At 55.4% G+C, this 112,649-nt stretch carries 115 protein-coding genes, 3 tRNA genes, 3 rRNA genes and 1 other RNA gene (2 of these 122 cut by a window edge); 79 read left to right on the forward strand and 43 right to left on the reverse strand.

Annotated features, from left to right (window positions below):
• The 3 genes from dacB to P8S54_RS08065 form a co-directional block, all read right to left on the reverse strand.
• Window positions 1-700, reverse strand: the start of a protein-coding gene (gene dacB / locus P8S54_RS08055) for a D-alanyl-D-alanine carboxypeptidase/D-alanyl-D-alanine-endopeptidase (RefSeq protein ID WP_281444079.1). Its footprint begins 734 nt before the window's first position; the window shows 700 of its 1,434 coding nt (coding positions 1-700); it begins with the start codon at window positions 698-700; its stop codon lies beyond the left edge, outside the window.
• A gap of 92 nt (window positions 701-792) precedes the next feature.
• Window positions 793-1,122 carry a multidrug efflux SMR transporter gene (locus tag P8S54_RS08060; protein WP_009099142.1) on the reverse strand — a complete coding sequence of 110 codons (330 nt, stop codon included), beginning with the start codon at window positions 1,120-1,122 and terminating at the stop codon, window positions 793-795.
• Window positions 1,119-1,784, reverse strand: a complete 666-nt coding sequence (locus tag P8S54_RS08065; RefSeq protein WP_281443964.1) for a methyltransferase domain-containing protein — start codon at window positions 1,782-1,784, stop codon at window positions 1,119-1,121. Before P8S54_RS08065 ends, P8S54_RS08060 begins: the two co-directional genes overlap by 4 nt.
• Before the next feature lie 207 nt (window positions 1,785-1,991).
• Between P8S54_RS08065 and P8S54_RS08070 the strand changes: the two genes are divergently transcribed.
• The 7 genes from P8S54_RS08070 (at window position 1,992) to P8S54_RS08100 (ending at window position 9,205) form a co-directional block, all read left to right on the forward strand.
• The gene (locus P8S54_RS08070) at window positions 1,992-3,875 is read left to right on the forward strand and encodes a beta-ketoacyl synthase (protein WP_281444080.1); all 1,884 of its coding nucleotides are present in this window, start codon (window positions 1,992-1,994) and stop codon (window positions 3,873-3,875) included.
• On the forward strand, window positions 3,872-4,366 hold the full coding sequence (gene coaD / locus P8S54_RS08075; protein WP_281443965.1) for a pantetheine-phosphate adenylyltransferase: 495 nt from the start codon (window positions 3,872-3,874) through the stop codon (window positions 4,364-4,366). The genes P8S54_RS08070 and coaD overlap by 4 nt, the downstream gene beginning before the upstream one ends.
• Window positions 4,367-4,438: 72 nt before the next feature.
• Window positions 4,439-4,687 carry a YfhL family 4Fe-4S dicluster ferredoxin gene (locus P8S54_RS08080; protein WP_009099152.1) on the forward strand — a complete coding sequence of 83 codons (249 nt, stop codon included), beginning with the start codon at window positions 4,439-4,441 and terminating at the stop codon, window positions 4,685-4,687.
• 9 nt (window positions 4,688-4,696) lie between these two features.
• Complete coding sequence (locus P8S54_RS08085; RefSeq protein WP_281443966.1) at window positions 4,697-5,998, forward strand: MATE family efflux transporter; 1,302 nt, start codon at window positions 4,697-4,699, stop codon at window positions 5,996-5,998.
• A gap of 156 nt (window positions 5,999-6,154) precedes the next feature.
• Window positions 6,155-7,465, forward strand: coding sequence for a short-chain fatty acid transporter (locus tag P8S54_RS08090; protein WP_281443967.1), 1,311 nt, complete (start codon window positions 6,155-6,157; stop codon window positions 7,463-7,465).
• Window positions 7,466-7,636: 171 nt separating this feature from the next.
• Window positions 7,637-8,161 (forward strand): acyl-CoA thioesterase, encoded by a 525-nt coding sequence (locus P8S54_RS08095; RefSeq protein WP_281443968.1) that lies wholly within the window; start codon window positions 7,637-7,639, stop codon window positions 8,159-8,161.
• A gap of 39 nt (window positions 8,162-8,200) precedes the next feature.
• Complete coding sequence (locus tag P8S54_RS08100; protein WP_009099160.1) at window positions 8,201-9,205, forward strand: hypothetical protein; 1,005 nt, start codon at window positions 8,201-8,203, stop codon at window positions 9,203-9,205.
• On the opposite strand, the gene P8S54_RS08105 is transcribed toward P8S54_RS08100, so the two are convergent.
• Complete coding sequence (locus P8S54_RS08105) at window positions 9,206-10,600, reverse strand: PLP-dependent aminotransferase family protein (RefSeq protein WP_281443969.1); 1,395 nt, start codon at window positions 10,598-10,600, stop codon at window positions 9,206-9,208.
• Between the two features lie 93 nt (window positions 10,601-10,693).
• Here P8S54_RS08105 and P8S54_RS08110 point away from each other — a divergent pair, with 93 nt between their 5' ends.
• Window positions 10,694-11,299 carry a LysE family translocator gene (locus P8S54_RS08110; protein WP_281443970.1) on the forward strand — a complete coding sequence of 202 codons (606 nt, stop codon included), beginning with the start codon at window positions 10,694-10,696 and terminating at the stop codon, window positions 11,297-11,299.
• Here P8S54_RS08110 and P8S54_RS08115 read toward each other — a convergent pair.
• Together P8S54_RS08115 and P8S54_RS08120 are read right to left on the reverse strand one after the other, a co-directional pair.
• Complete coding sequence (locus P8S54_RS08115) at window positions 11,296-11,664, reverse strand: I78 family peptidase inhibitor (protein WP_281443971.1); 369 nt, start codon at window positions 11,662-11,664, stop codon at window positions 11,296-11,298. The genes P8S54_RS08110 and P8S54_RS08115 overlap by 4 nt on opposite strands.
• 108 nt (window positions 11,665-11,772) lie before the next feature.
• On the reverse strand, window positions 11,773-11,904 hold the full coding sequence (locus P8S54_RS08120) for an entericidin A/B family lipoprotein (RefSeq protein ID WP_281443972.1): 132 nt from the start codon (window positions 11,902-11,904) through the stop codon (window positions 11,773-11,775).
• A gap of 199 nt (window positions 11,905-12,103) precedes the next feature.
• On the opposite strand from P8S54_RS08120, the gene P8S54_RS08125 reads away from it, so the two are divergent.
• Window positions 12,104-12,535 (forward strand): HIT domain-containing protein, encoded by a 432-nt coding sequence (locus P8S54_RS08125; RefSeq protein ID WP_281444081.1) that lies wholly within the window; start codon window positions 12,104-12,106, stop codon window positions 12,533-12,535.
• A 39-nt stretch (window positions 12,536-12,574) separates the two neighbouring features.
• Here P8S54_RS08125 and P8S54_RS08130 read toward each other — a convergent pair whose 3' ends face one another.
• The 4 genes from P8S54_RS08130 to P8S54_RS08145 are packed head-to-tail and all read right to left on the reverse strand — an operon-like array spanning window position 12,575 to window position 15,295.
• Complete coding sequence (locus P8S54_RS08130) at window positions 12,575-13,576, reverse strand: nickel/cobalt transporter (RefSeq protein WP_281443973.1); 1,002 nt, start codon at window positions 13,574-13,576, stop codon at window positions 12,575-12,577.
• A 59-nt stretch (window positions 13,577-13,635) separates the two neighbouring features.
• Window positions 13,636-14,331, reverse strand: a complete 696-nt coding sequence (locus P8S54_RS08135; RefSeq protein WP_281443974.1) for a DUF1007 family protein — start codon at window positions 14,329-14,331, stop codon at window positions 13,636-13,638.
• Window positions 14,328-14,690, reverse strand: a complete 363-nt coding sequence (locus tag P8S54_RS08140; RefSeq protein WP_281443975.1) for a hypothetical protein — start codon at window positions 14,688-14,690, stop codon at window positions 14,328-14,330. Before P8S54_RS08140 ends, P8S54_RS08135 begins: the two co-directional genes overlap by 4 nt.
• Window positions 14,687-15,295, reverse strand: a complete 609-nt coding sequence (locus tag P8S54_RS08145; RefSeq protein WP_281443976.1) for a hypothetical protein — start codon at window positions 15,293-15,295, stop codon at window positions 14,687-14,689. The genes P8S54_RS08140 and P8S54_RS08145 overlap by 4 nt, the downstream gene beginning before the upstream one ends.
• Before the next feature lie 185 nt (window positions 15,296-15,480).
• Between P8S54_RS08145 and P8S54_RS08150 the strand changes: the two genes are divergently transcribed.
• On the forward strand, window positions 15,481-16,620 hold the full coding sequence (locus tag P8S54_RS08150; protein ID WP_281443977.1) for a glycerate kinase: 1,140 nt from the start codon (window positions 15,481-15,483) through the stop codon (window positions 16,618-16,620).
• A 228-nt stretch (window positions 16,621-16,848) separates the two neighbouring features.
• Window positions 16,849-17,325, forward strand: a complete 477-nt coding sequence (locus tag P8S54_RS08155; RefSeq protein WP_009099176.1) for a Dps family protein — start codon at window positions 16,849-16,851, stop codon at window positions 17,323-17,325.
• Window positions 17,326-17,399: 74 nt separating this feature from the next.
• Here P8S54_RS08155 and P8S54_RS08160 read toward each other — a convergent pair whose 3' ends face one another.
• Window positions 17,400-18,863, reverse strand: coding sequence for an aminoacyl-histidine dipeptidase (locus P8S54_RS08160; RefSeq protein ID WP_281443978.1), 1,464 nt, complete (start codon window positions 18,861-18,863; stop codon window positions 17,400-17,402).
• 126 nt (window positions 18,864-18,989) lie between these two features.
• Window positions 18,990-21,125 carry a GNAT family N-acetyltransferase gene (locus P8S54_RS08165; protein WP_281443979.1) on the reverse strand — a complete coding sequence of 712 codons (2,136 nt, stop codon included), beginning with the start codon at window positions 21,123-21,125 and terminating at the stop codon, window positions 18,990-18,992.
• 316 nt (window positions 21,126-21,441) lie between these two features.
• On the opposite strand from P8S54_RS08165, the gene dctP reads away from it, so the two are divergent.
• The 3 genes from dctP (at window position 21,442) to P8S54_RS08180 (ending at window position 24,440) form a co-directional block, all read left to right on the forward strand.
• A complete protein-coding gene (dctP, locus tag P8S54_RS08170; protein WP_281443980.1) occupies window positions 21,442-22,545 on the forward strand; it encodes a TRAP transporter substrate-binding protein DctP in 1,104 nt (367 codons plus the stop codon).
• Window positions 22,546-22,608: 63 nt separating this feature from the next.
• Window positions 22,609-23,112, forward strand: a complete 504-nt coding sequence (locus tag P8S54_RS08175) for a TRAP transporter small permease subunit (protein WP_281443981.1) — start codon at window positions 22,609-22,611, stop codon at window positions 23,110-23,112.
• Window positions 23,109-24,440 carry a TRAP transporter large permease subunit gene (locus P8S54_RS08180; protein ID WP_281443982.1) on the forward strand — a complete coding sequence of 444 codons (1,332 nt, stop codon included), beginning with the start codon at window positions 23,109-23,111 and terminating at the stop codon, window positions 24,438-24,440. The genes P8S54_RS08175 and P8S54_RS08180 overlap by 4 nt, the downstream gene beginning before the upstream one ends.
• Window positions 24,441-24,533: 93 nt before the next feature.
• Here P8S54_RS08180 and P8S54_RS08185 read toward each other — a convergent pair whose 3' ends face one another.
• Together P8S54_RS08185 and P8S54_RS08190 are read right to left on the reverse strand one after the other, a co-directional pair.
• Window positions 24,534-25,535 carry a LacI family DNA-binding transcriptional regulator gene (locus tag P8S54_RS08185; protein ID WP_281443983.1) on the reverse strand — a complete coding sequence of 334 codons (1,002 nt, stop codon included), beginning with the start codon at window positions 25,533-25,535 and terminating at the stop codon, window positions 24,534-24,536.
• 30 nt (window positions 25,536-25,565) lie between these two features.
• Window positions 25,566-26,504: a 3-hydroxyacyl-CoA dehydrogenase gene (locus P8S54_RS08190; protein WP_281443984.1), complete on the reverse strand. Its 939-nt coding sequence runs from the start codon at window positions 26,502-26,504 to the stop codon at window positions 25,566-25,568.
• Window positions 26,505-26,708: 204 nt separating this feature from the next.
• On the opposite strand from P8S54_RS08190, the gene hisD reads away from it, so the two are divergent.
• The 3 genes from hisD to P8S54_RS08205 all read left to right on the forward strand — a co-directional run bounded on the left by hisD (window position 26,709) and on the right by P8S54_RS08205 (window position 30,648).
• Complete coding sequence (gene hisD, locus P8S54_RS08195; protein ID WP_281443985.1) at window positions 26,709-28,019, forward strand: histidinol dehydrogenase; 1,311 nt, start codon at window positions 26,709-26,711, stop codon at window positions 28,017-28,019.
• Complete coding sequence (locus P8S54_RS08200; protein ID WP_281443986.1) at window positions 28,016-28,768, forward strand: glucose 1-dehydrogenase; 753 nt, start codon at window positions 28,016-28,018, stop codon at window positions 28,766-28,768. The genes hisD and P8S54_RS08200 overlap by 4 nt, the downstream gene beginning before the upstream one ends.
• 179 nt (window positions 28,769-28,947) lie before the next feature.
• The gene (locus tag P8S54_RS08205) at window positions 28,948-30,648 is read left to right on the forward strand and encodes an iron ABC transporter permease (RefSeq protein WP_281443987.1); all 1,701 of its coding nucleotides are present in this window, start codon (window positions 28,948-28,950) and stop codon (window positions 30,646-30,648) included.
• 28 nt (window positions 30,649-30,676) lie between these two features.
• On the opposite strand, the gene P8S54_RS08210 is transcribed toward P8S54_RS08205, so the two are convergent.
• On the reverse strand, window positions 30,677-31,774 hold the full coding sequence (locus P8S54_RS08210) for an ABC transporter ATP-binding protein (protein WP_281443988.1): 1,098 nt from the start codon (window positions 31,772-31,774) through the stop codon (window positions 30,677-30,679).
• Between the two features lie 239 nt (window positions 31,775-32,013).
• On the opposite strand from P8S54_RS08210, the gene P8S54_RS08215 reads away from it, so the two are divergent.
• The gene (locus tag P8S54_RS08215; RefSeq protein WP_281443989.1) at window positions 32,014-33,039 is read left to right on the forward strand and encodes a Fe(3+) ABC transporter substrate-binding protein; all 1,026 of its coding nucleotides are present in this window, start codon (window positions 32,014-32,016) and stop codon (window positions 33,037-33,039) included.
• A 123-nt stretch (window positions 33,040-33,162) separates the two neighbouring features.
• Here P8S54_RS08215 and polA read toward each other — a convergent pair whose 3' ends face one another.
• A complete protein-coding gene (gene polA / locus P8S54_RS08220) occupies window positions 33,163-35,943 on the reverse strand; it encodes a DNA polymerase I (RefSeq protein ID WP_281443990.1) in 2,781 nt (926 codons plus the stop codon).
• 175 nt (window positions 35,944-36,118) lie between these two features.
• Between polA and P8S54_RS08225 the strand changes: the two genes are divergently transcribed.
• Both P8S54_RS08225 and speA read left to right on the forward strand, forming a co-directional pair.
• Window positions 36,119-37,075, forward strand: coding sequence for a homoserine kinase (locus P8S54_RS08225; protein WP_281443991.1), 957 nt, complete (start codon window positions 36,119-36,121; stop codon window positions 37,073-37,075).
• Window positions 37,075-38,994, forward strand: coding sequence for a biosynthetic arginine decarboxylase (gene speA, locus P8S54_RS08230; RefSeq protein ID WP_281443992.1), 1,920 nt, complete (start codon window positions 37,075-37,077; stop codon window positions 38,992-38,994). The genes P8S54_RS08225 and speA overlap by 1 nt, the downstream gene beginning before the upstream one ends.
• 166 nt (window positions 38,995-39,160) lie before the next feature.
• Here speA and P8S54_RS08235 read toward each other — a convergent pair whose 3' ends face one another.
• From P8S54_RS08235 to P8S54_RS08255, 5 genes are all read right to left on the reverse strand, one after another.
• Window positions 39,161-39,826 carry a fumarylacetoacetate hydrolase family protein gene (locus P8S54_RS08235; RefSeq protein ID WP_009099193.1) on the reverse strand — a complete coding sequence of 222 codons (666 nt, stop codon included), beginning with the start codon at window positions 39,824-39,826 and terminating at the stop codon, window positions 39,161-39,163.
• A gap of 131 nt (window positions 39,827-39,957) precedes the next feature.
• On the reverse strand, window positions 39,958-40,926 hold the full coding sequence (gene thpD, locus P8S54_RS08240) for an ectoine hydroxylase (protein ID WP_281443993.1): 969 nt from the start codon (window positions 40,924-40,926) through the stop codon (window positions 39,958-39,960).
• A gap of 353 nt (window positions 40,927-41,279) precedes the next feature.
• Entirely contained in the window at window positions 41,280-42,083 is an 804-nt protein-coding gene (locus P8S54_RS08245) for a Crp/Fnr family transcriptional regulator (protein ID WP_281443994.1), read from the reverse strand.
• Between the two features lie 1,640 nt (window positions 42,084-43,723).
• Window positions 43,724-43,969: a hypothetical protein gene (locus tag P8S54_RS08250; RefSeq protein ID WP_281443995.1), complete on the reverse strand. Its 246-nt coding sequence runs from the start codon at window positions 43,967-43,969 to the stop codon at window positions 43,724-43,726.
• A complete protein-coding gene (locus tag P8S54_RS08255; RefSeq protein WP_281443996.1) occupies window positions 43,969-44,103 on the reverse strand; it encodes a hypothetical protein in 135 nt (44 codons plus the stop codon). Before P8S54_RS08255 ends, P8S54_RS08250 begins: the two co-directional genes overlap by 1 nt.
• Window positions 44,104-44,533: 430 nt before the next feature.
• Between P8S54_RS08255 and P8S54_RS08260 the strand changes: the two genes are divergently transcribed.
• Window positions 44,534-44,854, forward strand: a complete 321-nt coding sequence (locus tag P8S54_RS08260; RefSeq protein ID WP_281443997.1) for a phage protein Gp27 family protein — start codon at window positions 44,534-44,536, stop codon at window positions 44,852-44,854.
• A 121-nt stretch (window positions 44,855-44,975) separates the two neighbouring features.
• On the opposite strand, the gene P8S54_RS08265 is transcribed toward P8S54_RS08260, so the two are convergent.
• Window positions 44,976-45,644, reverse strand: a complete 669-nt coding sequence (locus tag P8S54_RS08265) for a helix-turn-helix transcriptional regulator (protein WP_281443998.1) — start codon at window positions 45,642-45,644, stop codon at window positions 44,976-44,978.
• A gap of 224 nt (window positions 45,645-45,868) precedes the next feature.
• Between P8S54_RS08265 and P8S54_RS08270 the strand changes: the two genes are divergently transcribed.
• Together P8S54_RS08270 and P8S54_RS08275 are read left to right on the forward strand one after the other, a co-directional pair.
• On the forward strand, window positions 45,869-46,234 hold the full coding sequence (locus P8S54_RS08270; RefSeq protein WP_281443999.1) for a helix-turn-helix domain-containing protein: 366 nt from the start codon (window positions 45,869-45,871) through the stop codon (window positions 46,232-46,234).
• 2 nt (window positions 46,235-46,236) lie between these two features.
• The gene (locus P8S54_RS08275) at window positions 46,237-46,674 is read left to right on the forward strand and encodes a hypothetical protein (protein ID WP_281444000.1); all 438 of its coding nucleotides are present in this window, start codon (window positions 46,237-46,239) and stop codon (window positions 46,672-46,674) included.
• An 11-nt stretch (window positions 46,675-46,685) separates the two neighbouring features.
• Here the strand turns inward: P8S54_RS08275 and P8S54_RS08280 are convergent, their stop codons facing one another.
• Entirely contained in the window at window positions 46,686-47,180 is a 495-nt protein-coding gene (locus tag P8S54_RS08280) for a hypothetical protein (protein WP_281444001.1), read from the reverse strand.
• Window positions 47,181-47,269: 89 nt separating this feature from the next.
• Between P8S54_RS08280 and P8S54_RS08285 the strand changes: the two genes are divergently transcribed.
• The 42 genes from P8S54_RS08285 (at window position 47,270) to P8S54_RS08490 (ending at window position 81,128) form a co-directional block, all read left to right on the forward strand.
• On the forward strand, window positions 47,270-49,324 hold the full coding sequence (locus P8S54_RS08285) for a DNA-binding protein (RefSeq protein ID WP_281444002.1): 2,055 nt from the start codon (window positions 47,270-47,272) through the stop codon (window positions 49,322-49,324).
• A 39-nt stretch (window positions 49,325-49,363) separates the two neighbouring features.
• A complete protein-coding gene (locus P8S54_RS08290; RefSeq protein ID WP_281444003.1) occupies window positions 49,364-50,086 on the forward strand; it encodes an ATP-binding protein in 723 nt (240 codons plus the stop codon).
• A gap of 2 nt (window positions 50,087-50,088) precedes the next feature.
• Window positions 50,089-50,739, forward strand: coding sequence for a hypothetical protein (locus P8S54_RS08295; protein ID WP_281444004.1), 651 nt, complete (start codon window positions 50,089-50,091; stop codon window positions 50,737-50,739).
• Complete coding sequence (locus P8S54_RS08300; protein ID WP_281444005.1) at window positions 50,736-51,134, forward strand: hypothetical protein; 399 nt, start codon at window positions 50,736-50,738, stop codon at window positions 51,132-51,134. The genes P8S54_RS08295 and P8S54_RS08300 overlap by 4 nt, the downstream gene beginning before the upstream one ends.
• Window positions 51,131-51,379 (forward strand): hypothetical protein, encoded by a 249-nt coding sequence (locus P8S54_RS08305; RefSeq protein WP_281444006.1) that lies wholly within the window; start codon window positions 51,131-51,133, stop codon window positions 51,377-51,379. The genes P8S54_RS08300 and P8S54_RS08305 overlap by 4 nt, the downstream gene beginning before the upstream one ends.
• Window positions 51,376-52,017 carry a hypothetical protein gene (locus P8S54_RS08310; RefSeq protein WP_281444007.1) on the forward strand — a complete coding sequence of 214 codons (642 nt, stop codon included), beginning with the start codon at window positions 51,376-51,378 and terminating at the stop codon, window positions 52,015-52,017. The genes P8S54_RS08305 and P8S54_RS08310 overlap by 4 nt, the downstream gene beginning before the upstream one ends.
• Window positions 52,014-52,430 carry a hypothetical protein gene (locus P8S54_RS08315; protein WP_281444008.1) on the forward strand — a complete coding sequence of 139 codons (417 nt, stop codon included), beginning with the start codon at window positions 52,014-52,016 and terminating at the stop codon, window positions 52,428-52,430. The genes P8S54_RS08310 and P8S54_RS08315 overlap by 4 nt, the downstream gene beginning before the upstream one ends.
• Before the next feature lie 2 nt (window positions 52,431-52,432).
• Complete coding sequence (locus P8S54_RS08320; protein WP_281444009.1) at window positions 52,433-52,690, forward strand: hypothetical protein; 258 nt, start codon at window positions 52,433-52,435, stop codon at window positions 52,688-52,690.
• Between the two features lie 3 nt (window positions 52,691-52,693).
• On the forward strand, window positions 52,694-53,326 hold the full coding sequence (locus P8S54_RS08325; RefSeq protein WP_281444010.1) for a DUF3164 family protein: 633 nt from the start codon (window positions 52,694-52,696) through the stop codon (window positions 53,324-53,326).
• A gap of 1 nt (window position 53,327) precedes the next feature.
• An RNA gene (locus P8S54_RS08330) (hammerhead ribozyme type II) lies at window positions 53,328-53,403 on the forward strand.
• An 8-nt stretch (window positions 53,404-53,411) separates the two neighbouring features.
• Complete coding sequence (locus P8S54_RS08335) at window positions 53,412-54,110, forward strand: DUF2786 domain-containing protein (protein ID WP_281444011.1); 699 nt, start codon at window positions 53,412-53,414, stop codon at window positions 54,108-54,110.
• Window positions 54,107-54,517, forward strand: coding sequence for a hypothetical protein (locus P8S54_RS08340; RefSeq protein ID WP_281444012.1), 411 nt, complete (start codon window positions 54,107-54,109; stop codon window positions 54,515-54,517). Before P8S54_RS08335 ends, P8S54_RS08340 begins: the two co-directional genes overlap by 4 nt.
• Window positions 54,514-54,936, forward strand: a complete 423-nt coding sequence (locus P8S54_RS08345; RefSeq protein WP_281444013.1) for a regulatory protein GemA — start codon at window positions 54,514-54,516, stop codon at window positions 54,934-54,936. The genes P8S54_RS08340 and P8S54_RS08345 overlap by 4 nt, the downstream gene beginning before the upstream one ends.
• Window positions 54,923-55,351: a Mor transcription activator family protein gene (locus tag P8S54_RS08350; protein ID WP_281444014.1), complete on the forward strand. Its 429-nt coding sequence runs from the start codon at window positions 54,923-54,925 to the stop codon at window positions 55,349-55,351. The genes P8S54_RS08345 and P8S54_RS08350 overlap by 14 nt, the downstream gene beginning before the upstream one ends.
• Before the next feature lie 29 nt (window positions 55,352-55,380).
• Window positions 55,381-55,734, forward strand: coding sequence for a hypothetical protein (locus P8S54_RS08355; protein ID WP_281444015.1), 354 nt, complete (start codon window positions 55,381-55,383; stop codon window positions 55,732-55,734).
• A 173-nt stretch (window positions 55,735-55,907) separates the two neighbouring features.
• The gene (locus tag P8S54_RS08360) at window positions 55,908-56,246 is read left to right on the forward strand and encodes a hypothetical protein (RefSeq protein ID WP_281444016.1); all 339 of its coding nucleotides are present in this window, start codon (window positions 55,908-55,910) and stop codon (window positions 56,244-56,246) included.
• 463 nt (window positions 56,247-56,709) lie between these two features.
• Window positions 56,710-57,072, forward strand: a complete 363-nt coding sequence (locus P8S54_RS08365) for a D-Ala-D-Ala carboxypeptidase family metallohydrolase (RefSeq protein WP_281444017.1) — start codon at window positions 56,710-56,712, stop codon at window positions 57,070-57,072.
• A 2-nt stretch (window positions 57,073-57,074) separates the two neighbouring features.
• Window positions 57,075-57,635 carry a 3TM-type holin gene (locus P8S54_RS08370; protein ID WP_281444018.1) on the forward strand — a complete coding sequence of 187 codons (561 nt, stop codon included), beginning with the start codon at window positions 57,075-57,077 and terminating at the stop codon, window positions 57,633-57,635.
• Between the two features lie 20 nt (window positions 57,636-57,655).
• On the forward strand, window positions 57,656-58,000 hold the full coding sequence (locus P8S54_RS08375) for a DUF2730 family protein (RefSeq protein WP_281444019.1): 345 nt from the start codon (window positions 57,656-57,658) through the stop codon (window positions 57,998-58,000).
• A complete protein-coding gene (locus tag P8S54_RS08380) occupies window positions 58,000-58,305 on the forward strand; it encodes an ArsR family transcriptional regulator (RefSeq protein WP_263069199.1) in 306 nt (101 codons plus the stop codon). Before P8S54_RS08375 ends, P8S54_RS08380 begins: the two co-directional genes overlap by 1 nt.
• 1 nt (window position 58,306) lies before the next feature.
• Complete coding sequence (locus tag P8S54_RS08385; RefSeq protein ID WP_281444020.1) at window positions 58,307-58,858, forward strand: DUF3486 family protein; 552 nt, start codon at window positions 58,307-58,309, stop codon at window positions 58,856-58,858.
• Window positions 58,855-60,366, forward strand: coding sequence for a terminase family protein (locus P8S54_RS08390; RefSeq protein WP_281444021.1), 1,512 nt, complete (start codon window positions 58,855-58,857; stop codon window positions 60,364-60,366). Before P8S54_RS08385 ends, P8S54_RS08390 begins: the two co-directional genes overlap by 4 nt.
• Window positions 60,360-61,952 (forward strand): DUF935 domain-containing protein, encoded by a 1,593-nt coding sequence (locus P8S54_RS08395; RefSeq protein WP_281444022.1) that lies wholly within the window; start codon window positions 60,360-60,362, stop codon window positions 61,950-61,952. Before P8S54_RS08390 ends, P8S54_RS08395 begins: the two co-directional genes overlap by 7 nt.
• Complete coding sequence (locus P8S54_RS08400; RefSeq protein ID WP_281444023.1) at window positions 61,945-63,201, forward strand: phage minor head protein; 1,257 nt, start codon at window positions 61,945-61,947, stop codon at window positions 63,199-63,201. Before P8S54_RS08395 ends, P8S54_RS08400 begins: the two co-directional genes overlap by 8 nt.
• Before the next feature lie 97 nt (window positions 63,202-63,298).
• The gene (locus P8S54_RS08405) at window positions 63,299-63,748 is read left to right on the forward strand and encodes a phage virion morphogenesis protein (RefSeq protein WP_281444024.1); all 450 of its coding nucleotides are present in this window, start codon (window positions 63,299-63,301) and stop codon (window positions 63,746-63,748) included.
• Between the two features lie 250 nt (window positions 63,749-63,998).
• A complete protein-coding gene (locus P8S54_RS08410) occupies window positions 63,999-65,102 on the forward strand; it encodes a phage protease (RefSeq protein WP_281444025.1) in 1,104 nt (367 codons plus the stop codon).
• Window positions 65,099-65,509 carry a hypothetical protein gene (locus P8S54_RS08415; protein WP_281444026.1) on the forward strand — a complete coding sequence of 137 codons (411 nt, stop codon included), beginning with the start codon at window positions 65,099-65,101 and terminating at the stop codon, window positions 65,507-65,509. Before P8S54_RS08410 ends, P8S54_RS08415 begins: the two co-directional genes overlap by 4 nt.
• A gap of 13 nt (window positions 65,510-65,522) precedes the next feature.
• Complete coding sequence (locus tag P8S54_RS08420; RefSeq protein WP_281444027.1) at window positions 65,523-66,425, forward strand: Mu-like prophage major head subunit gpT family protein; 903 nt, start codon at window positions 65,523-65,525, stop codon at window positions 66,423-66,425.
• Window positions 66,426-66,488: 63 nt separating this feature from the next.
• Entirely contained in the window at window positions 66,489-66,971 is a 483-nt protein-coding gene (locus tag P8S54_RS08425; RefSeq protein ID WP_281444028.1) for an HI1506-related protein, read from the forward strand.
• A gap of 3 nt (window positions 66,972-66,974) precedes the next feature.
• Window positions 66,975-67,382, forward strand: a complete 408-nt coding sequence (locus P8S54_RS08430) for a DUF1320 domain-containing protein (RefSeq protein WP_281444029.1) — start codon at window positions 66,975-66,977, stop codon at window positions 67,380-67,382.
• 25 nt (window positions 67,383-67,407) lie between these two features.
• Window positions 67,408-67,698, forward strand: coding sequence for a hypothetical protein (locus tag P8S54_RS08435; RefSeq protein WP_281444030.1), 291 nt, complete (start codon window positions 67,408-67,410; stop codon window positions 67,696-67,698).
• The gene (locus P8S54_RS08440) at window positions 67,698-68,099 is read left to right on the forward strand and encodes a hypothetical protein (protein WP_281444031.1); all 402 of its coding nucleotides are present in this window, start codon (window positions 67,698-67,700) and stop codon (window positions 68,097-68,099) included. Before P8S54_RS08435 ends, P8S54_RS08440 begins: the two co-directional genes overlap by 1 nt.
• A gap of 17 nt (window positions 68,100-68,116) precedes the next feature.
• Window positions 68,117-69,046 (forward strand): phage tail tube protein, encoded by a 930-nt coding sequence (locus tag P8S54_RS08445; RefSeq protein ID WP_348651280.1) that lies wholly within the window; start codon window positions 68,117-68,119, stop codon window positions 69,044-69,046.
• A gap of 67 nt (window positions 69,047-69,113) precedes the next feature.
• A complete protein-coding gene (locus P8S54_RS08450; protein ID WP_281444033.1) occupies window positions 69,114-69,437 on the forward strand; it encodes a hypothetical protein in 324 nt (107 codons plus the stop codon).
• A 47-nt stretch (window positions 69,438-69,484) separates the two neighbouring features.
• Window positions 69,485-69,808 (forward strand): DUF1799 domain-containing protein, encoded by a 324-nt coding sequence (locus P8S54_RS08455; RefSeq protein ID WP_281444034.1) that lies wholly within the window; start codon window positions 69,485-69,487, stop codon window positions 69,806-69,808.
• Window positions 69,809-69,819: 11 nt separating this feature from the next.
• Window positions 69,820-75,093: an EF-hand domain-containing protein gene (locus P8S54_RS08460; protein ID WP_281444035.1), complete on the forward strand. Its 5,274-nt coding sequence runs from the start codon at window positions 69,820-69,822 to the stop codon at window positions 75,091-75,093.
• On the forward strand, window positions 75,090-76,523 hold the full coding sequence (locus P8S54_RS08465; protein WP_281444036.1) for a hypothetical protein: 1,434 nt from the start codon (window positions 75,090-75,092) through the stop codon (window positions 76,521-76,523). The genes P8S54_RS08460 and P8S54_RS08465 overlap by 4 nt, the downstream gene beginning before the upstream one ends.
• A 1-nt stretch (window position 76,524) precedes the next feature.
• Complete coding sequence (locus P8S54_RS08470) at window positions 76,525-77,400, forward strand: hypothetical protein (RefSeq protein WP_281444037.1); 876 nt, start codon at window positions 76,525-76,527, stop codon at window positions 77,398-77,400.
• A complete protein-coding gene (locus tag P8S54_RS08475) occupies window positions 77,401-78,948 on the forward strand; it encodes a hypothetical protein (RefSeq protein ID WP_281444038.1) in 1,548 nt (515 codons plus the stop codon).
• Window positions 78,949-78,959: 11 nt separating this feature from the next.
• On the forward strand, window positions 78,960-79,484 hold the full coding sequence (locus P8S54_RS08480; RefSeq protein ID WP_281444039.1) for a hypothetical protein: 525 nt from the start codon (window positions 78,960-78,962) through the stop codon (window positions 79,482-79,484).
• Window positions 79,485-79,888: 404 nt separating this feature from the next.
• Window positions 79,889-80,680 carry a DNA adenine methylase gene (locus tag P8S54_RS08485; RefSeq protein ID WP_281444040.1) on the forward strand — a complete coding sequence of 264 codons (792 nt, stop codon included), beginning with the start codon at window positions 79,889-79,891 and terminating at the stop codon, window positions 80,678-80,680.
• Between the two features lie 19 nt (window positions 80,681-80,699).
• Window positions 80,700-81,128 carry a hypothetical protein gene (locus P8S54_RS08490; RefSeq protein ID WP_281444041.1) on the forward strand — a complete coding sequence of 143 codons (429 nt, stop codon included), beginning with the start codon at window positions 80,700-80,702 and terminating at the stop codon, window positions 81,126-81,128.
• A 212-nt stretch (window positions 81,129-81,340) separates the two neighbouring features.
• On the opposite strand, the gene P8S54_RS08495 is transcribed toward P8S54_RS08490, so the two are convergent.
• The 7 genes from P8S54_RS08495 to P8S54_RS08525 all read right to left on the reverse strand — a co-directional run bounded on the left by P8S54_RS08495 (window position 81,341) and on the right by P8S54_RS08525 (window position 86,170).
• Window positions 81,341-81,416: transfer RNA gene (locus tag P8S54_RS08495), tRNA-Thr, on the reverse strand.
• A 72-nt stretch (window positions 81,417-81,488) separates the two neighbouring features.
• Window positions 81,489-81,563: transfer RNA gene (locus tag P8S54_RS08500), tRNA-Gln, on the reverse strand.
• Between the two features lie 5 nt (window positions 81,564-81,568).
• A tRNA-Phe gene (locus tag P8S54_RS08505) sits at window positions 81,569-81,644 on the reverse strand.
• Between the two features lie 178 nt (window positions 81,645-81,822).
• Window positions 81,823-82,098 (reverse strand): oxidative damage protection protein, encoded by a 276-nt coding sequence (locus P8S54_RS08510; protein WP_009101306.1) that lies wholly within the window; start codon window positions 82,096-82,098, stop codon window positions 81,823-81,825.
• A gap of 65 nt (window positions 82,099-82,163) precedes the next feature.
• A complete protein-coding gene (gene mutY, locus P8S54_RS08515; protein ID WP_281444042.1) occupies window positions 82,164-83,261 on the reverse strand; it encodes an A/G-specific adenine glycosylase in 1,098 nt (365 codons plus the stop codon).
• A 92-nt stretch (window positions 83,262-83,353) separates the two neighbouring features.
• A complete protein-coding gene (locus P8S54_RS08520; protein ID WP_281444043.1) occupies window positions 83,354-85,687 on the reverse strand; it encodes an AsmA family protein in 2,334 nt (777 codons plus the stop codon).
• Window positions 85,688-86,170 carry an acetyl-CoA sensor PanZ family protein gene (locus P8S54_RS08525; RefSeq protein ID WP_281444044.1) on the reverse strand — a complete coding sequence of 161 codons (483 nt, stop codon included), beginning with the start codon at window positions 86,168-86,170 and terminating at the stop codon, window positions 85,688-85,690.
• Window positions 86,171-86,375: 205 nt separating this feature from the next.
• Between P8S54_RS08525 and hisB the strand changes: the two genes are divergently transcribed.
• The 5 genes from hisB to P8S54_RS08550 all read left to right on the forward strand — a co-directional run bounded on the left by hisB (window position 86,376) and on the right by P8S54_RS08550 (window position 89,722).
• Window positions 86,376-86,969 carry an imidazoleglycerol-phosphate dehydratase HisB gene (gene hisB, locus P8S54_RS08530; RefSeq protein ID WP_009101297.1) on the forward strand — a complete coding sequence of 198 codons (594 nt, stop codon included), beginning with the start codon at window positions 86,376-86,378 and terminating at the stop codon, window positions 86,967-86,969.
• A 67-nt stretch (window positions 86,970-87,036) separates the two neighbouring features.
• On the forward strand, window positions 87,037-87,678 hold the full coding sequence (gene hisH / locus P8S54_RS08535) for an imidazole glycerol phosphate synthase subunit HisH (protein ID WP_281444045.1): 642 nt from the start codon (window positions 87,037-87,039) through the stop codon (window positions 87,676-87,678).
• Window positions 87,679-87,689: 11 nt separating this feature from the next.
• On the forward strand, window positions 87,690-88,436 hold the full coding sequence (hisA, locus tag P8S54_RS08540; RefSeq protein ID WP_281444046.1) for a 1-(5-phosphoribosyl)-5-[(5-phosphoribosylamino)methylideneamino]imidazole-4-carboxamide isomerase: 747 nt from the start codon (window positions 87,690-87,692) through the stop codon (window positions 88,434-88,436).
• A complete protein-coding gene (gene hisF, locus P8S54_RS08545; RefSeq protein ID WP_009101289.1) occupies window positions 88,433-89,206 on the forward strand; it encodes an imidazole glycerol phosphate synthase subunit HisF in 774 nt (257 codons plus the stop codon). The genes hisA and hisF overlap by 4 nt, the downstream gene beginning before the upstream one ends.
• A gap of 9 nt (window positions 89,207-89,215) precedes the next feature.
• Window positions 89,216-89,722, forward strand: a complete 507-nt coding sequence (locus tag P8S54_RS08550) for a hypothetical protein (protein WP_009101287.1) — start codon at window positions 89,216-89,218, stop codon at window positions 89,720-89,722.
• Between the two features lie 8 nt (window positions 89,723-89,730).
• Here P8S54_RS08550 and P8S54_RS08555 read toward each other — a convergent pair whose 3' ends face one another.
• The gene (locus P8S54_RS08555) at window positions 89,731-90,333 is read right to left on the reverse strand and encodes a YjaG family protein (RefSeq protein WP_009101285.1); all 603 of its coding nucleotides are present in this window, start codon (window positions 90,331-90,333) and stop codon (window positions 89,731-89,733) included.
• 111 nt (window positions 90,334-90,444) lie between these two features.
• On the opposite strand from P8S54_RS08555, the gene P8S54_RS08560 reads away from it, so the two are divergent.
• Window positions 90,445-91,137, forward strand: a complete 693-nt coding sequence (locus P8S54_RS08560; RefSeq protein ID WP_281444047.1) for a type 1 glutamine amidotransferase — start codon at window positions 90,445-90,447, stop codon at window positions 91,135-91,137.
• 38 nt (window positions 91,138-91,175) lie between these two features.
• Here P8S54_RS08560 and mnmH read toward each other — a convergent pair whose 3' ends face one another.
• The 4 genes from mnmH to P8S54_RS08580 form a co-directional block, all read right to left on the reverse strand.
• Window positions 91,176-92,270, reverse strand: a complete 1,095-nt coding sequence (mnmH, locus tag P8S54_RS08565; RefSeq protein ID WP_281444048.1) for a tRNA 2-selenouridine(34) synthase MnmH — start codon at window positions 92,268-92,270, stop codon at window positions 91,176-91,178.
• Window positions 92,267-93,304 (reverse strand): selenide, water dikinase SelD, encoded by a 1,038-nt coding sequence (selD, locus tag P8S54_RS08570; RefSeq protein ID WP_009101278.1) that lies wholly within the window; start codon window positions 93,302-93,304, stop codon window positions 92,267-92,269. The genes mnmH and selD overlap by 4 nt, the downstream gene beginning before the upstream one ends.
• Before the next feature lie 87 nt (window positions 93,305-93,391).
• A complete protein-coding gene (gene radA / locus P8S54_RS08575) occupies window positions 93,392-94,762 on the reverse strand; it encodes a DNA repair protein RadA (protein ID WP_281444082.1) in 1,371 nt (456 codons plus the stop codon).
• An 81-nt stretch (window positions 94,763-94,843) separates the two neighbouring features.
• A complete protein-coding gene (locus tag P8S54_RS08580; protein WP_281441390.1) occupies window positions 94,844-95,293 on the reverse strand; it encodes a copper resistance protein NlpE N-terminal domain-containing protein in 450 nt (149 codons plus the stop codon).
• A gap of 193 nt (window positions 95,294-95,486) precedes the next feature.
• Here P8S54_RS08580 and hisC point away from each other — a divergent pair, with 193 nt between their 5' ends.
• Entirely contained in the window at window positions 95,487-96,548 is a 1,062-nt protein-coding gene (gene hisC, locus P8S54_RS08585; RefSeq protein ID WP_082429692.1) for a histidinol-phosphate transaminase, read from the forward strand.
• A gap of 145 nt (window positions 96,549-96,693) precedes the next feature.
• On the opposite strand, the gene rrf is transcribed toward hisC, so the two are convergent.
• From rrf to tyrS, 4 genes are all read right to left on the reverse strand, one after another.
• Window positions 96,694-96,809 (reverse strand): 5S ribosomal RNA (gene rrf, locus P8S54_RS08590).
• A 115-nt stretch (window positions 96,810-96,924) separates the two neighbouring features.
• Window positions 96,925-99,810: ribosomal RNA gene (locus tag P8S54_RS08595) — 23S ribosomal RNA — on the reverse strand.
• Between the two features lie 295 nt (window positions 99,811-100,105).
• Window positions 100,106-101,634 (reverse strand): 16S ribosomal RNA (locus P8S54_RS08600).
• Together the 16S, 23S and 5S rRNA genes form the textbook arrangement of a ribosomal RNA operon.
• A gap of 465 nt (window positions 101,635-102,099) precedes the next feature.
• On the reverse strand, window positions 102,100-103,299 hold the full coding sequence (tyrS, locus tag P8S54_RS08605; RefSeq protein ID WP_281441391.1) for a tyrosine--tRNA ligase: 1,200 nt from the start codon (window positions 103,297-103,299) through the stop codon (window positions 102,100-102,102).
• Window positions 103,300-103,417: 118 nt separating this feature from the next.
• Between tyrS and P8S54_RS08610 the strand changes: the two genes are divergently transcribed.
• Window positions 103,418-104,557 carry an anhydro-N-acetylmuramic acid kinase gene (locus tag P8S54_RS08610; RefSeq protein WP_281441392.1) on the forward strand — a complete coding sequence of 380 codons (1,140 nt, stop codon included), beginning with the start codon at window positions 103,418-103,420 and terminating at the stop codon, window positions 104,555-104,557.
• Window positions 104,558-104,581: 24 nt separating this feature from the next.
• On the opposite strand, the gene P8S54_RS08615 is transcribed toward P8S54_RS08610, so the two are convergent.
• Window positions 104,582-105,745, reverse strand: a complete 1,164-nt coding sequence (locus tag P8S54_RS08615) for a PilT/PilU family type 4a pilus ATPase (RefSeq protein WP_281441393.1) — start codon at window positions 105,743-105,745, stop codon at window positions 104,582-104,584.
• Window positions 105,746-105,748: 3 nt separating this feature from the next.
• Complete coding sequence (locus tag P8S54_RS08620) at window positions 105,749-106,792, reverse strand: type IV pilus twitching motility protein PilT (RefSeq protein WP_281441394.1); 1,044 nt, start codon at window positions 106,790-106,792, stop codon at window positions 105,749-105,751.
• Between the two features lie 34 nt (window positions 106,793-106,826).
• On the opposite strand from P8S54_RS08620, the gene P8S54_RS08625 reads away from it, so the two are divergent.
• From P8S54_RS08625 to P8S54_RS08650, 6 genes are all read left to right on the forward strand, one after another.
• Window positions 106,827-107,522 carry a YggS family pyridoxal phosphate-dependent enzyme gene (locus P8S54_RS08625; protein WP_281441395.1) on the forward strand — a complete coding sequence of 232 codons (696 nt, stop codon included), beginning with the start codon at window positions 106,827-106,829 and terminating at the stop codon, window positions 107,520-107,522.
• An 87-nt stretch (window positions 107,523-107,609) separates the two neighbouring features.
• On the forward strand, window positions 107,610-108,434 hold the full coding sequence (gene proC, locus P8S54_RS08630) for a pyrroline-5-carboxylate reductase (protein ID WP_281441396.1): 825 nt from the start codon (window positions 107,610-107,612) through the stop codon (window positions 108,432-108,434).
• Window positions 108,435-108,463: 29 nt separating this feature from the next.
• Complete coding sequence (locus tag P8S54_RS08635; RefSeq protein ID WP_009101452.1) at window positions 108,464-109,057, forward strand: YggT family protein; 594 nt, start codon at window positions 108,464-108,466, stop codon at window positions 109,055-109,057.
• A gap of 66 nt (window positions 109,058-109,123) precedes the next feature.
• The gene (locus tag P8S54_RS08640) at window positions 109,124-110,332 is read left to right on the forward strand and encodes a homoserine O-acetyltransferase (RefSeq protein WP_281441397.1); all 1,209 of its coding nucleotides are present in this window, start codon (window positions 109,124-109,126) and stop codon (window positions 110,330-110,332) included.
• Window positions 110,332-110,925 carry a methionine biosynthesis protein MetW gene (gene metW / locus P8S54_RS08645; protein WP_281441398.1) on the forward strand — a complete coding sequence of 198 codons (594 nt, stop codon included), beginning with the start codon at window positions 110,332-110,334 and terminating at the stop codon, window positions 110,923-110,925. Before P8S54_RS08640 ends, metW begins: the two co-directional genes overlap by 1 nt.
• A 35-nt stretch (window positions 110,926-110,960) precedes the next feature.
• A complete protein-coding gene (locus tag P8S54_RS08650) occupies window positions 110,961-111,410 on the forward strand; it encodes a DUF4426 domain-containing protein (protein WP_009101446.1) in 450 nt (149 codons plus the stop codon).
• A 3-nt stretch (window positions 111,411-111,413) separates the two neighbouring features.
• Here the strand turns inward: P8S54_RS08650 and sfsA are convergent, their stop codons facing one another.
• Window positions 111,414-112,142: a DNA/RNA nuclease SfsA gene (gene sfsA / locus P8S54_RS08655; protein ID WP_281441399.1), complete on the reverse strand. Its 729-nt coding sequence runs from the start codon at window positions 112,140-112,142 to the stop codon at window positions 111,414-111,416.
• Window positions 112,139-112,649, reverse strand: partial view of an aminotransferase class I/II-fold pyridoxal phosphate-dependent enzyme gene (locus P8S54_RS08660; protein ID WP_281441400.1) — the final stretch only. 650 nt of this gene lie beyond the right edge of the window; 511 of the gene's 1,161 nt are visible here — the last part of the coding sequence; its start codon lies off the right edge, out of view; its stop codon occupies window positions 112,139-112,141. Before P8S54_RS08660 ends, sfsA begins: the two co-directional genes overlap by 4 nt.

Genomic DNA, 112,649 nt, shown 5'->3' on the forward strand with positions numbered 1-112,649 from the left:
CATCGCCGCGCTCATCGGTAATACGTTCAGCGCTAATTTCCGTACCGCTATTGGCTGGCCGCGTCACCACTTGATTATCGATCGCAATCAACGGTTGCGGGCTGTCACATAGCCCCACACGGGCGGGCTCTCCTGCGCTGTTAGCCGGCGCTACATTGACACACCAGGTGCCAAAGTTAACCCCAGCAGAGGTAAGCGGAGCACTGTAAGCATTCGCTACCCGGGTACGCGCGTTACAGCGGTCGGTGGTAAGGCACTCCACTGGGCCAAAGCGCCACTGACTAATCACCAGCGCACCGTCAACTTCGCGCACCCCAGAAAGCTGAAGGCGCTGTACAAGGCGCCATAAATCTTCTGTGGTCAGGCCCGGGTCACCGCCGCCTTCAAATACAAGGTCGCCGCGCAGCACGCCGCTATCAACAGTGCCCGCGCTCACCAGTTGGCTGGTAAAGCGGTGTTGAGGGCCATAGCGATTAAGCGCCGCTGCCGCCAGATACGCTTTAGTAACCGACGCGGGAGAGAGCTGACCTTCGGGGTTAAGGCTTCCCAGCAAGGCATTACTGCCGGCATCCACATCCAGTAGGCGTGCTTCAGCACTGATCGAAAAGCCTTTATTTTGCAGCTGACCTAAGCGGCTAAAGTCGGCAAAAAGCGCGCTACTAACACCCAAGGTAGCGGTGGCGACGCTGGCTACAATCATCCCCCGCAGCCAGCCCGCAGGAGAAGTACCCGAGCGTTTAGCTCGGCTCTTAACACGGTATTTACCCATACAGTACGTCACGTTCAGCTACCTCAATGCACGTTCATTTTGGAGAAAACTTGCAGCGTGACCACACCGGCCACAATCAGACTAATGCCAATGACTGCAGGTAAATCAGGTTTTTCACCGAAGGCCACTATGCCGACCAGGGTAACCAGCACAATCCCCAGGCCCGCCCAAATGGCGTAGGCAATACCCACCGGCAGTGTTCGTAGTACTAAACTCAGTAGATAAAACGCTACGCCGTAGCCTACCACTACTAGCAGGCTAGGGAGGGGACGTGTGAACCCCATTGATGCTTTTAGCGCGCTGGTTGCCATCACCTCTGCCATGATCGCCAGCGTTAGAAACACAAAGGTCATGTCCGCTCCAGTTCAATGCATAAACGCCATAGCGCTTGGCCACTTTGATCGTACTTGGCTTCAAAAGGGGTCAAATAGTCACCGTTGGGGGAAAACACACTAACCGCTGCCTGTCGTCCCGTCACTTGAGCCACCGCCAGGGCGAACTCTTCTATATACAGCGGCCAGTTAGAACGCACTTCCAACGCGCCGCCTAGCGCCAACAAGGTAGGTAACACGGGGTGCCCGTGCCAGCGCATTTTTAAGTGTGCCGCTTTCGGATAAGGGTTGGGATAAAGCAGATAGTGGCGCTCAGGCGCCCAGCCTGCCCGCTCGGCCAAGCGCCAAAAGTCGACTAAATCCGCCCGCACCAGCCGCGCATTAGCGGGCAAATCACCGTGATCACGCCCTAGGCGATCCTCGCTACGGTCAACACCAATAACAGCATGCTGAGGAAAGCGTTCAGCCAAACGGCGGGTGGATAACCCAACTCCGCAGCCTGCGTCTAAAATCAGCGGCGCTTGACGCTGTTGATACCAGGTTTGAACCTCTTCAAACGCCTGCTGGGTATGGGCTGCAATGGGTTTGCGCAGCGGGTTCGCCAGCGCACGGGCCACTCGACGAGCCAAATCGTGATGCGGGCCTGGCTGATTAGAAACTACCGGTCGCGAATTATGCTGCATGCCACCCCCTGCTGGAAAAGGCGTGATTCTAGCAGTCTCCGGCGCGTCCGGCATGACGCCGTTGCACGCCCGGTGCTATGATCACTCTCGAGCTACTTATTAAGTGTGAATGAACAGCTTTTCGGTTGTGCATTTGCCAATAATTGTTACTAACAACCACCGCACCACGAGGAACCCGGCTTGTCACACTTACCGGTGATTGTCGGCATGGGCGGCATCAATCCCGCCGGCAGAACCTCGGGCCACCAGGCCTTCCGCCGCACCGTACTTGATGCTCTTCCTGCTGACCAGCAGCGCCAAACATTGGAAGGCTTGGCAGCGCTTATGCGCCTTGCTGAACATTCTGAGAACGGTTGGCAAGACAGTACAGGCCAGCCCCTAAACGACCCAGCGCTTACGCTGCGCGAGCAGGTGCTTAACCACACCCTGATCCGCCGCAATGAAGACCCGCGCTTTCTCGCACCCGGCTTACCTGCCAATCGCCCGGCAAGCATGGTGCTAGCAGAGCCGCTGCGCTTCACGCTGCGCCGACGTCAGCTTCCCGAACACCTACCTGCCCACTGGCAGGTAACGGATATTGATGCTCGGGAAGTCGAAGTGACCGTGCCCGCAGGAACGCTTGACGTACTGCTGCCCGATGCCCATGAGCCCAAAGTACGCGCCGCCGCGCAACTGCCCAGTGGCTTTGATCCCGCAAGCCTTTACCGCAGCGTACACCACCCCCGTGGGCTATCGATGGCTGTATTTGGCGCCAGCGACTGCCTAGGCGCCAGCGGGCTATCGTGGGAAGACCTACGCCAGCAGCTAAACCCCGACCATATTGCGGTATATGCCGGCAACTCCATTGGCCAGCTAGATGACCAAGGTTGGGGTGGACTGCTAAAAAGTTTGGTCAGTGGCCAGCGCGCCACTTCCAAGCAGATGCCACTGGGCTATGGTCAGATGCCCGCCGACTTCCTCAATGCCTATGTACTCGGCAGCGTAGGCAGTACTGGCGCAGCGTTGGGTGCCTGTGCCAGTTTTCTTTATAACCTGCGCTTGGGCATTGATGACATTCGCTCAGGCCGCCGACGGGTGGTGATGGTCGGCACAGCCGACGCGCCGATTACGCCTGAAATCATTGAAGGTTTCCGTGCAATGGGGGCGCTGGCGGATGACGCAAGCCTCAAAGCTCTGGACGCGTTGGAGCTACTCACCGACGCTGACTACCAGCGCGCCTGCCGTCCATTTGCCCGCAACTGCGGCTTTACCATGGCGGAAGCTAGCCAGTTCGTGCTGCTAATGGACGACGCGCTTGCCCTTGAGCTAGGCGCAGACATTTTAGGCGCCGTGCCAGATGTCTTCGTCAATGCCGACGGCTTTAAGCGCTCAATCTCTGCGCCCGGCATTGGCAACTACATCACCTTGGGCAAAGCCGTCGCATTAGTGAAAGACATGCTAGGGGATAAAGCACTCAAAGAGCGCACCTTTCTGCACGCACACGGCACTAGCACGCCGAAAAACCGCGTAACCGAATCCCACGTGCTTGATGAAATCGCTCGGGCTAATGGCATCAGCGATTGGCCAATTGTGGCGATTAAAGCGTTTATCGGCCACTCTCAAGGCTCTGCGGCGGGTGACCAGTTGGCAAGCGCGCTGGGCAGTTTTGCCCACGGCTTGCTACCGGGCATTCCAACGCTGGATGCGGTGGCCGACGATGTTTACGCCGACCGGCTGCGGCTCTCCACTACCCCTCAAGCGTTTAAGGCGGATGCCGCCTTTATTAATGCCAAAGGGTTTGGTGGCAACAATGCAACCGGCGTTGTGTTATCGCCTGAAGTCACCGAGCGGCTACTGACTAAGCGCCATGGCAGCGCTGCCATTGATGCCTGGAAGACCCGGCGCGAAACGGTAAGAGCCAACGCAGCCGCCTATTTGGCCCAGGCAGATAAGGGGCACTTCGCCCCCCGTTACCAGTTTGGCGAGGCCGTACTGGAAGGCCCTGAGCTTGAGATCCACGCCGACCGTATTCACATCCCCGGCTATGCTCAGGCGGTTTCGCTTACCGCTGACAACCCTTTCGGCCAGCTTAACGAGGAGGCACCGGAATGATCGCCCAACGCGTTAACATAGCGGTCTACCCAGGCACCTTTGACCCCATTACCAATGGCCATTTCGACCTGATTGAGCGCGGCGCGCGGATGTTCGATAAGGTCGTTATCGCTGTGGCCGAAAGCCCTGGCAAACGCCCTAGTCTCGACCTTGAGACCCGCATTGCGCTGGCCCGAACCGTTTGTACGTCGCTCCCCAACGTGGAAGTCATCGGCTTTTCATCGCTTCTGACCACTATGATGCACGAGCAGGGCGCCACGATTATTCTACGTGGCCTACGCGCGGTCTCGGATTTCGAGTACGAGCTGCAGCTAGCGAACATGAACCGCGCCCAAAACCCTGAGCTTGAGAGCGTATTCCTCACCCCGGCGGTAGAGAACTCGTATATCTCGTCGACCATCGTGCGAGAAATCGCCAAGCTGGGCGGCGATATTTCACCGCTGGTTCACCCGCAGGTCGCAGAGGCGCTGCGTAAGCATTACACTACATAGCTATCGACATTGTTGAGTAAAACACTCGGGTATTGGCCTACCCGAGTAGCCAGCCATTCGTGAGGTATGCCCATGGCCCTGATGATCACCGACGAATGCATTAACTGCGACGTCTGCGAGCCCGAATGCCCCAATGACGCGATTTCTCAAGGCGAGGAGATTTACGTCATCGACCCGAACCTGTGCACCGAGTGCGTGGGGCACTTTGATGAGCCGCAGTGCCAGCAAGTCTGCCCGGTAGACTGTATTCCCCTAGATCCAGAACGCGCTGAGACCCAAGAGCAGCTAATGGAGAAGTACCGCATTATCACCGCTGCCTAACGCCGCCTCGTGCGTATTTGGACCCTCGCCTGGCCAATCATCCTCTCCAATATCACCGTTCCCCTACTGGGGCTGGTGGATACCGCCGTGGTTGGGCATCTGCCCGACTCGCGCTATCTCGCCGGGGTCACCCTCGGCGCTACGCTATTTAGCTTCCTCTATTGGGGCTTTGGCTTTTTACGCATGGGCACAACGGGGCTGGTCGCCCAGGCCATAGGCCGCGAAAGCGACAGTGATGTGCGCAACCTACTAGGCCAATCGCTGATCATGGCGGGTGTTATTGGCACACTACTCATCGTACTGGGTTCGCCGCTTATTTCGTTAGGACTTTGGCTGCTAGACGGCAGCGAAGCAGCAACACCGCTGGCCCGGGAGTATGCTGAAATCCGCCTATGGTCAGCGCCAGCAGTGCTGGCTAACTACGCGATTCTGGGCTGGTTTTTAGGCCAGCAGAACTCTCGAGTCACGCTGATGATTTTGCTGCTCACCAACAGCGTTAATATCGTGCTCGACCTATGGTTTGTGATCGGGCTAGGCATGACCAGCAACGGTGTTGCGCTGGCCAGTGTGATTGCTGATTATAGCGCCCTCGCGTTTGGCGGCTTTTTAGTACTGCACCAGCTGGGGCATTTAGAGGGCACCTTTCAGCGCCAGCGGCTGCTGGTGCTATCGGCTTACTCGGCGCTGTTCAACGTCAACGCTAACCTCTTTGTGCGCACCCTAGGCCTTTTGTTTGCCATGGCCTTTTTTACCGCCCAGGGGGCGCGCCAAGGCGACACGGTGCTCGCCGCCAACGCCGTACTGCTGCAGTTTATTATGCTCACCAGCTATGCGCTGGATGGTTTTGCCCACGCAGCAGAGTCCTTGGTGGGCCGCGACTACGGGCGGCGCAACTGGCAGGCGCTTGCCAACACGGTGCGTGCTACCGCCCGATTCTCTTTCTGGACCGCCGCCGCAGCAACGCTGGCCTTCGCCGTAGGCGGTAACGCCCTCATTGCACTGCTCACAGGGCTCGACGAGGTTCGTAGCACTGCGGCTATTTACTTACCCTGGATGGTCGCCATGCCCCTACTGGCCGTATGGAGTTACTTGCTTGACGGGGTATTTATCGGCACCTCTGCCGTGCGTGAAATGCGCAACAGCATTTTCATTGGCCTGGCTATTTACCTGCCTACCTGGTGGTTGACCCAGGGGCTAGGCAACCACGGCCTTTGGCTCGCCTTCACCCTCTTTACCTTGGCGCGCTCTGCCGTGCTTATCGGCTATTATCGCCACTATCGTCAGACTCGCTGGCGCGCGGAATCCCCTTAATTAACCGACCGTTGAAGCCTGCAACGCTCGCTCGGCTCTGACTACGCTAACGTACCTTTAGGCGCCGGTGTATGCTGCCCAACGAGAGATGAAAAATACGGCACGCCCCCGTATATTAGCGTCGCACTTCCTAATAACGATTATAGCGAGCATCCCATGCTAAAGTTCATATCCAAGCCAGCGGTTAAACTGGTCGAGCGCTATTTGCCTGACCCCTATATTTTTGTACTAATATTAACGCTGATCGCAGCGGTTGCAGCCATTGCCGTAGAGCGCCAGACACCCTTGGCCGTTCTGCGCATGTGGGGCGACGGCTTCTGGGGCCTACTCACCTTCTCCATGCAGATGCTGCTGGTGTTAGTGACAGGCTTTATGCTGGCCAGCTCCCCCCCTATCAAACGCTTCCTGCAAAAAATTGCCAGCACCGCAAAAAGCCCGGGTGGCGCTATTATCTTAGTCACCCTGGTGTCGCTTGCTGCCAGCTGGATTAACTGGGGTTTTGGGCTGGTGGTCGGCGCCCTGTTTGCGAAAGAGTTGGCCCGCGTGATTCGCGTCGACTACCGCTTACTGGTCGCCAGTGCGTACTCAGGTTTTGTGGTATGGCACGGCGGTCTAGCCGGTTCAGTGCCGCTCACTATCGCGACCGAGGGCCACTTCTCCGCTGACCAGATCGGGGTGATAAGCACTAGCTCCACCATTTTTGCCTTTTTTAACTTAGCCATTGTGCTTTGCTTATTTATCGCGGTTCCGCTGGTCAACCGCATGATGCTGCCAGATGAAAAAGACAGCGTTTATATTGATGCCAAGCTGCTCGACGACGAACCAGAACCGCAAGGCCGTATTACCCGTCCGGCAGAAAAGCTCGAAAACAGCATCCCGCTGGCCCTGTTAGTAGGCGTACCAGGACTGCTGTTCCTGCTTGACCACTTCTTACTGCGTGACGGCGGCTTAAACCTAAACATCGTCAACTTCCTGTTTTTATTCTTAGCCATTGTGCTGCATCGTACGCCACGAAACCTGCTTAACAGCCTAAATGAAGCGATTAAAGGCGGGGCGGGTATCGTGATTCAGTTTCCGTTCTACGCTGGCATTATGGCGATTATGGTGCAGTCGGGTTTGGCACAAAGCATGTCAGAGTGGCTAGTCTCTTTTGCTACCGCCACTTCGCTGCCGTTCTGGTCGTTCCTTAGCGCCGGGATTGTTAACCTGTTTGTACCTTCCGGTGGTGGCCAGTGGGCGGTACAAGCACCGGTTATGCTACCGGCAGCGGAAGCGTTAGGGGCCGATATTTCCCGTGTTGCCATGGCCGTTGCCTGGGGTGATGCCTGGACCAACCTGCTGCAACCCTTCTGGGCACTACCGGTACTGGCGATTGCGGGCTTAAAAGCCAAAGACATTATGGGCTTCTGCCTGATTCAGCTGTTTATTACCGGCATTATTATTTCCGTTGGCTTAGTCTGGTTCTAAGCTCTTGCTGGCAGATCTTGCTGTCAGTTTTAGCGATAAGTTCTAGATGTTAAGCACGACGTGCTAACACCTGTGGTTAGTGGTTAGTGGTTAGCGCTTAGCTAAAACGGACCTGCCCACATCCATCGCCCGCCCAACTGGGCGGGCCTTTTCAGCCCGTAAGGTTTTTCTATGTCTGAAACGCCCAACCTTGAACACAGCGTCCTGCCCGGCCAGCATGAACTCTCCATGACCGTACTAATGACGCCGGATATGGCTAATTTCAGTGGCAAAGTGCATGGCGGTGCTATTCTTAAAAAGCTTGATGAAGTGGCCTACGCCTGCGCCAGCCGCTATTCAGGTCACTATGTGGTCACACTTTCCGTCGACCAAGTACTGTTTAAACAACCCATCCATGTGGGCGAACTGGTGACCTTTTTAGCCAGCGTCAACCACGTAGGCCGCTCCTCCATGGAGGTGGGGGTTAAAGTCGTGGCAGAGGACATTCGGCATAAGCTAATTCGCCACACCAACAGCTGCTATCTCACCATGGTGGCGGTCAATGCCGACGGAAAGCCCGCCAAAGTGCCGCCTTTAGCGCTGGAAACATCACTGCAAAAGCTGCGCTATGACAAAGCAGCCCTGCGCAAAAAGCTGCGCAAACAGGCAGAAAAGGAGGAGCTGTTAACGCAACAGCATCATCAGCTAAACCACTAGCCTACTGTTACCTCATTAATGCGATGACAAGGAGTCTTCATGCCCGCCAGGGAGCGCTACCCACACCTGCCTAAAGCCGTTGAGTATGCGCATATCGGCTGGGATTTTTTAATTCTTGCGGCGGTTATTATTAACCTGAGCCTGCTGCTGTTTGATTCACTGTTCCTAATTGACACGATCAACCAAGCGATCGCCTCCATTGCACCCGGTTTTCACGATTTCTACGACACAACAATTCACAGCCGCTTTACGGTTATTGATCTCTATTTTGTGGCTTTTTTTGTGGCCGACGTACTGCTGGGCTGGGCGGTAGCGATTGCCGAACGGCGCTACCACCGCTGGTTTTTCTACCCCTTTGTTCATTGGTACGACGTGCTTGGCTGTATTCCGCTAAGCGGTTTCCGCTGGCTGCGTGTCCTGAGGGTGGTGTCGCTACTGAATAGATTGCACCGACTCAGGTTAATCGACGTCACCCGCTGGAAGAGCTATCAGTTTGCCGCCAAATACTACGATATTCTGTTGGAAGAACTCTCCGATCGGATTGCCCTTCGCCTATTAGGCAATGTGCAACAGCAGATTGTTGCCAGCGACTCGCTCACCGAGCAAGTCATCGACCGGGTTATCATGCCCCGTAAAGACCAGCTCATTCACGAAATTGCTCAACGTCTAGAAGGCACGGTCGGCCAAGCCTATCAACAGAATCGCACCGCCATTATGAAGGCCATTGATGACTTGGTAAGCCGCACCCTGCGGGAAAGCCCTGAAATCCAAAAGCTGCACCGCCTACCCATGGGGCAAACGGCATCCAATGCCATGCAGGCATCGCTCAGCGGGGTGGCTCAGCGCCTTGTAGATGAGCTGGCACTGGGTATTCACTCGACTGAATTCCGCCAGCTCGTTGAAAAGACCGCGGAAAGCGGCTTCGAAAGCTGGCTAACCGTCGATGAAGGCAGCGCCCACGTCACCGAGCAGGTGCTCTACGACATTATCGAGATGCTCAAGGAGCAGGTGCGTCGCCAACGCTGGAAGGGGCGTTATGAGTAATCATACCGTCACGGGAGCAAGAGGCGGCTGAGCAAGGCACTGCTTGATGGTTACTAACGCGCTATGGAGCGCTTGCTGATCCTTAGCGGCACCAATGCAAATACGGATTGCCTGGGGAGCAGGCGCACTGCCTACGCAAAAAGGTTCAGCGCTGGAAACCTTAACGCCACCCTGTAGTAAGCGCTCACATAGCTCAATGGCACGCACGCCCTCTGGGAGCATAAGCCACACATTACTGCCCCGGGGGTGCCCCCTCAGTTGATAGTCAGTTAAAACCTCAGCTGTCAGTTTCTGCCGCTCTGATATCTCCTTGGTTTGCCAATTAAGCAGCATATTAGCGGCCGGTTGAGTGACCCAGTGGCAGACAATATCCACCATAAGTGGCGGCACCATCCAACTCTGCGCTCTTAGCCCTGCCGCCAAGCGTTCGAGAAGCTCAAGAGGTGCTCGAAGGACGCCTATACGCAGCCCTCCTGCCAATACCTTTGCCGTACTGAAAACAAACAGCGTGCGCTCGGGCGCTAGCTGATAAAGCGGTGTACCCCGCTGTTCCACAGGCAAATACTGCACACCATCCTCTAATAGCCAAATATCATAGCGCCTAGCCAGAGCGACCAGCTGGCTACGACGCGCCTCACTAAGACAAACACCAGTAGGATTATTCTGGTCGGGCGTTATATAGATTAGTCGGGGTGGCTGACGGGCACACTGTGCTTCCAGTGCATCCATATCCATACCTGCTTCATCGAAGGCGATACCCACGACTTTGAGATGCGCTTGCTGAGCAGCGCTGATTGCTCCGGGGTACGTTAACGCATCCGCAGCCATTAGCTCACCTGGGCGTAACAGTGTATTTAATACCAAACTAATACCGTGCTGCCCCCCCTGGGTAATCAACAATTCATGGCTCACTAGCGGCATCCCTAAGGCCACAAGCCATTTTGCGAGCAGATCACGGTGCCCCTCACTCCCTCTAGCATCCAAATAAGACACTCCCCGCGTTAGTGCAGCGGGAGACGCACTCATGGCGCTCAGTGCCTCACTCAATGCCTGTTGGCGAAGCGGGTGAGGCGGAGGCAAGCTTAAGCTTAAGTCGATTGCCTCGCTGCTATCACAAGGGCTACACACCATATCAAACGCAGCTCGCGTCCCGGCTTGCTTTACAAAGGTACCGCTGCCTACCCGAGCAACGACCCAACCATTGTGCTCAGCTTGCGCATAACCACGGGTAACCGTCCCTACCGTTACTCCTAAAGCATCCGCTAAGCGGCGCTGGGGCGGCAAACGCTCCCCAGGCACAAGCTTGCCAGCACTCACTGCTTCACCTATTGCATGCGCAATAGCCCGGTAACGCGGCCCCGGCAGGGGCTCAATGTTAGGCATCCAAATTGTCATGGTGACAATAAAACCTTTGACGTAATTTTAGCGATCATTATGCTAACAATAGCACTAAAACCACAAAAAACCACAGTATTGTATGGATACAAAATGAACAGTGAATGGTTAATTCTTGGCCCTGCTGCGCTTTTTATGATGTCGATGACGCTAACGCCTGGGCCTAACAATATTATGCTAACCGCTTCGGGGGCTAACTTTGGCTTTCGGCGCACTATGCCGCATATGTGGGGTATTTTAGGCGGCTGCTTTTTGTTATTTGCCAGTATCGCACTAGGGCTCGGGGTGTTATTTGAGCGTTTCCCGCTGGTGCAAACTACCTTGCGCTGGGTGGGTAGCGCCTACTTGCTCTACCTCGCGTGGAAAATAGCCACCGCGCCGCCACCTAATCTTGAAGGGAGTCAGCGGGGAGTGCCGTTAACGTTTTGGCAGGCGGCAATGTTTCAGTTTGCTAACCCAAAGGCCTGGGTAATGGGGCTGGCGTTAATGGCGGGGTTTCTACCTGAGAGCGGCCAGCCAGTACTCAACGCACTCGTGCTGGCCGGGTTTGCGGAACTAGTGGCGCTGCCCTGCATTGCTCTATGGGCAGCCTTTGGCACGGCGATTGGACAGTGGATCAAAAGCGACGGGGCATGGCGCGCATTCAATATTTCCATGGGCCTACTCACCGCCGCTTGTGTCGTGCTAATTCTGCGTTAACCGCAGCGCAACGCTTCGATGGTATCGTCACTATCTAAATGAATATTCAGGCGATCTTCCCGGTAGTCCATGGTGGCTACGCTGTCGGGGCGTAGCACCCGAACTTGGCGAGCACCGCTCTCGCTTTGTAGCTGAGGGACATTGGCGTCGTTAAATGGCTCGCCTATGACGTGCTGCACGACGTCACTATTGCAGCTAGCTCCATTGGTAGTTACTTCACTCTGGCCAACGGTGGGCGGAGGCGGAGCCGGCGCACTAACAGGCTCTGGCACGCTGGCACAGGCGGTCAGTAATGAAGCCGCTAACAGCACGGCAAAGCTGCTTCCAAACCGTCTCTTCGTTGAGCCGCAAAATACGTTAACCATACATTCTCTTCCTTGTTAAACCGTGGTGACCCACCGCAAAACGGGCCAGGCAATAATGCCCAGCCCGCTTTTATAGCCTTAACCTACCTAATACCGCTATCTAGAGCATTAACTCGCTGCATCCTGAACGGCTCTTCCGCCTTCCTGTACATCCTGTCCTGCGCCTGCCATCGTATTACAGCCCGCCAACGCACCTGCGGTGATGAGCAAAATAAAGCTGGTAGCGATGAGTTTTTTCATGGGTGTTCTCCTTAACAAGTCAGTCAGTTGACCTACCGTCAACTTAGCGAAGCTCCATAGGCAGCGTTACCGCGTAGGAGTATTTATAGCGTAACAGCGTTTTGCCTGTTGCGCCTAGTTTACAGCCCTGTCTTGTCGTGGCGCCATGCGCAGCTGCTATGATGCTAATCATCACTTGGCTGCCTGGAGCACTACGCCTTTGGATACCTTTGATCTCGATTCACGCTTAGCGGCAGATACCCTGCCCCTTGCCGACTTACCTCTGTGCCGCGCCGTATTAATGAACGACGCCCGCTACCCCTGGGTTATTCTGATACCGAGAGTCCCATCAGTCAGCGAGGTATTTGAACTATCTAACCAAGACCAAACGCAACTTTGGCGTGAGGCAACAGCGCTTGGGGAGGCAATGAAAGGCGCGTTTCACGGCGACAAGCTCAATATAGCCACGCTGGGCAATGTCGTCAGCCAGCTGCACCTTCATTTGGTAGTACGTTACCAAGATGATGCAAGCTGGCCTGCTCCTGTATGGGGCAACGGCACGCCTGAGCCTTATAGCTTAAACTTGCAGGGCCAGCGCCGTGAGCAGCTACTCGCTCAAATTGATGGGCTCAACACAACGCTAAACCAATAGGCATGTCGTGGTTTGTACTGCTCCACTACAACCCTCACCCTAGCGGCCTAATAGCGAAGGCCCCTGCCGCGGGGCAGGGTCGTTTAACAGCGGCCCACTGGCTGGCTGGGCGGCACCTGCGAGAGAAAGCGACACGCCTAGCGCAATGATAAGAGCACCGCCCGTGAGCGCTACCCAGCCAGCCACTTTCTCGGCCACCTGCTGGCTACGCTGTTTTTGCAGGCGCTTAGCAGCCCACCCCCTGGCCACAATGCTGGCAATCGCCAGAAAGGAAACCGTGATTCCTGTTCCCAGGGACATAGCAATGACCGAAGCGACGCCTACATAGAACTGCCCTAGCAGGCTTGCCGCCCCCAGCATCAGTACTGCCCCCGTGCAGGGACGCATACCAATGGCCCCTACAGTCATCAGCGCAGTGCGCCAATCAAGCGCCTGCTGTGGCTCTATATGGTGAGCACCGCCACAGCAGTGCGCATGGTCATGGCTGTGGCTGTGGCTGTGGCTGTGCTCAACAACATCATGGTAACTCGCTGCATAGGCACGGCGCAGTTGCTTAATGGCTCGCCAGCATAGCCAAGCGCCTAACATTGCTACCAATATAAAGCTTGCCTGCTCCACCCATACCACGCTGCCCATGGCTTGGCGGGTAACCCAGCCCAACCCATGTACCAGCACCGCCACCATGGCAATCGCCGTCACCCCCTGCAGTAGCGATGCAGCAAAGGAGAGCCCCAATGCCCGACGGGTGGCACCTCCGTGAGAGGCTAAATAAGTTGCCAATACTGCTTTACCATGCCCCGGCCCCGCCGCGTGAAAGACGCCGTAAGCGAAGCTAACTCCCAGCAACGACAGCCAGGTAGCCGTGGTAGGTGTGCGGGAAAGTTCGGTAATCGCCAACGTCAAGCTACGGTGTAAATCCCGCTGCCAAGACAGCAGTTGAAAACTGGCACTCTGAAAATTGCTCTGCACGACAAAAACAATCAGCGCTGCCCCTAAAAGGCCAAGCGCTCCCCACATAATGCGGTGCCGCGTTAATGGCATCACACCCTCCAGCAAATGTTATAAAGTAACACTTTATACACGACTCCCCCCGCCACTGCCTAGGGGCAAATGACGCGCCCTGTTTCGGCAAAGTGCCTGCCCAATCCTGGCTCCGCTTGCTCATCAACATCGAGCAGCGCCGCCTGCATCACCAGTTCTGGGTCAGGGTCTGCAGGTATGATAGTTAACTCGCAGCTTGGCTCTCCGTGCAGGATGAGCGCCTGCTCAGAAGGAGAGCCGTCCTCCTCATCATGCACCACTTCAAGGTAGTAGGTAGGGTCAAACACTTGGTACTCAAGCGTATGGCCCGCTAGCGGCTGAGGCGAGGACAAGGGCAAAATGAACATAAAGGTTAAGCGGCCATCCCGCTCCATCGCCGTATATTCAGTGACGTCCCCTAGTGCTTGCCGCTGTCCATCAATTCGTACTTCGGTGAAATAGTGCTGGTGCGCCAAGTTATTGCGAATTTCACTACCTAACTGGTCAAGCCCCTGCGCAAGATCCGCTCCCTGCACCTGCTGAAGCTCTTCAAACACCACCAAACTGTAGAAAGGATCCATTTGCCACGTTTGATGCAGGGCACTCACTACTCCCTGATCATCGGTGACCACCCGCACATTTAGATCTATCCAACCGTGAGGGTGGGCTAACACGCTTGGGCTTATACAGAGTCCAGCAAAGCCAATGGCTAACGCGCCACGCCAGGCGCGTCCTTTACTTTTTAGATCGGTAAGCCTGGGTGTTACTGCTGTCACGGTGCTTCTCCCAACTTATTCTGTAGCTCGACTAGCCATGGATCCAACAAGTAGGGCGGCAGCGGTTGGTTTCCCCGCAGGGCTGAGATGCGTACCCGGCTGCCGCCACCCTCTTCGCTAACCTGGAGCTGTAATCGGTACTCCGGCCAGCGGGCAAGGGAGGCTTCCGCACGTCCTAAGGCTAAATCCGCATGCCTGACCACATACCCTTGGGTCATCATCAGCTCTACGGCCTGACGAAATGTCTGCTCTGTTGACGCAGCGTAACGAAGCTCTCGGGTTTCAGCCGGTTGTTGGGTAGCGCAGCCAGCCAACACCAGCAGGGCACTGACGATTAACATACAGCGAAGTCTCTTCATAGCGCGCTCTCAATGCTAGAGGATTGCGATAGCGCTGCCTGGAAGCGCTGGCAAAAATCATCGTTACTGGCGCTATAGGACTCGCGAAGATCCCTTAAGTGATCATAACGGCGAATATCCCGCGAGATGCGCACATAACCGTCATTTACTAACAGCGAAACCCGCTCGACTTCAACCGGCCGCTGGCCGACGCCACCACCAAACCCTGTCCCAACCCCTAAACCGATGCTGGAACCGCCACGCCCACCCAACCCGATACCTCCAAATACCCGCATGCCACGCCCGTACCCATAGGCGTTATCGTAAGGATCGTAATAACCAATCAGGTCTCGCTGGCGACTAGCACTTACTAACCCCAAGTGGGTATCCGTAGAAGCAAGCTCAAAGCCCCACGCCTCCAACACCGCAACACTTTGGGCCAGCACTTCTTGCGCCAACGCCTCATGATCCTGCCCGTTCCCTGTTGCCTGTGGCACTGCTGCCGAGCCTACAGGAAAGTAACACGATGCCGCTGGGGCAGGATCGGCTTGTGGCAGCCGATCAGGTAGGGTCTGACAGCCCACCAACAGCAGCAGACAACTCATACCCAGAGTAATTATCTTCATGTTAGTTCCTCTAACTGTCGTCATGGCTGGTGTGGCATCGGGTAGCACGCTAAGCTCGCCAGCAGCGATCACTAAATAGCCGCAAACTGAGACAATATTTTAGATAGCGTGTTTCAAAGACCGCTTTTCAAAGACTGCTTTTCAAAGACTGTGTTTTAGAGACCATCATTTATGGAGGTTGTGCGATGAATGTACTGCTTTGCCCCGATAGCTTTAAAGATGCCTTGAGCGCTGAACAGGCGGCTCGGGCAATGGCCAGCGGTGTCAAGCGCGCAACGCCAGCCGCCACGCTAACGGTTTGCCCACTGGCCGATGGCGGCGAAGGCAGCCTTGAAGCCCTGATTGCCGCCACCGGCGCCGAGCGGCGCGAGTTAACCGTACAAGACGCCTTGGGGCGCCCCCGTCTAGCCTCCTGGGGCTGGCTCGGCCAACAGCGTACCGCGTTTATCGAACTGGCAGAAGCCAGCGGGCTACAACACCTGTCTGCTCAAGAGCGCAACGCCCTGCACACCTCTACCTACGGCGTAGGCGAGCTATTTACAGCTGCTTTAGATGCGGGCGCCGAAAGGGCCCTTCTGCTGCTCGGCGGTAGCGCCACTAACGATGCAGGTGCAGGCATGCTGCAAGCGTTAGGTGCTCAATTGCTGGATCAGCAGGGTTCCCCACTGCCCCCTGGGGGAGCAGCGCTCCAGCAACTGGCTACCCTGGACCTTGCAACGCTGGACCCACGCCTAGCCACACTCCAGGTTGAGGCGGCGGTGGATGTAGACAATCCCCTGCTGGGCGAACGGGGAGCAAGCGCCGTGTTTGGCCCACAAAAAGGCGCTTCTCATGATGACGTCGCGCAGCTGGATCGCGCCCTTAGCCACTTCGCTGATATATGTTCAGACGCGCTTGACCGCGATGACCGAGCGCTTGCAGGGGCAGGGGCTGCCGGTGGCATGGGGTTTGCGGCGCGCATGTTTTTCAATGCCACGCTCACGCCGGGTATTGAAATGATTATGCAGCAAGCCAAGCTTTCTGAGCTGCTCGCTCAGGCTGATTTGGTCATCACCGGTGAAGGCCGCTTAGATGGCCAAAGCCTTGCTGGAAAAACGCCGATTGGCGTTGCCCGCGCAGCACACCGCCAGGGTAAGCCCGTGATTATTTTAGCCGGTAGCTTAGGCGATGGCTGGCAGGATTGCTTTGAAGAAGGCGTCACCGCCGCCTTTTCCCTGGCAGATGGCCCCATGAGTCTTGAGCAAGCCCTACCGCGCACCGCAGAGTTACTAGCGGCGCGCTGCGAGAGCATTGCTCGCTTATGGATAGCGCGAGATAGGCCATAGATGACGAGAGATATCTTAGCTGAGCGCTAACCCTTGAAAAACCGGGCTAGCGCCTGCATCTCTAAGCTAGACGCAAGCCGTATCAGCTTGCTGCCAGCACTATGTTATGGCGCTATTGCCGCGATGCAAAAAACTTGTTTTGCAGCTTAAGGCAAGCGTCTTAAGCTACATCAAATGATTTGATGGCCGTTAAATACTAACGCGGCTCCAACCATGGAGGAGCATTACATGACCGACACCAATAGCATTGGCCTGCACGAAGGCAGCGCCAGCCAACTGGCCGAAAAACTCAACCACCTGCTGGCCAACTACCAAATTTTTTATATGAACGTCCGTGGCTATCACTGGAACGTAAAAGGCAGCGACTTTTTTGAGCTGCACGCTAAATTCGAAGAGCTCTACACCGACCTCCTCACCAAGGTAGACGAAGTAGCCGAGCGTATCCTCACGCTAGGCCATAAGCCGGTGCACGCATATAGCGACTACATAACGCTATCGCACATTCAGGAAGATAAAGATGTGCACGACGGCAAGACCTGTGTGAAAGGGGTGCTGACCGGTTTCCAAACACTGATTGAGCTCCAGCGTGAGCTGCTATCACTTGCTTCAGATGCTGACGACGAAGGCACTGCTGCCCAAGCGGGCGACTACATCCGTGAGCAGGAAAAAACGGTGTGGATGCTGAATGCTTACTTAGGCAAGTAAGCGTTAATCGCAAGCTAAACACGAAAAACGGCACCTACGCGGTGCCGTTTTTTTGTGGCGGACTAACGAAGCCGTTAACGCGCCGTCGCTAATTGTTCAATCAGCGCACGCAGCATGTCCCAAAACTCCGCCACTGAATCCAGCTCCACTCGCTCATCTGGGGAGTGAGCGCCGCGAATCAGCGGGCCGAACGAAATCATATCCAGATGCGGATACTTACTGCCTAAAATACCGCACTCAAGCCCCGCATGAATCACCTTTACCTCAGGCTCACGGCCAAGAAGCTCAGCATGGCGCTGTTTAAATATCGCCAGCAGCTCACTTTCTGGGTTAGGCGCCCAGCCGGGATAGCCATTTTCCACCTTCACCCGTGCGCCCATCAGCCCAAACAGCGCTTGAAAGCGGTCCGCCATCGCCTCCGTCGCACTATCGTGTAACGAGCGTACTAGCGCGCATAGATGAAAACGCCCGGCCTCCAAACTCAGCACACCCAGATTATTCGAGGTTTCTACCACGCCCGGCACGTCGGCACTCATACGCTCAACACCACAGGGGGCCACATGCAGGGTGGCAAGCAGCATAGCGCTGGCATCTCGGGTGAGCGGCTCTGCCTCAGGAGGCGCTATACGCTGGGCCGTTAGCGTTAGGCCGCTGTCACCGCTCCCAAGCTCTGCTTTTAAGGTACGCTCTAAGCTTGCCACTGCGGCTAACGCCGCTTCTATATCGTCGGCAGGTAGAGCCACCTGGGCAAATGCCTCCCGGGGAATCGCATTGCGTAAGGTGCCACCTTGATAGCTGATAAGCCGTACATCAAAGGTTTCCAGCGCGCGTAGCACCCGTACCAGCAAACGGTTGGCATTGCCCAGAGGCTTATGAATATCCATACCCGAGTGACCGCCTTTTAGGCCGGTCAGCGCTAGTGATATCACCTGCTCATCTTCCTGCAGCTCGGCGCTGGGTAGCTGAGCATCCACCACGACATCGGCGCCCCCTGCACAGCCAATATAGACTTGGCCACGATCTTCGCTGTCCAGGTTGAGCAGCAGTGACCCCTCTAACCAATGCTCGGCTAGGTTTAATGCGCCCCCCATGGAGGTTTCTTCTTCTAAGGTAAACAGCGCCTCCAGCGGCCCATGGGTAAGCGCCGGATCTTCCAGTACGGCAAGAATCGCCGCCACACCCAACCCATTGTCAGCCCCCAGGGTAGTGCCATCGGCATGTAACCAGCCCTCATTAACGTAGGTGCTGATTGGGTCGCGGGTAAAGTCGTGCTCCTTGCCAGCATTGGTCTGGGCCACCATGTCTAAATGCCCCTGCAACACCACCCCCGGCGCCTGCTCGCAGCCCGGCGAGGCCGGCTTGCGAAGCCGCAAATTGCCAAAGGCATCACGGTCGTGGGCAAGCCCTTGGGCATCGGCCCAGGCTTCAAGGGTAGCTACCAGCGCGGCTTCATGACCAGAGGGGCGCGGCGTGTTGCATAGCGTACGGAAGTGGCGCCAAACAAGGTTTGGTGCGAGCGCTTCTAAATGTGCGTTCATGGGAGCTCTTATTTATCGATAACCGATCTATCCTAACGCTCTGAACCACGTCAGGAAAGCGTGTGCTTTCTATCTATTCATCTATATATAATCTGCCTGCCTCCCCCGCCTCAGCCATCTACTTACCTATTCCTCTTGACTAAGTATGCGCTGGACGGCCTGACGCAGTCGGCTAATCGCCTCGCCGTGAGCTTTTGCCAAGGGCTGGTTCTGAAACGCCCAGGCGGCCAGCTGCTGATGGGCTAAGCTTGCCTGCTCATCCAACGACCAGCGGCTTGCTTCCCGGGCAAGCGACTGCAACGCCGCCCGGGCAAGCGCGGGGTCACGGTAAGCATACGCAACGTCATCAACGGCCTGCCTATCAACCTGGTTAAGTGGCTCGCTCTGGAACGACGGTAATAAAAGCACCAGCACAGCGGCAGGCAGCGCGGCCAATTCAAATGCCAAGAGGCTCGGTAATGAAGATGCAAATTGATCCCGCAGCGCTTTAAGCACCGCTTCACCCTCCGCATTTAACGCCTTCGCCACCATCACTGCATACTCTCCGGTGGCTGTTTCGCGGGTAACGCCCAGGCGCACAGGGACAAATCCTAACGCCAGCCAAAAGCGTAGCAGTGACGCCTCGGCGCCAAAGGTGGCGCCATATAGCGCGACCCCTTGCTGGGCAGCGTCAGCGGTATCCTCTTTTAAAAGCCGTCCCGCGAGCCCTTCCCGTCGTCGCTCAGGGTGAGTCGCAATTCGTGATACCCGACGCCAACGGGCCGTCAGCGCTTCCCTGCTTCCACTGTGCGCTGCCAGCGACTGGGCAAGCAGGTGCCCCTGGGGGCGGCGTTCGCCACGCGCTACCTGCTCAGCAAGCTCCGCTGCAAAACCGCCCTCCTCGCGGGTAACTAGCACCGCCTGAGGCTCATCGTCATGGGTGATGATACGTAGCCCTGTGCCTGGGCCATCCAATAGCTGGCGTACATCGCTAGGGGTGGTGCGGTAGTGTGACTGCACTAAAAGGCCGAATAGCTTTTCTAGCCGTGGTTCTTGCTGAGCGAGTTCGGCTTGAACCAAGAGAACACTGCTTCCTTCGCCCTGCTTGGCTTGTGGCAGCGGCGCCTTTAACAGCAGCAGTTGCTGAATCGCCGCTTCAAGAGGGTCTGATGACGACCAGCGGACAGGCTCCGTGAGTTCAATTGCTCGCCACTGAGGCGCTTGGTGATTGAGCACCTCACGAAAGCGCAAAGCGAAGCCTCGCCCTGAGCCCTCGTAACCATGTACCGTGGTCGCAAAGGCAATACGCGGAAACGCAGCAAGCCACTGCCCTAGTAGTGCCGCAGGAATGGCGGCGGCTTCATCAACCAGCAGGTAGCTGCCGTCACCGCCACGGCGCTGGTCGTTAACAGACTCAGTAAGCAAATCTGGCGGTAAAAAATCCACGGCGGCACCGCCTGGCATCACAAAGCGACCTGGCGCTTCCCGCAGACCGTCGGGGCAGAGCGCTGCTAACCGGGCAAAAAAGCTTTCTAGGGAGCTTAACCGGGGGGCTGTCACCACAATCTGTGCTACGCCTTTGGTCAACAGCCGAGCGCAAGCAATCCCCAACGCAGCACTTTTACCGCGCCCCCGGTCAGCAGTAATCACCAGTGGTCGGCGCCGCTTAAGCCCCACCAACCCGGCAACGGCCCTGGCTTGATCTAGCGTTAGGCAGTCGGCGTCATCGGCATAAGCAATACGCTGTGCGCTGGCGGATAGCTTAGGTAGCTTCAACCCGCTATCGGCTGACCAGTGAATAATGCCGGGAGATGACAGCAAACGCGCCATACGCGCTAAGTAGTGCGCAGTAAGGGACTCCCAGTGCCAGGGGTGATCAGCAAAACGGGCGTAATCAGGGTCAGGATGACGACCAAAGCACGCGGGCGTGATCACAACGCACAGACCGCCTGCCGTCACGGTGCCTGCTAATGCGCCCAAGGCATCCGGGTCTAGCCCCTGGGCACCGCTGGCATCAATCACCATCAGTTGATGCTCGGCACCTAGCCGGGTACGCGCCTTGCGTGCTGTTACGCAGGGGGTAACCGGTGCTTCCTGTACATCACCTACCCAAAGCGGCGACTGCCAAGGTGCTGCTTGCCAAAGCTGCAGGGCCTGCTGACGGCACTCGTTTGGCGGCCCAAATAACCACACGAGCTGCCGCCAGCGGCGGCGCTGCAAGCGCGCTGCGTGACAAGCCAGTGCATGAACCTGACGGGGACGCGTAGTACTCAATGAGGTCATATCAGCTTCCAAACGGGCGTTATGCTTACAACTTTGGTATTGAAAACACTGCTTTTCAACGCTGAAACTCTTCTTCTTACTGCCATACTGACGTCATAAATGCTTGTTAAATTTAACAATTACAACCAAGTAACCAATAAGCATGGCGTTTGTTCTATTAAACACTGATATTGCGCCGCAGCGGGTAGGTTGTGATAGCTTAGATTTGTAGCGAGACGGACGCAGCGCTTTACGTAAACGTCACCTCTCGCTCATTAATTTCCTGTCTCCAGGTAACAAACACTAATAAATCCGTACGCCAAACCAGGAAAACATCATGAAAAAAATGACAAAATTCGCCCTAACAGGCCTTGCGGCTGGCGTTGCCTTCGCCGCACTCACCACTACCGCTCAGGCACAAGAACAGTGGACAATGACTTCCACTTGGCCCGACAACTTAGACCTAATTAAAATTGACCAACACTGGGCTGAGCTAGTTAACCAGCTTGCCGGTGATGAACTACAAATCAATTTCCGCGCGGGCGGCACATTAATGCCTGGTACTGAGGTATTTGATGCCACTGAAACCGGCAGTATTGAAGCTGCGGGCGACTGGCCAGGCTATTGGGCTGGCACAAACCCAGCTTTCTCGCCACTCGCCACCACTACCAGTTTGTTTAACGCCGTTGACTATATCAACTGGATTCAGCAGTGGGGCGGCCGTGAGCTCTATGAAGAGATCTACGGCCAGTACGACATGATGTACCTCCCCTATGCAGCGCTAAATAATGAGTCTGGCTTTATGGGCCGCACCCCCATTGAGAGCCTCGCCGATTTGGAAGGTAAGCGCCTACGCCTCTCTGGCCGGGACCAAGGCCGTGTACTTGAAGAGCTAGGCGGCTCTCAGGTCACGCTAGCCGGTGGCGAAGTGTACCAAGCCATTGAGCGTGGCGTTATCGATGCTGGCGAGTTCTCAACCCCCGGCGTTGACTACAATGCAGGCTTTGCAGAAGTTGCTGATTACTGGGCCACCCCAGGCTGGCACCAGTCTGCTAGCGTCTTCGGGGTAATGATTAACATGGACGCGTGGAATGCTCTCTCCGAAGAGACCCAGCAAAAGCTAAGAATTGCTGCGGACGCTACCATGGCTTGGTCGTTGGCGTGGTCTGAGCGTGAATCTACCGATGCAACCCAGAAGTTTATTGATGCTGGCATCACCATCAACCAGTTCTCGGAAGAGGATCTGGAGCGCATTCAGCAAATCACCAACGAAGTGATCGTACGCGGCGCGTGTGAGAACACTGACCACGCAAAAGTCTATCACTCCATGGTTAGCTACTTGGAAGACTACGCTAAATGGCGCGACATCTCTGCGCCATTCAATATGAGCCGCACCATGGACAACCTACCCTCATTGGAAGAGATCGAAGCCTGCCTATAAGGCGCTTCTGCGCCGCCCCGGTTTACCGGGGCGGTTTTTTTGTGCTGACCGCGGAGATCTTCCATGAATGCGATTGCCAAGGCGATCGATGCGATTAACGAATTATTCGGGCGAATCGTTGCTCCGTTAATTGCCATCATTACCCTCATTGTTCTTTTTGACATTGCGTCACGCTTTTTCTTAGGGCGCCCCAGCGACTGGGCGTTCGATGTGACCAAAATGCTCTTTGGCGCCCACTTTATGCTGATGGCTGCCTATGGGTTACGCCACCACGCCCATGTTGAAGTAGACGTCATCAAGCGATTGCTATCCCGTAAGCGCCAAGCATTAGTTGAGGTAATCGGTTATCTGGTCTTCTTTGTTCCCTTTATCTGGATGCTACTGACCTTCGGCTGGCGCTTCTTTGAACGCTCCTTCAGCCGTGGTGAAACTACCTATGGCATGGTGTCGATCCCGGTTTACCCCGTGAAGGGTGTCATCGTTGTGGCCGCTGTATTACTGCTGCTACAGGCGATTGCCATTGTGTTGCGTGCGATTATCCAACTGCGCGAGGAGAAATCAGCATGAACCTGAGTCCTGAACTGCTGGCGCTAGTCATGTTTGGCGGGCTACTTATCGGCCTTTTTATGGGCCATCCTCTGGCCTTTGTACTCGGTGGCGTGGCCGTTATTGGTGCGTTCTTAGGCCCTGGTGAGCGCGTACTGGGCACACTGATTAACAATATTTTTGGTAATGCCATGGACAACTATGTCCTGGTGGCTATTCCCCTATTCGTATTAATGGCGAGGTTTCTTAACGACTCAGGCGTCACGGAGAAAATGTTCGATGCCATGCGCTTGCTGCTTGCTAACCTGCGGGGTGGCTTGGCGCTGACGGTCGTTATTGTATCGGTACTGCTGGCGGCGACCACCGGTATTGTTGGGGCATCCATTGCGGTGATGGGCATGATTGCCTTAGTGCCGATGCTTAAGTATGGCTACAACAAAGAGCTAAGTGCCGGCGTCATTATGGCCAGCGGCTGCCTAGGTATTCTTATCCCCCCCAGCATTATGCTGATTTTAATGGCCAGCTACTCGCCTGTTTCTGTCGGCGCGCTATTTGCTGGCGCCATGATTCCCGGGCTGATGCTCGGCGTCATGTACGCCCTTTACGTACTGCTTATTTGCCATTTCAAGCCCTCCTACGGCCCTCCCGTCCCCAAAGAAGAGCGGGCAGAGGTAAGTACTAAACAGCTGTTGATTATGCTGGCCAAGTACGTGGTACCCCCTATGTCTCTGATTCTCGGTGTACTAGGGGCACTATTCACAGGCATTGCCACCGCGACGGAAGCATCGGCAATCGGGGTCTTTATCGCCTTTGTTCTGTTTATGATTTTTGGCGACCGTAAGATCAAAACTTGCTACAACACGCTGATTGAGGCTGGTAAGACCACCACCATGGTCATGCTGGTACTGGTAGGGGCCACGGCATTTACCGGGGTGTTCTCGCGCGGCGGCGGTATGCAGGTAATTCAAGATTTGCTGCTAGCGATGCCGGGTGGCACCACCGGCGCGCTGATTATGATGCTGTTCTTAGTGTTTATTCTGGGGATGTTCCTAGACTGGACAGGCATTGTGCTACTCAGCTTCCCGATTATGCTGCCCATCGTCCAGCAGATGGGGGTTGACCCCCTCTGGTTCGTGGTCATGGTGGCCGTGGTTCTGCAAACCTCGTTCCTCACACCGCCGTTTGGCTATGCGCTGTTCTACTTAAAAGGGGTGGCACCGCCAGGGGTAGAGATCGTCGATCTTTACAAAGCGGTTATCCCCTTTGTAGCGCTGGTGCTACTAGCCTGCTTGTTGATGTCGTTCTTCCCATGGCTGGTAACCGGTTTACCTAAAATATTGCTAGGGTAATCATTCAACAACCCAAAAAGCCGCCTCGCTCATGCGAGGCGGCGTACTTTCAAAGCCAGTTTTTATCTTTAAATGCTTTGGGACTTTCGCTTTTTAACGGCGCACGCTGGCCCTGACAATGGGTGTCACTGGCAGCACCTTATGCTCACCCGCCACATGGCCGCTGGAAGTTTGGGCCAACAGAAGTGATGTAGCCTCGTCCACCATTGCCTCTATAGGTTGTTGCACCGTGGTTAGCTGATAGCTTGACCACGCCGCTACGGGGATATCATCAAACCCCACCACCGCCACATCCTCGGGCACCCGCAAGTCCATTTCCGCTTTTAACGTGTCAATCACGGCTATTGCCATATGATCATTCGCGGCAAACACCGCATCCGGATAGACGTCTGCCGTGAACAGCTCACGAGTTACCGCTTGAGCGGTGGCGAACTGATAGTCGCCCCGCGCCTCTGCCCAGCATGCTTTTCCATGGGCTGCCAGAGCATCCAGAAACCCTTGCCGACGTTGGCTACTGGTAGACGATTCGGCTAAACCGGCAATAAAGGCAATACGCTCGCAGCCACGTTCAATCAAAAACTCACCAACCCAATAGCCACCGTGGTAGTTGTCGCTGGCGACTTGGCTGACGCCTTCAAACGCAACCGTACGATTGATCATCACCACCGGAATACTCCGCGCCACACACTCGCCGGCAAATGACGAGGAGAGCGTCGCAGACAGCATCAAGATACCATCAGCCTGGCTTTGTAAAATTTCAGCCATGACGCTAGCTGACTCTTGTTCATCGCTACTCATAAATAGCAGCAGGTGATAGCCATACTGCTGAAAACGCCGTGACGCGTACTCCAGCATTTGCGCATAAAAGGGGTTATCCAGCCGTGACATGACAACTGCAATTGTGCGTGAGGTGCGGGTGATTAATGAGCGCGCGATGGCGTTCGGTCGATAGCCTAACTGCTTAGCAGCTGCTAATACTTTCTCTCTGGTTTTCGGTGCGATGCTCGCATTGGGTGAAAAACAGCGGCTCACCGCCGATTGCGACACACCGGCAAGTGCCGCCACTTCTTGGGATGTCACCGGCCGTTTTCTCATTTACACCTCATATCAAAAACAACATTGCCGTTAACTTCCTGGCTGCGCCTGTTTGTGGGCAATCAACGCCATCAACCGCCGGTCGCGCCAGGCTTGGCGGCCTGCCAACTGGTTATTGGGCAGGGCCTCTCGGCGCTGCTCATCCAGCGCTTGCAGTGTTTGTGCCTCCCAGGGGTTATCACCGCTGCGCTGAGTATCAACATCGCGATACAGCGGGCCATAACGCCCGGCGTAATCCACTACCCCCTTTGGCGCATTGAGGTCTATGGTTTCAAAAGGCCCCATAAATGACCACCGAAGCCCTAGCCCATGTTTTACGGTTTTATCCAGGTCTTCTGCTGATACATAGCCATCGCGAAAAAGCCGTAGTGCCTCGTTAAGTAGCGCCCCCTGCAAGCGATTCAAGATAAAGCCCTGCACCTCTTTATTAACAAGAATGGGCTCTTGCTCGACTTGGCGCATTAACGCCATGGTGCGCTCAATCACTTGAGCGCTGGTGGTATTCGAGGGCACTACCTCTACCAGCGGAATCAAATAGGGTGGGTTCACCGGGTGTGCAACTAGGCAGCGCTCTGGATGCTTCAAATGCGCCGTAAACTGTGAGGCGACAATCCCAGACGTTGAGCTAGCAAGGATTGTATCGGGTTCTGAAGCTGCTTCAAGCTGGGTGTAAATGGCCTGCTTAGCCGCAACATCTTCTGGCCCACACTCCTGTACATACGCTACCCCGGTGAGCGCTTTAGTGAGATCTGACTGTGCGTCAATACGTGCCAAAATAGCCGCTGGCTCCTCAACTAGCCCCGCTTTTTGAAGGTCTTCAAGCGACTCATTTATTCTGCTGAGCACCGAGTCGAGCTGAAGGTGGTCAACATCGTATAAACGTACGGCAAGCCCTGCACGGGCAAACACAATTGCCCACGCCCGGCCAATCAGCCCTGCTCCTACTACGGCTACTGTCATAGTCATCATTGTCATCCTATTTATTGCTGTTATTGCGGATACATTGCCACTAATACGCGGCAATCAGGCACTTAATATAGCACTCACACAAACTATTTGCATTCGTATGCAACAACACCTAGCCTTACGTTTAGGCGCATAACGTACGCCATCCAATAACAAAGCCTTTGTTAAAAGCCACCACACCACAACGCCTAATTAAAAGGAGCTTTTATGATTCGCCACTTAAAATCCGGTGCCTCCGTTGAGTCGCGTAACGAAGCCGACCGCCAAGTGCGGGAAACCGTCGAAAAGACGCTGGCTGATATCGAGGCTAACGGTGACACAGCCGTGCGCCAGCTATCTGAAAAGTTTGATAACTGGTCGCCTGATTCCTTTCGTTTAAGTGACGCCGATATCGCCCAGGCGATGAGCGAGGTGTCTGAGCGTGACCTTGAGGATATTCGCTTTGCCCAGGCGCAAATTCGCCACTTTGCCGAGGCCCAACTCGCCTCGATGCAGCCAGTCGAAATCGAAACCCGCCCAGGCGTCGTGTTAGGCCACAAGCACCTGCCGATCAACTCAGTAGGCTGTTACATTCCCGGTGGTGCCTACCCCATGGTAGCCTCAGCCCATATGAGCGTGCTGACCGCTAAAGTAGCGGGCGTAAAACGCGTCATTGCCGCCGCGCCGCCTCACAAAGGCAAGCCTCACCCGGCCATTGTGGCCGCTATGCATCTGGCAGGCGCCGATGAAATATTAGTGCTTGGTGGCGTTCAAGCGGTAGGCGCCATGGCAATTGGCACAGACACCATTGCACCGGTCGATATGCTGGTCGGCCCCGGTAATGCCTTTGTGGCTGAAGCCAAACGCCAGCTGTTTGGCCGTGTTGGTATTGACCTGTTCGCAGGCCCAACCGAAACACTCGTAATCGCCGACGAGAGTGTCGATGGCCTACTGTGTGCCACTGACCTGTTAGGCCAGGCCGAACATGGCCCCACCTCCCCTGCTGCCCTGCTAACCAATTCAGAAAAACTCGCCAACGACACCTTGGCCGCTATTGAAGCGCTGCTCGAAAAGCTACCCACAGCTGAGATTGCCCGCCAAGCGTGGGACGCTCATGGTGAGATCATTGTGTGTGATAGCCATGAAGAGATGCTGCAGGTGGCTAATGAGATGGCCTACGAGCACGTTCAGGTAATGACCGAAGACCCCGAGCTTTACCTGGAAAACATGACCAACTACGGCGCACTGTTTCTTGGCCCACGCACCAACGTGGCCTACGGCGATAAAGTTATCGGCACCAACCACACCCTGCCGACCAAAAAAGCCGCCCGTTATACCGGTGGCCTTTGGGTGGGTAAATTCCTTAAAACCTGCACCTACCAGCGCGTGCTGACTGACGAAGCCTCCGCTGAAATTGGCAGCTACTGCTCGCGCCTATGCGCCCTAGAGGGCTTTGCAGGTCATGGCGAGCAGGCCAATGAGCGAGTGCGCCGCTACGGCAAACGCGATGTCCCTTACGCATCAGCGGTGGATGCATGACACTACCGCAAACACCCAGCCTGCAGCTCACCGGAAAGCGGGCGTTAGTGACAGGGGCAAGCCAAGGGATTGGCTTTGCTTGCGCCTGTGCGCTGGCGCAAGCAGGGGCGGATGTCACCCTGGTTGCACGCAGTGAAAATACGCTAAACGAAGCCGTTAACGCCTTGCAAGCCGCTGGATATAGCGCTTCTGGGCTGGCGCTGGATGTTAACGACCATGCGATGCTAGCCCAGACGTTGGCGGGGCGTTCGTTTGATATTTTGGTGAATAACGCAGGCACTAACCGTCCCAAACCGCTGCAGGAAACCACGGCAGATGACTATGCAGCGGTGATGGACTTGAACGTTAAAGCCACATACTTTCTCACTCAAACCATCGTTGCCCAGATGCCCAAAGGCGGCAGCGTGATTAATATCTCATCGCAAATGGGCCATGTGGGGGCCGCTAATCGCAGCCTTTACTGCGCTTCAAAAGCCGCGGTGGAAGGAATGACCCGCGCCATGGCGGTTGAATTAGGCCCGCGCGGGGTTCGCGTCAACACAATCTGCCCCACCTTTGTTGAAACTCCCATGACGCGGCCGTTTTTTGATCAACCCGGTTTTTTAGAGAGCGTAATCGCCAATATTCCCCTGGGAAGATTAGGCCAGCTGGAGGACATGATGGGGCCCGTGGTGTTTTTAGCCTCTCCGGCATCTGCACTGGTGACGGGCAGCGCCTTAATGGTGGACGGTGGCTGGACAGCGCGATAATCCAGATTGCCCCCTCCTACTTTTGATAAACCCCGCTCCCAGGCGGGGTTTATTATATGGGCGGTAGGTTAGCTGCAGCCGCGAAGCGCAAGTGTTACTATTTGCACCCGTAACTTTTTCGCATTGACGTTCGCATTTGCAATGCGGTCATTGCCCGCCTCGACCTAGGAGACAACGACGTGTCGCTACCTGCTCGCCGTTCACCGCTGGCTCTACTTTCAGGTTTAGCCTCGCGTTTTACGCTGTCGCTAAACCCTTGGTCGATTGCGCTATTTTTAATAGCCCTGTCGGTGGCACTGCCTATCCTCGTGGTGTTTGGGCATATCCTGGTACCCACGGAGGGCGTGTGGCAGCATCTTGCCAGCACCGTGCTTCCCCGCTATCTCTCTAATACTTTTTGGCTGGTGCTGTGGGTAGGGCTAGGTACGCTGATTATCGGCGCTAGTTCTGCCTGGCTGGTGGTGATGTGCCGTTTCCCTGGCAAGCGGATCTTTGAGTGGGCCTTACTGCTCCCTTTGGCGGTACCCACCTACGTGATCGCCTATGCTTACACTGACTTTTTGCAGGTAGCGGGGCCGCTGCAAAGCGCTCTGCGCGCGTGGTTTGGCTGGCAGTTCGGCGATTATTACTTTCCCAATATACGCTCGCTAGGCGGGGCCGCCACACTTATTACCTTTGTGCTCTACCCCTACGTCTACCTGCTCGCACGCGCCTCTTTTCTTGAACAGTCGGTGTGCGTGCTGGATGTGGGCCGCACGTTAGGCCGCGGCCCATGGCATCTGTTTAGTAGCGTTGCCCTGCCGCTGGCGCGCCCCGCATTAGTGGGCGGGGTGTCGTTGGTGCTGATGGAAACGCTCAATGAATTTGGCGCCGTGCAGTTTTTTGGCGTGGATACCTTTACCACCGGCATCTACCGAACATGGTTTGGCTTAGGTGAACCGGTGGCTGCCGCTCAGTTGGCGGCTTGTCTGCTTACCTTTGTGATTGTGCTGGTGCTACTTGAGCGCTACTCCCGTGGTAAACGCCGCTATTTCCACACCACCAACCGTTACCAGCAGTTGCCAGAGTACCAGCTACGCGGCTGGCGTGCGTTTGGCGCAACCATGGTGTGTTTACTGCCTATCGTGATCGGCTTTTTACTGCCCAGCGGCATCTTGCTGAATTTAGCCATTCACCAGGGCGACACGCTATTTGGTACCCGCTTTATTCGCTTCGCCACCAACAGCCTAAGCCTCTCACTGGTGGCGGCCTTAATCGCGGTGGGCATGGCGGTGCTACTTAGCTACGGCGTTAGATTGCACAACTCAGCAAGCGCCCGGCTGTTCACCCGCGTGGCCGCCATGGGCTACGCGATCCCTGGCTCGGTGGTGGCAGTGGGGATCTTGATTCCCTTCGCCTGGCTGGATAACACCCTTAATACTTGGCTACATGAGCACTACGGAAAAATCATCGGCCTAGTATTTAGCGGCTCGGCGTTTATTTTAATTTATGCCTATGTAGTGCGCTTTTTAGCGGTGTCGTTCAATGCCGTAGAAGCAAGCCTGGGGAAAGTCACGCCGAGTATGGACGCGGCCTCGCGCACCTTGGGGCAGACCGCTGGCGGCACGCTGCGCAAGATACATACTCCCTTAATGCGCAGCAGCTTGCTGGCGGCGGGTATTTTAGTGTTCGTAGACGCTATGAAAGAGCTTCCCGCTACGATGATACTGCGTCCGTTTAACTTCGATACGCTAGCCGTGCGCGCCCACAGCCTAGCCTCCGACGAGCGCTTAGCAGAAGCATCCACGGCGTCACTTACCATTGTGGTGGTGGGGATATTGCCGGTCATACTACTCAGCTTGGCAATGCGCCGGGCACGGCCCGGCAGCCAAGCTGAGTAATGTGGGCTGGGTAGCCCAGTAGAATGGGTTAGCGAGGAAAGATAAACACCTGGGAGTGGTCCAAGTCGATATCAATCGGCTGGCCCTCCTGGGGAAGAAACACTCCGGGCACGCGAGCGTGTAAGTGCGCTTCCTGACCATCTTCGCCGTGGGCACATAGGTGAATTAAGCTAGTACGGCCCAGCAGTTTTGCCATCACCACGTGGCTGTGGCTGTGGGCCTCAGCAGGTAGGTCGCGCTCTTTAATACGCAGCGCTTCGGGGCGAATCATGATTTGCGCTTCACTCCCCTCCTCCAGCCAACTGGCGTCTACCGCACCCACCGGGGTCTGCACTTTGCCATCGTGAACCGTGCCGCTTAGCTCGTTAACCTCCCCAAAAAACGTCACCACAAACGGGTCAATCGGTGCGCAGTAAAGCTCACGCGGGGTGCCGGTTTGGATAATTCTGCCATCACGCATCAGCGCAATACGATCCGCCATAAACATGGCTTCTTCAGGATCGTGGGTAACCAGTAAGGTGGCAGACCCCAGCTTCTTAAGCACGTGAAGCGTATCGTCGCGAATGCGATCCCGCAGCCGGGCATCTAAGCTTGAAAACGGCTCATCCAGCAGCATTAACTTTGGCGTAGGTGCCAAGGCGCGCGCCAGCGCCACGCGCTGCTGTTGACCACCCGACAACATATGCGGGTAAGTTTCAATGTAGTTGGCCATACCCAGCTGAGTAAGCAACTCTACCGCCCTCGCGCGGCGCTCGCGGCTGGGCAGGTGTTTAAGGCCAAAGGTAACGTTTTCCAGCACGCTTAAGTGCGGGAACAGCGCCGAGTCTTGAAAGGCGAGGCCGACATTACGCTTTTCCGGCGGCACATGGCGCTTACCGGGCGCAGCAATGGGGTTTCCATCCAGGCTAACCGCGCCGTCCTGTAGCACTTCCAACCCCGCAGCAATGCGCAACAAGGTGGTTTTCCCACAGCCCGACGGCCCCAATAGACAAACCACCTCCCCTGGGGCGATGTTTAAATCTATCCCTTTGACGACTTGATTAGTCGCAAACGTATGATGGACCTCTCGCAGAGACAGGGCCGGTGCGGGGGCCGCAACATCGGTAAGTGACACAGTTGCCGTCATTTTTTCACCATTGCTTTATTCGACCATCGTTTCGTTCGACCATCGTATTGCTAACGCAATACAGTTACGAACACGGTTGAAAGTTATTTGCATTCTAATTTCTATTGCGATGAGATGCACGCCTCATCCATACATTGAATGATTTTAGTTACCATTTAGCTTGACGCCGACGCTAAGAAGCGCTTGAATACCCATCACGATAATGCAACTTATTCTCATAAGCATTCAGGGGTATTTTAATGAACAAAACACGCCTTTCCGTCTCTGTCGCTGCCATCATGGCGGGCGCTGCCTTCGCTAGTAGTACCTTGGCCAATGAGGTCAATATTTATTCAGCGCGCCACTACGACTCAGACGAGATTCTTTATAGTGCGTTCACCGAAGAAACCGGTATTAAAGTGAACGTACTGGAAGGCGACTCTGACCAGTTAATGCAACGCATGCGCCGCGAGGGCATCGCCAGCCCCGCCGACGTGATGCTGACAGTGGATGCAGGTCGTCTTTGGCGTGCCGAGCAAGACGGTCTTTTCCAAGCCGTTGATTCTGAGGAGCTTAATGAGCGCATCCCCGAGTCCATGCGCCACCCAGAAGGCAAGTGGTTTGGCTTTAGCCAGCGCGCACGGGTTATTTTTTACAACCGCGAAAATTTTGACCCCAGCGAAATCGCTAGCTATGAAGACCTAGCCGACCCCCAGTTTGAGGGCCAGGTTTGTATCCGCTCATCGAACAATATTTACAACCAGTCGTTGCTTGCTTCAATGATTGAGCACCACGGCGCAGAGGGTGCAGAAGAGTGGGCAAAGGGTATTGTGAGCAATTTAGCGCGCTCTCCTGAAGGTGGCGATACCGACCAAATCCTCGGGGTTGCCAGTGGCGAGTGTGACCTGGCGATTGCTAACCACTACTACTACGTTCGCTTACTACACTCGGATAGCGAATCCGACCGTGAAGCGGCACGCAAAGTGGGGGTCATCTTCCCCAACCAGGACGACCGCGGCACCCACATTAACGTTGGTGGTGCAGGCCTAGTAGCTAACGCCCAGAATGCAGAAAACGGCATTCGTTTCCTGGAGTTCTTAGCGTCAGAAAGCGCACAAGAAGTGCTGGCTGAGCGTAACTATGAATTCCCGGTCGTTGAAGGCATCAAGAAAAACCCGGTATTAGAGTCATGGGGTGCCTTCGTTAGAGACGACGTAAATATCAACGTGCTGGGTGAAAACAACCCGGAAGCAATTCGCATTTTTGACCGTGTTGATTGGCGCTAAGCCTAGCCGCCTATCGTTAGGCGCAGGATTAGGATAGTCCAACGCTAAACAATCACCCGCAGCTTAGCTGCGGGTGATTTGCGTTATGCCTAGCGATTACCCAGGGCCTGGTGTGTAAAAAGGCTAGTGTGCCTCATCCCAGTTAGCACCGCTTTCTGCCTCCACAATCAGCGGCACTTTCAGCTCTGCTGCTCCCTGCATGCGTTGTTGCACCTGCTCGATAAACGCATCGACCTGTTTTTCGGCCACCTCAAACACCAGCTCATCGTGCACCTGCATGACCATAAGCGCATCAAACTCGCCCTCAGCCAGCCAGGCATCCACGTCGATCATTGCCTGTTTGATAATATCAGCGGCCGTCCCCTGCATGGGGGCATTAATCGCGGTGCGCTCGGCACCCTGACGGCGGTTGCGGTTTTGCGACTGAATTTCCGGCAGATATAGGCGCCGACCCAACACGGTTTCCACAAAGCCATCTTCCGCGGCTTGTGCACGGATACGGTCCATGTAGCGGGCCACACCGGGATAGCGATCAAAGTAACGGTCGATGTAGGTTTGCGCCTGGTTACGATCAATATGCAGCTGACGCGATAACCCCCAGGCGCTCATGCCATAAATCAGGCCAAAGTTAATCGCTTTGGCGCTGCGCCGCTGGTCTCCCGATACCTTGTCTAACGAGGTACCAAAGACTTCTGCGGCAGTGGCCGTGTGAATATCGCGCCCATCGGCAAATGCGTCTAGCAACCCTTTATCTTCGGAAAGATGCGCCATAATACGCAGCTCAATTTGCGAGTAGTCGGCCGCGACAATGCGGTAGCCAGGGCGAGCGATAAACGCCTGACGAATTTTGCGCCCCTCTTCAGTACGAATAGGGATGTTTTGTAAGTTCGGATCAGACGATGACAGCCGCCCAGTGGCGGTAACCGCTTGGTGGTAGCTGGTGTGAACCCGGCCAGTGGCTTTATTGAGCAGGCGCGGTAGCTTGTCAGTGTAGGTAGATTTCAGCTTGGCAAGACCACGGTGCTGCATAATCACTTTAGGCAACGGGTAATCCAGCGCTAGCTCTTCAAGCACGGCCTCCGCCGTGGAGGGTGCTCCTTTCGGCGTTTTCTTGATGACCGGAATCTTCTGCTCTTCAAACAGGATCTGCCCCAACTGCTTGGGCGACCCTAGATTAAACTCACGGCCTGCCAATTCAAACGCTTGGCTTTCCAGTTCACGAATACGGCTTTCAAGCTGCTGGCTTTGCGCGTGTAGGCGTTCAGCATCGAGCGCAACGCCATTGCGCTCGATGCGTGACAGCACGTTGATCAGCGGTAGCTCAAGGTTGTCCAGAACGTCGGCTAGGCGACCTTCCCGTTCGACCTGGGGCCGCAGGATATCCTGAAGGCGTAGCGTGATATCAACATCTTCGCAGGCGTAAGGCGCCGCTTGCTCTAGAGCAATTTGATTAAAGGTGAGCTGCTTTGCCCCTTTACCGGCGATGTCCTCAAATGAAATCGTCTTTTCGCCCAAATACTTCAGCGCCAGCGAGTCCATATCATGGCGTGTGGCGGTGGAGTTCAATACATAGGAGGCCAGCATGGTGTCGGCCAATGGCCCTACCACGGCAATCTCATAATTGGCCAGCACCGAAATATCGTACTTCAGGTTTTGGCCAATCTTGGTTTTGTTTGGGTCTTCCAGCAGCGGTTTTAGCGCGGCCAGAACCGCTTTGCGGTCTAATTGTTTGGGGGCATCCAGGTAGTCGTGGGCTAGCGGAATATACGCCGCTTCACCAGCCTCCAGCGCCAAGCCAATACCAACAATTTCGGCGTCCATGTAGTTGAGGCTGGTGGTTTCCAGATCAAAACAGAAACGCTCAGCGCGGCTCAGGCGGTCGAGCCAGGCTGCAAACTCGCTCTGCTCAACAATAACGTGGTCGAGACGTTCAGCAGGCGCGGCGACAGGGCTATCGTCAGGCATACCCTCATGCTTATCTGCAGGTACTGGCTCGCCACCTTTTACGTCATCCACGCCTGCGCCGTTACCTTCCAGCAGCTCACTCAGCCACTGGCGGAACTCCATCTCTTTATAAAGCTCAACCAGCGCTTCCCGGTCAGGATGGGCGATATCCAGATCATCCAAGCCGACCGGCAGATCACAGTCGACTTTAATGGTCGCCAGCTGATACGAAAGAAACGCCTGTTCTCGGTGCTCTTCTAGCTTCTTAGGCAAGGTTTTCGCACCCCGGAAGGTGAGCGTTTTCACCCGCTCTAAATCGCCATAAATAGTGTCTAACCCACCGCCCATGCCTTGTAGCAGGCCAATAGCAGTCTTTTCGCCCACCCCCGGCACCCCAGGGATGTTATCAACCTTATCTCCCATCAAGGCGAGAAAATCGATAATCAGTGCGGGAGGCAAGCCGAACTTCTCTTCCACGCCCGCCTCGTCCAGGGTTTCATCCTTCATGGTGTTAACCAGCGTGATGTGGCTATTGACTAACTGCGCCATATCTTTATCGCCGGTAGAAATGACGGCATCGCGCCCCGCTTGCGTTGCCTGGTGCGCTAGCGTGCCAATGACGTCATCTGCCTCAACGCCTTCTATGCATAACAACGGCAAGCCCAGCGCTTTCACACAGGCGTGCAGCGGCTTAATTTGGCTGCGCAGCTCATCTGGCATCGGCGGGCGATGCGCTTTGTACTCGCTGTACATCTCATCGCGGAAGGTTTTACCCGGCGCATCAAATACCACCGCCATGGGGCTTTCAGGGTAGTCCTTGATCAGCCGCTTCAGCATATTGATAACGCCTTTCACCGCACCGGTCGGCTGTCCGTTAGAGGTGGTTAGCGGCGGCAGCGCATGAAACGCGCGGTACAGGTAGGAAGAGCCATCAACAAGCACGATTGGGGCACGGGCCATAACCAAATTCCATTGTTAGCAAAACAGGTAAAAAGTCTGCCGGTTATGATACGCGTTCATAGCAGCCGATGCAGAAACAACCACCGCTAATAACCGCTTTGAAAGCGTAACAACGCTGCCAACTGACGCGGCAAGCCGCTACAATAATGGACTTAGCAACCTGGGCGAGACTCAAATGGCTGTATTCACCCCGCTTAGCGACGCACAGGTCGCCGCGTTTTTGGAAAAGTTTGATGTAGGTAGCTTCGTTTCACTTCAGGGTGTGGCGGGCGGCACGGAAAATTCGACGTTTTTTGTCACCACCGACCGCCGCGAATTGGTGCTAACCCTGTTTGAACAAGGCGAGCATGAAGAGCTGCCGTTCTTTGTCGATTTATTAGATTACCTGGATGAACACCGTTTACCGGTGCCCGGCACCGTACACGACCGTGAAGGCATTGCGCTGCACAGTTTAGCGGGCAAGCCTGCGCTGCTGTTCCCGCGCCTACCAGGCCGTCATCCTGAAGCACCAAACATCACCCAGTGCCAAGTACTGGGCGACACGCTTGGCCGTTTACACGGGGTGTCTCAGCGCTTTCAAGGCCAGCGCCCGAACCCCCGTGACCTGCATTGGCTTCGGGCAGTACACCACAAGGTACTCGCCTACCTCAGCCCGGAAGACCAGGCGCTGATGAAGGATGAAGTGGATGACTTCGAGAGTGCCTTTAGCCAGCATGGCGAACTACCCCAGGGCGCGCTGCACGGCGATTTATTCCGCGACAACACGCTTTACGACGGCGATAAGCTGGGCGGCATCATCGATTTTTATAATGGCTGCACCGGGGATTTACTGTTCGACCTAGCGATTGTGATTAACGACTGGGCCTCTAATGCGGATGGCTCGCTAAATGTAGAGCGCCATGACGCGATTCTTAGCGCTTATCAGGCGCGTAGACCGCTCACCGCCGATGAAAAAGCGTTGTGGCCAACCATGCTGCGCATGACGGCGCTACGCTACTGGCTTTCGCGTTTGCTAGTGGTGTATGTGGACCCGCCGGCCCACGACTTAACGCCCCACGACCCTGCGCGTTTTCGAACTATCTTAAAGGCACGCATCTTATTAGGTGCGCTACCGCTTCCAGAGGCTTCTTAATGAGCGAAACGGTCACCAGCAGCAGTCCCGCGCTTCGCGCACGTCGCACGTGGAATATTGACCAGTGGGGCAGCGGCTACTTTGATGTAGACGATCTCGGCCAAGCGTTAGTACGTCCGCTTGGCAACGATGCAGAAGGGCCTGCGCTGCCCATTAGCGGCCTAGTGCGCCAGCTTCAAAAAGCCGGGCTACGTTTGCCGGTACTGGTACGCTTTAGCGACATTCTCCACGATCGGGTAGAGCAACTTTGCGGCGCCTTTGATGCCGCCATGCAAGATGCGGATTACCAGGGCGGCTACACCGCGGTCTACCCCATTAAAGTTAACCAGCAGCGCCGCGTGGTAGAGGAAATTTTAGCCACGGCAGAGCGTGGCAATGGCCGCGTAGGGCTGGAAGCCGGCAGCAAACCAGAACTGCTGGCCGTGCTTGCTCTGTCAGACGGCGGCTCTTCGCTGATTGTGTGCAACGGCTATAAAGACCGTGAATACGTCCGCCTTGCCCTGTTAGGCGAAAAGCTGGGGCACCGCGTTTACCTGGTGGTTGAAAAGCTCTCTGAGTTAACGGTCATTCTGGAAGAAGCCCGTGAACTGGATGTTATGCCGCGCATTGGTTTACGAGCACGGCTTGCCTCGGTGGGCAAAGGCAAGTGGCAAAATACCGGCGGCGAAAAGTCTAAATTTGGCCTGACCGCGAGCCAGATTCTTGAGGTTGTGGAAACGCTTCGTGCCCAGGATGCCCTGGCAAGCCTACAGCTGGTTCACTTCCACCTCGGCTCACAGATTGCCAATATCCGCGATATTCAACGCGGCTTGCGTGAGTGCGCGCGCTTCTACCAGAACCTGATTACCCTGGGCGCGCCTATTGATACCGTGGATGTGGGCGGCGGTCTGGGCATCGACTATGAGGGCACTCGCTCGCGCAGCTACTGCTCAGCCAACTACTCCATGCGTGAATATGCCCGTAACGTCGTGAATGCGTTTGCCCAACTGTGCCAAGAAGCCAACCTGCCCCAGCCTCACTTGATCAGTGAGTCAGGCCGCGCGCTGACCGCGCACCACGCAGTACTGGTGACCAACGTCATTGGCGAAGAGCGTATCGATGATACCCCCCCGGAGCGAACGCCTCAGGATGACCCTCAGGTAGAAGCCCTGTGGCGAGTTTTTGAGCAGCTGGCCGAGGTTCAAGAACCGAGAGTACTCGTAGAGGCATGGCACGACTTGCTGCAAGCCGTGAGTGAGCTTCAAGACCGCTTTGTGCTAGGGCTAAGCGACATCAACGCCCGTGCAATAGGCGAGCGGCTCTACATGGCTGCCTGTGCAAGGCTGCGGGGCCAGCTGGATACCCGCAACCGCGCTCACCGTGAAATTTTGGATGAGTTAGCTGAAAAACTGGCCGACAAACTTTTTGTGAATTTCTCGCTTTTCCAATCGGTGCCTGACGTATGGGGGATTGAGCAAATTTTCCCAGTGCTGCCGCTAAGCGGGTTAGATCAAGCGCCAACGCGACGTGCCGTTATCCAGGATATTACCTGCGACTCCGATGGCCGTATCGACAGCTATGTGGATGGCCAAGGCGTGGAAAGCACGCTGCCGTTACCAGAGTGGAAGAGTGAAGATGAGCGCTGGATTGGTTTTTTCCTGGTGGGGGCTTATCAAGAAATTCTCGGCGACCTGCACAACTTATTTGGCGATACCGACTCGGTTGATGCTGCGCTTGATGCCGATGGCAACTGGGTGATCTCTAACGCCCAGGCGGGTGATTCGGTGGCCGATGTGCTGGCTTACGTCAACTTTGACGCTAAAGTGCTTAAGCGAAAACTCTTTGCGCAGCTTGAGGCGGCTAATTTCTCCCCACAGGAGCAGGCACACTTTGCCGCTAGCTTAAATGAAGGACTTGAGGGCTATACGTATTTGGAGTGAGGGCAACCCCATTAGCAGCTCTTAGTACTCCTTCAAGAACTAGCTTTAAAACCGAACGCCCCGGCGCTGGATACAGCGCCGGGGCGTTTTCTATCGCTAATTGATGGGGTGGCTCAATTAGCTAGCGCGTCGAGGGGTAACGCTCACACGCTCATCACTTAGCGACTCACTCTACCACGCTAGTGGTAATGTCCAGACCACCGGTCAGCGTTAAACGTAGCTTAGCACCACGTGGCAAAACACCCACGCCAGCAGGCGTACCGGTGAGAATGATATCGCCTGGCTCCAAGGTAAAGTGGCGGCTCATTTCCGCTACCAAGGTAGGGATCGCAAAAATCATGTCGGCGCCTTCACCGTGCTGACGCTGCTCCCCATCAAGCTCCAGCGTAAAACTCAGCGCATTCCAGTTAGGTACGCGGCTTAGCGGAAGAAACGGCGAAAGCGGGCAAGCGCCATCGAACGCTTTGGCGATTTCCCAGGGGTGGCCTTTCTCTTTTAGCTGCGTTTGCACATCGCGCAGGGTGAGATCCATAGCAAGGCCAATACCGGTAATCGCCCGCTCAGCTTCATCGTGGGTAGCATGGGTAAGCGTTTCACCGATGAGAAGCGCTAACTCGACTTCGTAATGTACATCACCCCTAGAAAAAGGCGGGTCCAACGGCTTGGTTAAATCAACAACGCTCGTCGCTGGCTTAATAAATAGCAGTGGCTCACTGGGAATAGGATTATCCAGCTCTTTGGCGTGGTCGGCATAGTTGCGGCCGACGCATACGACTTTACCCAGCGCGTGGGGAAACTCCTGGCCATCGGTAAATTGTGGAACAAAACGCATGGCGGGTACTCTCCTTCTCATTATGCGTGCCGCATTCGCAACGACAGGCGCATTAGTCTACCCCACCTATACGTATGTTCCACAACCTAACGCTGGCTTTTTACTTGGCTGCTGGCTATCCGCCCCGGCAACTAGCGGCCTTCTAGCCCGTGGGCTAGAAAGTCAGGGCGCGGCTTTGGCGCCGCAAACGGTTTAATACAGCGGTTATCGGGGCGGTTAAACACGAAAAACACATTACTGCGTGGATCTGGTGAAAGGTTCGCGTTAGACGCATGCAGCGTATTGCAATCGAACAGCAATAAGCCGCCTGCTTTACCCTTTGGGGCTTCAATGCCGTGCTCATCCACTAGCTTCGTTAACGCCTCAGAGCTTGGGACACCCACCTCTTGCGCTTTTAGCGAGTTTTTGTGGTTGTCCTTTGGGGTTTCACCCAGGCAAGGCACAAACTGCAGGTGCGAGCCAGGAATCAACATCAGCGGGCCATTGAACTCGTGATTATCAGTCAGAATCAGCGAGGCACTGATGGCGTGCATATTCGGCATACCGTCTTCCGCGTGCCAGGTTTCAAAATCAGAGTGCCAGTCAAAGCCCTTACCGGCGAACCCAGGCTTATAGTTGATGCGCGATTGGTGTACGTAAGGGTCATCACCAATAATCTGCCGCGCGGCACCCGCTAAGCGCTCATCGCTGGCAAGTTTTCCAAACCGATCAGACAGCTTATGGATAGCAAAGAGCGAGCGTATCTCATGGCTCTCTGGTTCGGTGACGCTGAACGCTCTATCCCGATAGGCATCGTTATTCATCAGCCCACTCATCTCTTGGCGCAAAGCATCTAGCTCGTCACCACTAATTAGATTCGGAATAAACAGAAAACCTTTGCGCTCAAACTCATCTAACTGAGCCTCGGTCAGCGGCCCGGCTAGGTGGCGCCCTTTTACGACCGCCTCGCGACGTGGTTGGGTAACATAGGTTGGTGCCCTGAATAAACGCGTAGGATACTTATCTTGCGCCTTTACGCTGTGGGCGGATGGCATGTCGGTCATTTCGCTGTACTGCTTGTGAGCGGTGACCGCGTTGAGGGGCGTGCTTCTGACTGTCATCTAATCCACTCCTTGTATGATTAAATTTCAGGCCAAATGTAATACCGTTAAAACATAAACGACTTCCGTTGTGCATAAGCTTATTTTCATGAAAACTTAGCACAACGATTAATGTAGCCATTACAAGCAAGCTTGCAACCTACACGTAGCCGCTTTATAACCCAGGTTATAATATCAACTATTTAATTAATAACGGGCTGCACAAAAACGCTCAAAAGCTGTGTAAAACTCAACACTTACAACACAAAGCCAATCACTTTAACAAAAATTAAAAACACACCTGCTATCTAAAAAACCAATAGACCACAGCGAAACAACAGTTAATCCTTTCTCAAAGCGCCCTACCTCAACCATTAATTCAAACACACATGCCCATAAACAAACGCCTTATCAAAATCTGTAATTTTTGCCATCTCCTCGGGCTGTATTATCTTGATGCTACTGCGCGTTTTACGAATGAGTTTTTTCTGCTCCAGCGCTGTCATACAGCGGCTAACATGAACACTGGTCATTCCAAGAAGCTCCCCCACTACATTTTGCGTCACGGGAAATGAAAAAACATTGCTGGTTAACAGTCCTTTAAATTTAAACCTTTCATAAACCTCAAGTAAAAAGTGCGCTACGCGCTCTTCTGAGCGGTGATGTGTGCAGCTTCTAAGCCGTTCGATGGAAATATTGTCATTCACAAGCACATAAGAGGTAGCAGCTTCTCTCACTTCATCACGTTCCCTAAAAAGCTGATGCAAGTCACTCACAGAAAACCTTTCTAACTTACAGTTAGTTAATGCCAATATCGCGATATCATGATTATCAAAAAAACTCTCACGCAGCCCAATAATGTCGCCGGGCATAAAGATATTGCATATATCTTGCCCTCTTTTAATTGCAGCATGCGCCAAGCTAACCCAGCCCTCTTTTACTAAAAAAAGATCTGCTTTCTCATTACATAACGAAAAAACCTTCTGGTTCTTTTTTAGCTCCACGTCTCTTTTATGCACCTGGGACAGGGCTTCTATGGACTCTTCATTAAGGGGGCCGTAAAGGCTAAGAACTTTCTCTAAACGAATATTTAAATTGTCGCCACCTAAGCCTGCTAACCTGGCACCTTTATTTTCATCACCTGGCCACTTATACTCATCTGCTGTTACTTTATCCATTTATATACTTCCTTGTATTTAGACAAAAACCATACATTAAATAAACATATCCACGAACATAAAACATAAATTAAAATAACGAGCAGAAAATATAGTCAAACATAGCTAAAACAGCAAGGGACGATTTACATCATTAAAAATAACATACAAACTGCCTTAACGGGAACTTTAATACTAAGCACTTTTTTATTATCAACATAATTTATTAAGAAAAAGCAATGGTTATAAAAAACAAGTTTTAATCATGAAAAACCCCAACACTAAACACCGAGGCACTGGTCAAATATTCGTCATCCAAAACAGCGTACAGCGTTATAAAGATAGCAGATTAGTCTAAGCCTTTAGCATTCAAAACACTGTTTTCTTAACGCTGTAAAAACGGCTCAGTGGTTTCCTCAAGATGTTCGGCTAGCCTGACTGCCATAGCCCCTGAAGGATTCACTTACTCACGCGTACTAATTCTGGCTGACTGGCATGCTCAGCTGCTTGGATTAACTTAAACCACTACGCAAATATCCAAATTTTCAAAAAAACTGATTCAGAACATTCTAAAGCCAAATTTATCTTGGTAATCTTCTATGGTCGATATTTGCTTAGGGATCATGGATGATGAAGAAGCCTGCGTTGGTTGCCCTCATGGTACTGTTGCCTCTCTCTGCTCACGCTGAGATCTTCCGCTGTGTAGTGGGTGGCAAAACTACTTTCCAAGATTTTCCCTGTACTAACGGTAACTCTAAAACGGTCGATACCAGTAAACTTACGATCATTGCACCACCTCCACCCAGAACGCACCCTCAACCTTCTCAGTCAGTTTCTACACCGCGCGTTCACCACATTTATGTGCCATATAGAAACCATCATCAAGCTGAGCTCGAACGCCGTAATGCTAGGGTAAGGGATCGCGCTCGCTTTCGTTGATAATTGGTAGGTGACGAGCATAATAAGCAGCTATACCGCCACCTTTTAATTGGGCAATAATATTTCCCCACTAGCCTTTATGTATTGCTGTTCCTTAGCCAAAATTCATAATAAATATCATTCCGTTACTTCTATAAATCCAACATATGCAAGCGTCGCCAACATGCCTGAAAAATTAATGTAAAACAGGAGTTTATTTAATACATTTCATATTTCAGCTACAGGCCGTTGCCAATCACTTAAAAACTCAGTGCTTTCAATAAAACTTGAATATATATAAACAAAATAAGCACTAAAAATAAAAGAAGCGTGAATCCAAGAAAAACACTTAACTTCCAACTTTTTTGTTAAAAAACAAAAGATTAGCAACAACCGCCAAAGGAGCAAGAAGCTGTTTTTCAAGGAGTACTTTTGCTACGCCTGTCACATTACCAACCATCAAGGGTAAAATGCTAAAAAATGAGTAAGCATCGGCAATAAAGCACCCCCAAAAAAAACCTTCATAAAAAGTCGCCTCACATCATTCAATAAACTTTTTTCACCTGACTACTTATAGTCGTCGCAGAAAAATATTGACGCCTCGCTCAAACTCTCCTGTGAAAATAATTACAGATACCCATAATAAAAAACAACCTTTAAAGTTTTACATTGCCATCAAATGTCTCATTACTAAATTTAATCCCACTCTCCAATTCATCACTTAGCATAAACTCTGTCTTTAATCACTTAGCCTCAAGCCTCTCCCTTTCAGCTCTAGCAGAGAAATATTGCTTTTCTACCCTCTTCACTCTTAGATTTTCATCCACAAATTTTTTATAATTAATAACATATACACAACAGCACCATATAAAAACACCTAGAGCTGTTAGAAAAAAAAGATCAATAAAGATTGCATAATATATTGCTTGCTGTAACCCAGCCTCAAGCTCACTTAATATGCTTGCAAAGCCCCGATCAAATCCTTCCATTACTTGCGCTCCCTTCGCTTATTTTTCAATTTCTTTAATAACTTACTTTCCAACCAAATATAAAAAATGGCCATCCCACTAAACAGGATCGCCATTTTTGAAATTTGTTGAAACACTTCTCTTGCTTCTTCCATGACCCCTCCTTCCCTTATCCACAACCCCTTCCTCCCTGGAACCATCTATCCACAACCCATTGGGCTAGCCGGTATTCGTTCTCGCTTTCTTCAACGTGCTGCGCGCCTTTTCTATATCGGGGCTTATTTAGCCGCATCGTTTTTTATTTGAGACTGCCCAATTAGGCCCGTAGTTGGCTTAGACAATAACACAATTGCCAACGGCGTATAGAGGCGCGCACAGTCTCGTTCGAGGGAATATAAGCAGGAGTCGCCTCTTGGCGTGGAAGAGGCCTAGCAATGGGGGAATATAGGGGATTGTGGGTTAGCGGTAGATATGGCATTAAACACCAAGCGGCAAAATGTGGGACTAAATCCATTAACATGGGACTACCTGAAACGGGACTATCCCGATATACTGAGATAAGACCAATAATCAGGAGTAAGCCACATGCCGCGAGTCAGTGTAATTGACCAAATGCCAAAGGAATTGCGCTCTCAGCTGGACGAACGTTTGAGGGAAGCAGGATACAGCAACCTTATGGAACATGCTGAGTGGCTGCAAGCGCAAGGCGTGAACGCCTCTAAATCAGCTGTGGGGCGATATTCTGTTGAATTAAAAACTAAGGATAGGGCCGCAACTAGCATTGCCAGAGGTATGCGCGAAGATCTTTCAGACCGCGAGGCAGTCGACTTACTTATGGAGCTGGGTGCGCTGCGTGTGAAGGAAAAACGCATTCTCGACCGGCTTCAAGAGATTGGTTATTTTTAATGGGACAAAGCGAAACAGCCTTAACGGCTAAAACGTCCGTTTAGTGCCAAATACCCCACAAAGTGAAAAACGCCGCTTTCTAACCGAAGCGGCGTTTTTTTGCGCATGAATTGGCACTGCCTCACAGCCACCCAGCAGACCAAACAGCCCGCCCAATGATGTCTAGCTCGTGCAGTTGATCCTGGGGCACCAGCACTTTGTCATATTCTTTATTTGCACTGATGATCGAGATGCCATTGAACTGGCGCTGCAACCGCTTGGCGTAGAGGTGTCCATCCAGGCGCAGAATATAAATACCCTCTCCCTCAATCGTCGTCCTGGTGTGATCAATTAGCACCGTATCACCGCTGTGCAGCACCGGTTCCATCGAGTCACCATCAATACGAATCGCCGAAAGATGCTCCGGCGTCAGCCCCTGCTTACGCAGTGAGTAGCGCGTAAAGCTGATATGCGTGAGCACGCGGCAGTTCTCGTTCCAAGCACCAGCACCCGCGCTGCACTGGGCGTCATACAGCGGCACGAATGCGTAGTCTTCCATACCAGGCACTTCCGTAGCAGGTGGGGCAGCGCCCTGTCCTGCCAGCATTGCCCCTTCGCCTGATGCTAACCACCCAATATCCACTCCAACTGCTTTAGCGATTTCTACACAACGTGCCACTTTCGGCTCTCTATCTCCAGTTAGATAGTACTCAAGCGTCCTTCTGGGTATGGCCGTTATGCGCGCCAAATTATCGCCGCTTCCGGCAATTTCAGCACACTTACGGAGTCGCGCTGATAGCGTCTCAGTCATTTCGCATTCCCTAGCGTAGAAATCGAAATGACATCAATAAAGAAAACGAAATTTCGCATACAATTAACTCCAATAAAATCAACAACATAATAATAATTCATGGCTGATAGCCGTTTTGTGCAAAGCGAAATGCCGTTTTTCGCTTTACCGTAAGGAACAAAGCGGCTATGTTTATGGGGGAACGACAGGTTAGACACCCCAAAAAACGCCACCGAGGTGACGCCATGAACAACGAAATTCCTATCAATCCGACCCAGCGCTGGGAGTGGTTGAAGTACCAACTCCGCAGCCAGGGTTCTAGCTTGCGCAAATTGAGCGACGAACTTGGCGTCACTGGCAACGCGGTGCAACTGGTGAAGTACACCCCTTACCCACGCATGGAGCGCGCTATTGCCAAAAAGCTTGGGCTTGCGCCGCATGCCGTTTGGCCAGAGCGCTGGAACCATGATGGCACCCCATGCCGTGAACGCCCCAACCGTGCCGAGAAGCTTTCATCAAAGCGCACAACCGCAAACGCGCAAAACCGCTTATGCGACAAGGATAGCGGTTCTAACGTTTCGGCGCATCGTCAAATGGCGCAGGGAGCATAGCCATGAAGCGCGTCAAAGATGAGTTAACGCTAGACATCTTCGCTGTTCCCGAGCCTGTCACACCACTGCCTGGCAGCGGCAACTATGCCGCCCAGGTCAGTGAACTAGTTGGCATCGTTCTGAAGGACTGCCCCGTTGACCGTTACGAAGTGGCCGCACAGATGAGCCGCCTTTCCGGTGATGACGTTTCCAAGCACATGCTAGATGCCTGGAGTTCGCCAGGGCGCTGCGACCACAACATCCCGTTCTACCGTATTCCGCTTTTGGAAGAGGTCTGCCAGAGCCACGCCTTTACTGATTGGATCGTCCACCTACGGGGCGGGCGTGTGGCCTATGGCCGTGAGGCGCTTGCTGCCGAATACGGGAAGCTTTCCCGCATTCAGGAGCGGGTAAATGCGGATCTGCGCAAGCTAAAAAAGCTGATGGGAGAAGAGGAATGAATAACTCGAATTCAAACATCCCGCCATCGGTTCGGCGTCACTATCGTCTCTGCCGTATGGTGCCGCTCATGGGGGATATGCGCCGTCGAGTGACACGCCGGGCAATTATAAAGATCGTGTCCAAAATCTTGCTGCTTAAGCTTCAAGACAGTGGTACGGCCCTGCTCGAAACAGTTAGCACAAAAATACACTGGCTGGTGGTGTTCCCCGCTGCTCGGGCTGTTTCGTACATATACAACACTCCCTGTTTTAAGCACCAGCTGCGAGTACATATCGCGCTCAGCCAAAAAATCAGTCGCTTCGGCAAGCCGTTCCGTGAGTTCGCGTTTTTCCTCAAGAAGCGTCGTCACCTGCTCGCGCATCGAGAGGATATCCTCGCGCAGCGTTTGTATGTGCTCGCGAAGCTCTATCAAAAGTGTCGCACTGTCTCTGTCACTTTTAGCGAGATCGATCGCAGCGCGAGCGATGTTAAGAGTTTTGTCAAAACTAGCGAGCAAACCTTTCATGGGCGTTCCTCTAAGAGTGATTTGGGATTGGGTCGCACCGCCCAATCTACCGCAGAGTGCAACGCCCGCCTATTCCAGCGGGGGCGTGTATGAGCTGGTACTCCGCCAAAGAACTGGCCGGGCTGCCAGGTATGCCCGGCACTGAGCGCGCCATACAAATTCGCGCTAAACGAGAAAAGTGGGAAGGCCAGCCACGCCTGGGCAGCAAGGCTGTGGAATACGCCTTCGCCGTGCTACCCACCGAAACCCAAAACGCACTGCTTTTGGCACAAGCAGATAACGCCGCACCCACGCCTGTTAGCACCGTCGCGCCGCCGCCAGAAGAGCAGCGCCCAGGCCAGCATCAACTTACCGATGCCCAGCGCCAAGTAATGACCGCCCGCGTGGCCTTCGTTCGCGAGATCGAACGCATGAGCAAGATGGTCACCCAACAGCGCGCTATCGAAACGTTAGTGGCTCACGCCCAAGCCGACGATCTAACGCCTTACCTTAAGCAGCGTGTGGTGTTGGCCAACGACCGTAAGACGGAAACCCGCACCCTTAGCGAGCGCACCCTAAAGCGCTGGATCGCCGACTTTAAAAAGCACGGCGAGCGCGGCCTTGCGCCCAAACGCCGCCAAGCAGATATGAGCATGCCGGAGTGGGCAGGTGATTTTCTCAAGCGTTACCAGAAGCCGCAGAAACCGAGCGTTGAAGCTGCCTATCAGTTGCTGGTGGAGCAGACACCACCGCCGCACCCTTCTATACACCAGGTGCGCCGCTGGCTGGCTAAACTCTCACCGGAAGCGCGGGAGCGTGGCCGCATGGGTGCCCATGAAAGCAAATCGCTCAAAGCGTTTGTGCGGCGTACCGCTAATGAGTTGTGGCCCAACGACATTTGGGTGGCGGATGGCCACACCTTCGATGCCGAAGTGATCAATCCTGAAACCGGCCAAGCCTTCCGTCCAGAGGTCACGCTGATTATCGATTGGGCTACCCGCCGGATCGTCGGCTTTGCCTTGAACTTAGCCGAATCGACGTTGGCCACGCTGGATGCGCTGCGCTACTCGGTCAGCCGTGCCGGTATGTTTGGCACCTTTTATGTCGATAACGGTTCTGGCTTTGCCAACGACACCATCCGCGAAGTAGTGGATCGGTTGGGTGGACAGATGACCCACTCGCTGCCTTACAACTCACAGGCACGCGGTGTGATTGAGCGCGCCCACAAAACCATCCTGGTCACGCTGGCGAAAACCATGGACAGCTATATCGGCGCGGACATGGATAAAGAAGCCGCTACTAAAGCGCACAAGCTCAGCCGTCGGGATATTAAGCAAGGCTTAAAGCCTGCGCAGCTACCGACGTTTCAAGAGTTTTATGACCGCTTAAACGAAGCGCTGGACACCTACAACTTCCGCCCCCACCGGGGGTTGCCAAAAATCCGCGATGTAGAGACCGGCAAGCTACGCCATCAAAGCCCCATGGAAGCCTGGAAAAGTGCCGAAGCCGAAGGCTTTGAAGCGCTGACAGCGCCTGCTGATGTGGTCGCCTCACTGATGCGCCCGCAACTGGTGCGCAAAACCCACCGGGGTGAAGTGCGGGTTAACTCCGGCATCTACTTCCTACCTGAGTTGGTCAACTTCCACGGCGAAGAAGTGCGCGTGGGCTGGGATTACCGGGATGTAGGCCAAGTGGGCGTGTTCACCCTGGAAGGCGAGATCATTGGCGAAGCGCTATTAGACGGCAATGCCACCCCCGCCATGCCTGTCGCCGTGGTTCAGAAAGGCCGTGAGCGCCGCCAAAAAGGCCAATTCGCCAAACTCGCGCAAAAAGGCAAAACCCTCACCGGCAAAGACGTGGAGATCCGCGTTATCGAACCCGTATCACAGGCCTCTGAACAGCAGCAAGAACGCAAAATCGCCCATGCCCGCGCTCACCTCAAGCAGCTAGAAGCCGAAGGCAAGCCTTTCCAGCTTCCCAACAACAAGGTCGAGCGCTGGCGGCTATGGAACAAGTTAGATGCCCAACTAAAACGCGGCGAAGACGTGCCAGAAGAGGCGCGTGAATGGCACAAGATTTACCGAGATAACCGAGATTTAAAAGCCATTGCAGAAGCGATGGACACGGACGGGCGGCCACCCGTCCGCAATCCCTGGGCCAAGTAAGCACTCAGCCCAGAACACTCAAACTCACGAGGAAACACTATGAGCGTCAACGCGATTGTACCACTCACCAATGTAGGCCTGTTAACGGCAGCCGTTGCCAGCGCTGCCCACCGCCCGCCAGAACTGCCTGGTTTGGTGGTGATGTACGGCCCCAGCGGCTACGGCAAAAGCCTGGCAGCGGCCTATGCCGCCAACCTGCACCGCGCCTATTACATCCAGTGCCGCGAAAGCTTTACCAAGAAAGCCTTTGTGATTGCGATGTTGCGCGAAATGGGCATCGCACCCATGAAAACCCTGAACGATATGCTCGACCAAGTGGCCGAACAGCTCTCGCGCTCGGGCCGCCCGATGATCATTGACGACGTGCAATACATTATTGAGAAAAGCGCCGCCAACATCATCACCGACCTGTTCGAGGCCAGCCAAGGCACCATCATCATGATCGGTGAAGAGCAAGTGCCCGCTGCCATGAGCCGCCGCCTGGAGCGCCTGCACAACCGCGTACTGGAATGGGTGCCCGCCCAAGCCGCCAGCCTAGATGATGTGCGCGCGTTAGCGGATAAAAGCTACCCCAATATCGAGATCGAAGACGACCTGCTGGAAGCGGTGAACGAACGGGTAAAAGGCTGCCTGCGCCGTGTAGCGGTGAACCTCTACCAGATCCACAACGAAGCCACGGCCAACGGCTGGGCGATGGTCGGCCTGCGGGAATGGGGCGAGCGTGAGATCCACACCGGCCAACCACCGGCGCGGAGGGGTTAAGCATGCCGTCCAAGAACGTCGCAAAGCGTAAAACGCTATCCGCACTGGCGGGGGCTGTCACCCCTCGCCAGCTTATCTGGGACGCCATCCGTCACCAGCATTTAGAAGATGGCTTGATCACCATGCAGGGCATTCGTATTGCCCTCAAGCACCAGAAGCCCAGCCTGAGCGAGAGCCGCATCAGCGACTACCTACGCGCACTCATCGCCGGTGGCTTTCTGGTACGCAACAACCCTGACTCCCCACCCGCCACCAGCGCTATCTACTCCCTAGCGCGCGATGTCGGTGTGGAAGCACCCCGCGTGCGCCGGGACGGCTCACAGCCACCACCCCCAGGGCGCGAACAGCTATGGCGCACGCTCAAAATCATTGGCGCGTTCACCGGCCAAGAGCTAGCCGATGCCGCCAGCACACCTCAAGTGCCGGTCGCCAAAGCCACGGCAGATGAATACATCAAGATGCTCTCTCGGGCCGGGTACCTGCAAACCGTCGTGGAGGCGTCCCCCGGCGTGCCGGGCCGCTACCGCCTGGTACCTACCCGCTGGACCGGCCCCATGGCCCCGATGATTCGACGCACTAAACAGCTCTACGACCCCAACACCGGCGAAGTCGTTTACTCCCGTGTGACCAAAACCGAAGGGGGTGAACCATGAGCATGCCTATCAAAAACGGCGTCATTCGCCGTACCCGCACCGTCGACATCTCCAACTGGGGCGAAGAGCCGCCCCGCTGGATCTTGCTGCTGGCCGATGAAGTGCGCGCCACCAATCGGAAGATGGCCGGTGAGCGCATTGGTGTCTCGCGTAGCGCAGTCTCTTTGGCACTGGCTAACCGTTACCCCAGCCCCTCTACCGAGAGCATCGAAAAGAAAGTGCTGCTGGCCCTGGATGGCCTCAAATGCCCAGCGCAGCAGCTCACCACCAGCGTTGAGCAGTGCCGCGACTACCGCGCTCGCCCAGCGCCTACCCACAACCCCATGGCCATGCGCCTATGGCGGCATTGCCAATCATGCCCGCACAACCCCGAGCGCCAGGGAGAAGAACAATGAGCAAAATCGTCGAACTTTTTCCCGCACCGCCCGCTGGCGTGCTGCTCGTAGACGACCAGCGACTTCTTTACACCGTTAGCGCTCAGCTTCGCTCCGGCACCTACTACGGCGGCAACTGTTTGACCCTGACGCTTCAAGGCGAACCACTCACTCGCCCGATCAAGATGCACCTCAGTACGGATATGGCCCGCGAACTCCAGCGTGAGCTGCAAGCCGTTATCAACCAAGCGGAGGGTAAGCAATGACTCTAAAAGCCACCTGCCCCGAGTGCGGCATGAGCGGCGACATGGCCGCCTTCGTTTCCCAGGGCGAACACAACCAGGCGCTAGCCGCCGCGCTGGAAATGCCCTCACTACTGAGCAGCCGCATCGTGCGCTACCTCGGCATGTTCCGGCCCAAATCGCGTGCCCTGGCCAGCGCTAAAAGTGCCCGCCTTCTGGGCGAGCTGAAAGACGTCATCACCAGTGAAGTGATCGAACGTAAAGGCATCACCCGCCAGGCACCACTCAAGGTGTGGGTAATGGCGTTGGATCAGCTTCTGGAACGCCCGCCCAGTAACCTTCCGCTCACGGGCCACGGCTACCTGTATGAAGTGGTGGCCAACTGCGCCGACCGCTACGCCGGTGAAGTGGAAAAGCAGCAGGAAGAGGCAAAGCGCAGCGGTGCCAAAGTGTCTGCAAATCGCCCGCCCGCCGCAGCGTTTCAAGAGCGCTCTACCGATGACGTGTTAGCCGAACATGCCCGCATGGCCAACCGGCAAGCGACCGTAGCCAGCACGTCAAAAGGTCAGCGCCAAACCGCCAAGGCCGTTGAAAAAGCCAACGCCCCCAAGCGCCTATCAGAACTGCTGAAAGGTGCTGCAAGCCAGGGAGATAAGCCATGAAAACCTACAGCGACGCCATCATCGAGCACTACGCCGACCGCTTTATCGCCCTGCGCATCGCACGCCATGGCGTCAACTTGGCCCAGTACCTAATTAACCCGGCCCAGTTTGAGCGCCTGGCACTAGAGCCTGAGCCACTGCTACCTGCGCAAGAAGCGGCTGTGCTTCGAATCTGGCAGCGCTGGGATACCGGTCTGGCTGAACAGACCGCTGCCCCCACTAGCGAGCAAACACCAGACGAAGAGCCTTTCGAGATGCCGCCTGAGTATGCGGTGTGGGAAGAGTTCCTGCTGGGCTTAGGTAACAACAAAGCCATTCGCCAGCGCAACGGCGCATTTATCGAGCCGCTGCACCATCACCGACACAGCAACCAACGCAACCGTAGCGCCAACTTTGCACGTAAAGGAGCCTGAACATGTTCAACCCTACAACCCCTATTGGACGCCTAACAAACATCAAAACCATAGGCAACCAAACCGTCAGTCAAGTGATGAAAGATATGGATGAGGTGGGTGCTGGTGAGGTCTCTAGCGTCTTCACCGATAACAATAACAACGTGTTGGGAGCGCTGATTTTTCTACATGGGCCAGACACAAAGCTTTATCTCGACGCTATCGAGAATGTGAAAAATGAGCTTGAAGACGAAGAAATAACAAGCGAGGAAGAGGACTAAACCATGAACACCCCAGCAACCGAAACCCAGCAGGTACCCGAAGGCTTCCGCATGGATGCCAAGGGCCGCTTGATTCCCGAAGCCCAAATTAAAGAAATCGATCAGATCCGCGATGAGCTGGTGCTCTCGATTGTCGACCGCGCCACTGAGCTGCGCGACCAGCTACGCGACTTCAAGAGCGACGTATTCAGCGAGATCGAGGCACTCGTCGAGACCTCCGCCCAGGAATACGACATCCAGATGGGTGGCAAGAAAGGCAACGTGCAGCTGGTCAGCTTCTGCGGCAAGTACAAAGTGCTGCGTGCCATTTCAGAGAACATCACGTTCGATGAGCGCTTACAGGCTGCCAAGGGTTTGATTGAAGAGTGCCTGCGCGACTGGACAACCGACGCTCGCCCCGAGGTAGCCACCATCGTGCAAGACGCCTTCCGCGTCGACACAGCGGGCAACATCCGCACCGGCCAAGTGCTCGGCCTGCGCCGCCTGAACATTCAGGACAAGCGCTGGCTGAAAGCCATGGACGCCATCTCTGACGCGGTGCAAGTCACCGGCTCCAAGAGCTACATCCGTATTTATGAGCGCATTGGCAGTACTGATCAATACAAGCCCATCAGCCTAGATATCGCAGGCGTTTAAAAAGCGAAACGCCCCGCTCTTTTGAAGAACGGGGCGTCTGCCGGGCGTGGTGGCCCGTCACTGATGAGCAGCCAAGGGGAGAGAAATGGACAGCAAAGCGTTAGACAAAATCAAAAAGTGCCTACGGCTTGCCAAGTCGAGCAATACCAATGAAGCCGCCGCCGCATTGCGCCAGGCGCAAAAGCTGATGGCCATTCATGGCGTCACCAGCGAAGACGTGGCCTTGAGCGATGTGGAAACGCACACGGCTAAAACCGGCGCAGGAAAAACACCGCCCGCATACGTCACCATGCTGGGCAACATGGTCGCCAGTGCCTTTGGCGCTGAGAAGGTCTATCAGCAGGTTTACGACGGCGAGCGATGGACACTCAACGTTGAGTTCTACGGCGTCAATGGTGCTGCCGAAGTAGCAGGCTATGCCTTTGAAGTGCTAGGCCGCCAGTTAAAACGCGACCGCACCGCCTACCTAGCCACCCTGAACAAGCGCCTGAAACGCGCTACCAAAGTACGCCGTGGCGACCTCTACGCGCACGCTTGGATTAACGCCGTGGCCACGCAGGTAATGCGCCATCATCGCACTGAAGCTGAGAACGCCATCGTGGAAGCCTACAAGGCCAAACGCTGGAATGACCTGGAAACCATGAAGCCCCGCGATAACACCAAGGGCATGCGCAGCCACGACCACGGTGCCATTCACCAGGGCTACCAGGACGGTAAGAAAGTCAGCTTCCATCAAGGCGTGAACGGCAGTCGTCACGCCCAGATCGGTGAGGTCGCGTCATGAACAAATGGAAGGAACTAGAAGAGCAGCTGTTTGGCGTCTTCGGCAGCGCCAAGATCCTCGCTGACGGCTATGAAGTGGCCTTTTACAAGCGTCTTAGCAAGGGTGAGCGGCTGGTGATTGAGACCTATGTGAACGGCCAAATCAAAGGGGAGTGGTTTATGCGCGGCGAGAACGGCTCAACGAAATACCCAGAGTCCCGTTTCTTTCGTCCGCGTAAGAGTCGTGCATATCCCGTTAAGCAGTATGGAAAGCTCAAGCGGATCTTCGGCAAGAAACAAGCCGATAACATGGTCGAGCTGAAAACTATCATGTTTGACCCAACATGGAACAGCCCCAAAACCCTGATCAGCCACCTGAAAAAGAACTTCCCAGACCTGCAACTGGTAAGCGGCGAGGTAGCGTCATGATCAGCAAAGGCAAACTCGCGCAAATCCACATCGCCAAGGCCCAACTGGGCCTAAGCGATGAAGAGTACCGCGCCATCCTCGCCCGCACGGCAGGCGTGAGCAGTGCCAAAGAACTCACAAATAAGACGGTAGGCGGGGTGATGTACGAGTTCCGGCGCCTTGGCTTTGAGCCGAAGCCCGCCAAAAAGGCAGGCCGTAGGGCACCTAACCCACCACGCTCTCGCCAACGGGAAATGAACAAGGTAGAGGCGCTGCTGGCAGAAGCTGGCCGCGCCTGGGCCTACGCCGATGGCATGGCAAAGCACATGTTCAAGGTGGATCGCGTGGACTTTCTCGACGATAGCCAACTGCACAAGCTGCTCCAGGCGTTGATCATCGACGCCAATCGGCAAGGACGGTATCCCAATGACCTCACATAAGGTAGACAACCTAGACCTAGGCTTCGGCATCCCCGCCGATGCTTTGGACTACCTTGACCCCGAGATCCTAAAGAAATGGCCACAAGGGCTAAGCGACATGCTCACGGTGGTCGAGAACGCGCATATCCGCGCCGGTGATGAGCCGAAAGTAGCGCGCAGCCGCGCCTTTGCCGCCGTGCGGGCTATCAGCTCATTCGCCGGTGGCCGCAGCCTCTACGTGCCCCAGGGCCGCCAGCTAGACCGCGCCCTGCGCGACCGAGAAATATGGGAGCGCCACACCGGCGACAACATTCCCCAACTGGTCGAAGACTACGACCTTACCGAAGCGCAGATCTATAGCATCCTCGGCGAGCAGCGCAAGCTGGCCCGCGCCAGAATGCAGTCAGATCTTTTCGGCGACAACGCAAACGGCTAAGCTAGCCTCAAAAGAATTAGGGGAACGATATGAAAGCATTCACAGGGATGATAGTTGTCACCACCGCGCTATTGGCAGGCTGCGGGGGAACTAGTGAACCTCCAATCGTAGGGCAAATGTCTGAGCGCAGCATTTGCCAAACAGCGGGATATTTGGTCAGGCAGAAGATGGGAGATAACTTTAGTACGGCTCGCGTTGACTGCTCAGTGCAAAAAGAGGGCTTATCAGACGTGCTAATCGAATCCAGTTACATAACCCCCACCGACATTACGTTGCGTTATACCGCTAAAGGCAGCGTTCGTGGTGATACGCTTCACCTAGGGGCCATCAAGGTACACGGGGTAGACGATGACTTTATACCTTTTAGAAATTTCGGTTTTTAAGGGCTCCTCGCCACCCCAACAAACCCGCCACGGCGGGTTGTTTGCTTTCTGGCCACGTAAACATTGCGCAATATCTAACGTTTCATATAAGCTGAACGTTAGTACATCAAGAGATCATGCCCTGCTCATTTGAGACAGGGCCTCTTAGTCTCTGGTGGCAAAGGAGGCAAATCATGACCACAACTCCCCACCTAAAGCTGCGCGGCCTGATTGAGCGTGAAGGTAACGTTTACGTTGCTCACTGTCTCGAACTCGGCATCGCGGTTCAAGGCGATTCTGTGGAAGATGTCAAACAGCGTATGGATGCGGCCATCGGCGATTACATTGCCCGTGTTGTTGAGATTTTTCAAGAAGGTGACAAGCAAGGTGCTAAAGACTTGTTACTTCACCGTAAGGCACCACTATCTGTGCGTGCTAAATATCATTGGCTACGCCTGAAAGCTCTTTTCCGTAAGCGCTCTCAACGCGCTGTATGGGAAGAAGACCGCCCAAGTCCTCTCGCATTTTCATAAGGAGTAGGCATGGGGTTCAGGGAACGACCAGTTGATTGGCGGGAATTTGAGAAATTGCTAAAACGTCTTGGCTTCACACTTGACCGCCAGAATGGTACGTCTCATAGCCAGTGGGAGCACCCCAGTTTTAAGGGCAAACGCCGATTGGTAACAGTCTCTCAGCATCATTCCCCTTTTGCTAGGAAGCTCCTGAAAGATATGCGTTCTCAGATGGGGCTATCAAAAAAAGAACTGTTTAGCTGTTTGAACGATGATAGCTATGCCGATAAGTTAGCTGCACAACACTCTCCTAGCACTGTCCCTTCTACAAATCGCTAAACATCTCGCCAATGTGCGGGATGCCCTCGTATCTAGCCCCTGAAAACTCCTAAACCGCTTGATTCCCGACGCCTAGCCAATCCCCTCTAGCCTGAACCTCACTGCACTTTGCTTACCGCTCACCCTGCAATGAGGCTCACCCACCATGCCCCGTGACGACATTTCCACCCATTTTCGCCGCCGTGAATTTGCCTGCAAGTGCGGCTGCGGCTTCGACACCGTTGATCTTGAAACCCTGACACTGCTGCAAGACATTCGCATCCACTTCAACGCCCCCGTCATCATCAATAGCGGCTGTCGCTGTACTAACCATAACCGCCGAGTTGGCGGTGCGCCGAATAGCCAGCATGTGTTTGGCCGTGCGGCAGATATTCGCGTGCAGGGCATCGACCCTGGTGTGGTGGCCACCTACGTGGAAGCCCAGCACCCGAACGTCAGCGTTGGCCGTTACAACACCTTCACCCATGTAGACACACGCACAAGCGGCCCTGCCCGCTGGGGCGGGTGACCATGCAATGGCGCGAACTAGCCGACACCGTTGGCGGTATGGCCCCACTAATTGGCAGCGCCCTCGGTGGCCCTGCTGGGGCAGCCGTAGGCACGCTTGCCGCAAAAGCATTAGGCGTAAACGCCACCCCCGACGCCGTCGCCCAGGCGCTCGGCGACCCCGACGCCGCCATCAAACTCAAGCAGCTCGAATACGACCATCAACAAACCCTCACCCGCATGGTGCTGGAAGCCGCAAGCGTGCGCCTTGGCGAGGTCAATAAAACCATGCGCGCCGAAGCCGCTAGTAACGATGCCTATGTACGCCGCTGGCGGCCTACGTTTGGGTACCTCACTGCGCTGGCGTGGGTCATTCAGTGCGTGGCCATTGCTTGGTCGATTGTCGCCACCCCGGAACAAGCAGGCGTAGTAGCCCAAGCCGTCACCGCGTTAACACCGATGTGGGGCGTGGCGCTCGCCATGTTAGGGATTAATGCCACCTGCCGAAGCCGCGATAAACAAGTGGCAGCAGGCCAAGCGCCCAGCGGGTTTATGGACGCCGTTGTAAAGCGCGTCGGCGGCTAACCAACCAATAAGGGAACACCATGGAGTTAATCAACTGGGCAGCCGCCAAACTGCTATTCGATGTGCTGCAAGCGCTATTCATGGGCGTGATGGCCGCCTACGTATATTGGCTTAACAAGCATCGCGCCAGCCAATCTGCCATCAAAGAAACTCACCAGCGTATTGATGGGGTGGAAAAGCAAGTGGTGAACCTTGAGCACAAAGTGGAGCGGCTACCCGATCACGCAGACCTGGCCAAACTGCAAGAGCAGATGGCGCGAACCAACGTGCTGTTAGCCGAGATGAATGCCAGCCAGAAAGCTACCTCGGCCCAGGTCAACCGCATGAATGATTATCTGATGAACCAGCCGCGTGGGGGTCACTAATGAGCCAGAGCTTCCAAGACTTTGAAACCGAGGGCCGCCGCCTAGGCATCCTGCGTATTCTCTCGCGTCGCGCTCAATTCACGACCAACGAATACAGCCTGAACGAGGAGCTAAAAGCCCATTACGGTCATCACGTTAGCCGAGACAAGCTGCACGGCGATTTAGCGTGGCTAGATGAACAAGGCCTGGTGATTACCCAGCAGCCCCGCGCCGGTTGGGTTATTACGCTAACAGGCCGTGGCTCTGACTGCGCACAAGGCCTCGCCAATGTGCCCGGTGTTGCCAAGCCACGCCCAGGAGCATGATATGCCGCCTCGCAATAAAGTGTTCGACCTACCCCAAGAGGTGCGCGAGCAGCTTAACGAAAAGCTCGTCAGCAGCGGCTTTCAGGGCTACGAAGCGTTAGCTGGGTGGCTCAGCGAGCGCGGTTATAACGTTTCGAAAAGCTCTGTGCATCGCTATGGCCAGGATCTCCAAGAGGAGTTCGAAGAGGCCATGGGCGATGTGCGTAAAACCACCGAGCTAGCCCGCGCCATGGCATCAGAAGGCGAAGACGAAAGCGGCCACTTGATTGATGCCACAGCCCGCATGGTGCAAGACCAGTTGCTGCGAATCACCATCGCAATCCGTAAAGCTGGTCACGATCCTGAAGTAGCAGCAAAGCATCTATCGAACGTGACCAAAGCGCTAGCGGAAATAGGCCGTGTCTCGCTTAGCCAGAAAAAGTGGGCCAAAGAACTACGCCTGGAAGTGGCTAAAGAAGCGGCAGAAAAAGCAGAGACAGCAGGCCGTGCCCAGGGGCTTTCCAATGCAGGGGTGGCGGCACTTCGCGCTGCCATCCTAGAGGGCATGTCGTGAGCGCAGCCATTGAACAAAGTGTGCTGCTGCCCTACCAGCAGCGCTGGGTGAAAGACACGTCTCCCGTCAAAGTCATTGAGAAGTCGAGGCGTATCGGCCTGTCCTACGGCGAAGCGGCAGACGATGTGCTGTATGCCGCTTCCAGCGGAGGCGCAAACGTCTACTACATCTCCTACAACAAAGAAATGACCCAAGGCTTTATTCAGGATTGCGCCGGTTGGGCAAAGGCCTATCAGGCCGCTGCCAGTCAAATCGAAGAGTCGGTGATTGAAGCCGAAGACAAGCAGATCCTCAGCTACACCATCAAGTTCGACAGCGGCAACCAGATCCAGGCGTTTACCTCCAACCCACGTAACCTACGCAGTAAAGGTCGCCCCGGCGAACGCCTGGTGATTGATGAAGCCGCGTTCGTGGATGACATCCAGGAGCTGCTAAAAGCGGCGATGGCCATGACTATCTGGGGCGGCCAGATTCGCATCATCAGCACACACAACGGCGAAGATAACCCGTTCAACGAGCTGGTCAATGACATACGCGCCGGGAAGTACGACTACAGCCTGCACCGTGTTGACCTGGACGACGCCCTAGCCGATGGCTTTTACAAGCGCATTTGCAGGGTCACCGGCCAGCCGTGGACCCGTGAAGGCGAAGCCCATTGGCGGCAACAGTTGATCAACCGCTACAAGCCCAACGAAGACGAAGAGCTGTTCTGCGTTCCTGCCCAGGGCGGCGGTAGCTACTTAACGCGGGTCATGATTGAGGCGTGCATGGCTCCCGCCCCGGTACTGCGCTTTAACGGCACGCGGAAATTTAACGCCATGCCCGAACCCTTGCGGGCTGCCGAAATGGCCGACTGGATCACCGACAACCTGAAGCCTGTACTGACCACGCTTAACCCACGCCGACAGCATGCGTTGGGGCAAGACTTTGCCCGTAGCGGTGACCTCTCGGTCATTGCCCCCATGGAGATCGGAGATACCCTGCACCGCACGGTGCCCTTCCTGATGGAAATGCACAACGTGCCGTTCAAGCAGCAAGAACAAGTGTTATTTGCCATTGGTGACGCGCTGCCACGCTTGTGCGGCGTCGCCATCGACAGCCGAGGCAACGGCGCTTACATGGGTGAATCAGCGACAGATAAGTGGGGCTCCATCGTTGACCAGGTGATGGCCACCGAGAACTGGTACCGCGAACGCATGCCCCGTTATAAGGCCCGCTTTGAGGATGGCTCAATCACCATTCCGAAGGATGACGACCTGGTCGATGACCACCGCGCCTTTAAGCTGGTACGCGGCGTTGCCCGCCTGCCGGAAGGCAAAACCAGCGGCGAACGCCACGGTGACGGTGCAATGGCCTGCGTTCTAGCAGACCACGCCGCCGAGATGGAAGCCATAGAGATCGACTTCACCCCCGCGCCCCTGCCTGGCTCACGCCAGGACAACGACAGCGACGACATTGATATGCATGGCTTTGGCGGTTTTAAAAATACAGGAGGCGGCGCATGGTAAGCCCAGCAAAGAAGTATCGGCGTAACTTGATCAAAACGAATAGCCCAGCGCTGAAAGAGCAACAGACCAACGATGCCCGGATTGGGCAGCTCAAAAGAGAGTTCGCCGAGCACCCCACAAAAGGGCTCACGCCTGCGCGCCTGTACCAGATCCTTGAAGCCGCCGAACAAGGCGACCTCAAAGCGCAGTCTGAACTCTTTGACGACATGGAAGAGAAGGACGCCCAGATCGGCGCGGATCTTGGCAAGCGCAGGCAGCTAGCAGCAGAGCTTGAGTGGCAGATCGTGCCACCGGATGGCGCCAACGCCCAAGAAAAGAAAGCCGCTGAGCACGCCGCTGAAGTGTTCTCGGGCTTTGAAGTAGAAGACCTGATCTTGGATCTCGGTACCGGCATCGGCCACGGCTGGGCGAACCTGGAGCTTTCATGGCAACGAGACGGCGCACTGCGCTACATCGAGCAGCCCACGCTGCGCCCGCATAGCTGGTTCAGGCTACACCCGGATGACCAAAACTGCATCACCCTACGCGACAACAGCGCCACGGGCGATGAGCTATGGCCGCTTGGCTGGGTGCAACACCGCCACCGTGCCAAGAGCGGCTACGTCGCCCGCATGGGTTTACACCGCATGCTCGCATGGCCCTATCTGTTCCAGAACTACGCGCTTGGCGATTTAGCGCAGCTGCTGGAAATCTACGGCCTACCGGCCCGCATCGGTAAGTACCCACGCAACGCCACCGAGCGAGAGAAAGCGACGCTCTTACGCGCCGTGGTCACCCTGGGCCAGAACGCGGCAGGCATCATCCCCGAAGGCATGGGTATCGAGTTCATGGAAGCCGCAGGCAAGGGAGCGTCTGCGGATCTCTACAAAGCCATGATGGACTGGTGCGAGCGTGCTAAAGCCAAGGCCATTCTGGGCGGCACGCTCACCAGCGGTACCGGTGAAGGCACCAACACCAACGCACTGGGCAACGTGCATGAACGCGGCCAGATGAGTCTGATCCGCTCCGATGCCCGCCAATACGCAGGCAGTATCCGTAATGCCATCCTGTGGCCCATGGCCGCGCTCAACTTCGGCATCGACAAGCCCCAGCGTGCGCCACGCTTCTATCTGGACACCGGCGAAACCGAAGACCTGGAGCGCCTATCTAAGAGCCTGCCCCCTCTCGTGAATATGGGTATAGAGGTGCCGGTGTGGTGGTTCCATGAAACGTCGGGTATTCCCAGAGCCCAAGAAGGTGAGGAAGTACTCAAGCCAGCGGCAGCACAAACCCCGTTTATGGGTGCATTGCGGCAACTGCCAGCGCCCCCACGCCTGGCGGCGCTACGGCAAGACGTGCAGCCGATGACGCCCGCTGACGCGCTGGCCGAACAGATGCAACGGGAAGGCCAGGGGGAAATCGCTGAATGGCTAGCGCGTATCGAAGCAATGCTCGACAGCGCCGAGAGCTTGGAGCAGTTCCGCGAAATGCTCATGGCCGCCCAGCCAGAACTGGAAGAAGCAGGGCTGGGTGAAATGATTGGCGATGCCCTCACGGCAGCCCAGGCCGCAGGCCGAAGCGATATTGAGGATGCCGCCGATGAGTGAGCCGTCGCTGTCAGTGGTGATGAACCGGCCCTTTAATGAGCAAACGGCGTTCTTTCGCCAGAAGCTGGGGAACCTGGTGCCCACGGCCCGGTGGGATGACCTTACCCGCAGCGAGCACGATGCGGGCTTTATGATTGCCGGGGCGACGAAAGCGGATTTACTCAGCGACATTGCCACTGCCGTAGACCGCACCATCACCGAAGGTAAGGGCATTGGAGAGTTCCGCCGCGACTTTCGCAGCATCGTGGAAAAGAACGGCTGGCATGGCTGGACAGGCGAAGGCACTGCCGCCGGGCGTGCCTGGCGTACCCGCATCATTTATCGCACCAATGCTCAAACCAGCTATGCCGCTGGCCGCTTCGCTCAGCTGCGGGAAGGCAACTTTACCTTCTGGATCTACCGCCATAACGACAGCGTGCGCAACCCGCGCCGTGAACACCTCGGGTGGAATGGCCTAACGCTCCCGGCTGACCACCCCTTTTGGGCCACTCACTACCCACCCAACGGATGGGGCTGCCGGTGTTACGTGGTCGGGGCCCGGCGGGAATCCATTGCACGGCGCATGGGCGGTGATCCCGATAAAGCCCTGCCAGAAGGCTGGGACGCGACCGATCCCAGCACCGGCGCACCGGCGGGCATCGGGCAAGGCTGGGACTATGCGCCCGGTGCAAGTGTTAACCGCACCGTGAGTACCATGGCGGAAAAGGTGCGCCATTGGGATTACCAAATTGCCAAAGGCTACATGCAGGGTGTGCCTGAGCAGGTGCGCGACCAGTTAGCGACCAGCTATCGCTCATTACCGTCTGTAGGTGATGACGCCCGGCGTTATGCCCAGCGAGTACTCAACGGTACCGAGCCAGAACGTCTGGAGCCTGTGCGTACCCTGGGGCTACTCAGCACGCGAGATACGGCGCAAGTAGCGGACATTAAGCAGCTAAACGTTAGCGGCTTTGATTACTCGATTGACCCCTTTGTGGTGAAGCACGTGCAGGAGCGCCATGGCGGAGAAGCGGAACGCCAGCGCGGCCAGCGCCCTGTCACACCCAGCGACTACGCGCTATTACCGCAGCTATTGAACGAAGGGGAAGCACTGGTGGATGCCGGGGAATCACGCGCCACCAACACAGCGCAAGTACGCAGGGAGCTAACGATCAACGGGGAAACGTTCGTGGCTATCTTTGAGATCCGCCGCAAGCGCCGTACACTGGCCTTACAGACGTTCTATATCCGCACAGGCGCGGGTGACTAGATGAGAGTTCGAACCCGCCCTCAGCCTAACGTCCGTAACGCTTCGTGGCATGAGCCACAACGGTTTGATGCACGGGTTCGATAACAGGAGTATAGCCATGGCCGCCGCCAAGATCCAAGTCGATAACACGCAGGTATTGGAAGCGCTCAACCGTCTGGTGCAGCACAGCGGTGATTTGAGCGACCCCTTGCAAGAGATTGGCGAGTACCTGGTAGAGAGCACCAAACAACGCTTTGCCACTAAAACCGCGCCAGATGGCACCGCCTGGAAGGGCAATAGCCCTGTCACCATCGCCCGCAAGGGTAGAGACGATGCACTGATCGGTGAAAGCACCCAACTGGCCGACGCCATCTTTCCCAATGTGTCAGGCAACACGCTGGAAATCGGCTCCACCCGGCAGTACGCGGCCATGCAACAATTTGGCGGCAGCCGTTCGGACTTTGCCCACCTGTGGGGTGATATTCCCGCTCGCCCTTTTTTGGGCCTAAGTGATGACGATGAGGATGTTGTGCTGGAGATCCTCAGCGATTACTTTGCTAGCGAGTAGCCGACCACCTCGCGCTATAAAACAGCAGCGCCCTAAAAGCCCCTCTAAGGCGTTTAACGGCTAACAGGCATCATCGCAGCCGCAAAAATAGTTCACCACGTGGCAGCGTTTTTAAACACGGTTTAAACGGGGTTTCATATCCTGCCCGTGCCTCACGTTGCCCAACATCGCAAGCCCCCGCCGAAACACCCCCAAAATTCCTAAAGTGCTTTAAATCCAATGCCCCCGGTATCGCCGCGATACTGGGAGCATGAAAACACACAGCCTTCACCCCAAGCCCCGCGTTGCCGTTTGCGCCCTCAGCGTGCAAACCACCAACGACAAAACGCGCCTGATGCCTGCTGGCACCTTCCACGCACCGCGTGGGGCTGCTGAAGGCACTGGCCCTTGGCACCTCTCTGCCGAAGCGGCTCAAGCGATTATCAAACTGGCCGCTGGGCGCAGTACTGACATTGCCCTCGACTACGAACACCAAACCCTTTACGCCGAGAAGAACGGCAAGCCCGCGCCTGCATCCGGCTGGCTAGACCCGCGTTCGCTTGAGTGGCGGGAAGACGGCCTCTACGGCTCTATTACCTGGACAGCCGCCGCTAGCGCAGCAATCGACGCCAACGAATACCGCTACCTCTCCCCCGTATTCCCCTACGACGCCAACGGCGTGCCGCTCGATCTGCTGCACCTGGCGTTGACCAACACCCCCGCCATTGATGAGGGCGCGGCGCAGCTTGCCGCTGCTCGGATGGCGATTACCCACGACGTCAATGATGACGCCCAGGAGATCGACACCGTGAAACGTGAGCAACTGATTCTGACCCTTGACCTAGCGGCTGAGGCCACCGATGAGCAGATTGATGGCGCGATCGCCGTGCTGAAAGCCAAGGCTAAAGAAGCTGACGAAGTGCGTCAGTCCCTTGAACTTAAGGAAGACGCGAAAGCTACCGATGCTGTTGCTGTGCTTAAACACGCGGTTAATAACGCCGCTAAACCAGACATGAGCCAGTACGTACCCAAGGCCGCGCATGACGAAGTATTGGCGGTATTGCGAACAGGGGCTGCTGCCAACGAGCAGGCAGAAATGGATCGTTTGATTCAGCAGGGCATCGACGAAGGGAAAATTTCAGGCCCTCACTACGTTGCTCATTTGCGGGCGCAGGGGCTGGCAGCCCTTAAGTCTTACATGGAAGACGCGCCTGTCATTGCTGCTTTAAAAGCTGGTCAGACACAAACCCAGGGCAAACAGCCCAAGGAAGATCAAGGCAAGGAAGAACTGACCGAAACACAGCTGGCGGTGTGTAAAGCCATGGGCTTAACCCCCGAACAGTACCAGGCCGCTAAAGTGGAGGGCCAGTCATGAGCTACCGCACATCGCGTCGCGAGAACAACTACCGAGCCTACCCTGCATCCCCCGAACAACCGATTGCAACCGGTGCCATTGCGGTTCTGGATGAACAGGGGCGTGCTGTGCCGGGCGCGACTGGCACTGGTTTGATCGCCGTGGGCATCGTTGAGCGCAGCACCCCTCTCTCGGATGACACCGTTAAGGTTCGCCGGGGATGCTTTTTAGTCAACAACAGCGCCGGAGCTGATGAGTTGACCCATACCCATATCGGCCACCGCTGTTATCTGGTGGATGACCACACCGTCGCCGCCACCGATGGCGCCGATACACGCTCACCCGCTGGAATCGTTGATGGTATTGATGAAAACGGCGGCGTCTGGGTACTGATTGACCCCACCAGCGGCGTTTACGCCACCGCATAACAAGGAGCTATCCGTGGATATTAATTCATCGAATTTACAGATGCTGTACCAGGCGTTTAACGCCAAGTTCCAGGAAGGCTTTAACTCCCTGGGCGACGGTGGCTCGCTGTATGAAACAATTTGTACCGTCGTGCCCTCAACTACAGGTGCCGAAGTGTATCCGTGGCTCCAGTCACTGCCACGTATGCGTGAGTGGATCGGCGAGCGTGTCATTCACGGCTTGTCGGAGAACGAGTTCTCAATCAAGAACCGTAAATTCGAGCTTACTGCTGGCGTTCCTCGCGACAAGATTGAAGACGACACCTTCAATCAATATGGCATCACGTTCCAGGAGTTCGGTCGGCAGGGTCGCGAACACCCTAATGAGCTGACTGCAGAGGTGCTGGTTAATAACCCGATCTGCTATGACGACCAGCAGCTATTCGATAGCGACCATCCCGTGCTTGATGAAAAAGGGAACGAAGTATCGGTCTCTAACGACATGGGTGGCAGCGGTGCGGCGTGGTATGTCATGGATCTCTCTCGCGCTATCAAACCACTGATCTTCCAAAAGCGTCGTGACTACAGCTTCCGCACATTGACGGATCTGAACAGCCATCACGTCTTTATGACCGATGAGTTTCTGTTCGGCACCGACGGGCGAGTTAACGCTGGTGCTGGGCTGTGGCAATTGATCGTTCGCTCCCGCCAACCTCTTACACCGGAAAACTACGAAGCAGCGCGTGAGCGTCTGCAAAACATCAAGGGCGATCATGGCAAACCACTGGCACTGCGCCATACCCACACCATGGTGCCTGGCAACTTGGAAGGCGCTGCCCTGCGAATTCTGAATAACAGCATGAACGCGGCGGGCGCGACCAACGAATGGGCCGGTACGTCTCAGCTCATTAAGAACCCTTGGCTCCCCAGCGCGTAAAGCCACCTTCAACCGCCTCGCAGTGCCTGCCCCGGCGGGCACTGCGCAACGGAGAGCACCCCTATGACCACACGTAAGCAAAGCGCCGCTGCCAAGGCCAAGCAAGAAAAAGTCAAAGCAGAAGCGACCGAGGCCCAGCCTCAAGAACAGGTCGAGCCAACACCGGAAACGCCGGAAACACCAGCCGATGCCGTAGCGCCCTGCGATGAGCAGGAAGCTAAGGCGAGCGAAGACGGGGCAGCCACGGTGGAAGCGGCGCAGACCGAAGCGACCCAGCCCACCGAGACCCAGGGCAACACCGTCACGGGCGACGGCACCGGCAAAGCGCTACCGCCTATCGAAGAAATGCCAGGAGTGTTCGTGCGCACCAAGCGCCGCATTAAAAGCCGCCGCCGTGCGGGCTTCCGCTTTAACCGCGAAGGCACGGGCATTGCCTTGGTGCTGCTCAGCGAAGAGCAACTGCAACAGCTGCGCGATGACCCAGCGCTAGAGGTGGAAGACTGCGACTTCCCGCTGACGGAAGCGACCAGCGAGCCGGAGGCCTAACCCATGCCGTACTGCACGAAAGCGGATCTTATCGAACGCTTTGGCGAAGACGAGTTGCTCTCACTGGCTCACGATCAGGATGGCGCGATGGATGACGCCGTGATTGACCGCGCCTGTGACGACGCCAGCGGCGAGATCGACGGCTACGTCAGCGCGGCAGGCTACCCCGTACCGCTCTCGCCGGTACCGCGCATCGTCATCTCATACGCCTGCGATATCGCCCGCTATCGGCTGTATGACGAACAAGCTCTGGAGCAAGTCCAGAAGCGTTACGACGCCGCCGTCAAATTCCTGCGCATGGTTTCCCGTGGTGAGGTTCGCCTGGGCATCTCGACCGGCCAAGGAAGCAGCAGCGCAGGCAGCGTGCAAATGAACCCAGGCCGCCAAGTGTTTAACGGCGGTGGTTTCTAGCCCCGCACGAATGGAGACAACAGACATGAGTGCCAAACAGACCATTAAAGCAGCGCCTGCTGAGCAAAGCGCTAAGAAGGAAGAGAAACCGCGCCTCCGCGAGGCTGTGCAGGTGCGGGTGAAGACCAAATCACCAGGCGTAAAACGCCAGGTGTGTGGCGTTATTTTCGAGAACGCTTGGAAGTATCTAACGCTGGATGATCGCGGCAGCGCCTACAAAGCCATTGCCCGCGATCCCGCGATGGTGATGGAAAAGGCAACACCGCCACCGAAGCCAGTGGCCACTGAAGAGCCCACAGGCAAAGAGGCCAAGTAATGCTCTCGCTCACGCCCTGGCTAGCACGGCTCAACACGCTGGATGGCCCCAAGGTACAGCTAGCCGCTGATGTGGACGCTGCCCAGAACGCCAAGCAGAACCCCAGCAGGATGCTGGTGCTAGGGCGTGAGACCGTCATGCACCATGACATGAGCAACGGAGCCGATCACATAGTGAAGCCGGAGGTGCTGCTGGTCACCGGCATTCAGCGGCGCAACCTACCGCTGGGCAATACCGACGATGAGCTAGCACTACTGCGCGAGCCGATGCTGACCAGCCTGATCAACTGGATACCCGACGACTGCGACAGCGCCATCAAATGGCAGCGCGGCCAAATCCTGAGCCTAAAGAGTCACGCCCTTTTCTGGGTCGACGTATTCACCACTGAATACCGGTGGTAGGAGAACGAACCGTGAGTATGAAAACGAACCGCCGGGCGCTCAGAGTCGCCCTGGAATCCGAATACAACGACGGCACCACCACGCCGGATGCTGCCACCCAAGCCGTTCTCGCCCGTGAGATCACGTCTACACCGCTGGCCGGTAACAACATCGAGCGCAATTTCGTGCGCCCGTACTACGGCAACTCACCGCAGGCACCGGGCGAGAAGCACGTTCAGGTGGTCGTCGAAGTCGAGGCGAATACCAGTGGTGAGCTGGGCACGCCTCCGCCTTGGGGCACCATGCTACGTGCCTGTGGCTGGAGCGAAGTCATCGTTGAGGGCGAAAGCGTCACCTACAGCCCGGTGTCTGAAAACGAAGACAGCTGCGTGTTCTTCGCTCACATGGACGGCAACTTGCACAAAGGGCGCGGTGCCCATGGCACGCCAGAGTTCACGTTCAACGGTAACGGCATCCCTACGATCCGCTTCACGCTTTACGGGCTGATCAGCCCCGTGACGCAAGAGGAGCTTCCCGCCGTCACGCTCACGCAGTGGAAGCAAGCGTTGGTGGTCAACAGCACGAATACCGAACAGCTCAGCTTCATGGGTGCCAACGTCCCGTTCAGTCAATTCACCCTGAACATGGCTGGCCAAGTGGAGCACATGTCCGAAATCGTCGGTGGTGCCGACATCGAGATCACTGGGCGCGGCCCTTCCGGCACGCTGCAAATCGAAGACCCCGGCGTCGGCGTCAAGGACTACTTCGCGGTACACCAGAACGCAGAGACCGGGGCGCTCACGCTCACCCACGGCAAAACCCCCGGCAACATCATCGAGATCAACATGCCCTCGGTGGGCATCGAAGCGCCCACCTACGCCGATGTGAAAGGCAAGCAGATGCTGAGCATCAACTACATGCCGGAACCCATCGACGGTAACGATGAAGTCACCATCGTCGTCAAATAAACCCTTTTACGACAAGTACACCGCTGCGTAAGCGGCGGTTAAACCGCAGTTAATCAGGAGTAATACCGTGTTCAAACTCAATACCAGCCGCTCATATACCTATCCCGTATCACTCACCATTTACGACGAAGCAGGCAAAGAGCAGACCGGCAAATTCACGGCCAAGTTCAAAGCACTGCCGCAGGACAAGCTGCGTGAAATGCCCGCCGACTCGCTGCTGCTTGATCATGTACTGATTGGCGTGAGCGAACTGGAGGTACCGGGTGAAGACGGCCAGCCGCTACAGGGTGAAGCACTGCTGCACGCCGTGAAAAACGACCCCGCCGCGAGCACCGCTCTGGTCACGGCGTACCAAGAGAGCGTATCAAAAAAGAACCGTGGGCGAATCTAGTCGAGGCTGGCATTCATTGGGCTGAAGCCAATACGGAACAGCCCAACTTGGTCAAGGATGACCTCGCCGCGCTAGGCATTACGTTGGGCGGCGAGCTAGCCGAAGAAGCCGAAGCCGCTGCCGCCGAGCCGGATCTCTTCGAGGTACTGCCAGAGAACTGGGAAGCCGTGCAACTCTTCCAGCGCTGCAGCAGGCAGTGGCGCTACAAAGGCTTAGACGAAGTGGAAGGCCTGGATCTCACGCCCCTTATTAGTTTGCTCAGCATCTACCGGCTGCCCCAGGAAACGATGATCGAGCGCATCGACCAGGTTCAGTTGATCGAGTTAGGCGCACTCCAAGTGCTGAAGAAGAAACCCGCAACTAAACGTTAGAAGGACACACCGTGGCAAACAATCTAACGCTTAGCGTCACCCTAACAGGCGATGGTCGCCAGCTTTCGGGCACCCTCAAAGATGCCCAAGGTGACGTGCAGGCGTTTGGGGTTACCACTGAGCGTGAAGGTCAGCGTTCGGAGCGTTCACTGAAAAACTTTGGCGATACCGCCAGGGCGGAAGGCGGCAAGGCTTCACAAGCGTTGCGTTCCACCGGCAACGAAGTGACGACGGTATCAAATCACTTAAACAATATGCAGCGCATGGCTGCCGCTGCGCTGACGACCCTGGTGGGTTTTGTGGGTATCCGGGGCATTAGCAACGAATGGGCAGAAATTCGTCGTGAATCTGAACTGTTGGAACGTAACCTGTTCCGTCAGCAACAGTTAATCGAGACGACTGGCCGCGCTGCGGAACGTTCAGCGCAGCAGATGCTAGAACAATCACGGGCATTGGCGCTCACGACCTTGCAAAGCACCGAAGGTGTCATGCAAGCACAGCAAACGCTGATGACGTTCCGCAACATTCGCGGCGAAGTGTTTGACCAAGCCATTGAAGGTGCCCTTGATCTAGCGGCGGCGATGGGCACTGACCTGAACAGCACCATTTTGCAGGTCGCAAAAGCGCTGGAAGATCCTATTACCGGCATGACAGCCCTCACCCGATCGGGCACCGTGTTCACCGCCGCGCAACGCGAGATGGTGCGGGAAATGGTGGAAACCAACCGCACTGCGGAAGCCCAGGGATTCATTCTCAGTGAGCTAGCCGCGCAGTATGGCGGTGTTGCGCAAGCAGAAGCCCAAGGTCTGGCGGGTGCACAAGATACGCTTGGCCAGGCTATGCAGGAAGCGCGCCTGGAAATTGGAGAGTACCTGCGTGTGGGTGAGCGCCTTTCTGACTTCTACAACAACACCGCTACTACCATTTTCCGGTTCAATGATGCACTCGCGTCCGGCGACTTAGATGGCCATATCCGCCTGATGACAACAACAGCAACCGTAGTGGGTGCCGCTGCTGGGGCTTATGCAGCGTATCGTGCCATTCTTGTCTCCGCTACCGTCGCGCAATGGGCGTTTAATGCGGCTGTGCGTGCCAATCCTTTGGGCATTGCTATCACGCTGTTGGGCGCTGCAGCGGGCGCTATGTATGCCTATCGCGAAGAAGTCACCCTTGCCGGTAAAGAGTCGTATCAAACCTCCATTGATGTAGATGGGCTCACCAGTTCTTTTCACCTGCTCACTGAAGCCCAGCAGGAAAACAAGCGCGCCTCACTAACCGCCGATCTAATCGACATGCGCGTCGAAGCTGGGCGTTTGGGCAGCGAGTTGGCGGAGGTTGCGCGCAAGGTGCGTAACTCTGGCCAGCTCACCCCGGAAGGCGGTGCGCTGCCCATTGCTACACCTGAAGATATTAAGCAAGGCCGTGAAATTCGTGAGGAGCTGGCCAAACTTCTAAATAATATTGAAGGCGGTACAAAGCTACTTCACCAATATGACGAGGCGATGGAGGGATTAGGCCAAACCACCCGCGACACCAACACGCGCACACGAGCGCTTGCCGAAACGAATGCCGCCGCCACCAAGGCGGCGGACGAAGTCACCAAAGCCACCGCCGCCCAAGCCGCAGCCATTGAGACGTTACGCAACCGCCTTCGCCCTGGTCGCGCCGAAGTAGTTCAACTGGCGCAGGATCAAAACACGCTGAACCTCGCATTCGCGATGGGCCGCATCACGGCCAGCGAATACCTCTACATGATCGGCGCGCTGCAAACCGCCTACATCGACGCCCAAAACGACGCCGACGACCTGGCCACCAGCACCACCAACGCGCTGTACACCATGGATGGCGCGATGGAAGAACTGCGCACCAACGGCCTGCGCCGCTTGGATAACGGCTTTGCCGACCTGTGGCTGGGCGCGGTAGACGGCAGCCGCAACGCCACCGATACCATCAAGCGCATGTGGGATCAAACCCTCGCCGAGCTGCTGCACATGACCATCACTCGGCCTATCACCGTGCAGTTGGCGGCCAGCATGGGGTTTGGGGGACAGGCTGCCGGTGGCGCGTCTAGCGGCGGCTTTGGCATCAGCCCCGGCAGCGTGGGCAATATGTGGCAAGCCCTTCAGGGCGGCTTTAACGGCATCCAGTGGGGCGGTGCTGGCGGCGCTCAGGCCTACGGCAGTGGTGGCTGGGCTAATGCGGCCACGCAAGGCACCGGGGCTACCGGCTACTTTGGCGGCTCCATGCAGAACTTCAGCGGCATGCAGGGCTTAGCAGGTTTGGGAGCTGGTTTCGCGGGGAATTACCTAGGTGGCCAACTATTTGGCCAGGGCAGCCAATCCAATACGCTGGGCGCAGTGGGCGGCGTTGCAGGTACTTACCTTGGCGGGCCGATCGGCGCGTTGCTTGGGTCTGGCTTAGGCTCTGCGCTCGGTGGGCTTTTCGGTGGCCGCCGCTGGAACGAAACTGGCAGCGGTGTGAACCTTGGCGTGTCTGACGGCGATATCTCCGGCAATCAGTTTAGCGAGCAGCACAGCAAAGGCGGCTTGTTTCGCAGCTCCCGCCGCCGTACCCAAACCAGTTCGCTTGATGGCGAGTTTTCAGGCGCTTTACAAGAAGTCTACGACGCTACCGAGGCGAGCCTGGCGGCTACTATCGAAGTGCTGGGTTTCCAATCATCCGCGCTCACGGGCTTCACCACCGGCCTAACGCGGATCGATACCCAAGGCCTGAGTACTGAAGACGCTGAGGCGAAGATCCAGGAGTGGCTATCGAACACGCTTAACGCGCTGGCCATCCACTCTGTCGGCGACGTCAGCCAGTACGCCATCGGCGGTGAGACCACTATCGAAACCGTCGAGCGCCTAGCCGTCGCCCTTGGCTCACTCAACCCGATCTTAGAGCAGCTACATGGCTCTACCCTGGCAGCCTCAATGGCCGGTGGCAGTGCCGCCAGCCATCTCGCAGAACTTGCCGGTGGCATCGACGCCTTTAGCGCCCGCGCCGACTTCTACTATCAAAACGTACTCACCGAAACCGAGCGGCAAGAGCGTGCCATGGCGGCAGCGGCTCAAGCGATCGGCGCATTCACGGCCCGCACCGGCCAGGTGATCAATAGCACCGATGCCCTGCGGGATCTTGTCGACGGTATCGACCTCACCACCGCCAGCGGTCGTGAACTCTACAACGAAGCCATGAACCTGGCGCCCGCGCTTGTCGAGATCGAGCGTGGCCTAGAACGTGTTGGCCAACGCTTTGATGAGATGCTGCGCGATGCGGAAAGTGCACTGGCAGATGCCGAAGCCCAAGCCCGCCGCGCTTGGCAGGCGTTCGATAGCCAACAGTTTGATATGCAGCTAGAGCTGCTCGCATTAATGGGCGATTCGGAGGGCGCGCTAGCCCTTGAGCGTGAACGCGAGCTAGCAACGATTGATGAATCTCTACGCCCCATGCGTGAGCGTATATGGGCCATGCAGGATGAAGTGACGGTTCAGCAAAACGTGACGCAGGCGGCACGCAACTACCAGCGTGAGCTATCCCGCGTGCGTGACCAGCTCAGCCAACAGTTCGCCAATATTGGCAACTGGTTGGATCAGCAGCAGGCTGCCAGCGGTTCACCTGAAACCAACTTGGCCACCGCACAAGAGCAGCTCGCCCGCCAGCTAGTGCTAGCTGAAAACGGCGACCGCAACGCCCTGCAGAACATCACCCAGTACGCCCAGCAGGTACTTGACGCTAACCGTGAGTACAACGCATCAAGCCCTGCTGGCCAGCGCATTGAGCAAGACGTTTATGACGCTATCCGAGCGCTGCCTGAGTCGATTAGTGCTGAGGAGTTCTTGGCTGGAGAGATCCGCGACGCCCTTCAATCAGTCGTTATCTCGGCAATGCCGACAGACGAACGCCTGGCGTTTGAGTTGAGCCGCGAGCTAACCCGCCTGGATACTAACCAGCTCACTGTCTCACAAGTGCGCAGCGCCCTTTCCCTCATCGCCAGTGACGCGGAAATCAGCCGCCTAATCCGCCAAGTCGATGCGAATGGCGATGGCATCATTACCAAGCAAGAGCTTGCCAACATGCGTCTGACCGGTTTGGCGGGCGGTATCGGTAGCACGTTAAAGCCGATGTTCGACAGCTTAGACAGCAACCTTGATGGCCTCATCGACTGGAATGAGTTCTATGGCGCGTTCAATGGCCTCGCCAGTGACCAAGAGCTGAAGCGGATCTTCCAGCAGCTAGATAAGGATGGCTCCGGCACCATATCGCGCTTAGAGGCGCTCAACCGCACCAGCCAGGGCACCGAACTAAATACTGACAGCCTGGAAAAGCAGGCGCGCGACCAGCTTAGCGAGCTGAATGGATTGGTGAGTGAGATGGCGCGCTCGACGGATCAGTTTGTGGGCCTTAACTCCACTATGGTCAGCCTGCGCGACTCTATTAATGCCCTTGGAGTGGCGCAAGCCGATATCGTGCGCATCGAAAAAGAGCGTGCAGCGGCTGAAAAGGCTGAGCGTGACCGCGTTGAGCTAAGCCGAAAAATAAGCGCCGCTGAAGCGACGGTTGCAGGGCACCTTGCGGAAGTCGATTACCGCATGGGGCGCCGCGCATCATTTATGGAGTCAACCCGTGATCATGCAGGAAAGGTTTCCAAAGACGTCGAAGACCGTGTTTTAAATTACATCCACGAAAACACCTCCCGCGCAGATATGACTGCTGCAGAGCGTGAGCAAATGCACAGCTGGATGCTGCGCGTCTTCGGTGATGGCTCCCCCGAATACCTGTATGCGCTTTCGAGAATGGGTAGCTTCCGCAACGAATCACTGGCAAGAGATGCGCAGCGTCAGGCTGATCAATCTGCGCTGCTATTGGAACAGCTACGTGGCCAGCTAACAGTCAACGGCTCCCACGCGACCGGGCTTTGGAACGTGCCATTTGATGGCTACGTAGCGGAGCTTCACAAAGATGAGATGGTCGTTCCGGCAACTACGGCTGGCCGTCTCCGCGACCTATCCGACCGCAGCCCATCCATGGGCGCTATGTCACTGCCAAGCTTTCCGCTACTAGGTAATAACGACGTACTCGAAACCCTTCGCGATCTTAAACGCGAAGTCTCTGAGCTACGCCGCGATAACGCCCAGCTACAACGTGAAAGCAACAAACACTTGGCAGCAGCAAATAACCAACGCGGCGCAGCGGCCAAGGGCCAGATCGGTGCTATCGAGCGCGGCAACAAGATGCTGAAAAAGCTGGAAGACGACAAACGGCTGGAGGCGGCAAAACGATGACCTGGACGCTCACACTGCAAGCCCGCGATGAAGAGAACCAGCCGCAAACGCTGCGCTTCAGCCTTGGGCGCTACATGGATGAGGCAGATAATTTTTATGATCCGCGCATCCAGCAGCCTGGGCTATATGAAGCTGGCCTCTATGCTGGACAGCTACTCCAGCAAAGCCGCAGCGGCTACGGCGAGACAACGCTGATCAATGTAGATGGTGGCCTGGACTACCTCGCCGACTACGCCGTCGATGGCCGTGAAATGGTGCTGGCTCTCGACGGCGTGCCGCAAGTAGTAGGCACCGTCGCACGCCTGGCGTTTTCAGATGACGAAGTCTCGGTGGTGCTGCGCGACCCGCTGGAACCGCTGCGATCGCCCCACCCCATGCAGACATACGCGGGTGATAACGTACTGCCCGATGGGCTTGAAGGCACTAAGGACGATATCGCCGGTGAGCACAAGCCGCTTGTGTTCGGTGAAGTGCGTAACGCCCAGCCAGTGCAGGTCAACACTGCCAAGCTCATCTACCAGGTATCGTCACTGGCTGACTGCACAATTCAAGCGGTTTACGACAGAGGTGTCGCACTCGACAACGGCGGTGCTTACACAAGCCTGGCGCAGCTGCAAAGCACCGCACCGGTCAAAGGCACCTTCCGTGCGTACCAGGGCTATGTGCGCCTAGGCGATAACGCCACGGGCACGCTCACCGTCGATGCCGAACAAGCCGACCCTCGCGCCGGGGCCATTGCACAAGCGCTGGCGGCAGCACGCGGCTACACCCTGCATGCAGACGACGTGGCCACGCTGAATACCTACGGCGCGGTGCGCGTCTATCTCACCACCCAAACCAACACGCTTGAGCTGCTCGATCGCATTGCTGAGAGCATCGCCGGCTTTCTAACCGTGCAGCCTGGTCAACAGCTGCGTCTCGGCATTTGGGAAGCGCCAGAGCCGACGGCTGACGCTATTCACGACTACGCCATTGCAACGATCAGCCGTAGCGCTACTGGGGCAGGCGAAGGCGGCTTACCGGTGTGGCGTGTGACGCTTGAATGTGACCGCATTGAAACCGTTCAGCCGGATCTGCAAAGCAACGTCTCCGAAGCCCGCAGGGCGCGTCTTGCCCGCCAAACTCGCCGCGTAGTCGCTACTGATGACACCGTGCGTGACCGACACCCATTGGCCGGTGAAATCACCATTAACAGCGTGCTGGCCAGCTACAGCCAAAGCGAGGCAGTGGCCGCCCGCGTGCTGGCCCTCCTGGGTGTACGCCGCGATACCGTCACCGTGGAAGCCATTGAGACGCTACTGCCCACTGTTGGTGGCAACCTCACGCTCATCACCCCGCGCCTGGGCTATACGGAAGGCCGTGCGATGCGCGTCACCGGCTACCGGCTCAACGCCCAAACCGACGAACTCTCACTGAACCTTTGGGGCTAACATGGCACTTGATCCGAATAAAATAGCGCTGTGCTGGCCTAACTACATCGATGACGCCGTAGTCAGCGGCGGTAGCTGGGTGAGCACATTACCGTTAGCGCACGTGCAAGACGATCGTACGTCTGTCGTCGCTAAAACCACCTCATTAGACCCAGAGGCAACTCAGTTTTCAATCACGCTACCCAAGCGTGAGCGGCTACAAGTGTTGGCAATTTATGCCCATAACCTGAGCGCCACCGCGACGATACGAGTGCGCGTCTACCGCGACGCAGGCCACACCGATCTGATTGCAGATACAGGCTGGCAAAACGTCTGGCCCGTGCTGTATGGGTTAGATGACGTGATCTGGGGAAACGACAATTTCTGGAACCGTCGTCTCTCAGAGGATGACCGAACCAAGTACACGCCCCTAGTACCGGTGCTATTTGAGGAGCGCCTGCTGGGCACCAGCCTGCATGTCGAGCTGCTCGATACCTCGAACCCAGACGGAGCCATCATGCTAGGCCGCGTGATGCCCGCCGACGTCTGGCAGCCCATCAAGAACCTCGACTGGAACGTCAGCCACGGCTACGACAGCGGTACCCAAATTACCCGCGCTGGCGACCCAAAACGCACCGGCTACGCCCGCCGCGTTACGCCCAAGCGCACCGTTAATTTTCAGCTATCGAACCTGACTGAAGACGAGGCATTTCTGCGCATCCACCGCTTGCAACGCACGCAAGACATCGTCGGCGAGATCCTCTACCTATGGTCACCGAGACCATCACCTACCAACTTTGCGCGAGCAATGATTGCCCAGCAAACCGAACTCAACGGCATCACGCACCCATACCACGCGAACTATGAGCACGCGATGTCACTACTGGAGATCCTATAAATGGCGAGCGTAACATTCCCGGTCGCACTCGGCGGCGATGGCAAGACCTACACCGATGACGCCCATCCAGACACTGGCCTGGACGGCCTAGGTTATACAACGCGCTTTATCCCCTGTCTGCGCCAAACCGTAGCCATGGCAGGCTACACCGCTCAATACGCTGTAAAAATCGACGCGGCGGCGGCTAATGCGGACAGAGCTGAGGACGCTAGCACAACTGCGCAGGGTCATGCATTAACAGCAGCTGGGTACGCTGAACAAATTCAAGCGAAATTTGCACCTGTGATTCAGCCCGGCTTGGAATTAGATTTTTATAAAAACCAGTATTGGTCGCTAAGCGATGAGGGATTGCAGCAGCAAACCTTTTCAACCTTGGTGCCTGACTTTTCGCGTTTAAGCGAGACTGAACGAGACGGACCGTTTTGCCGCCGAGAGGTGGTGCCTGCTGATGTGCCCCACTTTAGCTATGACCCACTGACAGGTGTACGCCGGGGCCTGTTAATTGAGCCACCATCTACAAATTTACTGACCCACTCTGAAGACTTTGCCGCGAGTCCATGGCAGAAAATCGGCCTAACGGTCGATACAGTGGGCGTTAGCCATAAACTGGTCGAAACAGTCACATCTTCACAGTCACGTTTACGCAGAGACATTAGCGTTACATCAGTCTCAAGGGGTGTGAGCTATTCTGTGGATGTGCTGCCGGATGAAAACCGCCGCGCGATTGCCGTTCTCGTCCGCGCGATCACTGGTGATGACGCACTACCCGGTGCCCTAGTGCAATTTGACCTTGTCAACGACACTGCAAGTCTTAATGCGCTCGATAATGGAGATGCGAGAGCAACGATCAAGCGGCGGCGAGATGGCTATGTACGCTGCACCGTAAGCGTCATTCTACGAAATTACACCGGTGTGGTGGGCACTAATATTTATTTTGGGCCGACCGGTGGCAACGGAAACGCCACATATATCGGTGATGGCGTGTCGGGAGTTCGCGTGCGTCGCGCGAGTTTTGAACCCTTTGCTGACCCAACTTCTACCATCCTCACAGGGGGGGCTCAGGTATCCAGAACAGAGGATCTGTTCAGCTTAGACGTTGGAAGCCTTGCAAACAGCGAGAGCGGGACGCTCTACTTGTCATTTCAACCGCTGGCCATTTTAACAGGCCGGTCAGGCTTTGATCAGACGATAATCGCGCTGAATAACGGCACCCAAAACGAACAAGTAGATTTGCGTTTTGTAACAGAATTAATAGCTTTTCGAGTTCGCTCGGGGGGGGTAAATCGAGTTTCGGTCGGCAAAAGCGGCGTTGATCTTTCCGTACCCGTTCGAGTAGCGCTCGGTTGGTCGCAAAATGCCGCCTACCTGTGCATCAACGGCGAGATCTATTGGTACGACCCTTCGCTGCAGGGTGCGCGACCGGCAAGCTTAACCCAGCTAGAGCTAGCCCAGAGAACAGGCCCGCCAGTTAGCCAAATGCTGTTTCGTCGCATTTCAATTTACCCGGTCATGCTCCCAGTGAGCGATGCCGTCGCTTTAACCGTATAGGGGACGAAGAAGTGCTAGACGTTATAGGTACACTTTATTACCAGGAAGCCGTGTTCGATGATGATGGCAGTGTCGTATCGCCCGCTGTTCCACTCGCTGGCTTTCACATTAACAGTGCTCAAGAGTTAAGTAATGTGGATGAATATAGGATTACCCCCGACGTGCCTCAGCGAGTGTTTAAGGGCGGCCTTACCTATTATTACCGCTTTGACAGTCAACAACAGGCTAAATCATTGCTGCACTATGATGAGTCGACAGGCCTCTACTCCCCCAAGGTGGTGCATGTTCAACCTGTACCCGATGCTGTTACTAGCAGGCAGGGCATGGAGCAGCTAATACGCAGCGGGCTGGACGAACAAGTCGATGACGCCATCAACGGCATCACCGACCCCGTAGAGCGAAAACTAGCGCGTAACTGGCTAGACAAGGCCAGCATCTGGGAGCGCAACAACCCACAGCTGCTAGCCATCGGCAATGCGCTAGGGCTATCAAAACAAGACGTAGACAGCCTCTTTATTCAAGCGGGCGGGCTATAACGCTTACCTGTGAGCGTGAATCCCCCTGAGCGGGGCCATATCTCTATGCCACTGTACGCTACATATTAAAACCCGGACATCCCCCTGAACGGGGCCATACATAGATAATGTAGCAGAAGAGGAGTGGCCACCTAAGGTGCGGTAACACCCAAGGTAGCCACCAACAAGCAACACACCTGCAAGTCGGCCAAGACTCCCCTGCCTAGCTAGGCGTTAGAGAGTCTAAGCCAAACGTTAGATTCGTTATAGGCTTGACATGGTGTTAATTGAAATCCGTTGTAAGCAGTGCAACCGCAAGCTGGCCAACATCAGCGACTACCAGTTCATAGAAATAAAGTGCCCGCGCTGCAGGCACATACACCAACAGAGAGCCACGAGCTCCAAACCACCCAAGGAGACGCCTCGTGGCTACCCCAATCATTCCCTGGATGGGCGGCAAGCGCCGCCTCGCTGATCGTATCTTTCCCCTGATGCCACCGCACCAGTGCTACGTAGAGCCCTTCGCAGGAGGGGCCGCGCTGTTCTTCCTGCGCCCCTCGCCCGCAGACGTCGAGGTACTTAACGATGTGAACGGAGACCTAGTAAACCTCTACCGTGTTGTGCAGAACCATCTAGAAGAGTTCGTAAGGCAGTTTAAGTGGGCGCTCTCAAGTCGCCAGGTCTTTGAGTGGTTGAAAATGACACGGCCTGAAACGCTCACTGACATACAGCGTGCAGCTCGCTTCTATTACCTACAGCAGAACGCTTTCGGTGCCCGCATCGAAGGCCAAACGTTTGGCACTGCCACCACCACACCACCAGGCTTGAACCTGCTGCGCCTAGAGGAGACGCTCTCAGCAGCCCACCTGCGTTTATCAAGTACCTTTATAGAGCACCTAAGCTGGCAGGCCTGCATTGAACGCTATGACCGACCGCACACCCTCTTCTATATGGACCCACCCTACTGGCAGACAGAAGGATATGGGGTACCCTTTGGCATAGAACAGTACGAGGAAATGGCCAGCATGTTGGCCAAGCTTAAAGGCAAGGCCATCATCAGCCTCAACGACCACCCAGACATCCGCCGGATCTTCGCGGGCTACCACATCGAAACCACCGACATACGCTACACCGTCGGCGGCGGCAAAGGCTCAGACGCCAAAGAGGTGCTGATCTTCAGCTGGGATGTAGATGCCGAACCGGCGGGATTGTTTTGAAATAATCAGGAGAGTAAGTATGGAGATCGGAGCAACAGTAGCGGCTATCAAAGGGGCACTTGATCTAGCACGGACAGCCAAAGACGTGAATGATCAGGCACAACTAAGTGCCGCGATGAGTGACATTATGGGTAAGCTAACTTCTGCTCAGTCCGATCTCCTCGACCTACTCACAGAGCACCACCGGCTCATAGACGAAAACAGGGAGCTTAAGGGCAAGCTAAGTAAAGAAGAACGCTTTGAGCATTATCGTCTGAAAGAGACAGAACTAGGCGGGTTCGTCCTGGAGCTTAAAGATGAGCACGTCACTGAGGACAATCCCAAGCACAACATCTGCCCAGCGTGTAGAGAGGAAGGCAAAAAGTCAGTTATGACGAAGGGGAGTGTCTATTACACCTGCTCTACATGCGATTACAAAGCCGAGCATGCAAAGCGTAACTGGTTATAAATATTGTCATGCCAAATATGCCGCGAAATAGAATGCTACAGCCGCCAGGCGCTAGTGCCAAGTATCGTGCAAGGCTATGCCAAATGCGGCGCGCGTTTACAGGGATACAGAGTACACGAACAGTAGAAGCGTATTTCGCACGCACGAAAAAGCCGCCCTATTAAGGCGGCTTGATCATGTTCTCTAACGCTTTGCTTTATAACCACTTTTAGTGGTGCCGACACCAGGAGTCGAACCCGGGACCTACTGATTACAAGTCAGTTGCTCTACCAACTGAGCTATGTCGGCGCTTCACGTTTTCTTGAGAATTTGACTGGTTTACGTTTAAGCTAGTCAGTCAACAAGAAATCTTGTTGGCAATGGCTGGGGTACCAGGATTCGAACCTGGGAATGCCGATACCAAAAACCGGTGCCTTACCACTTGGCGATACCCCAACGTTTGGTGGCCAGAGACGGAATCGAACCGCCGACACGGGGATTTTCAATCCCCTGCTCTACCAACTGAGCTATCTGGCCGCTGCCAACGGTGCGTATTAAACTAAAAACGCCGCTTTTCGTCAACACCTTTGTGAAACTTTCTTTCTAGTCACACGGTTAGGGCAGTCTTGTTTCTGGTGATAAAAGAATAAAAGCCACGCCATTCGTGGCTTTTAGAGCTTTTTGTTAGCAGCGAAGTCGCGTAGTAATTATTGCATCAGGCTTGCGTGGGTGGCACGTAGCCTTCTGCTTGGTCGGTTGTTTCGTTATCCAGGTAGCGCTGCATTTGGTCCATCAGGTAGGCGCGCGCTTCGGGTTCCAGCATATTTAAGTGCTTTTCATTGATTAGGCGCGTCTGTAGCGCCTGCCACTCTTCCCACGCTTGTTTGGAAACCGTGGCCTGGATCTCTTGGCCCTGCTTACCTGGTAGCGGTGGAAATGGGAGAGCGGGCAGCTCTTTTTGGTACTTGCGGCAGAAAACCATCTGGCTCATGAGGTGCTCCTACTTATGGTGTTAAGGAAATAATGGCCGTATACAACGCGTAAAGGCACGTAGCGTTAGCGCGATGGCCCCGGCGTTGGGTCTAGGGCAAACGGCACCCGCTGGCTTAGCAGCGCTTTTACCGGTGCGGCTAAACCTAGCGAAGGTGGGTGATTGACGTCATACCATACGCCGTCTTCACGAATACCGCCTAGCCTATCGCAACTGACCGGCTGTGGCGTAATAACGAGACGGAAATGACTAAACGTATGGGTGAAGCTCGGCAGCGCTGCATGGCGCTCAGGGGCTACCACATGGTCTTCTAACCAGTCGTTCAGCGCAGCGTGTGTCTCAAATTGAGGTAGGCTCCATAAGCCGCCCCACAGGCCGCTAGGCGGCCGTTGTGCTAGCCACACCCGCCCTTCTCTGTCGCTCAGCATTAACATGATGGTTTCACGCTGAGGCAGGGCTTTTTTAGGCTTGGATTCAGGAAATCGCTGCGGCTCGCCTTGGGCATAGGCACGGCATACATCGTTAAACGGGCAAAGCGGGCAGTCCGGCTTACTACGCTTACACAGCGTTGCGCCGAAATCCATCATTGCTTGAGTAAAGTCAGCTAGGCGTGTCTTGGGCGTGTAGTACTCGGCAAGGGCCCAAAGTTCGCGCTCAACCGCAGGCTTACCTGGCCATCCGGCAATAGCGTGCAGGCGAGTGAGCGAGCGTTTGACGTTGCCATCTAAAATCGCCGCCCGTTGGCCAGTACTTTGGGCAATGATGGCGCCAGCGGTAGAGCGGCCAATGCCAGGCAACGCCATCAGCGCCTCAACGCTTTCAGTGGGTAGCGCGCCACTGTGCTCGTGTAGCGCGATTTGGGCTGCTTTATGCAGGTTGCGGGCACGGGCGTAATAGCCAAGCCCCGTCCACAGGTGCAGTACCTCATCTTGGGGCGCCTTCGCTAGCGCCTCTAAGGTAGGAAAGCGCGCCATAAACCGTTCAAAGTAGGGTATCACCGTGGCAACTTGGGTTTGTTGCAGCATAATTTCTGATACCCACACCCGGTAGGCACTGCGCGGCGTCTGCCACGGTAAGTCATGACGGCCATGCTGATCGAACCAGTTGAGCAAGCGGCGTTGGAACGCTTCCGCCGCTATGCACGGCGTCGGAGTATCTGCCATACGAATTCCTTGGGACGATAACTACGAAAAAAAGCGCCGGCATGTTAGGGCCGGCGCAGCATCTATTGCATCTTCAGACGGTGCCTGAAGGTTTAGTTGAACAGGCGGCGAATACCTTCTCGCAGTTCCTGGCCAGCGCCTTCTCCTAGGCGCTCATCAATACGGTCTAGAGAGTCGCCTAACCGCCCTTCTAGCTCTTCGGACACTCGGCTACCGGCTTCATCACGCAGCAGGCTCACTACCGAAGCTTGGAAGGCGTCACGGTCAAAGCGGCACCATTGGGCTTTGTCATCCCCTATGTGGCCTTCACATAGCATGGGAAGGGGCAGCTCTGCTAAACGCGGGTTCACTTGGCAGGCGGCGTCGGCAGTGTCGACCAAACGCGCATTCGCTCGGGTAACGAAATCCATGCTCGTAAGGTTGAACTCACCTTCACCCTGGACATTGATACCTGGCAACGTGATCAGCAGATCATCGCTAGCCACTACGCCATTGCGCACGTTCAGAGTGGCATCAAAGCGCTCAAAGCGTGTATCGGTATGCCAGTCACGTAGCGTGCCTTCTCCTTCTAACTGGGCCACAAGTTCACACATTTCCCGGGAGATATTGGTTTCTAAAATTGCGCCATCATTTAGCCTAGCGGTTAGCTCGCCATTAAGGTTACTGGTAAGCACTTCGCGGGTATTGCCTTGGGTGGTGAGCGCACCTTCCAAGTTGAAGCGCCCACGCAGCGGCGAATCGCCCTCACTAAAGGTTTCAATGAGTGGCGCAACCTGCACGTTGACAATACGGGGGGAGAACTGCCATTGGAGCCTGCTCTCACTGGCATCAAGCCCCCCAGTGGCATTGAGTTCGCCGCCATAAAAGCGCGACTCGAATGCGGATAGCTGATGAACGCCATCGGCACCACGTAGCTGAAGGCTGGGCTCATCAAACGTTAGCCCAGCCAATTGGAGTTGGCTAAGGCGCAGGTCGCCCTCCAGGTCCAGCGTACTCAGCCACTCCTGGGGCAGCAGTGCGCCCTCTGTTTGGGCAAAGGCTTTACGCAGCAAACCACGGCTGGCTTGCTGAGCCGTCACCCGCCCTGGCAAATAGTGATCCAGGTTGAGTTGGTCGCCTTCTAAATTGAAGTTTAGCTGCGTGCCGTCAAGCGCTGCGGATGCGGCGCCGGTGAAGGTACTGCTGTCCACTACTAAGGAGAGGCGAGGCAGGGAAACTTGCTGCATATTGCCTTCAACCGGGCTGGTCATCGCCACATCACTAAGCGCTGCTTCATTAGTGGTATTAAGCGTAATACCGGCCCGTGAGAGCCAGGGCCTCAGAGTGAAGGGCGCGGCGGTCAGCTGCCCCCGATACTGCGGCGCCTCCAGCCACTGCTCAACATTCAAGTGACCACTCACCCGCAGGCCATCTGGCCCAGTAAGCTGAGCATCTTTTAACTGAGCCGTTTGTGCGCCCCAGTTGCTCTCCAAGCCAAAGGCAAGGGAAAGCGCAAGGCTGCCCTGCCAGTTTTCCGGGTGGCGCAGCCCGGCCTCTAACACACCTTCATTGATGGTAAGTTGCTGTTCGCCCATGCGGGCAACCATTTCCGACGCTTTTAAACTTAGCTGCTGTGGGTCGCTCTCATTAGCGCGCCGAGTGCGTGTGGTTAGCTGGGTATTTTCAAAGGTTAAACGCTCTTCATCTAACCCCAACCGCAGGCGAGTTTCCAGGCTCACCTCACTGGTTAGCTCGGGCGTACGCTCTAACGCTTCCGCATCCAAACGATTGTGTTTGGTGAGCGTAAACATCGCTTTTAATGGAAACGAGCGCACAGGATTGACGTTGCTACCGGAAATATTAAGGGGTTGCACCCGCCACAGTGCTTGGCTTTGCTCGTCACGGAAGCGAATATCGGCGCCTTTTACTTCTACGTTTGCAATATTAAGTACCACGGAAAGGTTGCCCGCATCAGCATGAGGGCCAGCACTTGCTGGCGCCAGCACGGTTTCAGCAGCGTCGTTATCTTGTTCAGCTAAGCGGTCAAGCAGCGGCTGCCAGTTACCCTCACCCTCTGCATTACGCTCAAGGTTGAGCCGCATACCGTCGAGGGTTAACCCATCAACGGCGATCTCACCTCTTAGTAGTGGCGCAAAGGCAACGCTCACCTCTGCGCGTTCAATGGCAGCAAAGGAAGCATCATCGGGCGACTGCTCTGGCAGCCATGCGCGAGCGCGCTCAACGCTAACGCCAATACGAGGGTAAAATGACCAACTAATCGGGCCTTCAAGTGACAGGTTAAGCCCAGTTTGCTCTTCCACAACAGCGGTTAAACGGGGCTTGAAGTCCTCTGGGTCTAAAAAAGTGGTGACATACACCACAGCCGCCACTGCGGCGATGGCGAGAATACCAATCGCCGCCAGCAAAATACGTAATAGCTGTCTCATTTACCCTTTTCCTTGTGGGTCTAGCTCAACAAAGTCGCTGGTGGCCGGGGCGCCTGGCTCGGGGGGCTGCTCGCTGGCCACTGGCCGGTACCCCATTTTAGAGAGCAGAACACGGTCAGCAAGCGGAAGCGTTGTGGTGGCGATACGCAAAACCCGCCCCTCTTGTTTTGCTTGCTCGCCTAATAAGGCCATTAGCCGTGTGCCTACCCCTCGGCGCCGGGTAGTTTTTCGTACACACAGCTCCGAAAGCCACCACGCACGGTCAGCGGCTTCTTGTACGGCTACTGCGCCTAACAAGCGGTCGTTGAAATGTGCGCAGGCAAAAAAACGTGGCTCTTTTAAATACTGCTCTATGAAAGGCATGACCGTTGGGGCAGGCATACGTTCTTGAGGGGCATCTTCGTAAATGCGCACCAAGTCGATCCGCACCTGTTCTTCAGCTTCCCAACGGGCCTGGTCGACATACTGCAGTGTCACCGGCATGGTGAAATCCTCTTTGCCAACGCAGCAAGGCTGCTATTTTACCGCCACAAAAGGCGGCTACATTTCGCGCATTGTAGCGGATGGGGCCGCCGATTCTCTATAATGGTCGCTTTGGCCGAAGGTTATGCCTTGATTATACGGCGGTGAAGTCGCCTACTAGCCACCGACACCCCCTCAGAGTGCGCCCCAGCGCAGGAGATGCAACATGTCAGCGCGTATTGCCACGGTAAGCCGTGACACCAACGAAACGCAGATTACGGTCAGCGTCAACCTTGATGGCGAAGGCCGCCTCCGCTGTGAAACCGGCGTCCCGTTTCTTGACCACATGCTTGATCAAGTGGCGCGACATGGGATGGTGGATCTCGATATTCAGGCCAACGGAGACCTGCATATTGATGACCACCACACGGTTGAAGACCTGGGCATTACCCTAGGCCAAGCGTTTCACCAAGCAATCGGCGATAAACGCGGCATTTACCGCTACGGTCACGCCTATGTACCGCTTGATGAAGCACTCTCTCGGGTAGTGATTGATTTTTCTGGCCGTCCAGGGCTTTTCATGAATGTCGACTTTACCCGGGATACCATTGGCCGGATGGATACTCAACTCTTTTGGGAGTTTTTCCAGGGCTTTGTGAACCATGCGCGTGTCACGCTGCATATCGACAATGTAAAAGGCTTTAATGCTCACCACCAGGCTGAAACTATTTTTAAAGCCTTTGGCCGTGCGCTGCGCATGGCGGTGGCAGAAGACCCACGCATGGCGGGCCAAATGCCGTCTACCAAAGGAAGCTTATAATGCTGAGCACGCTTTCTAACGGTTTGGTTGCTAGTGGCTGCTTGCCCGCAACAATAAGGAGCGCTTCATGACCATTGCGGTAATCGATTATGGAATGGGCAACCTGCACTCTGTGGCAAAGGCGCTTGAACACGTCACCCATGAAAATGTGATTATCACCCGCGACCCACGGCGCATTCTGGGCGCCACGCGCCTAGTGCTACCCGGCCAGGGCGCCATTCGCGACTGTGTCGGCGAGCTTGAGCGCACCGAACTGCGTGGTTTAGTGGACGATATTCTTAGCCGCCAAGCTAAACCCTTGCTGGGCATCTGCGTTGGTCAACAGATGTTGATGGAGCGCAGCGAAGAGAATGGTGGCGTAGACTGCCTAGGCTTTTTTCAAGGTAGCGTTGACCGCTTTCCAGCCAATATGCGCGACGAGCATGACCAGCGCTTAAAAGTCCCTCACATGGGTTGGAACCTCGTTGCCCAGCATCATGACCACCCGCTATGGGCAGGCATTGACGATTACGAGCACTTCTACTTTGTGCATAGTTACTTCGTAAATGCAGCTGACGACGCTCAGGTGTTCGGCACCACCCAGTATGGCAACGTTAACGCCCACGTGGCGATTGGCCGAGACGCCACCTTTGCTGTGCAGTTCCATCCAGAAAAAAGCTCCCGTGCAGGCCTTCGCCTGCTAGAAAATTTTGTCACCTGGACGCCCTGAGAGGTTTCACTATGTTGATAATTCCCGCGATTGATCTCAAAGACGGCCAGTGTGTGCGTTTAAAACAGGGCCGCATGGAAGACTCAACGTCCTACGGCGATGACCCAGTAGCAATGGCTGCCCGCTGGGTCGAATCGGGCGCTCGACGCCTGCACTTGGTAGACCTCAACGGTGCTTTTGAAGGCAAGCCGGTCAACGGTGATGCGGTCACCGCCATTGCCCGCGCTTACCCTAACCTACCCATTCAGATTGGCGGCGGTATTCGCACCGCTGAAACCATTGAGCACTACCTCAGCGCGGGTGTCTCTTACGTCATTATTGGCACAAAAGCTGTTAAAGAGCCGGAATTCGTTAGTGAAATGTGCCGCGCTTTCCCCGGCCACATTATTGTTGGTCTAGATGCTAAAGATGGCTATGTGGCCACCGACGGCTGGGCAGAAGTCTCATCTATTAAGGCAACCGAGCTTGCCAAGCGGTTTGCTAACGACGGCGTTTCCAGCATTGTTTATACCGACATCGCCCGGGATGGCATGATGCAGGGCGTGAACGTTGAAGCCACCGCCGCGCTTGCCCGCGAAGGCGGCCTGCCGGTGATTGCCTCAGGCGGCGTAACCAACCTGGATGACATTCACGCGCTTTGCGACGTAGCGGATAGCGGCATTCTAGGCGCCATTACCGGCCGCGCCATTTATGAAGGCAGCCTAGATGTAGCAGAAGCCCAGCGCTTGAGCGATCAACTGACGGGAGGCCACAAATGAGCTTATCCAAGCGCATTATTCCCTGCCTGGATGTAGATGCTGGGCGCGTGGTGAAAGGCGTTAACTTTATAGGTATTCGCGATGCCGGCGACCCCGTTGAAATCGCTCAGCGCTATAACCTGCAAGGCGCCGACGAAATTACGTTTTTAGACATTACCGCCAGCCACGAAGACCGCGCGACAACGGTTGAAATGGTCGAACGCATCGCTGGCGAAGTGTTTATTCCCCTCACTGTTGGTGGCGGTATTCGTACTTGCGATGATATTCGCACCATGCTGAACGCGGGCGCCGATAAGGTCTCAATCAATACCGCCGCAGTGACCAACCCAGAGTTTGTTCGGGAAGCCGCTGAGCGCTTTGGAAGTCAGTGCATTGTGGTCGCCATTGACGCTAAAAAGGTCTCCAAAGACGGCGAACCAGACCGTTGGGAAATTTTTACCCATGGTGGACGGCGACCTACTGGGCTGGATGCCGTTGAGTGGGCCAAAAAAATGGTCGACTTTGGCGCAGGCGAACTGTTGCTCACCAGCATGGACCGCGATGGCACGAAAATTGGCTTTGACCTGGGGGTTACCCATGCAATTTCCGAAGCGGTGAGCGTACCGGTGATTGCCTCTGGCGGCGTGGGCAACTTGGATCACCTTGTCGATGGTGTACTCAAAGGCGGTGCCGATGCGGTGCTGGCGGCGAGCATTTTCCACTTTGGTGAATACACAATTCCCGAAGCAAAGCGCTATATGGCGGAACGCGGCATTGAAATGCGGCTCTAGGAGTTTGTCATGCCCCGCGCTTATCCATGGATAGGTGGGTTGGCAGGAATTTGGCTGAGTGCGACTGCCTCAGCCTTCTCTATGCCCGACTGGCCCCCCGCACTGGAACTTGATCATATGCTGGTACAAACCAGCCTATTAACGCGCCACTTCGATCCAGATCCAGAACACACGAATCAACAAAACTTAGTGAGTATTGAGTTGCACAACCCTGACCGTTGGTTAGCCGGGGCTGCGTGGTTTAAAAACTCCTTCGACCAGCCAACGTGGTACTTCTACGGTGGCCGTGAATTCCCGCTGGGCCAGTTAACCGAGAACATTCAGCTAAGAGCCAAACTAACGGGTGGCTTGCTGCGCGGTTATAAAGGTGAGTATCGCGACAAAATCCCTTTTAACCGTTATGAAATTGCCCCAGCTGCACTGCCTAGCATTGGCATACAGTGGGGGCATTTTGAATCGGACCTTATCGTTTTTGGCACTGCAGGCATGATGGTAGTGGCAGGCTGGCGCTTTTAATCAACCGGCTACTCGTCCTCTTCGTTGAGTGACAACCCTAAGTTGCTAATACCGCCGTTGCGACCCAACTGACGAATCTCTTTGAGCGAGGCTTTGGTGATCGGCTCACTTACGGCCTCAAGCACTGCATCCTGGTAGTCATTTTCATCTGCCATGAGTGGGTGGTCGCGAATAATCAGCGCAAGCGCCTGGGCATCCTCTTCGCCTTCGGTCAGCTCAATAAAAGCACGCACCCCAGCCCGAGAAGTACGGCTAACATCCAGCACGGCTTCGGCGGATTCGCCCTGCAGCGTATCAAGCAATGCAGAAAGCGAGACCACGGCATCTAACGCCCGGCGGGCACCAAAGCTGTCGTCTTCTTCCGGCGGCTCGCATTCGGCTAGTTTTTCTGCCTGGCGAGCAAAGTCGATGCTAGCGTTGGGTACACTTAGGCGTTCCCATACTAAACTGAGCACTGTACGCAGCGTGTGGCCGTCGCCATGGCCCGTGGTTTGCTCATACAGCGCATAATTGGGCAGCAGCCGCTCACAAAGTGCGGCCATAAAGGCTTGCTGAGCGGGCAACGGCAAGAGTTGCAGCCGCTGATAAAATCCTAAAGGTTTAGCCACCATGCTGATTTCCTGATTCACGATATTGGTGAAATGAACGCTATACGTTATCGTCGTATAGTCGCGACGGGAAGCCCCACCGCGTTTGATGTGCCGGCCGGCGAGGAGATTATCATGCATATTCATCTGCTACAGCACGGCCCTGACCATGGCCCCGCTCGTCTTACCGATTGGCTTGAGAGCATGGGTCATAGTTACACCGTTTTTCATCTTTATGCGGGCGAACTTACACCACGCCTTGGTGAATGCGATGCCCTTATTGTACTCGATGGCCCAGAGCAGTTGTTAAGTGAGCCACCCCGTTGGCTTAAAGCCGAAAATAAACTGATCAACCGCTATTTGGATGGCCAAAAACCCTTGCTGGGTATCGGATTGGGAGCACTGTGGACGGCGGAGGCTCTCGGCGCGGTGGTAGCGCCCGGCACCTACCCTGAAACTGGCTGGCATCAGATCACCCTGGCCCCAGAGAGCACCATCGACTTGCCTGAGCAGTTCGAAGCGTTTTTATGGCACCGCTATGTATTTAGCCTGCCGGATGAAGCGCTGCCGCTAGGGGGGAGTGCAGCGGCACCGCTGCAAGGGTTTTCGTGGGATGCAGGGCGCGTGGTGGGCCTTCTGTGCCACTTAGAAGTTACGCGCGCTAGCGTAGCAGCCCTGCTTGAACACGCTCAACGACCCCAACCAAAAAGCGGTGCTACTGGCTACTTTATCCAAACAGACCAACAAATATTCGAAGACCCCACCCGCTTTATCCGTTTAGCACCACTGCTTGATCGCGTGATGACTCAGTGGCTGAAAGCCGCCTAAATAACCCGTCAGAGACAAAGCCCCCGCCGCTAAGCACTCTACTGATCCACGCCCCACTGCTTAGCGGCGTCTAAACAGCTCTCCCAGTCACCCACGTGCAGCTCAACGGGCAAGCTATCGCGCTGCTTTTCAAGATGATAGCGGTAAAGCGGGTCGTAATATTCGGTGAGCAGCGGGGCAAGCCACGCCTCGTGAGCCTGCACATCGCCTTTTGCATGAGCACTGAAGGCCATACGCTGTAGCCGCTGCAACCGCTGTAAACGGGCGTTGCCTAACCGCTTAGCTAAACGCTCAAGGGCGTTGGCTAATTGGTTCTGCATTCGTTGCCACCCTTCTTGTTGCCCATAATGGGCGGTATAACCCTGCTCAAGGGCTTCAATATAGTCTCGCCGCAACTGATCCAGTCGCCAGTCCAACGGCATTTCAATACGGATACGCGGTGCCTTCTGCAGTGCTTGCCAAAACGTTAGTGGAATATTAGCGTTGCCAATTTGGCGCGACTCATCTTCTGCCACCAGCTTATCTGGCAACCCGATTAAACGCTTGGCTAAGGCGTGCTCAAAATCGATTTGGGTGGCGGGCTCTTCCGGCTGACGCCCAAACGCGGAGCCTTTGTGCTTGGCAAATCCTTCTAAATCAATGCCATTAGGCAGTTGGTTGATCAGCTGTGTTTTGGCGCAGCCGGTGAGCCCCGCGACCACTAAAATAGGCTGCTCAGCGGCGGCGTCTATGCGCTGACAGAGCTTGTGGCGCAGCGCTTTCCAGCCACCGTCTATACGCGGCCTTTGAACACCTGCTTCCGCTAGCCATTGCTGTGCAATTTGCGAACGTAACCCGCCCCGAAAGCAATAAATAACGGCGTCTGGGTAGCGGTCAAGGTAGGCCTGCCAAGCGGCAATACGCGCTTGCTTTGCCTCCCCGCCGACCAAGCATTCTCCTAGCGCAATCGCAGCAGCCTGGCCCTGCTGTTTATAAGTAAGGCCCACTTGGTGACGCTCTTCATCGACCATTAGCGGTAAATTAACCGCACCGGGCAGGCTGCCCTGGGAAAACTCTACCGGGGCGCGTACATCAATTAACGGCTGGCCTGCCCCGATAAGATCTAACGATGCTGGGATGGTAGGGAGGGTCATCCAATAACCTCTATTTGCGCGTCTCCCTGGGGTGCTTTCATCACGCCAAAGGGCACTAGGGTTATTCCATGATCACGCCCGATACGTTCAACATCGTCCTCCCAGGCCGGATCAACGCTAATCAGCAGGCCGCCCGAGGTTTGTGGGTCGCATAGCCACTGCCAGTGGGGGTCGTCCATCGCAGGCAGCGCCTTCCCAAGGGCGTCACGGTTACGTTGCGTACCTCCGGGCACCGCCCCCTGGCGACGATAGGCTTCAGCTTCGGCTAGACGTGGAAGGCGGCGAAAGTCAATTTGAGCCATCACCCCGCTGGCACTGCACATTTCTGCCAAGTGCCCTGCTAAGCCAAAGCCGGTCACATCGGTCATCGCATTGACCCCCTTCACCTTGGCTAGATCAATACCAATATTGTTAGGCTTGAGCATTGTTTCACGGGCAAGGCCGTGATGCCCCGCTTCCAATAAGCCACGTTTTTCAGCGGTGGTTAATAACCCAACCCCTAGGGATTTAGTTAAGAACAGCATATCGCCGGGCTTAGCCTGGCTATTGAGTTTTAAGTTAGCGAGGTCTACCAACCCATTGACCGCTAGGCCAAACATTGGCTCTGGGGCATCTATCGAGTGGCCCCCTGCCAGAGCAACACCCAGCTCACGGCAGACTGCCTGGGCACCGGCTATTACATCGCCGGCAATTTCAGGGCTGAGCTTATCCAACGGCCAGCCCAAAATACCCAGCGCCATGACCGGTGTGCCGCCCATGGCATACACATCGCTAATCGCATTGGTGGCGGCTATCCGACCAAAATCGAAGGGGTCATCGACAATGGGCATAAAAAAGTCGGTCGTTGCAATCATGCCCCGGCCATCGCCCAGGTCATACACTGCGGCATCTTCACGCCCCTGGTTCCCCACAATTAGCCGCTTATTGCCAGCCCCTGGCCCCGCTTTGGCAAGTATGCTGTCCAGTATGTCAGGGGCAATTTTGCAGCCGCAGCCCGCTCCGTGGCTATATTGGGTTAACCGAATCGTGCTCATGATGCCTCTCCTTATTCTTTAACTTAATCCTTACATTAGCTTCGTAGACGTTACTCAACAAAGCCATCACATTCAGCATAGCTTACGCTAGAGCGCATCTAGGGCATCGCTCAATTTATCGACAGGGATAACCTCCATCCCCTTGGGAGCCTGTTTTGGCGCATTGGCCCGGGGCACAATCGCGCGTAAAAACCCGTGCTTTGCCGCCTCGGAAATACGCTCTTGGCCGCTTGGCACAGGGCGGATCTCTCCTGACAAACCCACTTCGCCAAATACCACCAGCTCTTTGGGCAGGGCGCGGTTTTGTAGGCTAGAGACCACTGCGAGCAGCACTGCAAGGTCAGCACTGGTTTCAAGTACCTTCACCCCACCCACGACATTGAGAAAGACATCCTGGTCGCCCGTAAATAGTCCGCCATGGCGATTAAGCACCGCCAGTAGCATTGCTAGGCGATTTTGATCTACCCCTACCGCCACGCGGCGAGGATTACCCAGTGCAGACTCGTCTACCAATGCCTGTACCTCAACCAAAATAGGCCGTGTGCCTTCCCAAACCACCATCACCAGGCTACCTGGCGCTTGCTGCTCCGGGCGAGAAAGAAAGATCGCGCTGGGGTTTTTCACCTCTTTTAAGCCTTGCTCCAGCATCGCAAAGACGCCTAGCTCATTCACCGCACCAAAGCGGTTTTTTTGCCCCCGCAGAGTACGAAAGCGTGAGTCGGCACCGCCTTCAAGCAGTAGCGAAGCATCAATCATATGCTCAAGCACTTTCGGCCCCGCGAGAGTGCCGTCTTTGGTCACATGGCCTACCAGCAGCAAGACGGTATTGGTTTGCTTGGCAAAGCGCGTCAAGGCAGCCGCAGACTCACGCACCTGAGCCACCCCCCCCGGTGCCGAGCTGATATCTTCAAGGTGCATCGTTTGGATAGAGTCGATCACTAAAATCTCAGGCTTTTCGCGATCCGCCACGGCCAAAATAGTTTCGACGCTGGTTTCAGCCAGCATTTGCAGCCCACTAGTGGGTAACTGCAGACGGTGTGCTCGCATGGCAACTTGAGAAAGCGACTCTTCACCAGTGACATATAAAATACGCCGCTGCTGAGCCAGCTTACAGGCCGTCTGAAGCAGCAGCGTGGACTTACCTGCCCCAGGATTGCCCCCCAGCAGTACTGCAGAGCCAGGCACCAAACCACCGCCCAAGACACGATCAAACTCGGCAAAGGTTGAGGACAAGCGTGGCACTTCGCTTAGATCTACATTGCTCAGATCTACGACGTCCCGGGATAAGTCGCCGGCGTAACCACTCCTGCCGGTGGCAGCACCGCTGCCAGGCCGCGCACTGGCCAAACGAATCTCGCTAAGCGTATTCCACTCCTGGCAGCTGCTGCATTGGCCCTGCCACTTTCGATACTCAGCACCGCATTCGGTACATACAAAGGCACTTTTCGCTTTTGCCACCGCCATTTTGCTCCTGTCGAATTCACTGCGGGCAGAAAAACAAAAGGCGGCCAGTGGCCGCCTTTACACGTTACATCCGCACTACTGACGCTGTAATTGCAGCATCTCGCCGTTTTCAAAACGACGACGCTCAGGGTCAATTAGCTCAAGCGTGCGCTCATCAATACGCATGAAGTAATAGATCTGACCATCGCCATCTGGCGTCAGCTCATATACCGTGGCATCTGGATCAGAAGGTGTACCCCTCAGCACTTCCCAGTTGCCCGCATAGTTTTCATCCGGGGGTGTTTGGGGATGGTTACGGTAAGTTGCGTCTAACGTGAACGTCCTTTCTTCCGGAGCGCTCGCCTCTTCGCCCGTCAAGTGTACATCTAGGTCGATGCCGTCACAGTTACGACACGGCAGTGTGCCCTGGTAGTTAACCTGTGATCCGCTGATACCTGCCTCTTCGCGCTGTTCCGTTGGGCCAGCTGCGCAGCCCGCCAGCAGTGCCAACATAGCCGAACCGGCTAGCAAACTCCTGAATTGCATTGGGTGTCTCCTTATCGTGTTGGACATACATTTTTTTCGCGCGCTTATGACAGCATAACCGCTACAAGGTGCAACGCCCACCCCTAGTCAAGATGGATGAGAGGTTGTGGCCCTCCGATATTGGAATGCTTGCGCTCTGACAGCCATCGGGCGACCATGGTGCCATTACTATTAGGATAATCAGGTTACCCTTATGAGCCAATACTGGAGTCCCGCCGTTAGGGAATTAACCCCTTACGTGCCGGGTGAACAACCCCGTGAACGTGTCATCAAGCTGAATACCAATGAAAACCCGTATCCGCCTGCCCCTGGGGTGAGCGAAGCGCTGCGTGAGTACGCCACTGATCACCTGCGTCTTTATCCAGACCCCACCTCAAGAGCGCTACGTGAAGCCCTTGCCACCACCTATGGCGTAAGCGTAGAGGAAACATTCGTAGGCAATGGCTCTGATGAAGTACTGGCTTTTGCCTTCCAGGCTTTTTTCTGCCACGACGCGCCGTTAGACGTACCGTCAATCACCTACAGCTTCTATCCTGTTTACGCCAATTTATACGGTATCACGCTGCGCAAGCACCCGCTGAACGCTAAGTGGGAAGTTGACACCGATGCCCTTGCCAACGCCTCCGAGCGCAGCGGCGTTATTTTTGCTAATCCCAACGCACCCACCGGACACGCCCACTCCCTTGAGACTATCGAAGCACTGCTCAAGCGAGTGAGAGATCGCGTGGTGTTAGTGGACGAGGCGTACGTGGACTTTGGCGCAGAGAGTGCGGTGGCCTTAATTAACCGCTATCCAAATTTACTTGTTACTGGAACATTCTCAAAGTCCCGTAGCCTAGCAGGCTTACGGCTAGGCTACGCCATTGGTTCGCCTGAGCTGATTGAGGGCCTACAGCGAGTGAAAGACTCGTTTAACTCTTACCCAGTAGATAGCTTGGCGAGTTTAGTGGGAATTGAGGCGCTTAAAGACACACAGCATTTTAACGCCTGCCGAGATAATGTGATTGCCACACGCGAACGCACCCGCCAACGGCTTGAGCACCTCGGCTTTGAGGTGCTACCTTCAAAAGCCAACTTCTTGCTAGCTCAGCATGACAAATTTGAGGGCGCACAGCTGTTTGCAGGCCTTCGCGAACGGGGAGTACTGGTACGTCACTTCAACACTGACATACTCAACAACTTCCTGCGCATCACCATCGGTACCGATGATGAAATGGATAGCTTAATAGAGGCACTGGAAGCGATCTGCCGCTAATCTAAGCACTCCCTGTTAGAACCTTTTCAGCCCTACTGCTGCTCGCAGTAGGGCTTTTTATTTGCGGCTAACTAATATTTAACTAATATTTCCAATCAAAAAAAATCCCCCAAGGCATCAGCCCTGGGGGATTTTTCGTATAAGTGCCTGACGATGACCTACTCTCGCATGGGGAGACCCCACACTACCATCGGCGCTAAGCGGTTTCACTGCTGAGTTCGGCAAGGGATCAGGTGGTTCACGCTCGCTATGGTCGTCAGGCGTAACTGGCGATGTATATCATGCTGACGTGTTTGTGTGCGTCTCTATCAAGCCCTGGGCTTGATGCGCGTATCCGGTTCTCGTTACTACTACGACCAGACCCCTTGGGTGTTATAGGGTCAAGCCTCACGGGCCATTAGTACACGTTAGCTCAACGCCTTGCAGCGCTTCCACACCGTGCCTATCAACCAGCTGGTCTCGCTGGGCCCTTTAGGAGGATCAAGTCCTCGGGGATGTCTCATCTTGAAGGGGGCTTCCCGCTTAGATGCTTTCAGCGGTTATCCTGTCCGACCATAGCTACCCGGCAATGCCACTGGCGTGACAACCGGAACACCAGAGGGTCGTCCACTCCGGTCCTCTCGTACTAGGAGCAGCTCTTCTCAAACATCCAACGCCCACGGCAGATAGGGACCGAACTGTCTCACGACGTTCTAAACCCAGCTCGCGTACCACTTTAAATGGCGAACAGCCATACCCTTGGGACCGACTTCAGCCCCAGGATGTGATGAGCCGACATCGAGGTGCCAAACACCGCCGTCGATGTGAACTCTTGGGCGGTATCAGCCTGTTATCCCCGGAGTACCTTTTATCCGTTGAGCGATGGCCCTTCCATACAGAACCACCGGATCACTAGAACCTGCTTTCGCACCTGCTCGACGTGTCTGTCTCGCAGTCAAGCACCCTTATGCTCTTGCACTCACTGCACGATGTCCGACCGTGCTGAGGGTACCTTCGTGCTCCTCCGTTACTCTTTGGGAGGAGACCGCCCAGTCAAACTACCCACCACACACTGTCCTCGATCCGGATAACGGACCTGAGTGAGAACGCCAATGATGCCAGGCTGGTATTTCAAGGTTGGCTCCACTCGAACTGGCGTCCGGGTTTCAAAGCCTCCCAGCTATCCTACACAGGCAACATCAGCGTCCAGTGTGAAGCTATAGTAAAGGTTCACGGGGTCTTTCCGTCTAGCCGCGGGTACACCGCATCTTCACGGCGATTTCAATTTCACTGAGTCTCGGGTGGAGACAGCGTGGCCATCATTACGCCATTCGTGCAGGTCGGAACTTACCCGACAAGGAATTTCGCTACCTTAGGACCGTTATAGTTACGGCCGCCGTTTACCGGGGCTTCAATCAAGAGCTTCGTCCGAGGACTAACACCATCATTTAACCTTCCGGCACCGGGCAGGCGTCACACCCTATACGTCCTCTTACGAGTTAGCAGAGTGCTGTGTTTTTACTAAACAGTTGCAGCCACCTGGTATCTTCGACCGGTTCGGGCTTAGAGAGCAAGTCTCATCACCCTACGCCGGCGTGCCTTCTCCCGAAGTTACGGCACCATTTTGCCTAGTTCCTTCACCCGAGTTCTCTCAAGCGCCTTGGGATCTCACCCTGACCACCTGTGTCGGTTTGGGGTACGGTCGCACATGATCTGAAGCTTAGAGGCTTTTCCTGGAAGCGTGGCATCAGTGACTTCCTGACCGTGGTCAGTTCATCTCGTGTCTCGGCTTTAAGGTGCCGGATTTTCCTAGCACCTCGGCCTACTCACTTTCACCAGGACAACCAACGCCTGGCTCACCTAGCCTTCTCCGTCCCCCCATCGCAATCATGTCCGGTACGGGAATATTGACCCGTTTCCCATCGACTACGCCTTTCGGCCTCGCCTTAGGGGCCGACTCACTCTGCTCCGATTAGCGTCGAACAGAAACCCTTGGTCTTCCGGCGAGGGAGTTTTCACTCCCTTTATCGTTACTCATGTCAGCATTCGCACTCGTGATACCTCCAGCGAACTTCTCAATTCACCTTCATCGGCTTACACGACGCTCCTCTACCGCTCACACCTAAGTGTGAACCCGTAGCTTCGGTACCTGGTTTAGCCCCGTTACATCTTCCGCGCAGGCCGACTCGACTAGTGAGCTATTACGCTTTCTTTAAAGGATGGCTGCTTCTAAGCCAACCTCCTAGCTGTCTGAGCCTTCCCACATCGTTTCCCACTTAACCAGGATTTGGGGACCTTAGCTGACGGTCTGGGTTGTTTCCCTTTTCACGACGGACGTTAGCACCCGCCGTGTGTCTCCCACGCTGTACTCACCGGTATTCGGAGTTTGCCTCGGGTTGGTAAGTCGGGATGACCCCCTAGCCGAAACAGTGCTCTGCCCCGGCGGTAATACGTGAGGCGCTACCTAAATAGCTTTCGAGGAGAACCAGCTATCTCCGAGCTTGATTAGCCTTTCACTCCGATCCACAAGTCATCCAAATCTTTTTCAACAGATCCTGGTTCGGGCCTCCAGTTGATGTTACTCAACCTTCACCCTGCTCATGGATAGATCGCTCGGTTTCGGGTCTATATCCAGCGACTGTGTCGCCCAGTTAAGACTCGGTTTCCCTACGGCTCCCCTAAACGGTTAACCTCGCCACTGAATATAAGTCGCTGACCCATTATACAAAAGGTACGCAGTCACAGAACAAGTCTGCTCCTACTGCTTGTACGCACACGGTTTCAGGATCTATTTCACTCCCCTCTCCGGGGTTCTTTTCGCCTTTCCCTCACGGTACTGGTTCACTATCGGTCAGCCAGGAGTATTTAGCCTTGGAGGATGGTCCCCCGTCTTCAGTCAAGGTTTCTCGTGCCCCGACCTACTCGATTTCACATGATCAGATTTTCGACTACGGGGCTATCACCCGCTACGGCCGCGCTTCCCAGCGCGTTCGTCTAATCAGTCACATGCTTAAGGGCTGGTCCCCGTTCGCTCGCCGCTACTAGGGGAATCTCGGTTGATTTCTTTTCCTCAGGGTACTTAGATGTTTCAGTTCCCCTGGTTCGCCTCTTACGCCTATATATTCAGCGTAAGATACTCAGCTTATGCTGAGTGGGTTTCCCCATTCAGAAATGCCCGGGTCACAGGTTGTTTGCCACCTCGCCGAGCCTTATCGCAGGCTACCACGTCTTTCATCGCCTCTGGCTGCCTAGGCATCCACCGTGTGCGCTTAATTGCTTGACCCTATAACCCGAAGGAGTCTGGGGTTCGCAATAATAACGATTGCCGGATACGCTTGAGACGTATCACAAAACAATTACGTATAAACACTTCTACGAAGTGTTTATGTCAGCATGATATACATTGTTAAAGAGCGACTGCTATAAGCAGTGATAAACGAATCGTATTTTCAACATCAAAAGAAAAAGAAAGGTCTTTTCTTCTTTTTTAGTGTGAAAGAGCGTTTATCACTGCTCATCAACAGCATTCTGATCAGGTAATTCATTGTGAGCGCTTACCGCGAGGATAATGCATCGTTTAAGGAGGTGATCCAGCCGCAGGTTCCCTACGGCTACCTTGTTACGACTTCACCCCAGTCATGAACCACACCGTGGTGATCGCCCTCTTGCGTTAGGCTAACCACTTCTGGTGCAGTCCACTCCCATGGTGTGACGGGCGGTGTGTACAAGGCCCGGGAACGTATTCACCGTGACATTCTGATTCACGATTACTAGCGATTCCGACTTCACGGAGTCGAGTTGCAGACTCCGATCCGGACTGAGACCGGCTTTTCGGGATTAGCGCACTCTCGCGAGTTGGCAACCCTTTGTACCGGCCATTGTAGCACGTGTGTAGCCCTACTCGTAAGGGCCATGATGACTTGACGTCGTCCCCACCTTCCTCCGGTTTGTCACCGGCAGTCTCCTTAGAGTTCCCGCCATTACGCGCTGGCAAATAAGGACAAGGGTTGCGCTCGTTACGGGACTTAACCCAACATTTCACAACACGAGCTGACGACAGCCATGCAGCACCTGTCTCTGCGTTCCCGAAGGCACCAAGTGATCTCTCACAAGTTCGCAGGATGTCAAGAGTAGGTAAGGTTCTTCGCGTTGCATCGAATTAAACCACATGCTCCACCGCTTGTGCGGGCCCCCGTCAATTCATTTGAGTTTTAACCTTGCGGCCGTACTCCCCAGGCGGTCGACTTATCGCGTTAACTTCGCCACAAAGTGCGCTAGGCACCCAACGGCTGGTCGACATCGTTTACGGCGTGGACTACCAGGGTATCTAATCCTGTTGCTACCCACGCTTTCGCACCTCAGTGTCAGTGTCAGTCCAGAAGGCCGCCTTCGCCACTGGTATTCCTCCCGATCTCTACGCATTTCACCGCTACACCGGGAATTCTACCTTCCTCTCCTGCACTCTAGCTTGACAGTTCCGGATGCCGTTCCCAGGTTGAGCCCGGGGCTTTCACAACCGGCTTATCAAGCCACCTACGCGCGCTTTACGCCCAGTAATTCCGATTAACGCTTGCACCCTCCGTATTACCGCGGCTGCTGGCACGGAGTTAGCCGGTGCTTCTTCTGCGAGTGATGTCTTTCCTAGGGGTATCAACCCTAGGCGTTCTTCCTCGCTGAAAGTGCTTTACAACCCGAGGGCCTTCTTCACACACGCGGCATGGCTGGATCAGGGTTTCCCCCATTGTCCAATATTCCCCACTGCTGCCTCCCGTAGGAGTTCGGGCCGTGTCTCAGTCCCGATGTGGCTGATCATCCTCTCAGACCAGCTACGGATCGTTGCCTTGGTGAGCCATTACCTCACCAACTAGCTAATCCGACATAGGCTCATCCAATAGCGGGAGCCGAAGCCCCCTTTCTCCCGTAGGACGTATGCGGTATTAGCCTGGGTTTCCCCAGGTTATCCCCCACTATCGGGCAGATTCCTATGCATTACTCACCCGTCCGCCGCTCGTCAGCATCTAGCAAGCTAGATCTGTTACCGCTCGACTTGCATGTGTTAGGCCTGCCGCCAGCGTTCAATCTGAGCCATGATCAAACTCTTCAGTTTAAAATCATTGTGATGCTTGCTCGTTACTTAAGGACTAGCCGAAAGCAACAAAAGCGCATCAAACTTGGCTCAAGGTTCAAACGAATTCATTCAAACTTACGTTTTCATGACCGCTTGCCTTGATATTTGGTGATTTATCACCCTCATCGGCAAGCGCCCACATGAATTACCTGATCAAATTGTTAAAGAGCGTTTCGCTAACATAACCGGCTTGCCGTTGAACTGGCTTGCCTCAGCGAGGAAGGCGTATTCTACGCATTTCCTGGTGGTTGTCAACCGCTGTTTTTCAGTGGCTGAATTCAGCGAACGAGGCGAGCCGAACAACCGCTCTAACCTACTGACAAACCGAAGGTTTTCACCTTCACTCACCGCTGGCAACGCTTGGCGTCCCCGGCAGCGGATGCGTACCTTACGGATTCGCTGCCGTCTTGGCAAGGGCTTTAGAGAGAAAAATTATCAAAAAGTTCAAATAAGCGTCACACGGGCGTAACGCTTCTTGCCTGCCTGGATAACGTACACCTTGCCAGTCGCCAACATTGTGTCTTGAGCAACCACCTCGCCATCCACTTTGACACTGCCGTTTTTCAGCATATCTTTGGCCTGCGCGCTGTTCTTGGTGAGGCCAGAACGGTTGAGCACTGCTGCAATGGGTGCCTGCTCACTACCTTCGAAATCTACTTCTACCTCAGGCAGGTCTTCCGGCAATTCACCGTCAGCCAGTTGGTTACCCGCCGACTTGTGAGCATTCGCAGCGGCTTCATCCCCGTGGTAGCGGGCGATGAGTTCGCGGGCCAGCTCCATTTTCACATCACGAGGGTTCGCCCCCTGCTCAACACTCTGCTTAAGCGCTTCTATCTCTTCGTTGGATTTCAAAGAGAGCAGCTCGAAGTAGCGCCACATCAAACTGTCAGGCATAGAGACGAGCTTATTGAACATCGACCCTGGCGTTTCATCGACACCGACATAGTTGCCCAATGACTTGGACATCTTCTGCACGCCGTCCAAGCCTTCAAGCAGCGGCATGGTAATAACGACCTGCGGCTCTTGACCAAAATGCTTTTGAATTTCGCGGCCCATGAGTAGGTTGAATTTCTGGTCAGTACCACCCAGCTCCACGTCTGCCTCAAGGGCCACTGAGTCGTAGCCTTGCACGAGGGGGTAGAGGAATTCATGAATGGCAATTGGCTGATTAGCTTTATAGCGCTTTTCAAAATCATCGCGCTCAAGCATCCGAGCCACAGTGCTCTGCGCCGCTAACTCAATCATTTTGGCGGCAGTAAGTTCACCAAACCATTCAGCATTAAAACGCACCTCGGTTTTCTCAGGGTCGAGGATTTTAAATACCTGCTCTTTATACGTTTCCGCGTTGGCTTTTACATCGGCTTCGGTCAGCGGCTTACGCGTTACGTTTTTACCGGTAGGGTCGCCAATGCGCCCCGTAAAGTCACCAATGAGGAAGATAACCGTATGCCCCAGATCTTGGAACTGGCGCATTTTGGTCAATAAGACACTGTGCCCCAGGTGTAGATCAGGTGCGGTGGGGTCAAAGCCAGCCTTAATACGCAGCTTACGGCCAGAGGCCAGCTTCTTCTTCAGCTCGTCCTCAACCAGGATTTCGTGCGTACCCCGCGCTAGCAACGCTAGCGTCTGATCCACCTCACTCATTGCCTCTCTCCACGAAATGTGCGCTCTTTTAAGAGCCGCCAGATGATAAATAGCCGACGATGTTACCATGCCCAACGGTCTTGGTTGAGCCTTCAAATCGTTTCAAATGAGTCACCTTATGAAAACACCCGTTGCTTCGCCGCGTTACTATATTGGCTTGATGTCAGGCACTAGCTTGGATGGTGTTGATGCGGCCCTCGTCGCCATCGCACCCGACTCACAGCCTAAGTTGATGGGTACCCATGCAGCACCTATGCCAGAAACATTGCGATCGTTGCTGCTAACGCTGTGTCACGCAGAGCACGTGAGTTTTGCCAAATTAGCAGAGGCAGAAGCTGCGTTTTGTCAACTTCAAGCAAACGCCGTGAAAGCACTACTGGCCCAGCAAAGCATGTCACCCCACCAAGTCAGCGCCGTTGGCAGCCATGGGCAAACCATAGAGCACGCCCCCCATGGCCATCATGGCGGCCCTGCCTACACACTACAGCTTGATAACCCAAGCCTTTTAGCAGAATTAACCGACTGTACCGTTGTGGCTGACTTTCGCCGCCGCGATTTAGCCGCAGGCGGTCAGGCCGCGCCGCTCGCTCCCGCGTTCCATCAAGCACTCTTTGGTCGCCAAGCGGGTGAGCAGTTGATTTTAAACCTAGGTGGTTTTGCCAATATAACGTGGCTACCCAGCGACTCTGCCAAGCCCGTGGTCGGTTTTGATACAGGACCGGCGAATGTACTGTTAGATGCATGGTTCGCAAAGCACCACCCAGGGCGCTTTGATAACAACGGCAACTGGGCCGCCAGCGGCAACGTCGATACCGCCCTCTTGGAACGCTTGCTTCAAGAACCTTTCTTCCATCAGCCGTCGCCGCGCAGCACTGGCCGAGAGCTATTTCATTTACCGTGGCTGGAAAACCAGCTAACTGGAAACGAAGCACCTCAAGATGTGCAGGCCACGCTGGCGGAACTAACCGCTGTCAGCGTTGCACAGGGCATTCAGCAACTGCCGCTAAGCCGCCAACGCACCACATTAATTACAGGCGGAGGGGGAGCGCATAATACGTATTTAATGAAGCGGCTCGCGTATCACTTTCCTAACGCAGCCCTTACGTCACCCAGCGCATACGGCTGGCCAGAGGACTGGATTGAAGCCGGCGCCTTTGCCTGGCTTGCCCACCAGCGCCTGAACCATTTGCCAGGCAACTTACCATCCGTTACCGGCGCCAGCGGCCCGCGAGTACTGGGCGGCGTGTATGCGCGTTAAGGTTGCGTTACCCGTTTTTGAGCATCAGTAATCATCCCCATCACGCAGCGCCAAATGGGGAGATATCTGCGCTGCCAACGGAGTGCCGCTGGCAGCCGCGTCGCCATGCTTGATCATCAGTCGTAAATCGTTTGCCGAGTCGGCATGGGCCAACGCTACCTGCTGGCTGATTTGCTCCGCTTGATAGAGCGCGTAGAGCGCTTGGTCGAAGGTTTGCATGCCTGCGTCTCGGGACGCTGCCATGGCCGACTTCAACTCGTCGATGCGGCCTTTGCGTATCAGATCCACCACGCGCGGTGACGAAAGCATAATCTCAATGGCCGCACAGCGACCGCCCTGCTGAGTAGGCAACAACTGCTGCGCCACCACCGCACGAAGGTTGAGCGATAAGTCCATCCGTATTTGCTCATGCCTTTCGTGAGGAAAGAAGTGGAGAATGCGCTCCAACGCTTGATTAGCATTGTTAGCGTGTAGCGTGGCAAGGCAAAGATGCCCTGTTTCAGCAAAGGTCAGCGCGTGCTCCATCGTTTCCCGGGTGCGCACCTCACCAATCAGAATCACGTCGGGCGCCTGGCGAAGCGTATTCTTGAGCGCCACTTCAAACGACTCTGTATCTACCCCCACCTCGCGCTGATTGACGATACCGCGCTGGTGCGGATGCAAATACTCAATAGGGTCTTCGATGGTGATGATATGCCCACCCACCGAGACGTTACGCTCTTGAATCATGGCTGCTAGCGTGGTCGATTTACCCGTGCCCGTTCCTCCCACCACCAGCACCAGCCCGCGCTTGGCGTTAGCGAGTTCAGCGAGCTGACTGGGCACACCCAGTGCCGAGAGTGTGGGAATTTCTTGAGCAATGCGGCGCACCACCATGGCAGGCTCATTACGCTGCTGAAAAGCGCTGACCCGAAAGCGGCCTTTTTGCTCAAGGCTTAGGGCGAAATTCGCCTCGTGCTCTAACGCAAACCGCTCACGCTGCATTTCGGGTATCGCATTGACCACCAGGCTGCGCACTTGGCTTGAGGAAAGCGGCTGCCGCCCCAGAGGCACTAACCCCTGAGGCGTTTTTAAGCTTGCCGGCGCGCCGACCGAAATCAGCAGGTCTGATGCCTGCTGCTCAACCATAATAGCCAGCAACTGATGCAACCACTGGGAGGCCGTTATACCGCTTTTCGGCTCGCTCATTACTTATTCATCCCCAAGTGAAAGCGTGCCTTTTGCCCGCGTCTGAGCGTCTTCCATACTCACCATGCCCTCTTTTACTAGCCTTGCAAGCGACGCGTTTAAGGTTTGCATGCCCAAGTTTCCGCCGGTTTGAATGGCCGAATAAATCTGTGCCACTTTATCTTCACGGATTAAATTGCGAACAGCGGCGGTGGCAATCAATATTTCGTGAGCCGCTACGCGCCCGCCGCCTTGGCGTTTTAGCAACGTTTGCGACACAACGGCCTGTAGCGACTCCGACAGCATTGAGCGCACCATGGATTTCTCTTCCCCTGGGAAGACATCAATAATTCGGTCGATGGTCTTTGCTGCAGAAGTAGTATGCAGGGTTCCAAACACTAGATGGCCTGTTTCAGCAGCGGTTAGCGCTAAGCGAATTGTTTCTAGGTCGCGCAGCTCACCTACTAAAATAACGTCCGGGTCTTCACGCAGGGCGCTGCGTAATGCGCTGTTGAAACTACGCGTGTCCCGGTGCACTTCGCGCTGATTGATCAGGCAACGCTTACTGGCATGAACAAACTCCACCGGGTCTTCAATCGTTAAAATATGCTCAAAGCGGTGGTCGTTGATGTAGTCAATCATCGCGGCAAGCGTGGTGCTTTTACCCGACCCTGTTGGCCCGGTAACCAGTACCAAGCCACGGGGCAGCATGGCTAAGCGCTCGAACACCTCGCCTAGGCCCAGGGCCTGCATCGAAAGCACTTCATTAGGGATAGTACGAAAAACCGCCCCAGCACCTCGCGCCTGGTTAAACGCATTGACCCGAAAACGCGCCACTCCTGGCACGTCAAAAGAGAAGTCGGTTTCCAAGTGTTCTTCGTAGTCGCGGCGCTGCTGATCGTTCATGATGTCGTAGATCAACCGCCGGACTTCGCTGTTATCCATCGCCGGTACATTAAGCCGACGAATATCGCCATCAACACGTATCATGGGCGGCAAACCCGCAGAAAGGTGCAGGTCCGATGCATTCTGCTTTGCCGAGAATGCCAGCAGTTCGGTAATATCCATCTCTCTTTTCCCAGCTGCGGTAAGGTGCTTGAGTATGACAGACATCGCACTCCCCGAGTCACTCGCCACTGCGCGTGAGCGTCTACACCGGGCGCTAAAAAACGCTGACCGCCCGCTTAACAGTGCGGCGTTGCTAGCGGTGAGCAAAACCAAACCGGCCTCACTGATCCGGCAGGCTTGGCAGCTTGGTCAGCGGGAGTTTGGTGAAAACTACCTCCAAGAAGCGCTGGAAAAACAGGCCGAGCTAGCCGACTTAGACGATATCGTGTGGCATTTCATCGGCCCATTACAGTCCAATAAAACTCGGTCAGTGGCAGAAAATTTTGCCTGGATGCATAGCGTCGAGCGCTTAAAAATCGCCAAGCGCTTAAGTGAACAGCGTCCAGAGCATCTCGCACCGCTCAATATCTGCCTACAGGTTAATATCAGCCGTGAGGCGTCTAAATCAGGCGTTATGCCCGAAGAGGTAGCAGCGCTTGCCCATGAGGTTGCTGCACTACCACGGCTTCAGCTGCGAGGCTTGATGGCAATTCCCGCCCCCGCTGATAGCCTCTCTGCACAACGGGCACCCTTTGCGGAGCTGCGCCAACTCCTCATAGAACTGCAATCCGCGCTCCCAGAGACGCCTCTGGACACGCTCTCCATGGGAATGAGCGATGATCTAGAAGCGGCCATTTTAGAGGGCGCCACTCTGGTACGCTTAGGAACGGCTATTTTTGGTGCCCGGTGAAGCGCTTAGTGCACTCTGATGGTACCAACCGTTACTCTTACAAACATTGCCGCTGAGTGCGGCCCATTTTCAATACAGGATACCCCTATGGCGAGCAAGATCACCTTCATTGGCGCAGGCAATATGGCCGGAGCCATTATCGGCGGCCTTATCGAAAGCGGCGTTGCCCCTTCAGACATTACCGCAACAGCACCTAACGAGAGCGAGCTTGCCTCATTAAAGCAGCGCCTAGGGGTAAATACCCAGACCGATAATAACGCTGCGGTTAAAGATGCCGATGTGGTCGTACTCGCAGTTAAACCGCAAATTATGCGCAACGTTTGTGACGCCATGAGCGAAAGCGTGCAACAGCAAGCTCCACTGGTTATTTCAATTGCCGCTGGCCTTGATGCCGACACTATTAACCAATGGCTAGGCGGTAACACTGCGCTGGTGCGCTGCATGCCCAATACCCCGTCGCTCGTCGGCATGGGCGCAAGCGGCCTGTACGCCAACAAGGCTGTTAGCGATGCTCAGCGCACGCTGGCTACCCAGCTTATGGAAGCGGTTGGCATTGTTGAGTGGGTGGAAGATGAACACCTGCTGGATGCGGTCACCGCTGTCTCTGGTAGCGCGCCGGCCTACTTCTTTTTAATGTTTGAGGCGATGGAAGAAGCCGCCGTCAAACTTGGCCTGCCTGCTGCCACTGCACGACGCCTAGCCATCCAAACTGCCTTAGGTGCTGCCACTATGGCGCAGCAGAGTGACAAAGACCCCGCCACGCTTAAACAAAATGTGATGTCGCCGGGGGGCACTACCGAACGCGCCATACAACACATGGAAGATGCGCAGCTGCGCACCACCATTGCCGATGCCATGCAAGCCTGCGCCGACCGCGCCCAGGCAATGGCCAAGGAACTCAGCGCAAGCTAAGCAAAATTTAACGCAACGGAGACGCAGCCATGGGCAACCAAGTGGGTAGTGCCGGGTTAATGCTAGTGAATACCCTGATCAACATTTATTTATTCTTACTGATGCTGCGCTTTCTACTGCAGGCGTCGCGAGCGGACTACTACAACCCGCTTAGCCAGTCGGTAGTCAAAATAACCCAGCCGGTTGTTGGCCTATTCCAAGGCTTTTTAGGCCCGGTGGGCGGGCGCTTTGATTTGGCAACGCTGGCGGCAGGCTTTGTGCTTAAAGTAGCCAGCATTATTGCCATCTTCATGGTGATTGGTATGGGTATGCCGCCCATCCCAGGGGTATTAATTGCAGGCGTTGCCGCGCTGGCAAATGCCATTTTGAAGATTTACTTCTTTGCCATGATCGTAATGATCATCCTGAGCTGGGTAGCGCCCAACGCCAGCCACCCTGGCGCACTACTGGTAATGCAGCTCGTTGAGCCCATTATGGCGCCTGTGCGTAAAGTTATTCCGCCTCTGGGAATGATTGACCTATCGCCGATCATCGTATTCATCGCCATTAACATTATAGATGGCTTAGTGGTGGGATCATTAATACGCGCTGCTGGCATGCCGGGGTCATTGGTAGGCCTTTAATTTTAACGCCAAGTTCAGCAGGACTTATTTTCAGTAGGACTTATTTTTGCAGGACTAGCGCTTTCGATGCCTGATTCAGACACTCTCGCGTTTAGCGAGCGGCCAGCAGACTCTGTTGGCCTTATCACGCCCCACGTCGCCAAGTTCGACACGCCGTTGTCGCTTGCCTGCGGCAAGGTGTTGCCAGAATACGAGCTTATTTATGAGACTTACGGCACGCTGAACGCCGAACGCACTAACGCGGTATTAATTTGCCATGCACTCTCAGGCCATCACCATGCGGCGGGATACCACAGCACCGATGACCGTAAACCCGGCTGGTGGGATGCTCACATTGGCCCTGGAAAATCCATCGACACCAACCGTTTTTTTGTGGTGTCGCTTAATAACTTAGGCGGCTGCCATGGCAGTACAGGGCCGGTGAGCCATAACCCGGAAACAGGCCGCCAGTGGGGGCCAGACTTCCCCATGGTCACCGTCAGCGACTGGGTAGCCAGCCAAGCACGCCTAGCCGACCGCCTTGGCATTACACGCTGGGCAGCAGCGGTGGGCGGCAGTTTAGGCGGCATGCAGGTGCTGCAGTGGGCGATTACCTACCCCGAGCGCATCGCCAACGCCGTAGTAATTGCAGCGACACCGCGGCTGTCTGCACAAAATATCGCCTTTAACGAGGTTGCCCGCCAAGCGATTCGCTCTGACCCTGAGTTTTTCGACGGCTGGTATGCCGAGCACGACACTGTACCTAAGCGAGGCTTAAAACTGGCACGTATGGTGGGGCATATCACCTATCTCTCAGAAGACGCTATGGGAAGCAAATTTGGCCGCGACCTGCGCAGTAATGATCTAAATTTTGGCTTTGATGTTGAGTTCCAGGTGGAGTCTTATTTACGCTACCAGGGTGATACCTTCTCTACCGCCTTTGATGCTAACACCTACCTGTTAATGACCAAGGCGTTGGATTACTTTGACCCCGCTGCCGCCCACGCAGGCGACTTAGCCAGCGCGCTAGCCCCTGCTCAATGCCCCTTCCTGATCGTTAGCTTTACCACCGACTGGCGCTTTCCGCCGTCTCGTTCCCGCGAATTAGTCGATTCCTTAACCCGCGCTGGCAAATCCGTCAGCTATGCCAATATCGAATCCCCTCACGGGCACGATGCATTCTTACTCCCCGAACCGCGTTATCACGCCCTGTTCAGCGCGTTTATGGGTCGCGTTGCCCACGAGCTAGCGATCCATGAAACGGCTCATGAAACGGCTAAAGAGGAGACACGATAATGCGCGCTGATTTAGAACTGATTTACGACTGGGTTCCCCAAGGGGCTCATGTATTAGACTTAGCCTGTGGCGATGGGCAGCTCCTGGAGCGCTTGGCGCAGGAAAAAAACGTCACTGGCTACGGGCTGGAAATCGACCCGGCAGGCATCACTCAGTGCGTTGCCCGTGGCGTTAACGTGATTGAGCATAACCTGGATGATGGTCTGGGTAGCTTTTGCGATAACAGCTATGATCAAGTCATCATGACCCAAGCGCTGCAGGCACTTCGGCGCCCCGATAAAATGCTGGATGAAATGCTACGGGTAGCAGAAGAGGGCATTATTACGTTTCCTAATTTTGCTTACTGGCGTCACCGCGTTCATCTTGGCTTGCGCGGCTACATGCCGGTTTCCAAGTCACTGCCTCACGCTTGGTACGACACCCCTAACATCCACTTATCAACCTTCAACGACTTTGAACACCTGTGCCGGGAAAAAGGGCTAGTGATTGTTGACCGTGCGGTGGGCGTTGGCGACCATCGAGGCCACTGGACGTCCAAATGGTGGCCTAACTTATTCGGTGAAATCGCGATTTTCAGGGTACGTCGCCGCTAAGCGCGGCTTAGATAAAATAGCAGGAGGAGCTTGCCATGTTGCGCAGCCTACTACTCAGCGTCAGCTTAGCTGCAACGCTAATGGTCACTACCAGCGCCAGCGCTGAGCAGTTCGTTCAGGTGGGTGACTACGAGATCCACTACAGCGCTGTAAGCACTAGCTTCCTGACACCGGACGTTGCTCAGGCACACAACATCCAGCGCAGCGCTAACCGCGGCCTGGTTAATGTGAGCGTACGTGAACGTAGGGACGACGGCAGCACTCGCCCAGTGAGTGCGGGCATACAGGGTTATGTCAGCGGCCTTACCGGCACCCAAGAGCCGCTGAGCTTTCGCACCGTGCACGACGGGGATGCGACCTATCACTTAGCCCCGTTCACCATGCGTCATGATGAGGCCATGCGTTTTGAACTCGACGTGCGCTACGACCGTAATGAATCGCCTGAATCGGTCAACTTTATCCAGCGTTTCTATATCGAGCGGTAAGCCCTACAGCCGAACCGGTAGCCGCCGCGTTAAGCGCACCGCGACCGGTTTTTCGGCGCTCCACTGTAGCGTAATGCCATAGGCCAACACCTCTACCCCCGCCTTCACCGCCTTGGCTAGCGCTGCCGCATAAACAGGGTCGATATGGGCAGCCGGTGCTACATCGGCAATACCCTCATGGGCGACGCAAAATAGCAGCACTGCCCGCTCGCCCTGCTCAGCAAGCGCTGTTAGCGTATGCAAATGCTTGGTACCTCGAACGCTTACCGAGTCGGGAAAGTAGCCTTGACCATCGGCTTCTTTCAGCGTTACCTGCTTTACCTCGACATAGGCCACACCGCGTTCTGGGTCGTCCAGACGAAAATCGAGCCGAGCATCATCAACGTTCACTTCCCGCTTGAGCGTTTGATAGCCCGCCAGTGGCGTAATATCGCCTGCCTCAATCGCCGCTTCCACAATACGATTTGCCCGCCCGGTATGCACCGAGGCCAACGCCGTGGTGCCATCTAACTGGGGCAACTCAATCCACTCCCAGGTCCAGGCCAGCTTGCGCTTTGGGTTGTCGCTGGGCGAAAGCCACACCCGACAGCCCGGCACATTGACGGCTTTCATTGAGCCAGTATTCGGGCAGTGGGCGACTACCTCTTGGCCACTTTGCAAACGTACATCCGCCAAAAAGCGCTTGTAGCGGCGCAGCAGTACGCCGGGCTCTAACCCCTCATAGGCGATCATAATCGACTCACAAAGCGGGCAATCCGCACCACAGCCTCCTGTAACCGCGCCACATCATTGGTGAAGGCAATGCGCACGTGGTGTTCACCGCCTTCAAGAGCAAAATCAATGCCAGGGGTAATAGCGACGTTTTCCTCTATCAGTAACCGCTCGCAAAACGCTTGGCTATCTCGGCTATAGCGGGAGATGTCTAGCCATAGATAAAATGCCCCTTGAGGAGGAAGATCGGGCGCTAGGCCCAGCTGCGCTAACCCATCAAGCAGCACTTGGCGGCGCTGCTTTAGCGTTGCACGGCGTTTTTCGAGAATGTCTCGGCATTCAGGCGTAAAGGCGGCAAGCGCGGCATGTTGGGAAGGCGTCGGCGCAGCCAGAAAAACGTTTTGCGCTAACCGGGTTAGCGGCTCTACCGCATGTTCCGGCGCCACCAGCCAGCCCAAGCGCCAGCCGGTCATGCCAAAGTATTTTGAAAAGCTGTTAACCACAAAGGCTTGATCAGAGAGCGATGTC

Source organism: Halomonas sp. M1 (assembly GCF_029581375.1).
Lineage (GTDB): Bacteria > Pseudomonadota > Gammaproteobacteria > Pseudomonadales > Halomonadaceae > Vreelandella.

Excerpts from the sequence above, each read along its gene's own strand:
- P8S54_RS08150 (WP_281443977.1), top strand. The coding sequence starts at position 15,481 with ATGAATGTACTGCTTTGCCCCGATAGCTTTAAAGATGCCTTGAGCGCT.
- hisF (WP_009101289.1), top strand. The coding sequence starts at position 88,433 with ATGAGCTTATCCAAGCGCATTATTCCCTGCCTGGATGTAGATGCTGGG.
- P8S54_RS08200 (WP_281443986.1), top strand. The coding sequence starts at position 28,016 with ATGACACTACCGCAAACACCCAGCCTGCAGCTCACCGGAAAGCGGGCG.
- P8S54_RS08185 (WP_281443983.1), bottom strand. The coding sequence starts at position 25,535 with ATGAGAAAACGGCCGGTGACATCCCAAGAAGTGGCGGCACTTGCCGGT.
- P8S54_RS08225 (WP_281443991.1), top strand. The coding sequence starts at position 36,119 with ATGGCTGTATTCACCCCGCTTAGCGACGCACAGGTCGCCGCGTTTTTG.
- mnmH (WP_281444048.1), bottom strand. The coding sequence starts at position 92,270 with ATGACCCTCCCTACCATCCCAGCATCGTTAGATCTTATCGGGGCAGGC.
- thpD (WP_281443993.1), bottom strand. The coding sequence starts at position 40,926 with ATGACAGTCAGAAGCACGCCCCTCAACGCGGTCACCGCTCACAAGCAG.
- P8S54_RS08445 (WP_348651280.1), top strand. The coding sequence starts at position 68,117 with ATGAAAACGAACCGCCGGGCGCTCAGAGTCGCCCTGGAATCCGAATAC.
- P8S54_RS08210 (WP_281443988.1), bottom strand. The coding sequence starts at position 31,774 with ATGACGGCAACTGTGTCACTTACCGATGTTGCGGCCCCCGCACCGGCC.
- P8S54_RS08320 (WP_281444009.1), top strand. The coding sequence starts at position 52,433 with ATGTTCAACCCTACAACCCCTATTGGACGCCTAACAAACATCAAAACC.
- P8S54_RS08440 (WP_281444031.1), top strand. The coding sequence starts at position 67,698 with ATGCTCTCGCTCACGCCCTGGCTAGCACGGCTCAACACGCTGGATGGC.
- P8S54_RS08270 (WP_281443999.1), top strand. The coding sequence starts at position 45,869 with ATGAACAACGAAATTCCTATCAATCCGACCCAGCGCTGGGAGTGGTTG.
- P8S54_RS08355 (WP_281444015.1), top strand. The coding sequence starts at position 55,381 with ATGAAAGCATTCACAGGGATGATAGTTGTCACCACCGCGCTATTGGCA.
- P8S54_RS08105 (WP_281443969.1), bottom strand. The coding sequence starts at position 10,600 with ATGACAATTTGGATGCCTAACATTGAGCCCCTGCCGGGGCCGCGTTAC.
- P8S54_RS08350 (WP_281444014.1), top strand. The coding sequence starts at position 54,923 with ATGACCTCACATAAGGTAGACAACCTAGACCTAGGCTTCGGCATCCCC.
- hisB (WP_009101297.1), top strand. The coding sequence starts at position 86,376 with ATGTCAGCGCGTATTGCCACGGTAAGCCGTGACACCAACGAAACGCAG.
- P8S54_RS08190 (WP_281443984.1), bottom strand. The coding sequence starts at position 26,504 with ATGATGACTATGACAGTAGCCGTAGTAGGAGCAGGGCTGATTGGCCGG.
- P8S54_RS08060 (WP_009099142.1), bottom strand. The coding sequence starts at position 1,122 with ATGACCTTTGTGTTTCTAACGCTGGCGATCATGGCAGAGGTGATGGCA.
- P8S54_RS08080 (WP_009099152.1), top strand. The coding sequence starts at position 4,439 with ATGGCCCTGATGATCACCGACGAATGCATTAACTGCGACGTCTGCGAG.
- P8S54_RS08465 (WP_281444036.1), top strand. The coding sequence starts at position 75,090 with ATGACCTGGACGCTCACACTGCAAGCCCGCGATGAAGAGAACCAGCCG.
- P8S54_RS08650 (WP_009101446.1), top strand. The coding sequence starts at position 110,961 with ATGTTGCGCAGCCTACTACTCAGCGTCAGCTTAGCTGCAACGCTAATG.
- P8S54_RS08280 (WP_281444001.1), bottom strand. The coding sequence starts at position 47,180 with ATGAAAGGTTTGCTCGCTAGTTTTGACAAAACTCTTAACATCGCTCGC.
- P8S54_RS08415 (WP_281444026.1), top strand. The coding sequence starts at position 65,099 with ATGAGCTACCGCACATCGCGTCGCGAGAACAACTACCGAGCCTACCCT.
- P8S54_RS08430 (WP_281444029.1), top strand. The coding sequence starts at position 66,975 with ATGCCGTACTGCACGAAAGCGGATCTTATCGAACGCTTTGGCGAAGAC.
- P8S54_RS08400 (WP_281444023.1), top strand. The coding sequence starts at position 61,945 with ATGAGTGAGCCGTCGCTGTCAGTGGTGATGAACCGGCCCTTTAATGAG.
- P8S54_RS08520 (WP_281444043.1), bottom strand. The coding sequence starts at position 85,687 with ATGAGACAGCTATTACGTATTTTGCTGGCGGCGATTGGTATTCTCGCC.
- P8S54_RS08625 (WP_281441395.1), top strand. The coding sequence starts at position 106,827 with ATGACAGACATCGCACTCCCCGAGTCACTCGCCACTGCGCGTGAGCGT.
- P8S54_RS08255 (WP_281443996.1), bottom strand. The coding sequence starts at position 44,103 with ATGGAAGAAGCAAGAGAAGTGTTTCAACAAATTTCAAAAATGGCGATC.
- P8S54_RS08110 (WP_281443970.1), top strand. The coding sequence starts at position 10,694 with ATGAACAGTGAATGGTTAATTCTTGGCCCTGCTGCGCTTTTTATGATG.
- P8S54_RS08640 (WP_281441397.1), top strand. The coding sequence starts at position 109,124 with ATGCCTGATTCAGACACTCTCGCGTTTAGCGAGCGGCCAGCAGACTCT.
- P8S54_RS08160 (WP_281443978.1), bottom strand. The coding sequence starts at position 18,863 with ATGAACGCACATTTAGAAGCGCTCGCACCAAACCTTGTTTGGCGCCAC.
- P8S54_RS08245 (WP_281443994.1), bottom strand. The coding sequence starts at position 42,083 with ATGGATAAAGTAACAGCAGATGAGTATAAGTGGCCAGGTGATGAAAAT.
- P8S54_RS08490 (WP_281444041.1), top strand. The coding sequence starts at position 80,700 with ATGGAGATCGGAGCAACAGTAGCGGCTATCAAAGGGGCACTTGATCTA.
- P8S54_RS08305 (WP_281444006.1), top strand. The coding sequence starts at position 51,131 with ATGAGCAAAATCGTCGAACTTTTTCCCGCACCGCCCGCTGGCGTGCTG.
- P8S54_RS08095 (WP_281443968.1), top strand. The coding sequence starts at position 7,637 with ATGTCTGAAACGCCCAACCTTGAACACAGCGTCCTGCCCGGCCAGCAT.
- P8S54_RS08525 (WP_281444044.1), bottom strand. The coding sequence starts at position 86,170 with ATGCCGGTGACACTGCAGTATGTCGACCAGGCCCGTTGGGAAGCTGAA.
- P8S54_RS08310 (WP_281444007.1), top strand. The coding sequence starts at position 51,376 with ATGACTCTAAAAGCCACCTGCCCCGAGTGCGGCATGAGCGGCGACATG.
- P8S54_RS08380 (WP_263069199.1), top strand. The coding sequence starts at position 58,000 with ATGAGCCAGAGCTTCCAAGACTTTGAAACCGAGGGCCGCCGCCTAGGC.
- P8S54_RS08385 (WP_281444020.1), top strand. The coding sequence starts at position 58,307 with ATGCCGCCTCGCAATAAAGTGTTCGACCTACCCCAAGAGGTGCGCGAG.
- P8S54_RS08285 (WP_281444002.1), top strand. The coding sequence starts at position 47,270 with ATGAGCTGGTACTCCGCCAAAGAACTGGCCGGGCTGCCAGGTATGCCC.
- P8S54_RS08325 (WP_281444010.1), top strand. The coding sequence starts at position 52,694 with ATGAACACCCCAGCAACCGAAACCCAGCAGGTACCCGAAGGCTTCCGC.
- P8S54_RS08620 (WP_281441394.1), bottom strand. The coding sequence starts at position 106,792 with ATGGATATTACCGAACTGCTGGCATTCTCGGCAAAGCAGAATGCATCG.
- P8S54_RS08090 (WP_281443967.1), top strand. The coding sequence starts at position 6,155 with ATGCTAAAGTTCATATCCAAGCCAGCGGTTAAACTGGTCGAGCGCTAT.
- P8S54_RS08510 (WP_009101306.1), bottom strand. The coding sequence starts at position 82,098 with ATGAGCCAGATGGTTTTCTGCCGCAAGTACCAAAAAGAGCTGCCCGCT.
- P8S54_RS08560 (WP_281444047.1), top strand. The coding sequence starts at position 90,445 with ATGCATATTCATCTGCTACAGCACGGCCCTGACCATGGCCCCGCTCGT.
- P8S54_RS08275 (WP_281444000.1), top strand. The coding sequence starts at position 46,237 with ATGAAGCGCGTCAAAGATGAGTTAACGCTAGACATCTTCGCTGTTCCC.
- selD (WP_009101278.1), bottom strand. The coding sequence starts at position 93,304 with ATGAGCACGATTCGGTTAACCCAATATAGCCACGGAGCGGGCTGCGGC.
- P8S54_RS08410 (WP_281444025.1), top strand. The coding sequence starts at position 63,999 with ATGAAAACACACAGCCTTCACCCCAAGCCCCGCGTTGCCGTTTGCGCC.
- tyrS (WP_281441391.1), bottom strand. The coding sequence starts at position 103,299 with ATGAGTGAGGTGGATCAGACGCTAGCGTTGCTAGCGCGGGGTACGCAC.
- P8S54_RS08340 (WP_281444012.1), top strand. The coding sequence starts at position 54,107 with ATGAACAAATGGAAGGAACTAGAAGAGCAGCTGTTTGGCGTCTTCGGC.
- P8S54_RS08550 (WP_009101287.1), top strand. The coding sequence starts at position 89,216 with ATGCCCCGCGCTTATCCATGGATAGGTGGGTTGGCAGGAATTTGGCTG.
- sfsA (WP_281441399.1), bottom strand. The coding sequence starts at position 112,142 with ATGATCGCCTATGAGGGGTTAGAGCCCGGCGTACTGCTGCGCCGCTAC.
- P8S54_RS08300 (WP_281444005.1), top strand. The coding sequence starts at position 50,736 with ATGAGCATGCCTATCAAAAACGGCGTCATTCGCCGTACCCGCACCGTC.
- P8S54_RS08370 (WP_281444018.1), top strand. The coding sequence starts at position 57,075 with ATGCAATGGCGCGAACTAGCCGACACCGTTGGCGGTATGGCCCCACTA.
- proC (WP_281441396.1), top strand. The coding sequence starts at position 107,610 with ATGGCGAGCAAGATCACCTTCATTGGCGCAGGCAATATGGCCGGAGCC.
- P8S54_RS08260 (WP_281443997.1), top strand. The coding sequence starts at position 44,534 with ATGCCGCGAGTCAGTGTAATTGACCAAATGCCAAAGGAATTGCGCTCT.
- hisH (WP_281444045.1), top strand. The coding sequence starts at position 87,037 with ATGACCATTGCGGTAATCGATTATGGAATGGGCAACCTGCACTCTGTG.
- P8S54_RS08155 (WP_009099176.1), top strand. The coding sequence starts at position 16,849 with ATGACCGACACCAATAGCATTGGCCTGCACGAAGGCAGCGCCAGCCAA.
- P8S54_RS08295 (WP_281444004.1), top strand. The coding sequence starts at position 50,089 with ATGCCGTCCAAGAACGTCGCAAAGCGTAAAACGCTATCCGCACTGGCG.
- P8S54_RS08395 (WP_281444022.1), top strand. The coding sequence starts at position 60,360 with ATGGTAAGCCCAGCAAAGAAGTATCGGCGTAACTTGATCAAAACGAAT.
- P8S54_RS08435 (WP_281444030.1), top strand. The coding sequence starts at position 67,408 with ATGAGTGCCAAACAGACCATTAAAGCAGCGCCTGCTGAGCAAAGCGCT.
- P8S54_RS08360 (WP_281444016.1), top strand. The coding sequence starts at position 55,908 with ATGACCACAACTCCCCACCTAAAGCTGCGCGGCCTGATTGAGCGTGAA.
- hisA (WP_281444046.1), top strand. The coding sequence starts at position 87,690 with ATGTTGATAATTCCCGCGATTGATCTCAAAGACGGCCAGTGTGTGCGT.
- P8S54_RS08375 (WP_281444019.1), top strand. The coding sequence starts at position 57,656 with ATGGAGTTAATCAACTGGGCAGCCGCCAAACTGCTATTCGATGTGCTG.
- P8S54_RS08120 (WP_281443972.1), bottom strand. The coding sequence starts at position 11,904 with ATGAAAAAACTCATCGCTACCAGCTTTATTTTGCTCATCACCGCAGGT.
- P8S54_RS08070 (WP_281444080.1), top strand. The coding sequence starts at position 1,992 with ATGGGCGGCATCAATCCCGCCGGCAGAACCTCGGGCCACCAGGCCTTC.
- P8S54_RS08635 (WP_009101452.1), top strand. The coding sequence starts at position 108,464 with ATGGGCAACCAAGTGGGTAGTGCCGGGTTAATGCTAGTGAATACCCTG.
- hisC (WP_082429692.1), top strand. The coding sequence starts at position 95,487 with ATGAGCCAATACTGGAGTCCCGCCGTTAGGGAATTAACCCCTTACGTG.
- coaD (WP_281443965.1), top strand. The coding sequence starts at position 3,872 with ATGATCGCCCAACGCGTTAACATAGCGGTCTACCCAGGCACCTTTGAC.
- polA (WP_281443990.1), bottom strand. The coding sequence starts at position 35,943 with ATGGCCCGTGCCCCAATCGTGCTTGTTGATGGCTCTTCCTACCTGTAC.
- P8S54_RS08235 (WP_009099193.1), bottom strand. The coding sequence starts at position 39,826 with ATGCGTTTTGTTCCACAATTTACCGATGGCCAGGAGTTTCCCCACGCG.
- P8S54_RS08180 (WP_281443982.1), top strand. The coding sequence starts at position 23,109 with ATGAACCTGAGTCCTGAACTGCTGGCGCTAGTCATGTTTGGCGGGCTA.
- hisD (WP_281443985.1), top strand. The coding sequence starts at position 26,709 with ATGATTCGCCACTTAAAATCCGGTGCCTCCGTTGAGTCGCGTAACGAA.
- P8S54_RS08405 (WP_281444024.1), top strand. The coding sequence starts at position 63,299 with ATGGCCGCCGCCAAGATCCAAGTCGATAACACGCAGGTATTGGAAGCG.
- dctP (WP_281443980.1), top strand. The coding sequence starts at position 21,442 with ATGAAAAAAATGACAAAATTCGCCCTAACAGGCCTTGCGGCTGGCGTT.
- P8S54_RS08115 (WP_281443971.1), bottom strand. The coding sequence starts at position 11,664 with ATGGTTAACGTATTTTGCGGCTCAACGAAGAGACGGTTTGGAAGCAGC.
- P8S54_RS08215 (WP_281443989.1), top strand. The coding sequence starts at position 32,014 with ATGAACAAAACACGCCTTTCCGTCTCTGTCGCTGCCATCATGGCGGGC.
- P8S54_RS08555 (WP_009101285.1), bottom strand. The coding sequence starts at position 90,333 with ATGGTGGCTAAACCTTTAGGATTTTATCAGCGGCTGCAACTCTTGCCG.
- P8S54_RS08580 (WP_281441390.1), bottom strand. The coding sequence starts at position 95,293 with ATGCAATTCAGGAGTTTGCTAGCCGGTTCGGCTATGTTGGCACTGCTG.
- P8S54_RS08165 (WP_281443979.1), bottom strand. The coding sequence starts at position 21,125 with ATGACCTCATTGAGTACTACGCGTCCCCGTCAGGTTCATGCACTGGCT.
- P8S54_RS08290 (WP_281444003.1), top strand. The coding sequence starts at position 49,364 with ATGAGCGTCAACGCGATTGTACCACTCACCAATGTAGGCCTGTTAACG.
- P8S54_RS08470 (WP_281444037.1), top strand. The coding sequence starts at position 76,525 with ATGGCACTTGATCCGAATAAAATAGCGCTGTGCTGGCCTAACTACATC.
- P8S54_RS08175 (WP_281443981.1), top strand. The coding sequence starts at position 22,609 with ATGAATGCGATTGCCAAGGCGATCGATGCGATTAACGAATTATTCGGG.
- P8S54_RS08130 (WP_281443973.1), bottom strand. The coding sequence starts at position 13,576 with ATGCCATTAACGCGGCACCGCATTATGTGGGGAGCGCTTGGCCTTTTA.
- P8S54_RS08100 (WP_009099160.1), top strand. The coding sequence starts at position 8,201 with ATGCCCGCCAGGGAGCGCTACCCACACCTGCCTAAAGCCGTTGAGTAT.
- P8S54_RS08250 (WP_281443995.1), bottom strand. The coding sequence starts at position 43,969 with ATGGAAGGATTTGATCGGGGCTTTGCAAGCATATTAAGTGAGCTTGAG.
- P8S54_RS08345 (WP_281444013.1), top strand. The coding sequence starts at position 54,514 with ATGATCAGCAAAGGCAAACTCGCGCAAATCCACATCGCCAAGGCCCAA.
- P8S54_RS08065 (WP_281443964.1), bottom strand. The coding sequence starts at position 1,784 with ATGCAGCATAATTCGCGACCGGTAGTTTCTAATCAGCCAGGCCCGCAT.
- speA (WP_281443992.1), top strand. The coding sequence starts at position 37,075 with ATGAGCGAAACGGTCACCAGCAGCAGTCCCGCGCTTCGCGCACGTCGC.
- P8S54_RS08615 (WP_281441393.1), bottom strand. The coding sequence starts at position 105,745 with ATGAGCGAGCCGAAAAGCGGTATAACGGCCTCCCAGTGGTTGCATCAG.
- P8S54_RS08145 (WP_281443976.1), bottom strand. The coding sequence starts at position 15,295 with ATGAAGATAATTACTCTGGGTATGAGTTGTCTGCTGCTGTTGGTGGGC.
- P8S54_RS08610 (WP_281441392.1), top strand. The coding sequence starts at position 103,418 with ATGAAAACACCCGTTGCTTCGCCGCGTTACTATATTGGCTTGATGTCA.
- P8S54_RS08475 (WP_281444038.1), top strand. The coding sequence starts at position 77,401 with ATGGCGAGCGTAACATTCCCGGTCGCACTCGGCGGCGATGGCAAGACC.
- P8S54_RS08140 (WP_281443975.1), bottom strand. The coding sequence starts at position 14,690 with ATGAAGAGACTTCGCTGTATGTTAATCGTCAGTGCCCTGCTGGTGTTG.
- P8S54_RS08365 (WP_281444017.1), top strand. The coding sequence starts at position 56,710 with ATGCCCCGTGACGACATTTCCACCCATTTTCGCCGCCGTGAATTTGCC.
- mutY (WP_281444042.1), bottom strand. The coding sequence starts at position 83,261 with ATGGCAGATACTCCGACGCCGTGCATAGCGGCGGAAGCGTTCCAACGC.
- P8S54_RS08265 (WP_281443998.1), bottom strand. The coding sequence starts at position 45,644 with ATGACTGAGACGCTATCAGCGCGACTCCGTAAGTGTGCTGAAATTGCC.
- metW (WP_281441398.1), top strand. The coding sequence starts at position 110,332 with ATGCGCGCTGATTTAGAACTGATTTACGACTGGGTTCCCCAAGGGGCT.
- P8S54_RS08315 (WP_281444008.1), top strand. The coding sequence starts at position 52,014 with ATGAAAACCTACAGCGACGCCATCATCGAGCACTACGCCGACCGCTTT.
- P8S54_RS08335 (WP_281444011.1), top strand. The coding sequence starts at position 53,412 with ATGGACAGCAAAGCGTTAGACAAAATCAAAAAGTGCCTACGGCTTGCC.
- P8S54_RS08425 (WP_281444028.1), top strand. The coding sequence starts at position 66,489 with ATGACCACACGTAAGCAAAGCGCCGCTGCCAAGGCCAAGCAAGAAAAA.